Raw genomic sequence first — 115,343 nt, 5'->3', positions numbered from 1 at the left:
ATCGGGGTGGCATCCATCATGTGGGTGCGCCCGGTCTTCACCAGCTTCATATGTTTGGCGGCTTGCTCTGCCAGGCCGCCGGACAGGGTGGCAATCGCCGGCAGCAACCGTTGATGCACCGCCTGCACGGCGGCGATGCTCATGGCGGTAGGGAAGCAGTCATTGGAACTCTGGGAACGGTTGACGTGATCGTTGGGGTGCACCGGGCTCTTGCCGCCGCGCTTATTGCCCGCCAGTTCGTTGGCGCGACCGGCGATCACTTCGTTGGCGTTCATGTTGCTCTGGGTCCCGCTACCGGTCTGCCACACCACCAGGGGGAACTGGTCGTCATGTTGACCGGCCAGCACTTCGTCGGCGGCCTGTTCGATCAGGCGGGCGATGTCGGCGGGCAGGTCGCCGTTACGGTCGTTGACCCGTGCCGCCGCCTTCTTGACCAGGGCCAGGGCGTGCAACACCGCCAGGGGCATGCGCTGCTCGCCGATGGCGAAGTTCACCAGCGAACGTTGGGTCTGGGCGCCCCAGTAAGCGTCATCCGGGACATCGACTTCTCCCAGGCTGTCGGTTTCGATACGGCTCATCGGGCACACTCCTTCAGGTTCGTTTGCGCAGTTTAGGCTGTGAAGAGCCTCGGGGGTTCCCCTGAAAGACTTTTCATCGGGCAATCCCTGTCCGACAAGGCCCGGGGTTGAGCCCTAAGGTTTTTTAGGCGCAGAATGGGCGCCCTTGGGGTCTTACCTCGCCTGCTAGAAAAGGAAACTCGATGACTCGTCTTCGTGCCATCTGTACCGCGGTTGCTCTGGTTTGCGCCAGCGGCCAGGTTCTTGCCGATACCGCCAGCCACAACGCCAGTGCCGAAGCCTTCCTTACCCTGGCCCACGCCGACAAGCTGGGTACCCCGGTGTACATGCAAGTGCAACAAATGTTCGCCCAGCGTTTCGAACAGACCAAGGCGCCTGCCGCCAAGCAGTCCGTACTGGACAGCTACCAGGCCAAGGCCAACGCCGCCCTCGACCAGGCCATCGGCTGGCCGAAGCTGAAACCAGACATGGTCAAGCTCTACACCACCAACTTCAGCGAATCCGAGCTCAAGGACCTGGTTGCCTTCTACCAGTCGCCACTGGGCAAGAAAGTCCTGGAAAAAATGCCGCAACTGACCCAGCAATCGGCCCAGATGACCCAGGCGAAGCTGGAAAGCGCCGTGCCGGTGGTGAACAAGCTGTTGGAAGACATGACCAACGAGCTGACGCCTAAAGCCGCCGCCCCGGCCAAGAAGAAGTAAGCAGGAATGACCATGCAACAGCGTATCGAAACGGCGCTTGCCGCCCTGGGCACCGACCACCTGAGTGTGCTGGACGAAAGCCACATGCACAGCCGTGGGTTGCAGACCCACTTCAAGGCCGTGCTGGTCAGCCCGCAGTTCGAGGGGCTCAACCGCGTCAAGCGCCACCAGAAGGTCTACGCCACCCTGGGTGACCTGATGAGCGAGTTTCATGCGCTGGCGCTGCATACCTACACGCCTGAAGAGTGGGCGAAAATCGACGCAGCCCCGGCCTCGCCGACCTGCGCCGGCGGGCATGATTGATGATCGGGTGTCTCTGACACCGGGCATTTGTTAGAATCCGCGACGCGCCGCCTAGACGGCGCGTTTTTTTTGCATCCGGTTCACCCCTTACGAGGGTAGCCACCTGGAGAGAACACCCATGACTCAACCGATTGTCGTGGCGGCACTGTATAAGTTCGTCACCCTCGAAGATTACGTCGCCCTGCGCGAGCCACTGTTGCAGGCGATGCTCGACAACGGCATCAAAGGCACCTTGCTGATCGCCGAGGAAGGCATCAACGGCACCGTTTCCGGCAGCCGCGAAGGCATTGATGGCTTGATGGCCTGGCTGAAGAACGACCCGCGCATGGTCGACATCGACCACAAAGAATCCTACTGCGACGACCAGCCGTTCTACCGCACCAAGGTCAAGCTCAAGAAAGAGATCGTGACCCTGGGCGTCGAAGGCGTCGACCCGAACAAGAAGGTCGGCACCTACGTCGACCCGCAGGACTGGAACGCGCTGATCAGCGACCCGGAAGTGCTGTTGATCGACACCCGTAACGACTACGAAGTGTCCATCGGCACCTTTGAAGGCGCGATCGACCCGAAAACCACCAGCTTTCGCGAATTTCCCGACTATATCAAAGCCAACTTCGACCCGGCCAAGCACAAGAAAGTCGCCATGTTCTGCACCGGCGGCATTCGTTGCGAGAAGGCCTCGAGCTACATGCTCAGTGAGGGTTTCGATGAGGTCTACCACCTCAAGGGCGGCATTCTGAAGTACCTCGAAGAGGTGCCGCAGGCAGAAACCAAATGGCAGGGCGACTGCTTTGTTTTCGACAATCGCGTCACCGTGCGCTACGACTTGAGCGAAGGCGACTACGATCAATGTCATGCCTGCCGCACACCCGTGAGTGTTGAGGACCGCGCCTCCGAGCACTATGTGGCGGGCATCAGCTGCCCGCATTGCTGGGATAAGCTGCCGGAGAAAACCCGCCGCAGTGCGATCGACCGGCAGAAGCAGATCGAGCTGGCCAAGGCCCGTAACATGCCGCACCCGATTGGTTTCAACTACAAGCAAACTCCTTCCGAGGCCTGAGCCATGTCCGCGCGCCTGCTCTATGTGATGGACCCGATGTGTTCCTGGTGCTGGGGCTTTGCCCCGGTGGGCGAGGCGTTGGTGGAGCAGGCCCAGGCGGCTGGCGTGGAGCTGCACCTGGTGGTGGGCGGCTTGCGTACCGGCAGTGGCGCGGCGCTGGAGCCGACCACGCGGCGCTACATCCTGGAGCACTGGCAGGCGGTGACCGACGCCACCGGCCAGCCGTTCAAGCGTGACGGCGCATTGCCCGACGGTTTCGTGTATGACACGGAGCCGGCGTGCCGCGCCATCGTCACGGCGCGCAGCCTGGCGCCGGATTGTGCATGGAAGCTGCTGGGGCTGATCCAGCGCGCGTTTTATGTCGAGGGCCGCGACGTGACTCTCGCCAGTGTGCTGGTGGAACTGGCCGAACGGGCAGGCATCCCGCGCATCGAGTTTGCCGGCGAATTCGACCGCGCCGAACAGCACGCCGCCACCGCTGCCGATTTTACCTGGGTACAGGACCTGGGCATCGCCGGTTTCCCGACGCTGCTGGCCGAGCGCAATGGCCAGTTGGCGTTGCTGACCAACGGTTACCAGCCGCTGTCCGAGCTTTCGCCTTTGCTGGGCCGATGGCTGGAGCGAGCCACCTGTGCATGAGCAACCTCAACGCACCGACCGCCTGACCTGGGCGGAAATCCGCCGCCTGGCCCTGCGCCACAAGAAGTCCCTGTGGATCGCCAATGGCGTCGCCGTGCTGGCGACTCTGTGCAGCGTGCCCATCCCTCTGTTGTTGCCGTTGCTGGTGGATGAAGTGTTGCTGGGCCGTGGCGATGCCGCGCTCAAGGTGATGAACCACGCCTTGCCCCTGGGCTGGCAGAAAGCCGCCGGCTATATCGGCCTGATGTTGCTGGTGACGCTGTTCCTGCGCTGCGGCGCGCTGGTGTTCAATGTGGTACAGGCGCGGCTGTTTGCGCGGTTGGCCAAGGACATCGTGTACCGCATCCGCGTGCGCCTGATCGAGCGGCTCAAGCGTATTTCCCTCGGCGAATACGAAAGCCTGGGCAGTGGCACGGTCACCACCCACCTGGTCACCGACTTGGACACGCTGGACAAATTCGTCGGCGAAACCCTCAGCCGGTTCCTGGTGGCGATGCTTACGTTGGTGGGCACGTCGGCAATCCTGGTGTGGATGCATTGGCAACTGGCGCTGCTGATCCTGCTGTTCAACCCGTTGGTGATCTACGCCACGGTGCAGTTGGGCAAACGCGTCAAACACCTGAAGAAACTGGAGAACGACAGCACCTCGCGGTTTACCCAGGCCCTGACCGAAACCCTGGATGCCATCCAGGAAGTGCGCGCCGGCAACCGCCAGGGCTTCTTCCTCGGGCGCCTCGGCCAGCGGGCCCAGGAAGTGCGCGACTACGCGATCCATTCCCAGTGGAAAACCGACGCATCGAGCCGCGCCAGCGGGTTGTTGTTCCAGTTCGGTATCGACATCTTCCGTGCGGCGGCCATGCTCACGGTGCTGTTCTCCGACCTGTCCATCGGCCAGATGCTCGCGGTGTTCAGCTACCTGTGGTTCATGATCGGCCCGGTGGAGCAGTTGCTGAACCTGCAGTACGCCTATTACGCGGCGGGCGGGGCGCTGACGCGGATCAACGAACTGCTGGCGCGGGCCGATGAACCGCAATACACGGGCGGCGAAGACCCGTTTACCGGGCGCGAAACCGTCGGCATCGAAGTACGTGGCCTGAATTTCGGTTATGGCGAAGACCTGGTCCTCGACCAGTTGAACCTGGCCATCGCGCCCGGCGAGAAGGTCGCAATCGTCGGCGCCAGCGGCGGTGGCAAAAGCACCCTGGTGCAACTGCTGCTGGGCCTGTACACGCCCCAGGCCGGGACGATCCGCTTTGGCGGTGCCACCCAGCAGGAAATCGGCCTGGAGACCATCCGCGAGCACGTCGCCGTGGTGCTGCAACACCCGGCGCTGTTCAACGACACCGTGCGCGCCAACTTGACCATGGGCCGCGAGCGCAGTGACCAGGCCTGCTGGCAGGCACTGGAAATCGCGCAGTTGGAGGCGACCGTCAAGGCGTTGCCCATGGGCCTGGACAGTGTGGTGGGGCGTTCCGGGGTGCGGTTTTCCGGCGGCCAGCGTCAGCGCCTGGCGATTGCGCGCATGGTGTTGGCCGAACCGAAAGTGGTGATCCTCGACGAAGCGACTTCCGCCCTGGACGCCGCCACCGAGTACAACCTGCACCAGGCGCTGGCGCGCTTCCTCAGCGGCCGTACTACACTGATCATCGCCCACCGCCTGTCGGCGGTTAAGCAGGCAGATCGAGTCTTAGTGTTCGACGGCGGTCACATTGCAGAGGATGGCGACCATCAGCAATTGATTGCTGACGGTGGTTTGTACGCCAAACTCTATGGGCACTTGCAACAAGTACGTTGATTTAGCCTAGGCTGAGCTATCGGAAGCGGTGTTTCGCGTGCGTATCCAGCAGTGCATGTGCAAGGGGCTTCATGAAGCAAAAGCGGACTCTCGGAACGCCACGGTTGTTGGGCATTGTCTGGCCCTTTATCGCCGTGGTGCTGTTCCAGGCATTGTTGGGTTGTGTCAGCCTCTACGTGCTCTCGGCGGTGCGCGGTTATGTGGCTGGCGAAAGCCTGTGGTCCAAGGGCCAGAAAGACGCGATCTACTACCTGACGCTGTATGCCGACAACCGCGACGAAACCACTTACCTCAAATACCAGCAGGCGATCGCCGTGCCCCAGGGTGGGCATGAACTGCGTGTCGCCCTGGACCGCTCCACCCCTGATCTTGCTGCCGCTCGGTTGGGTATCCTCAAGGGCGGCAACCACCCGGATGACGTCGCCAGTCTGATCTGGCTGTACCTCAACTTCCGCCATTTCAGCTACCTGGAAAAAGCCATCGAGCTTTGGACCGTGGGCGATGGCTACCTGGTGCAATTGGATGACCTGGCGCGAGAGATGCACGGTGCAATCACCCGTGACCAGGTCAGCGCCAACGATGTGCGCCAATGGAAGGCGCATATCATCGCCATCAACGAAGGTGTGACGCCCGCTGCCAAGGCGTTCAGCGATGCCTTGGGCGAAGGTTCGCGGATGATCCTGCGGCTGCTGGTGATCACCAACCTGGCCACGGCACTGGGCCTGATTGTGCTGGCGCTGTTGCGCACGCATAAACTGCTGGCCCAGCGCCATGCCTTCGCCGACGCCCTGCAGCAAGAGAAGGAGCGGGCGCAGATCACCCTGGAGTCGATTGGCGACGGGGTGATTACCACTGATGTCGATGGCGCCATCACGTACATGAACCCGGCGGCCGAGGCGCTGACCCACTGGAATTCTGCCCAGGCCCAGGGGCTGCCCCTGGCGGCGCTGTTCAATCTGCTGGATGACAATGCCCAGCCCGATGGCTTTACCCTGATCGAACATATCGTCAAGGGCCAGCTCGGCGGCGGCAGGGAGCATTCGAAAACCATCCAGCGCCTGGATGGCAGCACGGTCTCGGTGACCCTGGTAGGCGCGCCGATCCGCAGCGCCGGCAAGGTGACCGGGGCGGTGCTGGTGCTGCACGACATGACCCAGGAGCGTCAATACATCGCCAACCTGTCCTGGCAGGCGACCCATGACGCCCTGACCGGCCTGGCCAACCGCCGTGAGTTCGAGTACCGCCTGGAGCAGGTGCTCCACCCCATGGGGACGCAGCAGGGCGGGCGGCATGCGCTGATGTTCCTCGACCTGGACCAGTTCAAGTTGGTCAACGACACCTGTGGCCATGCGGCAGGCGACGAGTTGTTGCGGCATATCTGCGCGCTGTTGCAATCGGACCTGCGTGAAGGTGACACCCTGGCGCGCCTGGGCGGCGATGAATTCGGCATTCTGCTGGAGAACTGCCCGGCGGCCGCGGCTGAAAAAATCGCCGAGAGTCTGCGTCATACGGTGCAAAGCCTGCACTTCGTATGGAAGGGCCGGCCGTTCATGACCACCGTCAGCATCGGTCTGGTGCACCTTGGGCACACCCCGACGACCCTGGAAACCTCACTGCGCGCCGCCGACATGGCGTGCTACATGGCCAAGGAAAAGGGCCGCAACCGCGTGCAGGTCTACCACGCCGACGACTCGGAATTGTCCGTGCGCTTCGGCGAAATGGCCTGGGTGCAGCGCCTGCATATGGCCCTGGAAGAAAACCGGTTCTGCCTCTATGCCCAGGAAATCTCACCCCTGGGGCACACTGACGGTGGCGATGGGCATATCGAGATCCTGCTGCGCCTGCATGACGAGTCTGGCCGCATCATCCTGCCGGACAGCTTTATTCCGGCCGCCGAACGCTATGGCTTGATGACGTCCCTGGACCGCTGGGTAGTAGAAAATGTGTTCAAGATCATCAGCCGATGTCTGCAGGAGCGCCCGGGGCGTCCCATGGCGATGTGTGCGATCAACCTGTCAGGCATCACCATTGGCGATGATGACTTCCTCGGGTTTTTGCGTGAGAAGTTTCATACATACAATATTCCGCCGGGCATGATCTGTTTTGAAATTACTGAAACCAGCGCAATTGCAAATTTGGGCAGTGCGATCCGATTTATCAATGAACTCAAAGCCTTGGGTTGTCATTTTTCGCTGGATGACTTTTGTGCCGGAATGTCCTCGTTCGCATATCTCAAACATTTACCTGTAGACTTCCTGAAGATCGATGGAAGTTTCGTAAAGGATATGCTGGACGACCCGATTAACCGCGCGATGGTCGAAGTGATCAACCACATCGGCCATGTCATGGGTAAGCGCACAATTGCAGAGTTTGTCGAGACACCGCACATCGAACAGGCGTTACTCGAAATTGGTGTGGATTACGCTCAGGGCTACCTGATTGAACGACCGCAATTGTTTACCTTTGATAGCTTGCAGTGTCGACCTGTGCGGCCGCAGCCTCTGTTATTCAAGGCGCCCGGCACATTCCGCTGAAAACTTTGCTGGTCTGTACAATCACACTTAAAAAGGAGCCTTACAGTGATCGACACATTCAACAGAACCGGCCCGCTTATGGAAGCCTCGAGTTACCCCGCCTGGGCTCAGAAACTGATCCTGGACTGTAGCGAGAGCAAGCGCCGAGTTGTCGAACACGAACTGTACCAGCGCATGCGCGACAACACGCTCAGCGCCAGGACCATGCGCCACTACCTGATCGGTGGCTGGCCGGTGGTGGAGCAGTTTGCCTTGTACATGGCACAGAACCTCACCAAGACCAAATTTGCCCGCCATCCTGGGGAGGACATGGCGCGCCGCTGGCTGATGCGCAATATACGCGTGGAGCTCAACCACGCCGATTACTGGGTCAATTGGGCCCGTGCCCACGGCGTGAGCCTGGACGAATTGCAAGCCCAGGACGTACCGCCGGAGTTGCATGCCCTCAGCCATTGGTGCTGGCACACCAGCTCGGCCGATTCGTTGATCGTGGCCATTGCCGCGACCAACTACGCGATTGAAGGCGCAACCGGCGAGTGGTCCGCCGTGGTGTGTTCCACCGGTGTCTACGCGGCGGCCTTCCCCGAGGAAGAACGCAAGCGTGCGATGAAGTGGCTGAAGATGCATGCCCAGTACGATGACGCCCACCCGTGGGAAGCGCTGGAAATCATCTGCACCCTGGCCGGGATGAACCCCACCAAGGCATTGCAGGCGGAACTGCGCCAAGCCGTGTGCAAGAGCTACGACTACATGTATTTGTTCCTGGAAAGCTGCATGCGTCTGGAGAAAGAAAAAGCCCCAGCGGTGATGCGTGAGCGTCAGGCGCGGGTTGCCAGCGAGGCTTGATGTAACCGTTGTGGCGAGCGGGCTTGCCCCGCGTTGGGCCGCGAAGCGGCCCGCTTTTTATTCAAAAAGCATGGGACTGCTGCGCAGTCCAATGCGGGGCAAGCCCGCTCGCCACAACATGCCCGATTACCCCAACAAGCCTTATTGCCACAGCAAGCCAGTTCGCTACAGCTGAAGGGGGTTACCCCGCCATCGCCAGGCGGTTGCGGCCTTCGCGCTTGGCCACGTACAACGCACTATCGGCCCGGCGCAGCAGGCTTTCGGCAGATTCGGCGGGCAGCAGGGTCGAGCAACCCAGGCTCACCGTCAATTCGATCCGCGTTCCGTCCGCCCAATAATCCTGGGCTTGTGTCGCCTGGCGCAGGCGTTCGCCAACCATCTTCGCCGCATCGCGGCCGGTGTTGGACAGCAGGATCAGAAACTCTTCCCCGCCATAACGAAACACCATGTCCACGTTACGCAGCTGGCTCTTGATCGATGCCGCCACAGTGCGCAGCACGTTGTCGCCGGCGGCATGGCCGTGGGTGTCGTTGATGGTCTTGAAGTGGTCGATGTCCAGCATCAGCAAGGACAGCGGGTTCAGGTGGCGGCGCGCCATGTCGATTTCCCGTTGCAGGGTCTGGTCCATGGCGATGCGGTTGCCGGTCTCGGTCAGTGGGTCACGCAGCGCGCTGCGGGTGGCGGCGCGGTAGAGCAGGGCGTTGCGCATCGGGTAGAGCAGGGTCGCCAGCAGCGATTCAAGTTGGCCGAGTTCTTCTTCCGCCAGGCGCTGGTTGCGCCGGAAGATCAGCTCGCCCAGGTGCTCGCCTTCATGGCTCAAGCTGTAGCTCATCGAGTGATGGCCGCGATGGCCGAACTCCAGGCGCAGGTCGCTGGCCTGGTGACGGTAGTGCAGGGCGTCCAGGGGCACCAGGCGTTGGATCTCACGGAAGAACAGCGCCAGAATGCGCTCCGGTTCCAGGCTGGTTTGCAGTTGCTGGCCCAGTTGCTGGCGAAGTTCGATAACGGTGGTGGGGCGGCGCGGCAGGAGGGCGGGTTGACCAAAGCCCAGGCGTTGCAATTTGGCACTGTCAAAGTCAATTGCATGGGTCTGGGTAGGTGTTTTCATAACCGTTCGGCCTCTAAGCGCTCAGCTGTCTTACAGGCTCGATGAGAGTGGCGAATGCCAGGCGTCTTACTGTTCCTTCAGTTCCGTAAAACATGAATTACAGTCTAGACCGCTTTACCGTGGGTTATAACCCCTGGGCACTGCCGCACGTCTTGTCATCGCTTAACCTGCTTGGAGAGGGTTAGAGCGAGTTTCATGCCACATTCGTTCAATTAAATAAAAAGCCTTACAAATCAAGCGACTGTTTTTATCGCTAAAAACAGTCGCCGAAGGATGACGCCAGTTATTTGGCAAGCGGGCGCCGCGCTTACTGTTTTTGCGGATCGAACTGTTTATCGCGAATAAACAACGCCGGGATGACGCCGCAGATGAAGTACGCGCCGCCCATTACCAGGAACCCCATGCCGATGGAGCCATGGGACGCCAGGAAACCAATGGCTGCCGGTGCCACTGCCGCACCAATGCGCCCGATGTTGTAGGCCCCGCCCACTGCCGAACCACGAAACTTCGCCTCGAAGCTTTCGGTCATGTAGGTGGCATTCACGCCATAGGGAATCCCGTACAGGAAACCGAACACCACCAGCATCCACAAGATGTTCTCCGGGCTCTGGAACAACACGATTACCGGCAGGAAGACCGCCGTGCCCAGGGCGCCAAACGCAAACACGGCGCGACGTCCCAGGCGATCCGCCGCCAACCCCGCAAGGATCTTGCCGAAGATCATCGCGGCGTAGGTGCCGACCATATAGCTGGTCATCGACTTGAAGTTCATCCCCAGTTCGCTTTCCAGGTAGGACGGCATCCAGTTGTTCACACCGTAGTAGCCGAACTGCAGGAAGCCTGCGGTCAAGGCCCAGAGCAGGAACATGCGGCTGGCTTTGGGGTCGCTGAAGATCAGCTTGAACATGCCGTCGGGCTTTTTCTGCTGGGCTTGCCGGGTGCCATTGGCTTTCTCCTGCGCGCGCTCGGCGCGTGCGGTCAGCCAGGCTTGAGGCTCTGGCACCAGGCGTTGCATCAACACGGCGAGGATCACCGGGATGATCGCCACGTAAAACAACCAGCGCCAGCCGTGTTCGGGCAGGATCCAGCCTGCCAGCAGCGTGGCGACGATGTACCCCACCGACCAGCCAGCCTGCAGGGTGCCGAGCACAGTGGTGCGGTAGCGGGTCGGCACGTATTCGGCCATCAGCGTATTGCACGCCACATACAGCGCACCCAGGCCGAGGGAGGCGAAAAACCGCGTGCTCGCGAACTGCCAATAGCCGTGGGTCATGCCCAGGATCGCCGTGCCCACGGAGAACAGCACGATGCTCCACACGACGGTTTTGACCCGGCCGAAGCGGTCACAGGCCCAGCCCCCGTAGATGCCACCAATGGCCATGCCGGCCAGGGTGAAACTGCCCAGGCTGCCGGCCTCGACGCTGGTCAGGCCGAACTCGGCCTTGAGGCTGCTGAGGCTGTAGGACAGCAACATCAGGTCTGCGCCATCGATCAACAGACCGAGGAAGCAGAAGATAAAGACAATGATCCACAGTTTGCTTTTTGCAGGCGACAACGCGCCCGCCGATGCGGCGACTTCCATAGCGATACCTTGTTGTAGTTGTTAGGGCATTGGGTATGGGTGGTGCTCAGCGTTGCGCCGCGCGAATCATGTTGCGGGCAATCACCAGTTGCTGGATCTGCGTGGTGCCTTCGTAGAGGCGGAACAGGCGAACATCCCGGTAGAAACGTTCAATGGCGTACTCGCTGATATAGCCGGCGCCGCCATGGATCTGCACACAGCGGTCAGCGACGCGACCGCACATCTCGGTGGCGAACATCTTCGAGCAAGAAGCTTCGGTGCCGATGTCCCGGCCTTCATCACGCTTGCGGGCGGCGTCGAGCACCATGCAGCGCGCCGCATAGATTTCGGCCTTGCTGTCGGCGAGCATGGCCTGGATCAGCTGGAACTCGGCAATCGGCTGGCCGAATTGCTTGCGTTCGATCGCGTAGTTCAGCGCGTCACCCAGCATGCGCTCGGCGGCGCCCACGCTGACGGCGGCGATGTGCAGGCGGCCTTTGTCGAGGACCTTCATGGCGGTCTTGAAACCCACGCCTTCCACGCCACCGATCAACTGGCTGGCTGGCACGCGGACGTTGTCGAAGATCACGTCGCTGGTGTGCGCGCCGTGCTGGCCCATCTTGTGATCGCGCTTGCCCAGGGACAGGCCTGGCGTGTCACGTTCGATGATGAACGCGCTGATACCGCCCGAGCCGCGGATCGCCGGGTCGGTGCGCGCCATCACCGTGAAAATCCCGGCGTGGGGTGCGTTGGTGATAAAGCGCTTGGTGCCGTTGATCACGTAGTGGTCGCCATCGCGTACGGCGGTGGTTTTCAGCGAGGCGGCGTCGGAGCCGGAGTCGGGTTCGGTGAGGCAGAACGAGCTGAGCAGCGCACCGCTGGCCAGCAACGGCAGGTAATGTTCCTTCTGCGCGTCGGTGCCGTCGAGCAGGATGCCGATGGAGCCGATGCCATTGTTGGTGCCGAAGTACGAGCGGAAGGCCGGGGAGGTGCGCCCCAGTTCAAAGGCGATGGTCACCTCTTCTTCCATGGTCAGGCCCAGGCCGCCGTAGGCTTCGGGAATGGTCAGGCCGAACAGGCCCATGTCCTGGAATTGGCTGATGATGTCCGCCGGGATTTCATCGGTTTCGGCGACTTCGTTTTCCCGTGGGATCAGCGCTTCATCGACGAACTGCGCAATGGCGTCCACCAGGATATGCAGGGTTTGTGCGTCTCGGATCATGTGCAGCCCTCAGCGGCCCGTTCGGCGGGCCTGTTATCGTCAATCTGCCGAGGCCATGCACCTGTCCAGCTAGCGGGTGGCGGCCTCGATATTGTTCACCATGTGCTTGAGGCGGGGGCCGATGTCGTCTTCGAGTTTCTCCCGGGAGAGGTGGAAACTCGGTCCGCCACAGTTGAACGCCAGCAAGCCGTGTTGTGCGTGTCGCAGCGGTACGGCGATGGCGTTGACATCGCGGTGCCACTCACCGATCGACATGCAATAGCCGAAATCGGTGTAGTCCCGGAAGGCGCGTTCCAGCCCCTTGCGGATGTTCGGCCAGTCCTCCAGATGGCGCTGGCGGATGTGGTCGAGAATGAACTCCCGCTCGTTTTCCGGCATCGCTGCCAGGCAGGCGCGGCCTGCTGAACTCAAGTGCAACGGCAACCGTGTACCGACCTGGCGGCGCATGGTCATGTTGGCTTCGCCCTGGACCACATCCAGGTACACCGCGTCGAGGCGGTCGCGGGTGGCCATCGCGACGGCCGCCTGGGCGTACTTGGCCATGGTCTCCATCAACGGGTGGGCCACGGCGCGGATCGACAGGTTCGACAACATGGCGTAACCGAAGGCCATCACGCCCACCTCCAACTGGTACCGGCCCGACTGCGGCAGGTGCCTGAGGTAACCCAAGCGGGTCAGGGTGTGGGTCATGCGGGTGATCGTCGGTTTCGGCAGCCCGGTCTTGCGCGCCAGTTCCTGGTTGCCCAGCACACTCTCGCTCGGCGTGAAACAGCGCAGCAGTTCCAGGCCACGGGCCAGGGCGGTGACGAACTGGCGGTCCTTGTCTTCCTCCTCATCGTTGTGCATCGGGTCAATCAACAAATGCTCGAAGGCGTTGTTGCCTGCTGGGACTTGGTTGTTGTCCGAGTCCGGGTTTCGACGGCGCATGTTAAGCCTCATTTTTTTATAAAATCAACAAAACAAAATAGTATTCCGCACAGCGAAACTAAGCAACTTTTTGCCTAGCGATTATTTGATACGATAAACCCCAATAAAACAGCAGGTTAAAGACTGTATGTGCATGAGTTCGGGTTTTTACGTTTACACCTGTGGGGACGATACTTATGATTATCGATAAATACGGAATGTTATTTCGCATAGCGAAACAAGTGCAATCCAACTAACAAGAACTGTGCAGCAGGAGTCAATGTGACCAACGCTAACCCACCCGTGGTGACCCTCGACGTCCAGGACAATGGCGTGGCCGTGGTCCGTATCCATCGCCCCGAAGTCAAGAACGCCCTGAATACCCAGGTGCGTGAAGCGCTCGCCGAGCACTTTCGCGCTTTGGCTCGCCGTCAGGATGTGCGTGCCATTGTGCTGACGGGGGGCGAACAGTTCTTCGTCGCAGGTGCGGATATCAAGGAGTTCGCCGCTGCCGGGGCGATCGATATGTACCGCCGCCACACCGAATATCTGTGGGAAGCCATCAGTCGCTGCCCCAAGCCGGTGATCGCGGCCGTCAATGGTTTTGCCCTGGGCGGTGGCTGTGAGCTGGCGATGCATTGCGACCTGATCGTGGCGGGCGAGTCGGCGCGGTTTGCCCAGCCGGAGGTCAAGCTGGGCTTGATGCCGGGGGCGGGCGGCACCCAGCGGCTGGTGCGGGCGGTGGGTAAATTCCAGGCGATGCGCATTGCGCTCACCGGCTGCATGGTCAGCGCGAAGGAAGCCCTGGCCATGGGCATGCTCAGCGAGATGGTCAGCGACGATCAGACACTGCCCCGCGCCCTGGAACTGGCCGCGCAGATCGCCGCGCTGCCGCCGTTGGCGGTGGAGCAGATCAAGGAGGTGATGCTGGCCGGTGCCGACCTGCCGCTGGAGAGCGCCCTGGTGCTGGAGCGCAAGGCGTTCCAATTGTTGTTCGACTCCAAGGACCAGAAGGAGGGCGCTGCGGCGTTCTTCGAAAAACGCACGCCGCAGTACCGGGGGGAATAAGCATGAGCGACGCTATCAACACGATGGGCCTGGTGGGCACCGGTGTCATGGGCGCGGGCATTGCGCAAATCGCTGCTCAGGCCGGTGTTCGGGTATGCCTGTTCGATGCTCGCGACGGCGCTGCGCAAGCGGCCCGTGACAGCCTCGGTGGTACATTTGCGAAGTTGGTGGGCAAGGGCAAGATCAGCCAGGCGGCGGTGGACGCAGCGTTGGCCAACTTGCAGGTGATCGACCGCCTTGAGGACCTGCGCGATTGCGACCTGGTGGTCGAAGCCATCGTGGAAAACCTCGACGCCAAACGCGGCCTCTTGCAACAGCTTGAAGGTATTGTCAGCCCCACGTGCATCCTGGCGACCAACACGTCTTCACTCTCCGTCACGGCCATCGCCACTGGTTGCCGGCACCCCGGGCGTGTGGCGGGCCTGCACTTCTTCAACCCGGTGCCGTTGATGCGCGTGGTGGAGGTGATCGATGGCCTGGCCACCGCGCCCAAGGTCGGTGAGGCATTGCTGGCCCTGGTTGCACGCACCGGCCATCGCGGCGTGCGCGCCAAGGACACGCCTGGTTTCATCGTCAACCACGCCGGCCGGGCCTACGGCACCGAAGCCCTGAAGATGCTGGAAGAAGGCATCGCCGAGCGCGGCGATATCGACCGTATCCTGCGCGACGGCGCCGGGTTCCGCATGGGGCCGCTGGAGCTGCTGGACCTCACCGGCCTGGACGTGTCGCACCCGGTGATGGAGTCGATCTACAACCAGTTCTACCAGGAGCCCCGCTACAAACCGTCGGCCCTGACCCGGCAGATGCTGGTGGGCGGCCGCCTGGGGCGCAAGACCGGGCACGGCTTCTATCAGTATGAACACGGCCAGCTCATCAACGGCCCGCAACCCCAGCCGGTGCCCACGGTGCAACCGCTGCCACCGGTGTGGATCGCCACGGAAAACAGTGAAGACTACGAGCGCTTGAGTGCCCTGGTGATCGACCTGGGCGCCCATCTGGAACACGCTGCGCAACCGTCGCCACAGGCGTTATGCCTATTGGCGCCTTACGGCCGCGATGCCACCAGCACGTGCGTGCACTTCGATACCGACCCGGCGCGCACGCTGTGCATCGATGTGCTGACGGACCTGTCGCGCCACCGCACGCTGATGCAAAACCCGCTGACGGCCCCGGCGATGCGCGATGCCGCTCACGCCTTGCTCGCAGCGGATGGCGTGGGCGTCACGGTGATCGGCGACAGCGTTGGTTTTGTGGCCCAACGCACCTTGGCGATGGTGGTCAACCTCGCCTGCGACATTGCCCAGCAGCGCATCGCCAGTGTCGAGGATATCGACCAGGCCGTGCAGCTCGGCCTGGGCTACCCCAACGGCCCGCTGGCCTGGGGCGATGCCCTCGGGCCACGACGCCTGCTCACGATTTTACAGCGCATGAGCGAGCTCACCCACGACCCGCGCTACCGCCCCAGCCCGTGGTTGCGGCGGCGGGCGCTGCTGGGTATTTCCCTGCGCCATGAAGCGCCGAAAGCCGGCTGATTTCCCAACCTCACAGGATAAGAACAATGGGTGCATTGACAGGTTTGCGGGTGCTGGATCTGAGCCGTGTGTTGGCCGGCCCCTGGTGTGGGCAAGTGTTGGCTGACCTTGGCGCGGAAGTGATCAAGATCGAACGCCCGAAAAGCGGCGACGACACCCGTGCTTGGGGCCCGCCGTGGATGAAGACCGACACCGGTGAGTCGTCCGGCGAGGCTTCGTATTACCAGTCGACCAACCGTGGCAAGTTATCCGTGGCCATCGACATCGCCAGCCCCGAAGGCCAGGAGTTGGTACGGGCGCTGGCGGCCAGTTCCGATGTGTTGATCGAGAACTATAAAGCCGGCTCCCTGGCCCGCTACGGCCTGGACTACGCGACCCTGGCCGAGCTCAACCCGCGCCTGGTGTATTGCTCTATTACCGGCTTTGGCCAGACCGGCCCGCGTGCCGAGGAGCCGGGCTACGACTTCATCATCCAGGGCATCGGCGGCCTGATGAGCATCACCGGCGAGCGCGATGACTTGCCCGGCGGCGGCCCGCAAAAGGTCGGCGTGGCGTTCTCCGACCTGATGACCGGCCTGTATTCCACCGTGGCGATCCAGGCCGCGCTGCTCAGCCGTGAGCGCACCGGCGTGGGCCAATACATTGATATGGCGTTGCTGGATGTGCAGGTCGCGACCTTGGCCAACCAAAGCATGAACTACCTGGCCTCGGGCAAGGTGCCGCAGCGTTATGGCAATGCCCACGCCAATATCGTGCCTTACCAGGTGTTCCGTGCCGCCGACCGCGACTTCATCATCGCCTGTGGCAACGACAGCCAGTTTGTCGCGCTGTGCCAGAGCATCGGCCTGGCGCATCTGCCGGACGACCCGCGCTTTCGCCGCAACGCCGACCGCGTGGCCCATCGCGAAGAGATTGTCGCGCTGCTCTCGGCGCACTTTCTGGGGCGCAGTGCCGATGAGTGGGTGGCGTGTATCCATGCCTCGAAGGTGCCGGTGGGGGCGATCAACTCCATCGCGCAATCCCTGGAAGAACCCCAGGTGATCGCGCGCAACCTGATGGTGAAGATCCCCCATCCGCAAAACCCGGAGTTCGCCATGGTCGGCAGCCCGATCAAAATGTCCGGCACCCCCGTGGAGTATCAGCGGCCGGCGCCGAGGCTGGGGCAGCACACCGACGACATCCTCGGCGAGCGGTTGGGCTTGTCACCGGAGCAACTGGCCCGACTCAAGGCCCGCGGGATCGTTGAACAGCAGGGTTAGACCAGGGTGGTGCGGTCGATCTGCGCGATGGACGTGACGCCAGTCAGGGTCATGGCCACGCGCATCTCCTTGGCAAAGATGTCCAGCAGGTTTTCCACGCCGTGCTGGCCATCGGCGGCCAGCGCGTAGGCGGTGGCGCGTCCCAGCAGGCACGCCTTGGCACCCAGGGCGAGCATGCGCACCACGTCCAGCCCGGAGCGGATGCCGGAATCCACCAATACGGTGAGGTCATCGCCCACTGCATCGGCAATCGGCGGCAAGGCTTTGGCGGTGGACAACACGCCGTCCAATTGGCGGCCGCCGTGATTGGAGACCACGATGCCATCGGCGCCGAAACTCACCGCGTCCTTGGCGTCCTGGGGGTCGAGGATGCCTTTGATGATCATCGGGCCTTTCCAGAACTCGCGGATCCACTCCAGGTCTTTCCAGCTGATCGACGCGTCGAAATTGTTCGCCAGCCAGCCGATGTAGTCTTCCAGGTGGGTGGGTTTGCCCAGGTATTTGGAGATATTACCCAGGTCATGGGGACGGCCCATCAACCCCACATCGAAGGCCCATTGCGGCTTGGCGACGGCTTGCAGCATGCGTCGCTGTGCGGCGAACGGGCCGGACATGCCCGAATGGGCATCGCGATACCGTGCGCCGGGCGTGGGCATGTCCACGGTAAATACCAGCGTCGTCACACCGGCCGCTTGCGCGCGCTCCAGCGCGTTGCGCATGAAGCCGCGGTCCTTGAGCACGTACAACTGGAACCAGATCGCTTGCGCGCTTTGCGACGCCACTTCTTCAATCGGGCACACCGACACCGTCGACATGCAGAACGGGATGCCCTTGTTCGCCGCCGCCTTGGCTGCCTGCACTTCACCGCGCCGCGCATACATGCCGGTCAGGCCGACCGGGCTGAGGATCACCGGCATGTCGAGTTCCTGGCCGAACACCGTGGTCTTCAGGCTCAGATTGTCTACATTGCGCAGGATGCGCTGGCGCAGGCTGATCTCGGCCAGGTCCGAACTGTTCGCACGCATCGTGTGCTCGGCGTAGGCGCCGCCGTCGATGTAGTCGAACAGGAAGCGCGGCAGCTTGCGCTTGGCGGCTGCGCGGTAGTCGGAGGCGGACGAGATGATCATTTTTAGAGGCTCCACGGGCAAGGTGGCTTCAGGATAGGCAATTCTCTGGCATGATAAAAACAACTTTTATCGCTGGCAGCCAGTCGCCAAAGGAATACTGATGAACCTGAGAACATTGCGCGCCTTTGTTGAAGTGGTGCGCCAGGGCGGATTTTCCCAGGCTGCCGAGGTGGTGTCCTTGACTCAATCCAGCGTGAGCAAGGCGGTCAAGACCCTGGAAGACGAACTGGGCACGCCGCTGCTCAATCGCCTGGGCCATCGCAACGAACTCACGGCGGCCGGCGAAATTGCCTACCGTCGCGCCCTGGTGCTGCTCGCCGAGCGCAATGACCTGGTGGCCGAGATAAACGACCTGTGTGGCCTCAAGCGCGGCGTACTGCGCATCGGCCTGCCGCCGGTGGGTTGCGGCGTGCTGTTCGCGACCATGTTCGCCACCTACCGCAGCCGTTACCCGGACATCGACATCGAACTGACCGAATATGGCAGCAAAAAACTGCGCGAATGCCTGGAAGCAGGGGAGGTCGACCTGGCTGCGCTGCTGCTGCCGGTGGACGAAGACTTCGACTTCCAGCCCGTGCGCAACGAACCGTTGATGGCGGTGCTGCCCATCAGCCACCCGCTGGCCCGCCTTGAACGTATCGACTTCACCGACCTGGCCGATTCGCCGTTCATCCTGTTTGAAGCCGGCTTCGCCCTCAACGCCAAGATTCTCGCCGCCTGCGAGCGCAAGGGCGTCACCCCCAAGGTGACCGCCCGCAGCGGGCAGATCGACTTCATCATCGACCTGGTCGCCGCCGGCCTGGGCGTAGCCTTCGTGCCACGCATGCTGGCGCACAAACACCAACACCCCGGCATCGCCCTGATCCCCCTGGACGAACCCCACACCGACTGGCACATCGCCCTGGCCTGGCGCGCCAGCGCCCACCTGCCACCCGCCGCCCTGGCCTGGCTGGAACTGGCTAGGGAGCACGCCGTTTCAACCGGCCATCCGGTTTAATCACGCCGAGTGCCAGAGAAAGCTTGACTTCTCCTTTTCAATCAGTAACATACGGCGCATTCCGCGATAGCTCAGTTGGTAGAGCAAATGACTGTTAATCATTGGGTCCCTGGTTCGAGTCCAGGTCGTGGAGCCAGATAGCGACATAAAGAGAAGCCTGCAGAGATGCAGGCTTTTTTTTGCCTTGGATTTCTCTGGGGGGGATCAAAGCGCACAGCGTGATAGGCATGAAGGCGTCTCTAATCCTACGATTCAGAGGGAAGCCCCATGAAAGTCGCTGCAGTGGTTTCAACCAAAGACGGCAGAGTCGGCGTAGCGAACGTCAGGATTCAGCCCCTGGCGGATGACCGAAATACGCCTTGTAGGCGTGGTTGAAGTTGGCAGGGTTGGCGTACCCCAGGCGGTGTGCAATCTGCGCCACGTGCCATTTGCGCTGGCGCAGCAGGGTGCGCGCCAACTCCAGGCGCTGCTGGCGCACATAATCGAGCATCGATTGGCCGTACACCCGGCTGAAGGCACGTCTGAGGGTGGTTTCACCCACGCCCAGTTCCCGTGCCAGCGCCAGCGTGCCGGGTGGTTTCATCAGGTTTGCGTCGAGCTTGAAGCGTGCTTCATGTGCCAGGTCCGAATGGCTGCGCAACGGGGCCGTGGGCTTGGCCGGTTGTGGCGCCAGGTGCGTGGCCAGCTCGACCAGCACGGCCAGGCTCAGGCTTTCCTGGTTCAGCCGTTCCAACGCCCCCTGGTAGGGCGAGTGATAAAGGCGCTCGAACAAACGCCCGACGGCGCGACAGCCGTGCAGTTCTGAAAAGTGCATGCCATCGTCGAGCAGCCTGGCCAGCGATTGCAGTGACGGGTCTTCTTCGGCCAATTGGCGTAGGTAGTCGCCGCCGATGCGCAGCCCGGCCATGCGCGCACGGCTGCCGGCAGGCATCTGGTCCATGGCTTCCATGCTTTCGCTCAAGCCCAGCACATGGGGCGCGCCGGGGGTGTATTCATTTAGCCGGCCGTCTACCTGATGCTGCCATTGCCCACCCAGTACCTGCACGATGCACACGCTGTCGGGCAGCACCTTGTGGATGCGTAACGGTTCGGGGAACTGCAAATCGCAGTCGAAATACTGCAGGTGCGGCCGCACCGTCTGCGCACGGTAATGGCCGATCGCGCTGCCCATGACCTGCTGCGCGCTGTCATCGAATACACCGGCCTGGTCCAGGGCCTCTGGGTGATCGAAGCAGAAGTGGGTGTCCAGATAGGGGTTGCGGCGGTCCATTGGCAAAAGCGTCCGTCAGAGCGGGTGGGCAGCGTTGCATGATATCGACATCGGGCAGGCCGATCAGTTGTTGTGAGCCACGGCCTTATTATTGTGCGCCACGGCCGCACCGCTTGGCAGGCGTCGGCGCGTTGATTTCAATGGTCGGCTTTGAACTGTCGAGGAAGCCGTAAATGTTGATATATCGCAAGTGGGCAGCGCTGCTGGGCCTGGTTCTGGCCGTGATCGCGGGGATCGCCCAGGCTGACAACCGCCCGGAAGTCGCGGAAAAAGTGTTGGCCTATGCCGGCGAAGGCGGCGTGAAAGTCTGGACCCTGCGCATCGGCGCGCGCAGTGACAATCAGGCGCTGGTGCAGGTAGAGGGCGTGGACCACGACTGGAACATGAAGATCCAGAAAATGGCCGTGGAAAAGACCGGCAAGGACACCCGCTATTCCACCACCGTGGACGGCCAGAAGTTCGTCGTGCTGGTGCTGCGTCAAGGCTGGGGCGAGCTGTACTTGCCCGGCGACGCTCAAGCGTTGAACGTTGGCTATGACGAGTTCCTGTCCAGCCAAGGCAATGCGCAGGCATTCCTGACCGATTATTTGCAGGCCAACTGAGCAGTGGGTCGATTCGCACGGTGGTCGTGGGCGCTAACGATACTGGTACTGCCGCTGGCCCTGATGGGGTGGGCCAGTCTGCAGAGCTGGCGCGCCGATGAAGTGCTGCGGGACGCGCAAAGTATCGACGGCGACTACGCCTGGCTGCGTGTGCGTCAGGCCCTGGCGGGGTTGGCGTACTGGCTGGCCATCGCCGCGTTGGTGGCCGGGCTCTCAACATGGCTCAAGATGCGGCTGGACGCATGGCGCGCGCGGCAATCCAAGGACTTTCTCTACGGCCGTCTGTTCCTCTGCTGGCGTGCTCTGGGCCACTGGTTGGTGGCCTACACCGGGCTGCTGGTCTGCGCGATGGCGCTGTGCCTGCTGTATGAACTGAGCTGGGGCTGGAGCCACTTCAAGGCCGGCGGCTGGTTCATGCTGTTGGTGGCGGTGCCAGTGATTACCGTGCTCTGGACAGGCTGTCTGTTGATTGAGCGGTTGCGCCGGCAATGGCACGCCTTGGACCGGCCTTCCTCGGCGTTTCTGGGCCAAACCCTGGGGCGCGCCAAGGCACCGGCCTTATGGGCGTGGGTTGAGCAACTGGCCAATACGGCCGGTGCGCCGGTGCCCGACCATATCGTGGTGGGCATCGACCAGGCATTTTTCGTCACCAGCGTCGATGTCGCGCTGCAACCCGCCGGTGACGTGCTCAGCGGGCGCACCCTTTACTTGCCGCTGACCTACCTCTCTAGCCTGAGCCAGGCCGAAGCGGCGTCGATCATCGGCCATGAGCTGGGCCATTTCAGCAGTCGCGACACCGAACGGGGCAGCGAGATCGGGGCGCATTTCAGCCTGATGTGCCTGCACTTTTCGTATATCAGCGCTGGGGATGCCGACCCGGCGTGGGTCGAGCGCCCGGCAATCTGGATGACGCAGCGTTTCCTGCACCACTTTCAACTGGCGGTGCACCACTGGGGCCGCGCCCAGGAATTGGTCGCAGATAGGGTGGGCGGCAACATCGGCGGTGAGCGCTTATTCTGCCAGGCACTGTTACGCGTTATCGCGCTCGACGGTGAGATCCACACGCTGCTCACCGAGCGCCACCCGAACCTGATCCAGGCCCTTGCCGACCACCTGCTTCATACACCGCTGCGCTTGGACAAGGCAGCGCTGGACCATGCCATCGCGCACCCGTTCGATACGCACCCGCCGACATCACTGCGCATGCAGCAACTGGGCGTGCGACTGGATGACGACCTGCTGGCCCAGGCCACTCGCGTGCCTACCGAGCACGACCGCCACTGGTTCAGCCAACTCACCCATGCATCGTCCTCCGATGTCGGGCTGCCTGTATCACCGCCTATATCAATCGCTCAAGGAGAATGACCCATGACCCAACCCTCCGATCCGCTGTCGGATCTCGCCAGCACACTCAGTCAGGAATATGCCGACTCCCGCGAAGCTCAGCGCGAGCGTGCGATCGCCGAACTCGAGCAGGTCATCCATCGCGTGCCCGAGCAGACCGAATTCACCAATTCGCGCCGTTACAAGGTGCGCGGTCCGCTGTTTTTGCTGATTGCCCTGGGCTTGCTGGGCTTCGGGCTGCACCGAGGTTACAACGGCTTGGCCGTGTGTGCCGCGGTGATGGCCGTGGTGTTCGTACTGCTCACTTGGCAGCACCGCAACGCCGGGCAACATGCCTTTATGCGCCTGACCCGCCGCCAGTTGTTTGTGGACACCTTGAGTGCGCCGGTCGATCTCGTCGAAATTGCCGACGTCAGCGTCAGTGAGGAAGGCTGGCTGACGGTGCAGAAACTGATTTTGCGACCCGGTGCGCCCCTGCCTGTGCATCGCGCCACGCGACAGCTGTTCGGCAACCAGGCGCTGGCCCTGAACAAACCCCAGCCGCAGATCCTGATTCAATCCGCCGGCGTGATGCATGAGGGCCATACCCTGGATGACGACCAGATCGCAGGCATCCTCAACGCCTATTGCCAAGCCGCCCAGGCCCAACAACATCTTGATGCGCTGCGCCAGGGCACTCAGCGCGATTCCTGAGCGGTTGTACGGTAGAGCCGGTTCAGGGTTGTTGAAATTGCCTCGCTGCATTGACATCCAGATCCGCAAATCAACCTGTTGAGCATTCAGTTTATGACCGTGATCGCGCCAGTTGCGATGGCCGCGATCAACATCACCAGCACGGTGCCGAAGGTCCACTTCAGCGAGACCCGCTGGTTATCGCCATAGTCAATGTCCAGCAGCCCGCACAGTAGGTAAGTGGAGGCCACCAGCGGGCTGAGCAGGTGCACTGGCTGGCCGATCAACGAGGCGATGGCCATTTCGTGGGGGCCGATGCCGTAGTGGGCAGCGGTTTCGGCGAGGATGGGCAGCACTCCAAAATAGAACGCGTCGTTGGTCAGGACGTAGGTGAACGGCATGCTGAGCAGCGCGGTGATGACTGACATGCCGTGGCCAGCCTGCTCTGGCAGGATGGCGATCAGGTTATCGGAGATAGCCTTGATCATCCCGGTGCCGCCCATGATGCCGACGAAGATGCCCGCCGCAAAAATCAGCAGGGTCACGGCCAACACATTGTCGGCGTGCCGACCGATGACTTCCTTCTGCTGTTTGAGCGTCGGGTAGTTGATCAGGCAACCCAGGCCGAAGGCGACCATGAACAGGATCGGCAGCGGCATCAGGCTGAGCATCATCGAGCTGATGAGGGCGACCGTCAGGACCACATTGAACAGAAATTTCGGGTCGCTCAGGCGAACGTGTGCGTAGCCTTCGAGCACCTTGTCTTCGCTGACGCTGACAATACCCAAACGGCGGTATTCCATTCGACCTAGCCACCAGGCGGCAAAAATCACCCATACACCGCCAGCAATCATGATGGGAACCATCTGTAAAAACAGCTCGGTGATGTCGACGTGCATGGCACTGGCCGCTCGCGAAAACGGCCCGGCCCACGGCAGGATGTTCATCACCCCGATGGCCAGCAGTAGCACGGTGGCCATGACCTGCAAACGAATGCCGGTCAGACGATACAGCGGCAAAAAAGCTGCTGTGGCGATGATGTACGTGGTTGCGCCGTCGCCGTCCAGGCCGACGCACAACCCCAGCACGGCGGTGCCGACAACGATCTTGCGCGGGTCGCCCTTGACCAGCCGCAACAGCACCTTGATCAGCGGGTTGAACAGACCGGCGTCGGTCATCATGCAGAAATACAGGATTGCGAAGGTCAACATGATGCCGGTGGGGGCGAGCATCTTCACGCCGTCGTACATCATGCCGCCCAGTTGCGTGGCGAAACCGCCGAGGCAACCGAAGAGGATCGGCACCAGCAGCAGCGCCACCAGCGGTGAAAGGCGCTTGCTCATGATCAGGTACATGAAGCAGACGATCATGGCGTAGCTCAGAAAGATCAACATGGGCATCCCTTTTATTGGTTTTGTAGGGGGCGAGCGCGGGACGGCTCGCGTTCTTCGGGCCGAACGAAGCCGGTGCAGCAGGCGCACAGGATTCAGCGTGTTGCGGGTTTAGTGGTGCGAGAACATCGGCTGGCCGCTGTGGGGCAGGTCGGCGACCAGGATGGAACCTGTAGAAGAGTCGGTGATGAACAATTGCCGATTGCCCTCGCCACCGAACGCCAGGTTGGTCAGGGTGCGGCCTTGGGTGCACGAGCGAATGCGGTACAGCGGCACGGCGTGAGGGTCGAACACCCAGACGCAGCCGTTACCGGCATCGCACACATACAGATTGCCTTCGCTGTCCAGCGCCATGCCGTCGGCGCCACTGACGCCCCCGGCCATGGCGGTGAAAATGCCCGCCTTGCTGGTGCCGCCGTCGCGTTGGATCGGCAGGCGCCAGACAGCGTTGCCCCGAGTCATCGCCACGAAGAGCGCGTTCTGCGCGAGGTCCATGACAAGGCCGTTGGGGCTCGGGCCGTTGTCGATCAGACGCGTGAGGGTCTGCTTTTCCAGATCATAGGCGTAGACGCGACCGGTCGGGTCCTGCTGCCCGGTCTGGCCCTGATCGGTGAAGTACAGCTTGCCGCCGGCATCGAAGAATAGGTCGTTGACACCCTTGAAGCCTTCGCTGCGACTGTGAGTGAGGAACGGTGTCACCGCGCCGGTGTGCGGAACGAGCGTCAGGAGCCCTTGCTTGTAATCGGCGATGAAAATCCGCCCGTCGCGGTGGATTTTCAAACCGTTGGGCCAGCCATCGTACTCGGCGATCAACGTCCAGTGGCCTTGAGGGTCGATGCGCAGGATGCGGCCGTAGGGAATGTCGGTGACGTACAGGTTGCCGTCCCGGTCGAAGGACGGCCCTTCGAGAAAGCTTTTGACCTTCTGCCCTGGTTTGTTGGCGCGTACCCAGTCGGAGTCGCCGTCTTTCCAGAATTCTTCGGGCAGCGTGGTGAACACGCGGGTCGACAAATCGCGAGGCGGGGCATACAGGCTCACAGGATCAGCTCCTACGGGGGCGAACGGAAAGCACCGATCTTGCTGGTGACGAGACCTTTTCGCCTTATTGTTTTTGTTCTATCTGACAGAACGTTGTGTTTGCAGATAGAACAAGGTTCGACTTTATTTTTTCAGCTGTCAACCCACCGGGATTGTCTGTTTTTCATTTCGCAATTCATCACCAGGCACTCCCAACGCTCTCGGGAGCGCCCTGACGCATCGCTCGGGATGAGAGGCGTTGACAGTAGGATTTTGTCGGCTCATGATTATTTCAGAACAGTGTTCTGTCAGATAGAACTATTGCATTCCACCACCCGGAGACCCGGCGATGAACTCTAATAACAACCTGGACATCCTGATCAGCGAGGTCGGCCCCCGTGATGGCCTGCAAAGCATTAGCGCGACCATGCCCACTGCGCTCAAGCTTAAATGGCTGACGGCCCTGGCCGACGCGGGCTTGAAGGAGATCGAGGTCGGCTCGTTCGTGTCCCCCCGACTGCTGCCGCAAATGGCCGATGCCGCCGAGTTGGTGGCGCACATGCGTCAGCGTTCGGACGTGTTCGTTACCGCGTTGGTGCCGAACCTCAAGGGCGCCGAGGCAGCGTTCAACGCGGGCGTACAAAAGATCACCCTGCCCATTTCCGTCAGCGAGCCCCATTCACTGGCCAACATCCGCAAGACCCATCAACAGGTCTACGACGAAGTGCGCACGGTGATGGCCCTGCGCAACGAGCGCTTCCCGCACGTCGAGGTCGAGGCCGGGCTGTCGACGGTGTTCGGTTGCACGATTCAGGGCGAGGTGCCCGAGGACGACGTGCTGCGCATGGCCCTTACGATGGTCGAGCTGGGCGTCGATGAAGTCGGGCTCGCCGACACTGTGGGGTACGCCAATCCGGCGCAGGTGCGTCGCGTGTTCACCCGTCTGCGCAACGAGATCGGCAGCAAGGCCGGCAGCGCGCATTTTCACAATACCCGTGGGCAGGGCCTGGCCAATGTGGTCGCGGCGCTGGACGTTGGCGTCACCACCATCGATGCCTCTCAGGGCGGTATCGGCGGTTGCCCGTATGCGCCGGGGGCGTCGGGCAATATCGTGACCGAGGATCTGGTCTACCTGCTCGAGTCCATGGGCCTGCGCACCGGCGTGGACATCGACAAGCTGGTGGCCGCTCGCGCCTGGCTGAAACAGGGCCTGCCGGGAGAGCCGCTGTATGGCTTCATCCCTGACGCAGGCGTCGGCAAGAATTTCCATTACGCCGGAGGTGCGCGATGAGCCTGCTCAATCGGAACCTTCAGGCGCTGCCGCTGGCAGGCGTGCGCGTGGTCGAGTTCGTGCACATGGTCATGGGCCCGACCTGTGGGCTGGTGCTGGCGGACCTCGGCGCTGAAGTGATCAAGGTCGAGCCGACGCCCGAGGGTGACAACACGCGTCGCCTGACCGGCTCCGGCGCTGGCTACTGGATGACCTACAACCGCAACAAGAAAAGCTTCGCGGTCGACATCAAGACCGAGGAAGGCATGGCCGCGGTGCGCAAGCTGATCGAAAGCGCCGATGTGGTCACCGAGAACTTTCGTCCCGGCGCCATGGACAAGCTCGGCCTGGGCTACGAGCAGGTCAAGGCGATCAAGCCGGACATCATCTACAGCTCGATGAAAGGCTTTCTGCCGGGGCCGTATGAACATCGCACTGCGCTGGACGAAGTGGTGCAGATGATGACGGGCCTGGCCTACATGACGGGTCCCGAAGGCCGCCCGTTACGCGCCGGTGCCTCGGTCAATGACGTAATGGGCGGTATGTTCAGCGCCATCTCGATTCTGGCGGCGCTGTGGCAACGCAAAAACACCGGGGAAGGGCAGTTCGTGCAGACCGGGCTGTTCGAGAACTCAGCGTTTCTGGTGGGGCAACACATGATGCAGATGGCAACCACTGGCAAGCCTGCCGCGCCGATGCCCAGTCGTTTGTCAGCCTGGGCGATCTACGACGTGTTCAATACCCTGGGCGATGAGCAGGTGTTCATGGGCGTGGTGAGCGACAGCCAGTGGGTCAATTTCTGCCAGGGTTTTGGCTTTACAGAGCTGGGGCGCGACCCTGGACTGGCGAAAAACACCCAGCGCGTGCAGGCCCGGGCGAGGATTCTGCCGCAGGTCCGCGAGCGTCTGGCGCAAATGAGCAAGCAGGAGGTCATGGACCTGTGCGAGCAGACGGGCCTGCCGTTTTCGCCGATCCAGCGGCCGCAGGACCTGTTCGAGGACCGGCACCTGAACGAGTCGGGTGGGCTGGCCCATCTGACGCTGGAGAATGGCGACGCGGTCAAGGTGCCAATGCTGCCGTTCGAGATGAATGGTCGTCGCTTCAATACCCGCCTCAATGTGCCGCAAATGGGCAGTCACTCTGCCGAGCTGCTCGAAGAAATGGGCTACGCGTCGGGTGACATCGAAGCGTTGCGCGGGCGTGGCATCGTTCGCTGATACCGCTGGAAGGGATTCCTGATTCCTGTAGCTGACGGACATTCCCGCCGTCAGCCTTATAAAAATAAATGCTGAGGAAACCCGTCATGGCCATCGTCACGACACCCCCGCACAGCAGCGATATCAGCAGCGTGCGCTCCCTGGATGCCGAGCAGACCCGCGTCCTGCACAAGGCCGCCTGGCGCTTGATCCCCTTGCTCGCGCTGGCGTATTTCTTCAATTACCTGGACCGCACCAGCGTCGGCTACGCCGCGTTGCAGATGACCGAGCAGTTGGGCCTGACCGCCACGCAGTTCGGTCTTGGCGCGGGCATCATGTTCTTCGGCTACTGCCTGTGCGAAGTGCCGAGCAATCTGGCGATGTACCGTTTCGGCGCCCGCCTTTGGATGGCGCGGATCATGATCACTTGGGGCCTGGCCGCTGCCGCCACCGCGATGATCGTCGGGCCGTACAGCTTCTATATTGTGCGCTTGATCCTCGGCATCGCTGAAGCCGGCTTCTTTCCCGGCGTGATTTTCTTCCTTACCCTGTGGTTCCCCGCGCAATACCGCACGCGGGTGTTGGCCTGGTTTACCGTGGCCACGCCGATCTCGTTTCTGGTGGGTGGGCCGCTGTCGATCTGGCTGTTGCAGATGCACGGTTTGCTCGGGCTTGCGGGTTGGCAGTGGATGTTTCTCATCGAAGGGGTGCCAGCGTGCATCCTCGGTTTGATTACCTTGAAGGTGCTGACCAACCACCCGGCCGAGGCCAAATGGCTGACCGCCGAAGAACGCCATGTGCTGACCGGCATGCTCGCCGAAGAGCAGAGCAAAGGTCAGCACAGCCATGGCTTCAAGGCCGCACTCAAAGACCCACGCGTGTGGATTCTCAGCTCGATCACCTTCAGCTTCACCCTGGGCTCCTACGGCATCGGTATCTGGTTGCCGCAGATGCTCAAGGCCCATGGTGTCGAAGTCAGCATGATCGGCTGGGTTGCGGCCATTCCGTACTTCTTTGCCACTGTAGCGCTACTGATCTGGGCCAAACATGTGGACCGTACCGGCAAAGGCATTTTCAACCTGACCGTGGCCATGCTGCTGGCAGGCTTTGCGTTAATCCTGGCGCTGCGAATGGACGCGCTGGTTCCGGCACTGGCAGGGATTACTTTAGCGCTGATCGGTACGATCGCTGGCAAGACGATTTTCTACACTTTGCCGGGCAAGTTCCTGCGCGGGCAAGCCGCAGCGGGTGGAATCGCACTGATCAATTCCATTGGCGCGTTTGGCGGGTTTGTCGGGCCTTACCTGATGGGCTTTTTGAAGGACTACACCGGGTCGTTCACCGCAGGTCTGATGGTCATGGGCTGCATCATGTTCGTTGCCGCAGCAATGGTCGTCTCGCTTCGCTTCTTCCTGCGCGAGTAGTGAGCAGCGGCTGCACTTTTTTCAGAAGGGATCGGGCGGCTCTGATATTGTCTTGCGGGTTGGCGGGGTGGTTTGCGAATCATCCGCCGCCTGCGAGCGACGAATCGACAATGAGTGTCTATGACTACCGAATCTGAAAAAAACCTTTCCGACCAGGCCGCCAATGCCGAAGGCGGCGTGGCTGCCGTCGACCGCGCATTTGCCATTTTGTCGGCCTTCAGCATCGAGCAGGACTGTCTGGCCCTGGCCGAAATCGCGCGGCGGACGGGGTTGTACAAAAGCACCATCCTGCGCCTGATCGCCTCGCTGGAAAAAGCCGGGTTCGTCCGTCGCCTCACCGATGGTCGTTACTCGGTCGGCCCTGAGCCTCTGCGTTTGTCGCAGCTGTACCAGACCTCGTTCCGACTGCGCGACGTGATTCACCCCTTGCTGGAGTCGATCACTGAGGAAAGCGGTGAAACCTCTTCGTTCTACGTGCTGGAAAACGGCAGCCGCGTCGTGTTGTTTCGGGTCGAGCCCAAGCGTGCGGTGCGGGTTTCGGTGCTGGAAGGCGCGCGCTTTCCGTTGCAGGCCGGAGCGTCAGGCAAGATCCTTCGGGCCTTTTCCCGCGATGCGGAGCCTGCATTGACCGAGGTCCGCGAACGCTTCTGGGCCTGCTCCTTCGGCGAGCGGGACCCGGAAACTACCGCCGTATCAGTGCCGGTGTTTGCCATGGGCCATGAGTTGAAAGGGGCGCTGACCTTGTCCGGTCCGTCCGACCGTCTGCTCAAGGAACACATCGAACATGCGGCGTCGATCCTGTTGAGAAACGCAGCCATCGCCAGCAATGCGCTCGGAGGTAATGACCGAGAGCTACGTGCAGCTCTGACACGTCTGGGCGAATCGATGGTCCGTCGTTAACCGGCGAGCGACCGCTTAGGGCCGATGTTGTGAGAGGCAGCAGTCGGCCCACCCAAGGCCGGCAATACCCATTCTCTTGGAGTCGGTAGTGGTACAAAGTTGTACATTTAATTGACGCCACTATATCGCCATCTTAAGATCGCCGCTCATTGATGGCACTACGCCATATAGAGGGATCTAGAAATGTGGCGTTCTGTACGTCGGACCAGGCTCAGCCTGCTGTCCGCATTTTTTTGCCTGGGGACCGCTGGGCTGGCCCACGCCGCACCGGTGCAAAATACGCCCGGGGTCACCGACCTGATCCGCGACCGCCAGGATCGCCTGCTCGAAGAGCAGCAACGCCGCCTTGAAGAACTCAAGGACCTGCCCGGCAAAGCCGCCGCTCCTGCCAAACCGACGGCGCCTGCTGACACCCGCTGCTTCGCCATCAAGGCCATCGAACTCACCGGTGCCGATGCGTTATCTGAAAGCGAGCGCCACGCGCTGGTCCAACCCTACATCGGGCAATGCCTGGGCGTACCGCAACTCAATGAGGTGCTTAAGCTCATCACCGACCACTACCTGGCCAAAGGACTGGTCACCAGCCGTGCCTACCTGCCGCAACAAGACCTCTCCAGCGGCGTGCTCAAGATCCAGGTAGTCGAAGGCAGGCTCGAAGGATTGAAGGGCGAGCAGGGCAGCGGCATCACCGACCGGCAACTCGCGATGAGTTTTCCAGGCAAAAAGGGTGAATTGCTCAACCTGCGTGAAATCGAGCAGATGGTGGATCAACTGAATCGTCTGCCCTCGAACCAGGCCCAGATGGAGTTGGCTCCCGGCAAAGAAGTAGGCGGCAGCGAAGTGCTGGTCAAAAACACCCCGCAGAAACCCTGGCGCGTCGGCCTGTCGCGTCACAACGGCGGCCAGCGCGCCACTGGCGAGCAGCAGTGGGGCGCCAGCCTGGATTGGGATAACCCTCTCGGTCTGGCTGACCAACTCTCCCTGCGCGGCGGCCACGATGCCGTCAGCGACCACCAGAAGACCTCGCGCAACTCGATGCTCAACTACAACCTGCCGTTTGGCTGGTGGAACCTCAATTACAGCTACAGCGAGACTGAATACCGCTCCCTCGCCCAGGCCAGCGGCTTCAACTTCAAGCAGTCCGGTGACAGCCAGAGCCACCAGTTGCGCTTGGAGCGGGTCGTCCACCGCGACGCCCTGAGCAAGACCTCCCTCAGTACCGGCGTGGCCTACCTGCGCACCAACAACTTCATCGAAGACAGCAAGCTCGCCCTGAGCAGCAACCGCCTCAGCGAAGCCCAGTTTGGCATCAACCACGGCCGGCGCATCGGCGGCTCGTTCCTCAACGTCGATCTGGGCATGCAGGACGGCATCGGCGCGCTCGATGCCCAGGCCAACCACAACCCACGGCCCGGCCAGGCCGATGCGCGCTACCGCAAATACACCGCGACAGTGAGCTACCTGTACCCGTTCAAGTTGTGGGGCGAGTCATTCAGCTTCAGTAGCCTGATGACCGGCCAACGCAGCGAAGACGTGCTGTTCAGCCCGCAACGCATGAGCCTGGGTGGGCAGTCCTCGATTCGCGGCTACAAGGATCAAAGCCTGTCCGGCGACAGCGGCGGCTACTGGCGCAACGACCTGCGCTGGAGCCGCCCGGTGACCTGGGCCTGGATGCAGCCGGTGTTCAGCGAATACGGCACCAGCCTCGGCTACGACCAGGGCGTGATCCGCCACGGTCGCTACAACGCCGAGCAGCATGGGCGCATGACCAGCAATTCCCTGGAGCTGTTTGCACGCGGCAAGAACGTCGCGGCCACAGTGACCTTTGCACACTCTTTGGAACGACCGGGGCCGATCACTGAACGTGAAGCGCCGATCTACTTCCGTATGGATTTCTTTCTTTAAATTTTTACCGCCCCTTGGGCATCGGGACATGACATGGACGTTCGCCAGCTCGCCTTCCTTGCGCGCCAACCTTCTGCTGCCTTGAAAAGCCGTTCTACCTTCCTGGGCTTGCCCAAGCGCGGGTTGGCGTTGGTGCTGGCGAACGCCATGTTCTGGCAGCCCCTGCTGGCTCAGGCGGACGGCATTGCCGTGAGCGGACCGGGTACGAGCCTTGGGCAGGCGGGTAACGGCGTTCCGATCGTCAACATCGCTGCGCCCAACGCTAACGGGCTATCGCACAACCAATTCCACGACTACAACGTCGGCGCCAACGGGGTCATTCTCAATAACGCGACCAGCCGGACCCAATCCACCCAATTGGGTGGCATCATCGTGGGTAACCCAAACTTCAATGGCAGCGCCGCCAGCGTCATCCTCAACGAGGTGAATGGCGGCAGCCCCAGCCAATTGCGTGGCTACACCGAAGTGGCGGGGCAGTCGGCCCATGTGATTGTCGCCAACCCGTATGGCATCAGTTGCAACGGTTGCGGCTTTATCAACACCCCTCAAGCCACACTCACCACGGGCAAGGCGGTCATCGAAAACGGCCAGATCAGCCGCTACCAAGTGGATCAGGGCAACGTCGCCATCGAAGGCACTGGCCTGAACGCCAGCAACGTCGATCAGTTCGAAATCATCACCCGCGCCACCACCCTCAACGCGCAGATCCAGGCGAAAAAGCTCACCATCGTAGCGGGTCGCAATGATGTGGATGCGCGCACGCTGAACGCCACGGCGCGTGCGGCGGACGGCAGCAAGGCACCGGACCTGGCGATTGACTCGTCGGCGCTGGGCGGCATGTATGTGGGTGCGGTCAGGTTGGTGGGGACCGAGGCCGGCGTAGGGGTGAAACTGTCCGGGGACATGGTCGCCGGTGGTGATATCCAGATTGATGCAGCGGGCAATGTGGTCATGGGCCAGACCTCGGCCGGTACGGCAGTGGCGGTCAAAGCAGCCAGCGTAGAGGCCAAGGGCGCCGTGTATGCCGGTACTGGCTTGTCGGTGACCACCCAAGGCGCACTGACCAATCAGCAAACCCTGGCGGCCAAGGACAGCATCACACTGGACGCTGCTGGGCGGTTGACCAACAACGGGATCATCGAAGCGGGCGTCAATGCGGATAACAGCCGCAATGCCCAAGGCGATGTGCGCTTAAAAGCAAATAGCATCGACAACAGCGGCAAGACGGTGATCGCCAGCCGTGACTTGACCATCAACACGGGCAACCTGGCCAACCAGGGTGGCACCTTGAGCGCTCAACGCGATGCGCAACTGAACGCGTCGACTCTGGACAACCAGAACCAGGGCCGCATCCTCAGCGCGGGCAACCTGGGAATCGACGCCAATCAACTGCTTAACAGCCAAGGCGGATTGGTCACCAGCACGGGCAACTTGACGGCGGGCATCGGGCAACTGATCAACCGCAGTGGCGAGCTGTCGAGCCAGGCTCAAGTCGTGCTGCAATTGGCAGCGCTGGACAATGTGGCGGGCCTGGTGTCGGCAGGTCAATCGTTGAGCCTCAACGCATCAGGTCTGGTCAATAACCAGAGCGGTCGAATTGCAGCGCGTCAGTCGGTACAGGTCAATACCGGCGCTCTAGACAACAGTCAAAAGGGCGCGCTCAACAGCCAAGACTCTCTGACGTTGAATCTCAACCACGGGCACTGGGATAACCGCAACGGTCTGATCAACGCCAGCGGTCAATTGACCCTTAACAACCTCAAGACCGTCGATAACCGTCAAGGCGAAATCTCCAGCACGCAGTCATTCCTCCTGGCCGCCAATAGCCTCGACAACGACGCGGGTAAAGTGCTCAGCGACCAAGACTTGACCCTGCGTATCGCCGGAGCGATGAACACTGCTTTGGGCCTGGTTTCGGCGTCTAACCTCGACATCAACGCCGCGAGCCTGAACAACCAGGGCGGCAAGCTCGGCGCACGTAATCATCTGACAACGAACATCACAGGTCTGCTGGATAACCGCACCGGCGAGCTTCTGGCAACCGACCTTGCGTCCACCACCGGTGAACTGAACAACGACCGCGGCCGCCTGCAAGGCGATCGCTCCCTGGTGCTCAACAGCGGCGTGGTGTCCAACCAGCGCGGGACATTGGCGGCAGGTGCAACCGCTACCCTCAATGCATCCCGCCTGGACAACAGCGCAGGCACGTTCACCAGCGACGGCGCGTTGGTCGCGGCGATCACCGGGCAATTGCTCAACCAGACCGGTCTGTTTGTCGCCAAAGGTGATGCACGCCTCAACCTGGGTCGCCTTGATAACCAACAAGGCACGCTTGTCGCCCATAACCTCACTGTGCAATCGAGCGGCCCGCTGAATAACCAGCGTGGCACCTTGCGCGGTGATGTCGCGTTCAACTTGAGCGCTGGCCAAGTGGATAACAGCGAGGGCGGCCGCATCAGCGCGGGCCAAATGCTGAATGCTGGCGTCAGTGGTCTGGATCAGCACAACGATGGCCGATTCTTCGGCCAGGGGGATGTGCGCCTCGATCTCAATAACGGTCATTTGAACAACCAGGGTGGCACGATCAACGCCCCAGGCCAATTACTGCTGAGCAACCTCGCCAGCGTCGATAACCAGAGCGGCGAAATTTCCAGCACCCAGGCGTTCACCCTGGCCGCGGACACCCTGAATAATCACCACGCTAAGCTCCTCAGCGAGCAGGGTTTGACCGTGCGCATCGCCCACGCACTCGATAACACGCAAGGCTTGATCTCGGCTAAAACCCTGGACGTGCGCGCCGCCAGCCTGACTAACCAAGGTGGCACGCTCAGCGCCGGCGATGGCTTGATCGCGCAGATCGACGGAGCACTGGATAACCGCAGTGGCAAGCTGTTGGCGCGCACGGCATCGGTCAACAGTACGTCGCTGGATAACCGCGAGGGCCTGCTGCAAGGCGACGCGATGCTCTCGCTCAACAGCGTGGGCCTGATCGACAATCGCCAGGGCACGCTGTTCGCCGGGCAGGCGATGGACATCACCGCGACGCGCTTGGACAACAGCGGCGGGAAGCTGACCAGCGACGGTCGCCTTACCGCGTTGCTCAGCGCGTATCTGCTGAACCAGGCCGGTCTGTTCAGCGCAACCGGCCCATTACGGGTGAGCACGGCAAGCCTGGACAATAGCGCCAAAGGCAATATCCACAGCCAGGCGGGTGTAGCCCTGGACCTGAACCACGGCCATCTGAACAACCAAGGCGGTTTGATTCATGCGCCGGGTGCGCTGCTACTGAGCAACTTAAGCAGTGTTGATAACCAGGGCGGGGAAATTTCCAGTGCCCAGGCCCTGGTGTTTACCGCAGGCAGCCTCGACAACCGGGGCGGCAAGTTGCTCAGCGAGCAAGGGCTTGTGGTGCGCGTTGCCAACGCGTTGGATAACACCAAAGGCTTGGTCGCCGCCACGGGGTTAGACCTGCACGCAAACAGCCTGGTTAACGCCGAAGGCCAGCTCAAAGTCCGCGATGATCTGACGCTGTCCGTCGACACGGCCCTTGACAATCGCCACGGTGAAATCGTCGGTGCTACCACCACCTTGAGCAGTATGAGCCTGGATAACAGCCAGGGGCTGTTGCAAGGGGATCGGTTACTTAACGTCACCACCCGTGGTATCGCGATCAACCGTGGCGGCCGTTTTGTCAGCGGTGAGCAGGCGGACCTGGCGATGGGTCAATTCGATAACCGTGGCGGCAGCGTAACGGCAGCCGGGCCGATGCAGGTAAGCGGCACGCAGCTGGATAACCGCGAGGGTGGCTTGCTCAATGCACGCCAGTCGCTGGTGATGAAGGTTGATAACCTGAACAACCAAAGCGGCGAAGTTTCCAGCCTCTCCGACCTGTCATTTAACGGCAGGCAGTTCGACAACAGCCACAAAGGTCGCCTTCTGGCGAACGGCGCACTGAGTCTGGAACTCGACCAACTGAACAACCAGCAAGGCACCGTGCGCAGTGACAAGCGCCTAACCCTGCAAACCGCCACACTGAACAACGACGGCGGTCGCCTCAGCAGCGGCGCGGCTTTGAGTCTGAGCACCAACGGCGTTCTGAGCAACCGCAGCGGCGAACTGCTTAGCGCAATGGCGTTGACCGTGAGCAGCGCCAGCATCGACAACAGCGGCGGCAAAATGATCGGTGACGGCGCGGTGCGCATCACGACCGGCGCGTTGAATAACCAGAGCGGCGGGCGCCTCACCAGTGCCGATCTCCTGGACCTGACGGCAGGGCAGGTGGATAACCGTTTTGACGGCCATATCGCCAGTAACAAGGCACTGACCGCCAGCCTCACCGGCCTGGATCAGCGCAACGGTGGCCAGCTCTACAGCACCCGCGATTTAAGCCTGGACATGAACCTCGGCGTTCTCAACAACGCCGGTGGCCTGATCCACGCGCCAGGGCAATTGCTGTTGAAAAACCTCGCCTCCGTCGCCAACCAGCACGGCGAAATTTCCAGCGAGCGTAGCTTTGTCCTGGCTGCGAAAAGTCTGGATAACAGCGACGGCCATGTGCTCAGTGACCAGGCGCTGACCCTCAAAGTCGACCAAGCGCTGATCAACCTCAAGGGCGTCATTGCTGCCGCAGGCCTGACTGTGCAAGCAGAGCGACTGGATAACACCAGCGGCGTATTCAGCAGTTCCAAAGACCTGGCGTTAACGTTGGGGGCCGACCTGCTTAACGATGACGGCGAAGTCTCCAGCAGCGGCGCCACAGTGGTCAACGCGATGACCCTGAACAACCGCAACGACGGTCATGTGATGGGCGACATCAGCCTCGACCTGACCACCACCGGCGCGCTGTCCAACCAAGGCGGCACCTTGGGTGCCGGCCAGCGTTTGAACGTGACCGCGACCAGCCTGGATAACAGCCAGTCCGGCAGTCTGGCGACCGATGGCAGCCTGACGATGAAGGTCGATGGCCTGCTTGATAACCAAGCCAAAGGTGCCGTGCTCGCCAAAGGCGTGATGGACATCCAGGCGGGGAGTGTGGACAACCGCACCGGTCGCCTGTCCGGACAGAACCTGCTGACCCTGCGCAGCAATAGCTTGGACAACCGTGGCGGCGCGGTGCGCGCCAATCAGGGCCTGGACCTGCATGTCGGCCAAGTCGACAACCGCGAAGGCGTGCTAAACAGCAAGCAGGCGCTGGTGCTTGCCGGCCAGTCCTTGAACAACCAGAACGGCCTGACCAGCGCGATTGGCCCGGTACGCCTGACCCTCGATACCGTCGAAAACGCCAAGGGACGCATTGCCAGCCAGGATGATCTGGACGCCACGGTTGGCGTGCTGAATCAGCAGGGCGGTCAGTGGGTCGCCCAGGGCAATCTGAGCCTCAACGCTGACACCTTGGATAACCAAGATGGCGGCCTGCTCGCCGCGACAAAAGTGCTGAAACTCAAGGTCAGCAATACCGACAACCGTACCGGGGAAATCTCCAGTCAGCAGAACATCGACTTCAACGGCCAGCGCCTGGATAACAGCGGCGGCAAGTTGTTGGCCGGTACTGGGCTGGAATTGGTCATGGCCGAGGTGATCAATCAGGCCAAAGGCTTGATCTTTGCCCAGGACGCTCGGCTTACCGGCACTGCTCTAGATAACACCGATGGCACTGTTGGCGCTCAGCGTGCTTTGGCACTTCAACTGAAGGCAGGCCTGGACAACACAGGCGGCAAGCTCACCAGCGAAGGCTCCATGGAGCTGGCAGGCCAGCGCATCGACAACACCCACGGCAAGATCTCCAGCGCAGGACCGCTGACCCTTGCGAGCGCAGCGGCGCTAATCAACCAAGGTGGCACCGTCGAAAGCGGCCAAAACCTCACACTGACCAGTGCCAGCCTGGAGAACACCAACGGCCTGCTCAAAAGCCAAGGCCTGGCGACGGTCAACACCGGACTGTTCACCAACGGCATCGACGGCCGCGTGATCAGCGCCGACAAGCTCGACCTCAGCGCCACCCAGCTCAACAACAGCGGGCATATCGGCAGCGTCGGCGCCATGAATGCCAGCCTTACCGGCCTGACGCAGCTGGGCGGCGCCGAACTGGTCAGCACCACGCAACTCAACCTTGACCTGCACAATGGCGAACTGGTGAACGCAGGGGTGATCAACGCACCCCTGCTGACACTCGACAACCTCGCCACTGTCAACAACCAGTACGGCGAAATCTCCAGCCAAAACGCCTTCACCCTGGTCGCAAAAAACCTCGATAACAGCAACGGCAAACTGATCAGCAACCAGGCACTGACCCTGCGTGTGGAGCAACTGCTGGCCAACCTCAAAGGCCATATCAACGCCGCCAGCCTCGATGCCCGCAGCACTCGCCTGGACAACACCGAAGGCCTGCTCAGTGGGCGTGGCGATGTCACCCTCAGTGCCAGCGAATGGTTCGATAACCAACGTGGCAGCGTGATCGCCGACGGTGCCTTGTTGCTGACCAGCGCAGCGCTGGACAACCGCAATGGCGAGATCGCGGGCAAGGCGCTTGCGATGATCAACGCCAGCAAACTCGACAACCAGAACGGCAAGCTGATCAGCACCGACGCCCTCAACCTGCGCGGCGTAAATCTCGATAACCGCAACGGTCTGGTAGGCGCCACAAAAGCGCTGAAACTCGACGTGGCGACTGTCGACAACCGCAGCGGCGAATTGACCGGCAACGCCGACGTCAGCGTCACCGGCCAACAACTCAACAACAGCGACAAGGGCGTGGTGTTCGCAGGCGGTACGTTGAACCTTGCCGTTGATCAGCTCATCAACCGCACCCTCGGTGAACTCAACGGCCAACGCTTGATCCTGACCGGCACATCGCTGGATAACAACGGCGGCAAACTGCTCAGCCAGGAATCGCTAAAGCTGGATCTCGCAGGTGATTTCGACAACAGCCAAGGTGTGCTTAGCAGTGAAGATGCGTTGGCCGTCAAGGCCCGTAGCCTGAACAACAGCAAAGGCAGCCTGTCCAGCGCCAAGGGCTTGAGCGTCTCCGTCACCGACAGCCTCAACAACAGCGAAGGCAAACTGGTTACCGACGGCGGCCTGACCCTGCAAAGCGCCAATCTGGGTAACCAGCAAGGCATCATCAGCGGCAAAGGCCCGGTCACGGTTAGCACCGGAGAGCTGAACAACCAAAACGGCCGCCTCAACAGCGGCGATACCCTGGACTTGACCACCGCACAGTTGAACAACGGCGGCAGCATCGGCAGCGCCAAGGCGCTGACCGCCAGCGTCACCGGTTTGGATCAGCAGGGCGGCAAGCTGTTCAGCAACGCGGGTTTGAGTCTCGACCTGAACAACGCTCAACTGAACAACCAAGGCGGATTGATCAACGCTATTGGCCCACTGATGCTCAACCACCTCAGTAGCGTCAATAATCAGGGCGGTGAAATCTCCAGCGCCCAAGCCTTCACCTTGGCCGCGCAAAGTCTGGATAACAGCAACGGCAAGCTGCTGAGTAACCAGGGCCTGACCCTGCGCGTCAATCAAACCCTGGCTAACCTGAAAGGCCTGATCGGCGGCGCCAGCCTCGACGCTCACGCAGGTTCCGTCGACAACCGTGGCGGCACGCTCAATAGCCGCAGCGACTTGCAACTGACCAGCGATGGCTTGTTGAGCAACCAGGACCAAGGCTTGATCAGTGCCAAGCAATCCTTGAACCTCAACGCTGCCAGCCTCAACACGGGCAATGGCGGTGAAGTCTCGGCCAAAGGCGCGTTGACCGCGAACCTCAACGCTCTGGCACTGGCGGGCGGCCGCGTGGTGGGCGAGCAGGGGATGACCCTGGACCTCAACAACAGTGACTTGGACAACCGCAACGGCCTGCTGCTGACTAACGGCCCGCTGACCCTGAAAAACCTGCGTGACCTGAATAACCAAGGCGGCGAAATCTCCAGCCAGCAAAGCTTCGCTCTGACGGCGCGCAGCCTGGACAACAGCGCCGGCAAGCTGATCAGCAGCCAAGTGCTGACTGTCAACGCGGCCACGATGAACAACACCGCAAGAGGCCTGCTGTCCGGCTGGCAAGGTCTGAACGTCAGGGGTGACAACCTCGACAACCGTGACAACGGCACGCTCTCCAGCCGCAGCGGTGCAATTGACGTGCGCCTGAGTGGCGCGCTGCAGAACAACAACGAAGGCGCGCTGGTTAGCCAAGGCCGTTTGGGCGTCAGTGCCGCCAGCCTGGATAACAGTGGCAAAGGCGTGCTGTCCAGTGGCGACGGGCAAACGCTCACCGTGGCCGGTGCGTTGACCAACGTCGATGGCGGTTTGATCGAAAGCGGCAACACGCTGGATCTGCAGGCGGCAACGCTGACCAACCAAGGCACGATCAACGCCCAACAAGCGATGACTGTCGTCGGCACCGACCTGAACAACAACGGCGGCACGTTGGCGACCAACGGCCGCCTGACCCTCAACCTGCTCGGCACCCTCAACAACAGCGGCGGCAGCATTGCCAGTTCCGGCCCCTTGTTGCTGCAACGGGCGATGCAGGTCAACAACGACGCCAAGGGTAAAATCATCAGCCAAAGTCTGTTGACGTTGTTCAGCGGTGGCCTGAACAACAGCGGCAGCGGCACCCTCGCTGGTAAAGACCGCGTAGCGATCACCAGCAGCGGTATCGTGCAGAACAACAGCGACGGTCTGATCTACAGCCAGGACGCCGATGTGCAGTTGACCGCGGTGGGATTGAACAACGCCAAAGGCAAGGTGCAGGGTCAAACCGGCCTGGGCCTGAACATCAGCGGCGACCTCAATAACCAAGGCGGCACGCTCCAGGCCCATAGCCTGAACCTGAATGCCAACCGCCTCGACAACCAGAGCGGCTTCATCGCTGCGCAGACCGGCGATGCAGTGGTCAACGCCAACTACTTCGCCAATGCCAATGGCGGGGCGTATGCCACCGGCTTGATGCGAGTCAGTGGTGTGCAACTGGACAACAGCGCCGGGCAGATTGCAGGTCGTGCGGTTGAGCTGAACGCCGGTGGCGCGCTGATCAACCGCAGCGGTGTGATTGAAAGCGACAATACCTTGAGCGTGACGGGCGGCAGCGTCGACAACCAAGGCGGGCAACTGCGCGCGCTGGGCCGCAGCGGCAAAACCAACTTCCAGCTCGGCGGTGCATTCGATAACCGTAATGGTCGACTGGAAACCTCCAACGCTGACCTGACCCTGAATGCCGGCGGCTTCCTGAACCAGGGCGGGAGCCTGTTGCACGGCGGCACCGGCACTTTTGATATCGCCACCGCCAACCTGATCAATGCCGGCGGCAACCTGGTGACCCGTGGCGGCCTGACCCTGGCCGCAGACAGCTGGACCAACAGCAGCGTGATCCAGGCCGGACGCTTGACGGTCAACGTCAATACCCTGAACCAGACCGCCAGCGGCCAGTTACTCGCCTCCGACAGCCTGACGGGCAACGGCGGCAACTGGAACAACGACGGCCTGATCGCCAGTGACGGTACGGCCAATCTGACGCTGGCCGGTAGCTACGGCGGTAACGGGCGCTATAGCAGCCTGGGCAACCTGGGCTTGAGCGCTGCGCAGATAACCGTGAATGAAACCGCCAGCGTGGCTGGCAGTGGCACTTCCCAACTGACCACCGGGGGCCAACTGCTCAACCGTGGGCGTTTGACCTCCAGCGGCGACTTGCGCATCAACGCTGGCAGCATTGTGAACACCGGCACGTTGGGGGCTTCGCAAAACCTGGTGCTGACGGCCCAAAGCCTGCTCAACGATCACGCTGCAAGCGGTGTCGGCGCACGCGGATTCCTGTTCAGCGGCCAGGACTCGACCTTCAACCTGGGCAGCCTGACCAACAACTATTCGGACATCTACAGCCTGGGCAACCTCACGGTAGCGGGTGTAGCCGGTGGAACCCAGGCGCAGAGCGTGCGTAACGTTTCCGCCAGCATCGAGAGCATGGGCGACCTCCGAATCGCGGCCAACGACGTGATCAACGAGCGCGAGAAATTCAAGCTCAACCAGCAGTTGACGTCCGTGGGCGTGGGCATTCGGTGCACCCAGCATTGCAGCGGCGGTTGGAGTGACCGACGCCCTGCGGTGACCTTGAGCCGTACCGTGTCGAGTGTGCTTGAGATCGACTCGCCTTCGGCCACCCTCAGCGCCGGGCGCAACATGGTGGTTACCGGGCAGAACTTCACCAACCGCTACAGCGTGGTGTCGGCCGCCAATGACCTATCGATTACTGGCGAAAACATCCTCAACCAGGCAGCTACCGGTGGTTCCGGTTCTCAGAGCCAGGAATACGGCGGTATTACCAAAATCTCCAAGGGGCAGTACAACCAGATGGTCGCCGCGGTGCAGGCCTATAACCGCGCGCACCCGCAGGGTTCTCCAGTGGATGAGGCGGCGTTTGCGGACTTGATGGCGCGGTTCAGTCCGTCGCTGTTTCCCGGTATCAACCAGCCCATCGCCGTACAAGGCGGCACCCAAGTGGTGGCCCCGGCGATTATTCAGGCCGGTGGCAACGCTGCGCTCACCGCCAGTAAAAGCATCAACAACATCAACGTGATCAAGACCGCGCAGGCGGTGGGTGGGCGTTCGCTGGACACCGGCGTAGGCGCCAATAAAACCCAGGTGGTGGTGCTCAATGCACAGTTGCCACCCGACCTTGCCCAACAGCAGGTCAACCCGCTGACCCTGCCGGGCTTCGGTTTGCCCAGCGGGCAGAACGGATTGTTTCGTTTAAGTGGCCAAAGCGGCACGACGGGGCAGGCGGGCACTGTTAATCAGAATTGGACGCTGGGCAGCGCCAGCCTCGATCCGAGCCAGCGCCAGCAAGCGCTGCCATCCACCCATGGCCGCGTGATTCAAGTCGGCGAAGCGGCGCAAGTCGCCACCAGCACGCGTCAGGTCGCCGTGGCGGCCCGTGAAGCGGGTTTGCTCAATGCGGTCGCCAGCGCCATCGATACCGGCGGTGTAGGCAGCGCCGATGTGCAAGTCCGGCTACCGGGACGCACCAACGGTGCCGACACCACCCGCGTCGACGGCATTGACGCGCGCAATCCCGCTGATGTTTCCCAGCCTGCGGTCGATGGTTCGCGGCCGGGCATCGGCCTGCCTGCCGTCACGCCAGGCGATAGGGTTGTGCATACGTCGTCAGACGGGGCTCTCCCTGATCTGAGTGTGCCGGGCTTGTCGACCAATGCGCGCAGTACCGACGTTGCGGCGATCGCTGCGTCGGAGACCCAACTGCCCGGCCTTACCCCGGCTGTCCAGGACGTACTCGCTGGCGGTCACATACAACCACCCGTCGTCAGCCAGCCCACGGCATTGGCCGGCCAAACCATCAGCCGCGTCCAGGGCCTGCCGGACAGCCGTGCCGTCTCGCAGCCGCACAAATACCTGATCGAAACCAACCCGGTACTCACCGACCTCAAGCAATTCATGAGCTCGGACTACCTGCTGCAAGGCCTGGGCTACAACCCAGACACAAGCTGGAAGCGCCTGGGCGATGGCCTGTACGAACAGCGTCTGGTTCAGCAGGCCGTGCAAGCGCGCACCGGGCAACGCTTTATCGACGGCCAGACCACCGACGAAAAACTGTTCAAGTACTTGATGGACAACGCCATCAGCAGCAAGCAGCAGCTGAACCTGTCGATGGGCGTCAGCCTCACCTCACAACAGGTCGCAGCCCTGACGCATGACATCGTGTGGCTGGAAGAGCACGAAGTGAACGGTGAAAAAGTCCTGGTGCCGGTGCTGTACCTGGCCCAGGCCAATAACCGTCTTGCCCCCACCGGCGCCTTGATCGCCGGTAACGACCTGAACCTGATTGCCGGTGAAAACCTGGTCAACGCCGGCACCCTGCGCGCCACCAACAACCTGTCGGCCAAGGCCGCCAATGATGTGACCAACAGCGGGCTGATCGAAGCAGGCAACCGCCTGGACCTGCTGGCGGGCAACAACATCGTCAACAAAGCCGGCGGCATCATCAAAGGGCGCGATGTGACGCTGACCGCCATCAATGGCGATGTGATCAACGAGCGCAGCGTGACCGGTTGGGATGACAAAGGGGCAGGGTATTCGCAGCATCGCGATTATGTGGACAGCGCTGCGCGGGTTGAGGCGGCGAATGATCTGGACATCGGCGCCGGGCGAGACTTTGCCAGTGTCGGTGGTGCTCTGCAAAGCGGTCGCGACACGACCATTGTCGCTGGGCGCGATGCCAGCTTAGTCGCCGCCGAAGAACGCAATGCGATGGATATGGGCAAGCGCCTGCAATCCAGCAGCGCCACACAACACGGCTCCGATGTGGATGCCGGGCGCGATGTGAATGTCAAGGCGGGACGAGACATCGCAGCGATCGCCAGTCAGATCGATGCCAAGCGCGACATCAACATGCGTGCTGGCGGTGATTTGATTCTGGCTTCGGCTGCAGATGAGGAACATTCCTCCCGCAAAAGCAAAAAGGAGAAACGTCAGGAAGATCATGTCAGTCAGGTTTCGACCGCGCTGAGTGCGGGTGAGGATGTATCGCTGGGTGCGGGTAAGGATCTGGCGATGATTGCCAGCCGGATCACTGCGGGGGACGAGGCATACCTGGTTGCTGGCGGTAAATTGGCGCTGCTGTCGGCAGAAGACAGCGATTATTCGCTGTATGACATGAAGAAGAAGGGGAGTTGGGGCACCAAGAAAACCCAGCGTGACGAGGTGACTAAAGTCACCAACATCGGTAGTGAAATTAAAACCGGTGGCGATCTTACGATTCAGAGCCAGGGTGATCAGAAGTACCAGGCTGCCAAGTTGCAAAGTGGCAATGACCTGACCATTGCCAGTGGCGGTAGTGTGACGTTTGAAGGTGTTAAGGACCTTCATCAGGAAAGCCACGAGAAGTCCAATAACAATGCTTTTTGGGTGTCATCCAAAGGCAAAGGCAATACCGACGAAACCGTGCGTCAAACGCAAATGGCTGCCGCAGGCGCTATTGTGATCAAAGCGGTGGATGGTTTGAAAATTGATGTAACGCAGGTCAATCAGCAAACGGTTAGTCAGTCCATTGATGCAATGGTCAAAGCTGACCCGCAATTGGCATGGATAAAGGATGCAGAAAGGCGTGGCGACGTAGATTGGCATCAAGTTAAGGAAATTCACGAGAGTTTCAAATACAGCAACTCCGGACTTGGTCCTGCGTCGCAGATCATTATCGCGATCGTGATGGCTACTGTCGTAGGGCCTATGGCTGCGACTGCGGCGGGTGGTGGTGGTGTCACGGCGGCGGCGGTGGGGGCTGTTGCTTCAGGTGCCGCGACTAATGCAACCGTCAGCGTTATCAATAATCGGGGCAATCTGGGGGCAGTGTTCAAGGACGTCACCTCATCGGATGCGATTAAGGGCTACGTGATATCGGGCGTGACGGCAGGCCTGACGAAAGGGCTTTTCGATGGTTGGACAGGCACGCAGACCAATCCAAACACAGGGGCCGTTATCACTTCGCCAGCCCTCAACACCTGGACCGGCGTTGGCCAGTTTGCGGCGAACCAAGCCTTGCAGAACGGTACGTCGACTTTGCTGAGCAAAGCGCTCGGACAAGGTGGTGACTTTGGTGATGCACTCAAAGGCGCATTGTTCAATACATTGGCAGCCGCAAGCTTCAATGCTGTGGGGGATTACACCAAGGGCAAACTGACTGATGGCTACCCGCCGAAGATATTGGTGCATGCGATGGTCGGTGGATTACTTGCCCAGGCGACCGGTGGGGACTTCAAGACCGGCGCGTTGGCGGCGGGTATTAACGAAGCGGCTGTAGTTCATTTGGATTCGTTGGTTAGCGGTGATAAGAATCTGCTAGCTATGAGTTCTCAAATAGTCGGTGTTCTGGCGGCAGCTTCGCAAAAAGATGCTGATGCGAAGTCCATCGAGAAAGGTGGATGGATTGCGAAAAATGCTACCCTCTACAATCGTTCTGCACATAAAGATGAAACTGACGCTATACAGCAAGAGACTGAAAAAGGAGATTTCAAAAAAGAAAATCTCGAAAAAGCGACCTGTTTTCTGACGAAGTGCTGGGCGGAGTTTGAACGAGGCGGCGAAGAGTACCGTAATAAATACCTTACGGAATCAGATATGGCTGGACTCAGTAATGAACTTACGTGGGCGCAAGTGCAGCAAGAAAAAGGGCTGTTTAACTATAGTTTTTTTGATCGTCTGGCTGACGGAACAACGTCCGATGTAATCCCAGTCGGAAAAAATGCAGTCACAGCGGGTTTAGGTGGCATGACCGTGAGTGCAGGCGTTACCCTGTGCGCAACTGCAGCGGGCTGCTTCGTGGGCGCTCCCATGAGTGCGTTTGGGGCAGGTAATGTCTTGGAAGGAACCACGGGGATGTACAACCATTTTTGGGGGGATGAGCCTAAGAGTTACAACCCTGTTAAGTCGGCTTTTGACTTGATTCCCGGTGGCTATGGTCCATTGGTCTACCAGGGGGCGGATACGTTACTTTCCGCCGGTGCTGGCTTTGGGAAGGTCCCTCTCGTGATGGGAGCTTCAGATGGATTGAGGAAGGGTTCGATCTTCGGGGTTTTGGTTCCGAAGATGGATAATAATTTTTTCATTCCGTTGTTAGGCACGAAAACCCCATTTGGTACGGCGCTAGGTGTGTATGTCGGCGGAGTGGGTTATAAGGGCTACGGCTTTTACGAGGAGGCTAAGGGTGACGGTAAGTAAGTTGATGTTCTCGGCAATAATGGCGGCGGGTGTTTTAGTCGTAATGCTTTCCATAGGATGCCTGCTGGCATTGTTGCCAGTCCTGTTTATTTCTGCAGGGTTTGAGGTGGAATTTGATGTGGTATTTGTATGGTTGGGAATGCCATTCTCGATTTTGTTTGCGTTAAGTTGGTTTTATAAGTATGCAGACTTCGCAAAATCAATCATCTTTAGGCATTAGTGAGTCCCGTTTCTGTTAGCAACGCATGGGTAAAGCGGGCTTGGCGAAAAGGCCGTTGACTATTGTTCTCAGCATCCAAAGCGACAGTTGAAAGATGAGGCGTTCCGGAAAGTCTATACCGTTGAATCGTCACGCCGCATGGTAAATAAATCAAAAAAGCAGACGGACCCTGAGGGATTCCCACACATTCACCCTAAACCCCGGAGAGCGATCTTGAATCTGCTCTGCTGGCGAAGTCTTAGGCTTGGCGAGGTCGGTGCGCGGAGTCTCTCGGTGACTCGAATGATGAGCGGGCGTTGTGCTAACGCTTTTAAAAGCTAGAGAGGAGTCGATTGTCATTCACAGGTTTCAAGCCTAGAACGATAACCAGCTATCAGCAGTATTATGATAAGCAGGGAAGTCGGTTAAAATATGAAGCTGGGGAATGGAAAAACTAGGAGTGATGGTGAATGACTTTATTATTTCCTGATCTTATGGCTGAGTTGAGTCCTGGCTTGAGTGCGGCTGGTTTTTATTTGGGCGAAGACTTTTCCTGTGTTCAGGAAAAAATTGGCGCTGTGGAGTGGTACGACTCAAACTCCGCTCTTAATAAAATTTTGCTCGAAAGTTCAGGTTGGATTGGCGTTCGAACGCCGGTGGGCTCCGCCATCGATGTAGGTGCAGTCGTGGAGTCTTTCAGCTATCGGAATGACTGGGTTTCATTGGATTTCGGAGAGGGCAATAAGCTATATAGGATTGTGGTTGGTAGAGGCTATCAAGGAAAGTTTAAAGTGGTTATGCCTGGCAGTGACCTACTGCTGCTTGAGGATTTTTACGAGTTGGATTTTAATGATGTGGATGATGAGTTTCTGATTATTGAAAATGGTGAATATATAGAGGGGGTCAGCTTTATTACCGACTATAGAGCACCGTTGGAGTATGAGTCTAATCAGAAGATCGAATTGATATCGGTGCATGACTGGTCGTTTCAATAGAAGTAAATTTTGAACCAAGTATGCTGGGCGATAAAATAAAGAGTTTAAAGGGGGGGCAGCCCGCGCGCAGTAAATGGCGGCTGACCCTGAGCAGTCCCGTTAGAGTAGTTGGAGAGTAGCTGTGAACGAGTCTGATTTTAATGATGTTAAGAGACAACTGATTCGGTACCTCTCAACCGGGCTTGTCGAAAATGCAATTGAATATTTCAAGGCCTGCTCGCATTCACTGTCTGATTATGCATGTGCTGAATGTTTAGGTGATATATGTTTCTATCAGCGTGACTTTGCCCAGGCTATTAAGCATTATGAAGTCGCTACCCAGTTGGCCGCTGATCAAGTCATAGCTCGATATCTTTTCCTTGCAGGCGTATCGAATGAGCGTGCGTCAAATGTTGTCTACGCATTCAAGTATTATCAGGCCGCCATTGAAGCCGAACCTTCATTTGTCGATACGTATCTTGAACTAGGTGCGATGTTGGTTAAGGTGGGAGATCTTGAAGGCGCCTTGCAGTGTTATGAGGATGCTATGGAAATAAAGCCTACAGACTTGGCTATTCATGAAAGTCTGGTGTCGATTTTGAGGGAACTTCACAAGCGCACTCCGGAGAAATATGCTGATAAGTATTTAGCGGTCAACGCGGAAATTGAAAAAATTAAGCATTCCGGAAAGTCGACACCCTCGAACCGTCAAGCTGCGTGGTGAGTAAAATTGATAAAGGGGATCCTTAAGGGGCGGATTTATTGAATTTGAGGTGGGTGACGAAACGAATTGAGTGATGATGCTGTATCTAATAGGGCCGGCAATCGCCTCGCGCTGAATGGCGGGCTGATGGGGTAAACTGTGTCTGACCCTGAGGGATCCACTGTTCGTTTTGTTGATGAGGTTCTGCTGTCGGCAGAAGACAGCGATTATTCGCTGTATGACATGAAGAAGAAGGGGAGTTGGGGCACCAAGAAAACCCAGCGTGACGAGGTGACTAAAGTCACCAACATCGGTAGTGAAATTAAAACCGGTGGCGATCTTACGATTCAGAGCCAGGGTGATCAGAAGTACCAGGCTGCCAAGTTGCAAAGTGGCAATGACCTGACCATTGCCAGTGGCGGTAGTGTGACGTTTGAAGGTGTTAAGGACCTTCATCAGGAAAGCCACGAGAAGTCCAATAACAATGCTTTTTGGGTGTCATCCAAAGGCAAAGGCAATACCGACGAAACCGTGCGTCAAACGCAAATGGCTGCCGCAGGCGCTATTGTGATCAAAGCGGTGGATGGTTTGAAAATTGATGTAACGCAGGTCAATCAGCAAACGGTTAGTCAGTCCATTGATGCAATGGTCAAAGCTGACCCGCAATTGGCATGGATAAAGGATGCAGAAAGGCGTGGCGATGTAGATTGGCATCAAGTTAAGGAAATTCACGAGAGTTTCAAATACAGCAACTCCGGACTTGGTCCTGCGTCGCAGATCATTATCGCGATCGTGATGGCTACTGTCGTAGGGCCTATGGCTGCGACTGCGGCGGGTGGTGGTGGTGTCACGGCGGCGGCGGTGGGGGCTGTTGCTTCAGGTGCCGCGACTAATGCAACCGTCAGCGTTATCAATAATCGGGGCAATCTGGGGGCAGTGTTCAAGGACGTCACCTCATCGGATGCGATTAAGGGCTACGTGATATCGGGCGTGACGGCAGGCCTGACGAAAGGGCTTTTCGATGGTTGGACAGGCACGCAGACCAATCCAAACACAGGGGCCGTTATCACTTCGCCAGCCCTCAACACCTGGACCGGCGTTGGCCAGTTTGCGGCGAACCAAGCCTTGCAGAACGGTACGTCGACTTTGCTGAGCAAAGCGCTCGGACAAGGTGGTGACTTTGGTGATGCACTCAAAGGCGCATTGTTCAATACATTGGCTGCAGCAAGTTTTAATGCCATTGGCGACTACACCCATGGGGTACTGACGGAAGGCTACCCTCCTAAAATTGTGGTTCATGCAATGGTGGGTGGCTTGCTCTCTAAGGCCACAGGCGGGGACTTCAGAACGGGGGCTTTGGCAGCCGGGATCAACGAAGCTCTAGTCGTTCATCTGGACTCTTTGGTTAAAGGCGATAAGACCTTGTTGTCCATGAGCTCACAGATTGTGGGAGTGCTGGCAGCGGCTTCGCAGAAGGATGCTGATGCTAAGTCGATCGAGAAGGGTGGCTGGGTTGCGAAGAATGCTACGCAATACAATTTCGGGGAGCATCTTCCGGCAGGATTGGCGCAGTACGGGCAGGCGTCAACTACCCTCGCCGAATACATGCAGAAACAGGGGTATTCTGCTGAAGAAGCTGCGCAAGCGCAGTTGGCCCTTGCACAAGGTCAAGGTTTTGATGGGCCACAGCCTGCGAATGAGTTTGTGAAGGCGTGGGCCATGTTCATGGCCGGAGAGCTGACAGGTGTAGGCATTGCGGCAGTTTTAGGTAAGATGGGATTGTGGGGTGCAAAAGCAACGGCGATTGAGTTTTTGCCGAAGGCTACCCGAAATAGTGCAGGACAGATTGAGGCCAATGTTAGCCAAGGCAGCGCCATAAAGACCCTTGAGTCTAATGGTTATATAAAATCTATTTCCCAGGATGGCTCAGTTACTGTGTTAACTAACGGTGAGAAAACATATCGTTTCTATCCAGCTTCGACGTCCACTGGGCAACCCTCCGCCTCGTTGACTGTAGAAGGGCTGAAAAAACCCACCGCGAAAATCAGATTCACAGAGGAGTAGTGATGGCTATTTCTAGAGTTGAAGATTTAGAATTGACTTTTTTCCTTGATAGGTTGACAGGTATTATTGACTTTAATAAAGATCTGCCGATGAAAGTGTTTACTAGTGGAGGGCTTTCGTTTTGGTTCTTTGAGAGACCATTGTTGTGTTATGTTGATGTGTGTGTCGGGTTGATCTTGAAGAGTGTTTCCAGTTTTAAGTCAGATGTATTTATAAAGTTTTCAGGAGGTGAAGCATTGGAAAAAACTTGTTTTTCTGTCGATGGAAGTGATTTGGAGAGAGACGTTTTTTGGTTGAATAAACGGTTTGAAAGTTTTTTTGATGGCGCGGTTGGTTATCCAATTATTCTATGCGATAGCGCATGCGATTGGATCGTCTTTGAAAGTGCATATGAGGAATTTGGTGTAATTGCTGTAAGGGATTCAGCGCTAAATGAAGAATTTAATGAGTATTTGGATTTAAATTTTATTTCGAAGGATACGTTAGCTGAGTTGGCAGCGGGTTCCTCAGTAGAAGGTAAAACAGCAAAAGCTCTGATGTCTTCGTATTGTAGCTAGTTTCCTTTAATCGCTGAATGGGAGCGAAAAGGGGACGGATTTATTTTTTATCCATTTGCTAGGCTGTAATTTTTTAAGAAAGGAGGTTACCTATGCCCAGAATGGGACGCATCGTTTCGGCAGACTATCCGCATCACGTTGTACAGCGTGGTGTTTGCTGCTGAAGAAAATTGCCAGCGTTATGTGAGCGACCTCCGAGAGCTCAAGAACGCATTTGGAATAAAACTATATGTCTATTGTTTGACGATAAATCATGTCCATTTGTTAGTGGCACTAGGCAAATCAGTGGCGGGACTAGGGCAGTTAATCAAGGTGCTTGCCGCTCGGGCTACTCGATATCGAAAAAAGTTAGAGGGTCGTACAGGTACGTTATGGGAGAGTCGATATAAATCAAGTTTGGTACAAACAGCGAATTATTTGCTTGCGTGCTGTCGGTATATTGAACTGAATCCAGTACGTGCCTGCATGGTAGCTGATGCAGTAGATTATCCATGGTCAAGTTATAACGCCCGTGTGGGGCATGCGGTTAATGGGGTCTGACCCTGGGGAGTCAAGAATCCCGGATATAAAGTTTTATATGAGTTTTCGAATCAAAAAGTTGAGGTATAGGCTAAAGCGTTCATTCGGTCCAATGGTTATGATAACATTGTTAGTACTAGGACAAGAATTCCATGAGTGCAGCAGATATAGAGTTATGGTTTTATGCGCGCCCTGATAAAGCTCAATCTATAAATCAGCGACATGCTGAAGTCATGGATAGAATGTCTCGGATTGGTGCTCCTTTAGGATTTGCAGGTCTTGAGCTTCCGGCTACCCCGAGTTGCGGCGACGGATTGGTTGCAACCTATACGATTAAACTTCCCATCAGAGGGCTCCGGTGTGTGGGGGACTATGCGTATCGTGGTGATCGATACATATATGAAGATAGAGCCTCCTTTGACGAGCACTTGCGGTTTGGATTTAAAATATCAAATAAGGCTATTGATTATACGCTTGTTGTGAATGAGTATTTGCCAAAAGTGATTGAGGCGTTCAAGGGGTATAGGGCTCATGTATCCTATGACCTGTATGGTCTGTATTATCAAGGAGGGCTGAGCGATGATAACGCGGTTTATAATCGGTTGCGTGAGGACAAAACTTTAGATGTTGATGGGCGCAATAATATCTATACGCTATATCCTGCCCAGTTCTGGGATGCAGAACTTTGTCAGAGTGCTCTAGGCTATAGTCCTGATGAAGTAATTGCACGATTGGTAGGAAAGTGTCGTAAGGCGGTACGGCTGATGGGGGGGGTCTATTTAATTCTCAACGATGACCCGAGCATGTCCTATGAGACTTTTGTACAAATGAATGAGCAGATCAAGCCGATATTGGGTCTGGTGTAGTGGGCATATCTTGAAGGAGAGGGAAGAGGGAAGGGGGACGGATTTAAATTTTCTTAATATATGAATTTGACCCTTTTTCTCGCTGTGAATGTTGTCGAGGATCAGGGCGTCATGTTGCGTTTGCCTAGGAATACTCCGCGATGGAAGAAAGAGTGACTTACGCTGAAATTAGGGCTTGGTTTTTGGGCAGTTATTACAGCTACTGCAGAGTAAAGCTTAGGCATCGAAGCGCTTGGGTCGAAGGTGAAAGCGAGGTAGGCTTTGCCTATAGCGAACTCGAAAACTCCTTCGATCTGCCAGTTGAGAAATTGATGCTTGAAATTTTAGCCCTTGTTCTTTCAGCGGGTCGATCTTCCGAGAGTGTCAAGAAATATCATATGGATGCTGCCTTAAAGCTGATCGAGCAGATTGGCCTTTCCTCTGTGTTGAAAGAGTTGCCGCCGGAAGAAGCCGCAGATTTTATAGATGATCTTCGAGTATTAGGGGTTTGTTAAGCTCTGTATAAAGGTGGTTTTTAGATCGTAGGAAACCGCAGGCTCGGCAAATGTGTATCGTATCAGTCATAATGGGATTGAGTAAAATATCGCTGTAGGAGTCAGCACTAATGGCCTTGTAGTGCGCGCGAATTAGGTAAGTACATGTAGGATTTTAGAATGATCAACTTAAGACTGGCGAATGAATATATGGCAGGGCCGATATTTTGCCCTGATTCAGATCAAATGGGGCACGTTGACATCGGAGACTTACCTGTTTCGCGAAGTCTGAGCGATAAAATCAAGCTGTGGGATGATGAGTATCAAAGCACTTTCAATGACGAATATCCTCCTGACTCTGGATTTTGCTCTCCGCAGGAGAAGGTACGCCATGTAAATGATGGGCGTGGATTGGCCCAAGAGAGATATGCAGGCTGAGTTAGGGAGTAGCTATAACGTTGAGTATTGTCCTTGAGATTTTTTATGGAGGCTTTTAGGTCGGAATTTAAATAGGTCCGTCCCCGTTGCTTCTCGGGTCTGACGAAGTTCTGATGGGGGATGTATGTTTAAAGAATATGATTTTCTGCTGAAGTCGATAAGGTCAGAAGATTACTGGTCGGATGTAGGAGTTGATGCTGCGGTCTCCAAGATCTCTCAGTTTGATAATTCAAGCTGGAACGAACTTGAATCTATTCTTCTGGCGAAGTCTGAAGTCTGGCGAGGCCGGTGCGCGGAGTCTCTCGGTGACTCGAATGATGAGCGGGCGTTGCGCGTTTTGCTAGCGCTTCTAAAAGCTGAAGAGGAGTCGGTTGTCATTCATGCAATTGAATCAATTGAATCAGTTTTTTTGGCTGGCTACATTCATGACAGGGCGCAGGTCACACGCGCTCTAGATGAGAGGTTTGAGGCAGAGAGCAGAACGTTGAAGCTAATGGCGGCTACGTTGGTCAGGAAGTTAAGTGAGGCATGACGATTGCTCGGTCGCTGACAGAGTGCGCCTCCTTTTCCTACTGGTCATTGCTTTGCCACGCTTTGACAAGCTAATCCAACAGAGAAAAGGGGACGGATTTATTTAATTTCCAAAAAATAAATCTGGATCTCTCAGGGTCTGACCCCTATTTACTTTCAGATAGAATCAAAGTAGAAGTTGATGTCGCATTCAAAAATAAATCAGTGGTGGGTAATATTTCGACTGGAACCACCCCTGGCGGAGTAAAAGTTAGAGGGTATTTAAATCCTAAAACCACCGTATATCCATTGATGTAAGGAATAAGATGAATATTCGTTTTTTTTTTGGAAGAATCAACTGGGGTAGCGATACCTTGGTGTAGCACGGATGCGTTGGGGCCTGATGATGTAGATATTCTTGCTTGCCTACTGATCGACGATGGGGGGGACCTTTTGTCGAAACTATTCCTTGGCTAGATGAGGGCCTGAATAGATTGAGAGCAGTGAGGCGAGAGGATGAGGTCTCCACTGAATGGGCCCGCGATGCCTGGGCAACCCATATTTCGAAAAGTGGAGTTAAAATTTACTCACTTTATGATGAGGACTTCTCAATAACTATAAGTTTGGATGACTTCGAACGGGCTTTACGCGGTTGAAAGGACTTTCTCCTGTCATTGTAGGTAGGTAAGGCTGCTGGATAGGGCGTCAGCAAACGAGGTCAGCTCACGATTCCATTCTTTGGTGGTTAAGTAATTTTAAATATAGTCTGTCCTTAAGTACTGTAGCTACGAATTGCCACAACTTCGAAGTAACGCCATCTGGAGGTCGAACCGCTCAGACACGCATTGTAGGTGATCCGGTAGCTGACTGCCGCCGCCTCCTTTTCCTACAGGTCATTGAAATGTCCTGCTTTGACAAGCCACCCCAACCCGACTAACTTTCCTGGCGTGACGCATTCATGCGACCCACGCTATGCAGCTAACCTATTTTCTGCGCCACATTTCGTCGTGGCCCCAGTGCGCCTAACAGCTAGCAAGTGACTGTTAATCATTGGGTCCCTGGTTCGAGTCCTGGTCGTGGAGCCAGATAGCGACATAAAAAGAAGCCAGCAGCGATGCAGGCTTTTTTTGTCTTGGATTTTTCTAGTCGCTCAAAACCGCCCCCTCAATGTGATAAACCTGCGGCTCCTCCGAAAAGTATTTTTCCAGTCCCAACCTAAACACCCGATGATCTTCACTCGCTTCAAACCCCGGCGTGTGATCCTCCAGCGATGCCCAGCGCATAATCAGGTTGAATCGCTCAGGCGTCTCGATCCCTTGCGCGAGCATGTGGCCCAGGTAGCCTTTGGCACGGCTCAGCAACGGCGCCACCTCGGCAAAGGCCCGCCTGAACGCGTCGATGTGTTCTTTATGAACCGGCAGCACGGCGATCTCGTAAATCATGGCGTTGCTTCCTGAGTGGGCACGACGGCGATCGCGATTTTCCTTGGATACCGTTGTGAGCACTCTCCAATCGGGCATGGGCAAGTCCAATGTCGGCCAGCGCATAGACCGCCCCTACATGCGCCCGCAGTTGGCCCTGCGCAACCAACGTACTCAACTCATCCAGCTTGCCGCGATTCTGCCGCGTGAACACAAAGTGGTAGCTCGCGTTCTTGCCCCAGGCCTGGACCAGGTTCTGCGGCTGCGCTATGTATCAGAGTTTTGATCCGCCTCCTATAGCGCGCTGTTCACGACCGTGAGTATCAAACGGCTCGGATGCCCGGCGCCGATATGCACGGTATTGCGCGCCACCTGCGGATGCTCGCCCATGCCTTCGGCCTCGCCACTGTTGGGGTTTACATCGAAGCGCGGAAAGTTGCTGCTGGCGATATCCAGGCGCAGGCGGTGGCCACGCTTGAACAGGTTGCAGGTGGCGAAGGGTTCGATCACCACCTTGAAGGGCTCTCCCGGCGTGAGCGGAGCAGGGTGTTCCCACGAGTCGCGGTAGCGACACCGGATAATCCCGTCGGTGATATTCATGGCGTACCCCTGCGGGTAATCGTCGCTCGGCGGATAGACGTCCACCAGCTTGGCGGTGAAATCGGTATCCGGCGCGCTGCTGTGCACCCACAGTTCGACTTTCACCGGGCCGGCGACCACCCAGTCGTGCTCAAGCGGTTGGGTTTCGAAGCTCACTACGTCATCTCGGTCGCACAGTGCCGAGTGGTCACCCCGGGTGCCGAAAAAGTCCGGGCTTTCGATCTGGTTGAAAGCGCCACCCACGAACACCGGAGCGCCCGATGTCAGCGAGCCGCCAATGGTCGGTACCGGGTGGGCGGGATCGCTGAAGTAGCTCAATGAACTGGGCGGCCCCACAGGAGCGAGCGGCGAAAGGGCTTTTTGTGGTGTCAGGTAGAGGTTCAGCTGTTGGCTGCCCGCGAGCGGCCAACACGGCGACTTGAGCCAACGCCCGCCATGCTCCAGCCGACCCTGCGCATTTTTTCGGCCGCTGCCGCCGCCCATCAGGAACACATCGACCTGATGAGTGGCGCTCCGTTCGGCGTCGGTCGGTTTGAGCCAGCGTTGCATCCATTCCACTCGGCAACTCAACCAGTCTTCGCCCAGGTTGCCGTCGAAAGGCGCGGCGTTGCCAAATTCGGCGTTGCCGCTGTAGCTGATGTTGCGGTCACCGTGTAGCCACGGGCCCATGATCAGGCGTTGAGGTGACTGCTTGCGTGCGGTGAACGCCGTGAAGTTGTCCAGCGTGCAACTGACATAGGCGTCGTACCAACTGGACATGAACAACACGGGGATGTCCGGGATCTGCTCGTAGAAACCTTCGGCATAGATACCCAGTTGCTTCCAGTACTGATCGAAGTCCCCGTGGGACCACTGCTCGAACAGGTAGTTTTCGTACTCCGGTACATGGCGCAATGGCGAATGCCCTGGGCGCCACGGCATGCGTGCAAACCAATCGAGAATATCTTCCTGGGCCAACGCCTCTCGCAACTGCGGGTCGGCCTGCACGGCGGCGCTTTGCTGGGCTTGCTTGTAGGCCCAGGTCGCTTGCTTGAGTTCGAACGCGCCGCCCTGGCGAATGCCGCACTGGTAGGCGTTCGCGAACCCCCCCGAGTCCAGCACCATGGTCTTGAGACCTGGCGCATTGCAGCAGGCCATCGCCATCTGCGTGTGCGCTGCATAGGACAGGCCCATGCTGCCGATGTGGCCATTGCACCAGGGCTGTTCGACGATCCAGCGCAAGGTGTCGTAGCCGTCTTCGCCTTCATTGATGTATTTGGTGAACACGCCTTCGGAACGGTAACGCCCGCGACAATCCTGGAAGATCGCCACAAAGCCCTGCTCGGTAAAAGCTGCGGCCATTTGCTCGCGGGTAAGGTGCAGCCCGTCCAGGCGTTTTTCCGAGCGTGAGGGGCCGGATTTGTCGTAGGGCGTACGCTCGATGACAACCGGCCAGGGCCCGCTGCCCAGCGGTAGATAAATGTCGGTGGCCAGGCGCACGCCATCGCGCAGGGTGATCATCTGGTTGCGTACGATGTGCATGTTTTCGAATGCAGGGAGGGTCATGACAAAGCCTTGGTCAGTCGAATTCAATAGCCGGTGAGGGCGGCGCAGGCGAGCAGGAGCAACGCCACCGCGGTGCAGATCAGGAACAGCGGCAGCACAAACCGAGCCCACTGCACCCAGCCCACATTGGCCGCAGCAAGCAGTACCAGCAGGCCGCTGGAAGTGGGCGTGATCATGTTGGTCAAGCCGTTGCCCAGCAGGAAGGCATACACCGTGGTCTGCGGGCTCACGCCGGCCAGTTGGCCCAGCGGACCGAAGATCGGCATCGTCACGGCGGCCTGCCCGCTGGTGGATGGAATCACCACATCCAGGCTCATCTGCGCGAAGAACATGCCGAACGCCGCAGGCAGTTGGCCGTGCTGGCCAATGATCTGCGACAGGCCGTGCACGATGGTGTCCAGCACCTGGCCGCTGGCGAGGATCGACTCCACGGCCGTGGCCAGTGCGATCAGCACGCCGGCCATGAGCATCTTGTTCATGCCTTCGACAAAGGTGCTTGCCGTGGTGCTCGGGCTCATGCCTGCGATGGCGGCGAAGACGATGGTCAGCGCCAGGTAATACGAGGACAGCTCGGGGTACTTCCAGTGCCAGGTGTTGGAGGCGTACACCAGGAAGCCGACCCCAACCCCCAGTGTGATCAGGCTGAGAGTGTGCCGCACGGAGAGTTTTTTGCCCGAGTGGGAAAATGTGGCCGAGGTATCGAAGCCGCTCCGGCGGATGTAGAACAGGATGTAGCCCACGGCCAGCGTGACAAAAATGAAGTACGCGACGATGCGCATGCTCAGCCCGCTGAACACTGGCAGGCCGACCAAGGGTTGCGCGACAGACAGCGCGATGGGGTTGGAAATCGAGCCCATGTACCCCGTCTTTACCGCCAGCGCGACGATTGCCAAGCCGACGATGTTGGGCAGGCCCAGGCGGTTTGCCATGGCCACCATCACGGGCACGAACATGATGTATTCCTTCGCCAGCCCCATGAAGGTGCTGCCTGCCGACAATGCGAGCATCAGGGTTGGCACCAGAATGTAGACGTTGCCTTTGGTGGCACCGAGCAGCCGGTCCAGGCCGGCATCGATGGTGCCGGTCTTGTTCAGCACGGCAAACATGCCACCGATGAACAGCACCATGAAAATCAGCCCGGCGCGTTTCTCGATGGCCAGGGGAATGGCCAGAAAGGTCTCGGCCAGCGATACCGGTTGTGCCACGGTTTTATTCGACGAGCGCGGCGGCAGGGCGAAGAGTTGGCTGAGCGAGGTGTCTTTTTCCAGTACCTGATAGGTCCCGGGAATCACGCGGACGTCTTGGCGTTCAAACTGGCCGGAGCGCACCACATAAGTCAGCACCATGGCCAGGAACACAATGCTCAGCAAGATGATTGCCGGGTTGAGTTGGCGGGTGTTTTTGGGTGGCGCGGTGTCGGTGACTGTTGGCGCAGTGGATGACATAGCGGTGCTCTCATCTTTTTTTATGGGGATAGCCAACGGCTACATCGGCACAGTAGGGCAATCATAAATACCTCACAACGTTATGAAGAACGCGTATTGGGCTATGCGTTTCAAGGTGTTGTCGGGTTATCTGTCATAGCCTGATGCGCTTTTGTCATAAGCTTGTCGCCCCTGTTTTAATTCGATAGCGTTGTTTGCTCATTCAGGTCATTAACACCGAAGAACATCGGCCAGGAAATACTTGGTCAAGTTACTTTTCTTACTCTCTGCCACAAAAAATAAAACACAGCTGAGGGCTTAACTATGCGTGCGTTTATAACGATCGGCGGGCTTTTGTGCGCCAGCTTAATGGTGCCTGGTATATCAAGCGTGCGCGCCGAAGGTTTCCTCGGGGATTCCACCGGCCACCTTGCGTTGCGTAATTACGCCTTCAATCATGACAACCGCAGCGGCGGCAACGACCGTGTCGAATGGGCACAGGGGTTGTTGCTGACGATGCGTTCCGGATTCACGCCCGGGGCCGTCGGGTTTGGCCTTGACACCCTTGGCCTGCTGGGGCTGAGGCTTGACTCCAGCCCTGCACACGCCGGTACAGGCCTGTTGCCAGTGCATGATGATGGCCGCGCCGCCCGTGATTTTTCCAGCCTAGGCGTGACCGGCAAGCTGCGTTTCGCCGATGTCGTGGTGAAGACGGGCACGTTGTTGCCCAAGAACCCGGTGGTCAGTTACAACGATGGGCGTTTACTGCCACAGACGTTCCAAGGTACGCAGTTTGAATACACCGGTATCGAACATCTATTTGTGCAAGGTGGGCGACTGGATCAATCAAAGTTGCGTAACTCCAGCGATAACGTCGATCTGATACCGAGCGGTTACAAAGGTCCGAAGCATGGTGATTTTTACTTTGTGGGTGGTACGTATGCACTCAATAAAACCATCAGCCTGTCTTATTACTACGGTGAACTTGAAAACTTCTATCGCCAGCACTTTTTCGGGGTTGTGCATAAAGTGGCTGTCGGGCCAGGTCACTTGACGACGGACGTGCGTTATTACAACAGTCTTGAAACGGGGGCGGCCTATAACGGTGCTGCGGACGCCGACATGTTCAGCGGCTCCTTGAGTTATCGGCTCGGCGGGCATACGTTCGGAGGCGGCTATCAGCAATTGTCCGGTAACGCCGCATTGCCGTATTTGAATGGTGCGGCCACCACGTCCTTTACCAGTCCGGGCGTGAGCAAATTCATCCTGGAGGATGAGAAAACCTGGATGCTGCGCTACGACTATGACTTTTCCGCCCTGGCGATCCCGGGCTTGAGTTTCATGATCCGCTACTACAAAGGATTCGACGCCAAGTATTCTGGCAAACCGGCCGATGAGCACGAGCTGGATACCAGCCTCAAGTACGTGATCCAGGACGGCACGTTCAAAGGCCTGGGGGCAGAATTTCGCAACACGGCGTACCGCTCCAATGTGCTCACCAGTTGGGACTACAATCGCCTGTACCTGACCTACGACATCAAGCTCTGGTAGGGCTGCAAGGCTGGACGCCGCCGGTGTTGCCAGCGGAAACTGCGCCCAGTCGTGTCTGCTTGGAGCCCGAGCGTGAATCTCAAACAACTGGAAGCGTTCCAGGCCATCATGTCGACCGGTTCGACCATCGATGCCGCCACTCGCATGGGCTTGTCCCAGTCGGCCATCAGCCGTTTGCTCAGCCAGCTCGAAGAGTCACTGGGCTTTGCCTTGTTCCTGCGCAGGAAGGGCAGGCTGACGCCGACCTCCGAGGCCGAGGCGTTTTTGCCGGAGGTGTCGGGGCTGGTCGACAACATGCAACGCGTCCAGCGCATGGCCGACGACCTGCGCCTGGGTCACGCTGGCCGGGCGCTGCTGCGCGTGGCGGTGCCCACCAGCATGACCCACCAATGGTTGCCCCGTGTGGTTGCCGAATTCATGCAGGGCCGCGACGACCTTGTTATCGAACTGGTCACCGGTTCCTACGATGCGCTTGAGCGCGCGGTGCTGGACCGCAGCGTCGATTTTGCCTTTGTGCGCCTGCCCACCGAATTGCCGGGCTTCGACGTGGTGCCGGTGTTGCAGGTGCAAGGCGTATGCGTGCTTCCCCAAGCGCACGCGCTGTGCGAAAAGCGCGTTATCCAGGTGAGTGATTTGCGCGGTGTGCCGCTGGTGCTGCTGGGCCGCCAGCGCAACCTGCGCACGGAGCTTGACCAGGTGTTTCGGCAGGCGTCCATTCTTCCCAACGTGCGCATGGAAGTGCATTCGGCAGGTGCCGCCTGCGCTTTCGTCGCCGAGGGCATCGGCGTGTCCATCATCAACGAATTGCTGGCCAATGATTTCTTGGACTTGCCGATCGTGACGCGGCCTTTTCTACCGGTTTTGCCGTATTCATTCGGCCTGGTTTTTCGCAGTGATGTTCCCCGTACGGCCCTGGCGCAAGCGTTCTCCGATTTACTTGCCCAGCGTTTGCGAATGGCGATGCCGCAGGTGCATTGACGTCAGCGCAGCCTTTCGAGCGTGCGCCACAACTTCCTCATCGTCGGGTTCTGGTTTTCAATCGCGCAGTACGAGCGAATCTCCAACCGCGTACTCCACTCCTCGCCACCCGCCCGCACCAGCAGCCCACGCTCCAACTCATCCACCACCGCGCTCTGTGGCAACCACGCCACACCGTAACCTTCGATAGCCATGCGCATCAGCAGCATGGCCATGTCGGCTTCGTAGCAGCGCTCCAGCACGGCGGGTGCAGGGCCGTTCTTGATCACGATTTCCGCGACCCTGCCCAGGAACGTGGTGGCCGTGTAAGCCAGATGCGGGACGGGTTTTCCCGTGCTCCCCGGCAGGCGATACAGCGGTCGGCCGCGTTTGTCCGGCGCGCACAACGGAATAAACGCATCATGCCCCAGGGCCAGGCTGCCGAAGCGTTGCGCATCCAGCAGGATCGGCGCCAGGGGATGGTGGTAGACGATCATCAAATCGCAACTGCCTTCTTCCAGCGCAATCACCGCGTCATGAATATTCGCCGCCACCACCCGTGCATTGAACTGCTCGGTCTGGCGCTGGAACTGCGCCAGCCACTTGGGCAGGAAGGTCATCGACAGGCTGTGGCCGGCGGTCACTTGGATCGAGCGGCCCGGCATGCGTTCCACCTCGCGCAGGCTGGCGCGCAGGCGCATCAGACCGGCCAGGGCTTCGCGGCTTTCGCTGCAGAAGGCTGCGCCTGCGGCGGTCAGTTGCACCGGGTAGGTGCCACGGTCGACCAGTTCGACGCCCACCCATTCTTCCAGTGAACGAATGCGCCGCGACAACGCCGATTGCGTCACGCAGCGCACTTCGGCGGCGCGGGAGAAATTTTTCCACTCGGCGATGGCCAAGAGGTCGTCCAACCATTTGATCTGCATGCCGGTTCTCCAGGCGATGAGCCCTGAGTGTATGCCGCCGCGCGCAGCCTGGGCTGGGCTTTCTGCAAACTATTCCAAAAGCGCATGGGGTTAGCTGGATTACTCATCATGGCGGCCGGGGTGGGTCCCTAGAATCCGCTCCATACAACAAAAGCCATCTGAGGGCCGCACCTGTGAAGAAGAACAAACTCCCCCGTCGAATCGCAGTTGGCATCGTCTTGGGCGTGCTGGTGGGTTGGGCATGTCACCACTATGCAGGAAGCGAGCAGGCCGCCAAGGCGCTGGCCGGGTACTTTTCGATGGTCACCGACATCTTCCTGCGCATGATCAAGATGATCATTGCGCCGTTGGTGTTCGCCACCCTGGTGGGCGGCATCGCGAGCATGGGCAGTTCGCGCTCGGTAGGGCGCATCGGCTTGCGTGCGATGCTGTGGTTCGTCACGGCGTCGCTGGTCTCGCTGATGCTTGGCATGGCCCTGGTCAATCTGTTCCAGCCGGGGGCCGGGCTGAACATGCAGGTGGTGCAACATGCGACGGCAGCGGTGCCGGTCAACACCGGGGACTTCAGCCTCAAGACCTTCACCAGCCACGTATTCCCGCGCAGCATTGCCGAGGCGATGGCCAACAACGAGATCCTGCAGATTGTGGTGTTTTCGCTGTTCTTCGGCTTCGCCCTGGCCGGGGTCAAGCGCGCCGGCTACACGCGCATCACCGACACCGTGGACGAGCTGGCCAAGGTAATGTTCAAGATTACCGACTACGTGATGGCTTTTGCGCCGATCGGCGTGTTCGCCGCGATTGCCTCGGCGATCACCACCAACGGCCTGGGCCTGCTGGCCGATTACGCCAAGCTGATTGCCGAGTTCTACCTGGGGATCGCCCTGCTCTGGGTGTTGTTGTTCGCCGCCGGTTACCTGTTTCTCGGACGCTCGGTGTTCACCCTCGGCAAGCTGATCCGCGGGCCGATCCTGCTGGCGTTTTCCACGGCCAGCAGCGAGTCGGCCTACCCCAAAACCATGGAGGCGCTGGAGAAGTTCGGCGCGCCCAAGCGGGTCTCCAGTTTTGTGTTGCCGCTGGGCTATTCTTTTAACCTTGACGGCTCGATGATGTACCAGGCGTTCGCGATCATGTTCATCGCCCAGGCCTACAACATCGACCTGAGCTTCACCCAGCAACTGCTGATTTTGCTGACGCTGATGATCACCAGCAAAGGCATGGCCGGCGTGGCGCGGGCGTCGGTCGTGGTGGTGGCGGCGACGCTGCCGATGTTCAACCTGCCCGAGGCGGGTTTGTTGCTGATCATCGGTATCGACCAGTTCCTCGACATGGCGCGCACCGCCACCAACGTGGTGGGCAACAGCATCGCCACGGCGGTGGTGGCCAAATCCGAGAGCGCGGAAGAACCCGCTGAACTGCCGCAGGGAGTGCACGCATGAAAACCACCTCCCGGCTGGGCATCGTCGGCGGGCTCGGTTCGCTGGCGGGCGGCGATCTGTTCTACAAACTGGTCAAGTCCCGTGCCGTGCTGGAGGACCAGCGGCGCTATCACTTCCTGTTCGAGCAGCACCCGTTCAAGGATGTACTGCTGCCCCTGGACCGTAACGCGAGCATGACCGCGCGCAAGTTCTATGTGTTCCAGGTATGCAAGACCTTTGAAAATACCGGGGTGGATGCGGTGCTGCTGCCGTGTTTCGCCAGCCAGACCTTTCGCGCTGAAATCCAGCAGGAACTGGGCATTCCCGTGCTGGACATGATGCACGCGCTGGTCCGGCACATCACCCGTCGAATAGCGCCGGGCACCACCCTCGGCGTGATCGCATCGGACTTCGTGCGTCACAGCGGCTTGTTTGAACAGCACCTCGGTCAGCACTTCAACCTGGTGTACCCGGAGGACCACGCCCAGGCCGCCTTGATGGAGGCGATGTACGGCGTCAACGGCATCAAGGACGGCCACCTTGACGGTGTGCCGCTGGAGTCGGTGTACCAGGCGTGCCTGTCGCTGCAAGGGCAGGGCGCCACGGTGATTGTGCCGGGCATGACCGAGCTGTCGCTGGTCTGCGGCGACCTGCAACGGCGTGGCATCAGCGCCCTCGACATCAACCAGATCTACGCCGAGTTCGCCACCCAGGCCGATGGCTCGGCGCGTCAGCCACCGTTCAAACTGGGCATCGTCGGCGGCGTCGGCCCGGCGGCTACCGTGGACTTCATGGGCAAGGTGGTCGCCCATACCCCGGCCGGCAAAGACCAGGACCACATCAAGATGGTGGTGGAACAGAACCCGCAGATCCCCGACCGCACCGCCAACCTGCTACGCGATGAAACCGACCCGACCCTGGCCCTGTACGCCACCTGCAAACGCCTGGAAAGCGCCGGCGCCCAGGCCATCGCGATTCCGTGCAACACCGCCCATGCGTTTGTCGAACGCATCCAGGCGCACCTGCGCGTGCCCATCGTCAACATGCTCAGCGAGACGGTGGAGTGGATCGTGCAGACCTACGGCAGCGGCCAGGCCGTGGGCTTGCTGGCGACGTCCGGCACCCTGCAAAGCCAGGTCTACCACCAGGCCGCGCGAGACTGCCGCTTGCAACTCATCACACCTGGCTTTGATTACCAGGCGCTGGTGATGGAGGCGATCTACGGCGAACGGGGGATCAAGGCGGGGTTTACCGCTGGCGTGTGCCGTGAGCAGTTGCTGCTGGCGGCGGAGCATTTGTGTGAACAAGGGGCGAAGGTGTTGATTCTCGGGTGTACCGAGTTGCCGTTGGTGCTGGCGCATTGCGAGGCGTTCGAGATCGGCGCCCACCGGGTCGCCCTGGTTGACCCCACGACGGTCCTGGCGCGCCGTTGTGTCAGCCTTTCGTCGGGAGCTCATCGTGTCGGATAAAAAAATTTTGTGAGCGCCGCTTGAAAATTTCCAGCCTGAACCTACTTAGGTTTCACGCGATGCCGAATGCGGGTCGCGTATCAAATCACTTGGAGAAACCTCAGGAGATTTTGCAATGGCTACTACTCTTTCGTTGGCCCCACTGTTCCGTCACTCTGTCGGCTTTGACCGTTTCAACGACCTTTTCGAATCGGCGCTTCGCAGCGAGGCCGGCACCACCTACCCACCTCACAATGTCGAAAAGCACGGTGACGATCATTATCGTATCGTGATTGCGGCCGCAGGCCTGGTGGAGGATGACCTGGAAATCCAGGTGGAAAAAGGCGTGTTGACCGTCGCCGGCGGCAAGCGCGAACACGATGAGGGCATCACCTACCTGCACCAGGGCATCGCCCAGCGCGCGTTCCGCTTGTCGTTCCGCCTGGTCGACCACATCGAAGTGCAGGGCGCGCAGCTTTCCAACGGCCTGCTGAGCATCGACCTGCTCAGGGTGGTACCGGAGGAAGCCAAGCCAAAACGCATTGCGATTGGTGGCGCTGCCAAGGCGGATGTGAAATCCATCAGCGAGCAGTGAGTTGAAATGAATAAAGGCGCTCTTTGGAGCGCCTTTATTTTGCCCAATGATTAACAGTCATTTTCTATCTTATTTGCGCTCGTCGTTTGAGCCCGAGTCCACCCCTGCGCGGCCGGGCACGATGCCAAGGGCTCGGGATCGTCCGCTGCATACGTGGTCAGGCCTTTATGAAGAATTATTTAAGAATGACCTGGCACATCCTGTCGGCGTGAGTGCTTTCTGGGCGTACCGCGTTTTTGACTCCCTTCATTAACCCCTAATAATCAATTGCTTGAAAAAGAATAGTCAGTGTCGGATCGGGAAACCGTTCATAAGCTGGCTATCTTTTTATGCGCGTTTTATTCCAAAAAGGTCTTTTGTCGAAAAAGCGGCGACATGATTTATTCAAGTTGAAGTGTAACAACTTGTTTCAGATTTTTTGCCGCTTTTCGGTACCGATCTGGGGGCTTTCTGTCGGCGAACAGGGGATATCCGTTCGTTGCGACGCAGTGGTTTCGGCCTGTGACATTGATGATTTTGCTTCCACCCACGCGGTGGAGTGCAAACAAGGGATCTGTATTAATTATCGAGGCTTGAACCGATGAACCACATGATCAACTCCATACTTGAAGATGCGTCAACCCGTTCCTCTATCAGCCATACACACCCCGCTCTTGTGCATGATGTGTTGTGGCGCGCGTTGGAACAGGCACTGAAGACCAGCACCGATGATGTTTCTCACAGTCCGCATACCCGAGCCTGCCTGAGGATCTACGCCGAAATCGATACCCTGTCTTATCTGGATAAAGCAGATTCGAAATTGGCCGCCGCCTTGGGCAAGGCCTTCTTTGAGTCGCGTTCCAGTAAAGACGTCGAGGCGTTCTGGAAATTGTTGTTGATCAAGCAACTGCTGTTTGAAGTATCTGTCAGGGGCGTCGCTTCCCATATTTCTTCGCAGGCCAATCATAACCCTGTGTCTCCGCCGACCTTTGCCGGGTCGTCCAGGGTGAACGTCAGCCTGGGCCTGCTGTGCAAGGAGACCGATCAACTCAAGCACTCCGTTGTCCAGGTGTTGCAAAAACTCGCCCAGCATCTGGAAGACCACGGGCTCAAGAAACCCCAGGCCACTCAAGAGATTTTGTTGGCGCTGTACAACGCCGTGTGGTCGGGCAACCAGGGTGTCGATATCGAGTCGCAGATCTTCTATGCCAACAGCGTGTACGACGCATTGCCCGATGTCTATCAGGCCCTGGGTCTGGCGGCCCGGACCCAGTGGCTCACGGTGTTCACCTGGTTGTATGGCGACAAGGATGGGCGGCCGTACGACACAAACCAGCACACCGAAACCTTGGTTATCGCCCTGGAATCAGCGCTGCGCAGCCGTTATATCGCAGACATCAATAGCCTGATCAAAGACGGTGGCGCACGGCATCGCCTGGAAGAGATTCGTGCCCGACTGGACAAGGATCACGCCGATGCCTTTGCCGCCCCGGCCGAATTGATCGAAGCGCTGAGCAGCATCCGCTTCACCCAGCCTGCGGGCATCGACCCGTTGTTGCTGCGGGTGCAGGCCTTTGGTTTTCATTATGTGGAGATCGAGTTCCGCGAAAACGCCGAGATGTTCAGCAGCGTGGTCGATGAGATTGTTTCCAGCCAATGGCAACAGGATCCTGACGCAGGCACATCCCGCCCCTATCGTGACATGGATGAGCGGGAGCGCCGGGCGGTGCTTGATGCCGCGCTGGCGGACGACAGCGTTCAGCCGCCCACGGATTTCTGGCAGGCCTACCTGCGGCGCACCGCTGCGATTTATGAAGAGAAAGCCCTGCGCTACAAGGGCCAGGACTACATCGCATTGATGGAACAGGACCCGGGCTACATTCGCATGTACGACGCCCGCAATGCGGTCGAACGTTTTGAGATGATCGACCGTTATCGCGACCGCATGAACATCCACGGGATCGCCGAGTACACATCGAGCCTCAGTGTGCTGGAAGTCCTGTTTTTGATGAGGGCGGCCCAGGTGCGGGAGGGCATCGACATCGCCCTGCAACCCGAAGACCTGGCGGGCGCCGAGCAAACCCTGGCCACGGTGCATGAGATTTATGAAAGCCCGGTTTACAGGCAGCACTTGGCATCACGGGGCAACCGCCAATACATCACCTTCGGCCCCAGCGACACTGGCAAGCAGGGTGGCAAGGGGATGCACAAGCTGAACATGGCTATCGCTCACCAGCACCAGCGGATCGCGGCTCGGTACGGTATCGAGGTGGTTACCCACGTGATCATGGGGGGCGAGCATGCGCGTTGTAATGGAGTGATCGCCGATACCCTGCAAGAGTTCGGCGCCCTGGACGGACCGGAAACCCGATTCATGCTGGCCGGGTGTGCGGAAATGCGCGGCCATTTGTTGACCCGCAATCAATCGGTGAATTTTCTCAGCCAACTCTACCGCATGCATGCTGAGCCCCGCACGCAGCCCTCGGAGGCGGTAATCGCCGACAGGATCCAGCGTTGGTCCGATGTCGTGCGCCGCTACCAGTCGCGTTTTTTCGAGCATCCGGCGCTGCCAGCCTTGCTGCGGGACATGGCGCGATTCGACGTGGTCAGGGCCACCGCCAAGGGCACTCGGCCGCCGTCACGCCTCTTCAATATCAAGGTCTTCGAGTCCAGGCCGGATGCCATTCGTGCGATTCCCTGGACTCGCGCCCTCTTGGCCAGTGGACTGCACAGCGAACTGATCGGGGTCGGGCAGTTCGCCGATGAGCCCGCGGCGAAATTGTTGGAAGCCTTTACGGAGGACGACAGCTTTCGCAGCTATGTCAAAGGCATGGCGTACGCCATCGCCCGAACCGACCTCACGTGCGCCTGGCTGACCTTGGCGGGCAGCGTTCCAGAGAAAACGCACATCCTGTCGCTGGCGCAGGCGTTGCACACCGAAGCTGTCGGTACCGGCGAGCAACTGTTGGCCAGCCTGCATCTGGAAGTGGTGGCGGGTAAGCGTTTTGTGCACAAGGCCACCACCGGCGTAGAGCCGCAGGACCCGTGGAAAATCAAGGAAAACTCCCTGCTCAATCTGTGGCCTAGCCTCAAGGCCGAGGTCTACCGCAAAGAGAAAAACCTGCGCATTTATCGGTTGTTCCTCATCTATGCCAAAAGCAACCCAGACTTTATCAAGGCCTCTTCACTGAACGATTTTTACAGTGGGTTCCTGGCGGCAGCCAGTACCGATACAGGCTTGGTCGATCCTGACAGCGCCTGCCACTTCACTTGGTAAAGCACCCGCCGACAGCCGGGGCGACCTGGCTGTCGGCGCGGTTGTGCGCCGTTCAAGAGGATCACAAGCATGGCATTTACCACCCTGATACTCGATGCACCCGGCCCGCCGTTGTTATTCGAGGAAGTCGACCGATTCCTCGCGCTGGGCCTGGTCGTCACCCTGAATCTCTACTATTTCACTGATAAGGATGGTATCCGCGAGCACTATGGCGAGCGCATTCACTACACCGAGATCAACGGTCACGACCGGCAGGCTTTGATGGGGGCCGTGATGTTGGCCGGAGGGTACAGCGTGTTCAAGACGCGCCTGAATATTCCCATTGAGGGCGAACTGATTCGCAACGCTGCGTCACCGGCTCTGCCAACGCCGCTGCGCGCTATCGCTCAAGCCGGTACGGGCGTCAACCATATCGACCGGCAAGCGGCCCAGCAGTGTGGCGTGACCCTGCTGAACACTCCAGGCGCCAACGCGGCTGCGGTTGCTGAATATGTCCTGGCCCAGGCGTTGTATTTATCCCGGGACCTGGACCACTACAACGCTGAAACGCACAAGGGATGCTGGTCCAAGGGCACCTTGGCGCCAGGCCTGGAGTTCGGTGAACTCACGCTAGGGGTGGTCGGCACGGGCAGCATCGCTCAAGAGGTCGCACGCAAGGCGGGAGCGCTTGGTCTCAAGGTCATCGCCACCGGTTCGGAACGCTTTACCGACCAGGTCGCGCGCAGCCTTGGCCTTGAGCGCCGGCAAACCCTCGAAGCATTGCTGAGGGAGGCCGACGTGGTCTCGATCCACGTACCGTTGACCCCGCTGACCCGTGGCCTGTTTGGGCTGACCCAGTTCAGGCAGATGCGCCAAGGTTCGATACTGATCAATACCGCGCGCGGCGGCATCGTCGATGAAGCGCAGTTGGCGAGTTTCATGACGGCGTTTCCCAGGCATATAAAAGCAGCCGCCATCGATACCTTCGCCCTGGAAAAAGACTGCTTCCACTCGCCACTGGCAGGCGTCGGCAATGCCCAGCTCACACCGCATATTGCAGGCACCACAACGACGGCGATCCGCAAGGCTTCGCGGCAGATTGTCGACAAGATCCACGCGCTCAGCTTGGCGGCGAACGCAGGTTAACCCCTCAACACAAGGAAGCCTTCCTCATGCAACGCTCTATTCATCAACGCCTGGACGCCCTCAGTTGTACCGACCTCAGCGATGCCATGGATCGCCTGAAAATCCTTTGTCAATGTACCGACATCAAGCCGCTGGACCGGTCCTTCAGCCTTACGGGCAAAGCCTGGACCCTGCGCTACGGACCTGTTGGCCTGGAGGGGGGCTCGGTGGGCGACTACATCGACGACCTTGCCCCAGGGCAAGTGGTGGTGATCGACAATCAGGCACGCCTCGACACCACCGTATGGGGCGACCTGCTGACCTCTACGGCTGCCCGCAAACAATTGGCCGGCACGGTGATCGACGGTATCTGCCGCGATGTCGATCGTGCGTTGGAACTCCATTACCCGATCTTTTCCCGGGGCAACTGGATGCGCACCGGCAAGGATCGCGTGCGTGTCGAGGCGATACAGGAGGCGGTGACGCTGGGGGGCGTGCGGGTTAGACCGGATGACTGGCTACGGGGCGATGGTGACGGGCTAGTGGTCATTCCTGCGGTTTCAGTGAGCGAGGTGCTGACGGTCGCCGAAGAAATCCACCAGGCCGAGGAACAGATTCGTGCGGCCATCGACGCCGGTGTCCCATTGCGGCAAGCGCGCGCAGACTACGGGTACCACGCCTTGCAAACCCCGCGCGGCTGACAACCCTGATCGAGCCAACGGCGTAAGCAAGCAGTGGCACACTGGGCGCGGACGTGTTGCAATCCCCCGCAGCCGTAACCGGGTGGACCCAGTGTGAAACGCCATTTCGAAGACCTGCAGCTCGGCAGCATCGAGCTGTTTTGCCTCGCCGCCGAAGCCAACAGCTTCACCGCCGCCGCGCAGGTTGCCGGTGTCACGCCGGCGGCCGTGAGCCGCAGCATTTCACGCCTGGAAGAGCGCCTGGGCTCGCGGCTGTTTGTGCGCACCACGCGCAGCATCCGCCTCACTGACAGTGGCCGCACCTTCTTCGAACAATGCCGCCAGGCCCTGACCCAACTGGTGGAAGCGCAACAGGAGGTGATGGGCGCGCAAGCAGTGCCGTCCGGCCTGTTGCGCATCAGTATTCCCACCACCTACGCCCATCACCGTCTGCTGCCGCTACTGCCGAAGTTTCGTGCGCTGTACCCGCAGGTGACGGTGGATATCCACATCAGCAACCGCAATATCGACTTCGTCGCCGAAGGCTACGACCTGGCGGTCCGTGTGCGCGCCCAGCCCGACTCATCGCTGATTGCGCGCCTGCTGGAAGACGCCGAGTTGGTGGTGGTCGCGGCACCGTCCTATCTTGAACGCGCTGGCATCCCACAGACGCTGGAAGATCTGCCCGCCCATGAATGCATCCAGTACGAATTGCCCAGCAATGGCCGGCGTATCTCCTGGCTGTTTCAGGTGGATGGCAAGGCGCAAGAGTATGCGGGGCAGGCGGGGTACAGCTGCTCCGACGATGTGCTGGGCGGGGTGACCCTGGCCAGGCACGGCGCGGGGTTGTTTCAGACCTACAAGTTTATTGTCGAGCAGGAACTGGCTGACGGCAGCCTGGTAGAAGTCCTGCAGCCGTTCGGTGGGCGTTCACGGCCGTTTACCTTGTTGTATCCCCATGGTCGCTATGTGCCGCATCGGGTGCGGGCGTTTGTGGATTTCCTGATGCAATGCCGGGACGAATCGGCGGCGCCGTAGACGCGGCAATATCCCAGGTCAGCAGCAGTTGGCTGATCGCCGCGTCGATGCTGGCGTGGGGAACGTTGTCGCGCGCAAGGATCGAAATGCCCTGCAGGAAACTGTCAAACACCGTCGCCATCACCGCCGGGTCAATCGTGCCTGGCAATTGCCCTGCACGTATCGCACGCTGCACACAGGCCACAATCCCCGCCCGTGTGCGCAGCCGCGATTGCGTCAATCCATTCGCCACCCGCGCATTCTCGGGGCTCGGCGCACTCATCACGCCCAGCGCCACCATGCAGCCCTTGGGATGCCCGTCTTCACACTGCATGCGTGCCGACTGGCGCAGCGCCGTTTCAACCGCCTGACGCGGCGACAGGCTTTCGTCCCACAGGCATTCGGTGACCTGTGCGTAGGTCGTCAGGTAGCGCTGTACACATTCGTCGAACAGCGCCTCTTTGGAACCGAACGCCGCATAAAAACTCGGCGCGGAGATACCGCCACCCAGGCCAGCCTTGAGTTGGGCGAGTGAGGTGGCGTCGTAGCCGTGCTGCCAGAACAGGTGCAAGGCTTGGTCTACGGCGTGATCGCGGTCGAAGGTGCGGGGGCGGCCCATTTGTGCCATGGCGGATCTCCGGTGGAGGAAGCGAGATAAATACTAGTCGATACATAAGTCGTTGACAACGCGCTATGTCCAGACGCAACATTTGTATCGATCAGTATTTAAATCCCGCTCAAGGAGTTACCCGTGACACCTTCACTCACTTTATCGGCGTCATCCGACCGCCTGCCCATCGGCGCCTTGCTAGCCCTGGCCATGACCGGCTTTATCTGCATCGTCACCGAAACCCTGCCCGCCGGCCTGTTGCCGTTGATCAGCGACGGCCTGGCGATTTCCCCGTCGATGGCCGGGCAGATGGTCACCGCGTATGCCTTGGGCTCGGTGCTGGCGGTGATCCCCATGACCATCGCGACCCGTGGCTGGCGCCGGCGTAATGTGCTGTTGCTGACCATCGTCGGGTTCCTGCTGTTCAACTCCATCACCGCGCTGTCGTCCCACTATGGTGTGACCCTGGTGGCGCGTTTTTTCGCCGGTGTGGCAGCGGGGTTGGCCTGGAGCCTGCTGGCCGGTTACGCCCGGCGCATGGTCGCGCCGCACCAGCAGGGCAGGGCGCTGGCGTTGGCGATGGTCGGCACGCCGATTGCGCTGTCGTTGGGTGTACCGCTCGGCACTTGGCTGGGTGGGTTGGTGGGGTGGCGCACCACGTTTGGCCTGATGTCGGCGGTGAGTCTGGTGTTGATTGCGTGGGTGTTGGTCAAAGTCCCGGACTACGCTCCCCAGCCCGCCCATCAACGTATGTCGCTGGGCCAGGTGCTGAGCACGCCGGGCGTACGGCCGGTGCTGGCGGTGGTGATCAGTTGGATGCTGGCGCACAACATTCTGTACACCTACATTGCACCCTTCGTGGCGCCGGCGGGGTTGGCCGAGCGGGTCGACCTGGTGCTGTTGGTGTTCGGGGTTGCCGCGCTGGCAGGGATCTGGCTCACGGCCAGGCTCGTTGAGTCGTTGTTGCGCAAGACCGTGCTCGTCAGCCTGGCGGTGTTCGCGGTCGTCTCGCTTGGGCTGGGTCTTTTTGGCAACCTGCCGGAAGTGGTCTACCTCGGCGTGGCCGTGTGGGGCCTGAGTTTCGGCGGCGCCGCGACCCTGCTGCAGACCGCCCTGGCCGATGCGGCGGGCGATGGCGCCGACGTGGCGCTGTCGCTGAATGTGGTGGCCTGGAACAGCGCTATCGCCGGCAGCGGTGTCGTCGGTGGGGTGTTGCTCGAGACCTGGGGCGTGGCCTCGTTTCCGTGGGCGATGTTGCTGTTGATCGGTGTGTCGCTGGCGATTGCCTGGAGCGCCCGTGCCCATGGTTTCAAACCTGGGCGGCGCATGGGGGCGCAGATAATGGCTCATTAAACCCTCGGACGAATGCCAGAGGGTGTACGGTGGGTATCAATTCATCGGATATCAGCCCTTCATGTCCACGCTAAGCGAAGAGAGCCGCCAGATCGTAGCTTCTCTGGCGCACCGTGTTGGTCCCTCCGCGGATATCGCAGGCATCGCCGAGGCGATCACGTCGATATTGCAGGACATGGACGCAGCACTCACGCCCATCATCGGGCAGCAAGGCTGTGTCGCCTTGCTGCGCCGCAGCCTGCACCTCAGCGCCTCGGCCCATGCGCGATTGGCCGGCATGCACGATCGTGTGCAAGCCACGCCTGACAGATCCGGGCTCAAAGCCGTACTGCTTGAGCAGACTGAGGCCGATGCGCTGTTTTTCGGTGAGGTGCTGCTGACCACTTTTTACACTTTGCTCACCACGCTGATCGGGCCTTCGCTGACCGCGCGTTTACTACGCGACGTGTGGGAACCTTCTTTGAGCGACACCCCTTCGCAGGAAAATTCGCCATGAGCACCAAAGTAACGATCAACCGCCTGGCTACCGGTGTGCCAGGGCTGGACGAGGTGCTGGGCGGAGGTTTGCCGGAGTTTTCGTTCAACCTTATCGCCGGTCCGCCTGGCTGTGGCAAGACCACCCTGGCGCATCAGATGATGTTTGCCCTGGCGACACCCGAGCGTCCGGCGCTGTTTTTCACCGTGCTGGGCGAGCCGCCGCTGAAGATGCTCCGTTATTAGCAGCAGTTCGACTTCTTCGACAGCGACGCGATCAACCAGTCGATCCGCTATATCAACCTGGCCGACGACACCCTGGCCGGCGACCTGGACGAAGTGCTGCGCCGGATTGTCAGCGAAGTGGAGGCGCATGCGCCGTCGTTGGTGTTTGTCGACTCCTTCCGTTCGGTGGTGCTCGCCAGCCAGACCCAGCACAACCCCAATAACAACCTGCCGCAGTTCGTACAACAATTGGGTATGTTGATGACCACGTGGCAAGCGACCACCTTCCTGATCGGCGAGTACTTCACCGAGACCGACACCAACCCGATCTTCACCGTGGCCGATGGATTGATCTGGTTGCGCCAGAGCGTCGAGCGCAATTCGATGGTGCGCAAGATGGAAATCATGAAGATGCGCGGCCAACCGACCTTGCCGGGGCTGCACACCTTTCGTATCGCCAGTTCAGGCATCAGGGTGTTCGCACCGGCCCCGCTCAACCCGGACGAGACGCCGAGATCGCTGCCCATGCAGCGCCTGAAAATGGGCGTGCCACGCCTTGATGAGATGCTCGGTGGCGGCCTGCCCCGTGGCTATTCGTTGCTGGTGGCGGGGCCTTCGGGGTCGGGTAAGAGCATCCTGGCAGCGACCTTCCTGGCCGAGGGCGCGCGCAATGGCGAAGCCGGTGTGATCGCGGTGTTCGAGCAACGGCCCAACCACTCGCAAAACGCAACGCTGGCCGACTTGATCCGCAGCGGCCAGGTCAGCCTGGTAGACAGCCGGGCGCCGGACCTGTCGATCGACGAAATTGTCCAACTGCTGCTCAGCGAAATCAGCCGCTTGAACGCCACGCGGGTGGTCATCGATTCGCTGTCGGGCTTTGAGCTGGCCCTGGCGCCGACCTTCCGCGCAGACTTCCGTGAGTCGTTGTCACGTATGGTCACCGCGTTGACCCGCGCCGGGGTCAGCGTGTTGATGACCTCAGAGCTGGAAGACCGCTACACCGACCTGCGCTTCAGCCCCTACGGCACCGCGTTCCTGACGGACGCGATCATCGTGCAGCGCTACATCGAAGTCCGCAGCCGCCTGCTGCGCATCATGGCCGTGGTCAAAGTGCGCGCCAGTGCCCACTGCGACGAGCTGCGCCAATACCACATCAATGACGATGGCCTGCAGATCGGCGAGATGCTCGCTGACCAGGAGGGGCTGCTGGGTGGGCGTCCGACGACCCAGCGCACAGGAGACCACAATGATTGAACTGACCCATGAGTAATTCGGCGGGAGAGGACGCGCGTAAAGTGGCCAATGCGGCCCATGAGCTGTTCCTGCTCGGCCAGAAAATCGTAGAAGCCCGTGCCGTACTGGCTGCGCTGCAGCAACAACTGGAAGGCGCCAACTCTCGCCTAGAGGATACCCAGCATGTCGAGCAACTGATCGAGGCCAACCAGCAGTTGGTGCTGGCACTGCTCCTGGCCCAATCCGACACTGTCGCGGCGCCGAAGGTAGAGGACCAACTGCTGTTCCAGAAGCTGCGCGAAGCCAATGCGCAACTGGTGTTCGCCGCACTCAGCGCCCAGGACCTGCAGGTCACCGCCGAACGTGCGCTAGGTCAGCAGAAACGCATCCTGGCGATGGTCGCCCATGAACTGCGCAACCCGCTGACGCCTATCAGTCTGATTGCCGAGCGCATGGTCCGGCTACCCAGCGACGAACTGCCGCGTATGCTTGAATTGATAGAGGGCCAGGTCCAGCATATTTCCCAACTGGTCGATGACTTGCTGGATGTCTCGCGTGCCAGCACCGGCAAGCTGCGCATCCACCGTCGCGAGGTGGACATGCTGCGTATCCTGAATGCCGCTGTCGAGGCCTATAGCCCAGTGATGATCGGTCGAAAGCAGCAATTCGATGTGGTGTTGCCGGATGTTATCCCGAGCCTGTACGGCGACCCCGTACGGCTTGCGCAGATCCTGCACAACCTGCTGGGCAACGCAGCCAAGTACACGCAAGCGGCTGGCCGTATCGCGATGGTGGTGAGCGTAGAGACCGGGCAACTGAAGATCAGCATTGCCGACAACGGCATTGGCGTGACCGCCAAGGCCTTGCCGTTCATTTTTGATCCTTATGTGCAAGATGCCCACGCCATCGGTTTCAACAGCGCCGGCCTGGGTATTGGCTTGACCGTGGTGCGCGAACTGGTCGAAGCCCACGGCGGTACAGTGACGGGCATCAGTGAAGGACACGGCAGGGGCAGCGAGTTTGTGGTCGTGCTGCCGCTATCCAGTCAAGGGATCAGCCGTGCATCGCGCAACTGATCGAACACGTCAAAAAAGGCCTGGTTGCTGGCCTGGTAAGCGGTGAAACCCAGTTGGCGGCTCTTGGACATATCGGTGACCACCTCGATCGGCCGTCCCAGGTCGGCGTCGGTGTGCCATGGCGAAATGAGTCGGCTGATGTCGGCTTCTTTCAGCCCGTACTGCGCCGCGATCTGGTTCCAAGTGGCCTGGTCGTCGGCCATCTGGCGCTCGAGTGGGGCAGGCGCGGCTGGGAACGGTGCTGGTGCAAGGCCGAAGTAATCGGCAATCTGCCCCCACATCCATTGCCAGCGGAAAACATCGCCATTGGTGATGTTGAACGCCTGGTTGGCAGCCGCTGACGTGGTGGCTGCCCATAGCTGTTGCTGGGCCAATTGCCGCGCATCTGTCATGTCGGTGAGGCTGTCCCATTGCACGCGGGAGCCTGGGAACACGAATGGGCGCCCGGTGTATTTGCACACGCTGGCGTAGACGGCGAGGGTGGTCGCCATATTCATCGCATTGCCCACAGCGACACCCGTGACGGTGTGCGGGCGGTGCACGCTCCAGGTGAAACCATCTTTCTCGGCCGCAGCGAACACTTCGTCTTCCTGGGCGTAGTAGAAATTCTCCACGTCCAGGCGGCCTTGGTCTTCGCGGAACGGAGTTTGCGGCAGGCTGCCCTTGCCATAGCTTTCAAAGGGGCCGAGGTAGTGCTTCAGCCCGGTGACCAGCGCTACGTGTTGCACACTGCCGGTGGGGCGTACGGCGTCCAGCACGTTGCGCACCATGGCGGCGTTGACGCGGATGTTCTCGACTTCCGTGGCCTGGCGCGACCAAGTGGTGATGAATACGTGGGTGGGTTTTAACGCGGTCAGTGCCTGCTGTACGGTGGCCGGGGATTGTAAGTCGGCGCTTATCGGGATCACGCCGGGCACCTGGGAGGGGCTGCGTGAGAGCGCGGCAACCTGCCATTGGTTGTCCAGCAGTAATTGGGTGATGGCGCTACCAACGATGCCGCTGGCGCCGACGACTAAGGCTGTCTGGGTCATAAAATTCCTCCGAGGATGTAGGGTTCTGAACCCTTGCATGTAGGAGAGGTTCAACCTTTACCGAAAGCCTGGCGGCACCAAACAGGTATCTGAGGGTCCATAGGCCCCGCACGAATATTCGCGCGTGTCCGTTTACCCTTACCATAAGATCTAACGCATGTACCTACGCAACGTTGCAGTCGGGCTGTCGGCCCTCGTTTTGCTCTCCACCGCTGTAGACGCACGCAGCCTCGCCAATCCCTATACCCCCACCCAGCAGCGCAGTTCGTTTGACGGTTGCGCCCAACTCTTTCCTGCCACCAGACCGATCAACACCGCCACCGTCCCGGCGTCTATGAAGCCTCTGGCCCTGTGTTCGGACACCTTTGCGGTGCTGTACTCGCAAACCAGCAAGACCCCGCTGGTGGTCGTCGAGCGCTTGAATGCCGCGCAGTTGAAAGACGCCAAAGGCGAGGAGCGCACCAACCAGTTCTATGCGGACCCGCGCATTCCCCAGGGTGGCCGCGCGGAGCTGAGCGACTACCGCAGCCAGCACCCGGCCGTGGACCGTGGCCACCAGGCCCCGGCCGCCGATGCGCCTGACGCGCACGCCATGGCGCAGTCTTTTGCCCTGTCGAACATGGTGCCCCAGGACCCCACCAACAACCGCAAGGTCTGGAGCAAGGTCGAGGCCGACGTGCGCAAGTTTGCCGTGCGTGCCGGTGGCGACGTGTATGTGTTCACCGGCCCGTTGTTCGACCCGGGCTACGGCACCATCGGCCACAACAAGGTCTGGGTGCCGACGCGGTTGTTCAAGCTGGTGTATGACGCCTCCAGCAAGCGCGCCTGGGCCTATGTGCTGCCCAACGCCGAGACGCGCATCCAGAAACCGATGGACTACGCGACGTTTGTGAAGAGCACCGGGCTCAAGCTGCTGGGTGATCTTCCGGTGTCGGGGTCGGTGGGGCGGGGTTGACCCCCATCTTGCGGGCCAATTGTGGTGAGCAGGCATCTGTGGCAAGCCCGCTCGCCACAGATGCATGAACAGCCTACCTGGCTTTTTTCAACGCCTTGAGGCGCTGTGTCGCACGCTGTACGGCCGCCATCTTCTCCGGGCGTTTCATGCGTTTCCATTTGCGGATGTCATCCTTGGTGCGTCCGCAACTGACGCAGAGGTCGCCGCTGAGCTGGCAGAGGGAAACGCAGGGGGTCTCGATGTCTTTGGCCACGGGTTCACCGGCTGATGGAGGAAAGGGGCGCCGTCAGGCCACACGCATCCCGGGATTATCTACACACAAGGGTATACTCGCCATCCTCGCAGCCTACTCCTTTCAAACAGACCGAGATTCCCCATGAGTACCTCTCTGCCTCTCACCCCCGCGCGCGAACCCGTCGCGCCGCTGGTGGCCTTTATCATCCTGGTGCTGGGCGCCCTGTTCCTGCAAAACAGCGTCGGTTCGCACCAGGTGCTGTTGCTGGTGGTCGGCGCAGCACTGGGCTTGACCCTCTACCACGCCGCCTTCGGTTTCACTTCGGCCTGGCGCGTGTTCATCAATGATCGCCGTGGCGCTGGCTTGCGCGCGCAGATGGTGATGCTGGCGCTGGCGGTGCTGCTGTTCTTCCCGGCGCTGGGGGCGGGCACGCTGTTCGGGCAGCCGGTGACCGGGCTGGTGGCGCCGGCCGGGGTGTCGGTGGTGTTCGGGGCATTTATTTTCGGCATCGGCATGCAGCTGGGCGGCGGTTGTGCGTCGGGCACGCTGTTCACCGTCGGCGGTGGCAATGCGCGCATGCTGGTCACGTTGCTGTTCTTTATCTGCGGTTCGTTGATCGCCACGCACCATGTTGACTGGTGGTTCGGGCTGCCGGCGCTCCCGGCGGTGTCCATCGTCAAGAGCTTCGGCGTGGTGCCGGCATTGGGCTTGAGCCTGGTGGTGTTCGCGATCATTGCGTTGGTGACCGTACGGCTGGAGAAGGGTCGCCATGGTCAGTTGGAAGAGGGCGTGAAAAGCGAACACCGAGGCCTGCGCCGCTTTCTGCGCGGGCCGTGGCCACTGGTGTGGGGCGCCATCGGCCTGGCCCTGCTCAACTACGCCACCCTGGCGCTGGCGGGACGGCCCTGGGGCATCACCTCGGCGTTCGCGCTGTGGGGAGCCAAAGTCGCCAGCGGCCTGGGTGTGGACGTGGCCAGCTGGGCGTTCTGGCAGATGCCGGGCAATGCCAAGGCCCTGGCCGCGCCGGTGTGGGAAGACATCACCAGCGTGATGGACATCGGCATCGTCCTCGGTGCGCTGCTGGCCGCCGGCCTTGCCGGGCGCTTTGCCCCCAGCCTCAAGATTCCGGCGCGCTCGCTGGTGGCGGCTGTGATCGGCGGCCTGCTGCTCGGCTACGGCTCGCGCCTGGCGTACGGTTGCAACATCGGCGCGTACTTCAGCGGCATCGCCTCGGGCAGCCTGCATGGCTGGGTATGGCTGGTGGCGGCGTTTATCGGCAACAGCGTGGGCGTGCGGTTGCGGCCGTTTTTCTTTGCGGGGGAGCGGCGGCAGGTGGCGTTGAGCGGTTGCTGAGTCAGCTTTCCGGGGAAAGGCTTGGGTCCTGGGCAGCTTCGGCCGCGAGCTTTTCCCGGTCTGCCTTGCTGATGTACTTGTCCTTCTTCTTCGGCGCCAATTTGGCGTTGGCCTTCCTGGCTTTTTCCTTGAAGAGCTGCTGGAGTTTTTTCTGGCGGTTCATGTGGTTCTCCCCGGGTTGTACAGGCCCGGGATGATACCAGCTAAAAATCGGCCGCCGCGCGCCGTGCCGCTGTCCGCCCCAAAAAACCGGTGATCAGATCCAGCACCTGTTGCTGAATCACCGCCCTTGGCCGAGCCCCCTCGCCATCGCGGCAAATCATGCCATCGCCCGGCGAGTCTTCTTCGATCAACGCCATGCCACCCGGCTTGCAGATCGACATAAAGCTGAAGTGCGTAGCGTCGCTGATCTCCACATACTCGGTCGAGGCCTTTGGCATACGCCTGACCATGTCGGCGGACTCCAGGTTGGGGTCCATATCTTCCGTTGGCACGCCCCCCGCAATCACCAGCGCCGGCACCGGCAGGGCGGCCAGGCTGGCGTCGGTGAAGCCGCGTGACAGGCCCAGGTCCAGGGTCACCACGGCGCCGACGCGTGGGTCGCGCAGGTCAGCGGCCAGTTGGGCCTTCGCCGCCGGTGTCGCGGCGGGTTTGATCTGCTGGTAGCCAATGCAGCCGCCCAATTTAGGGTGAGTGTTGCAGTCGCGGGCGAAGAGGTCCGGGTCGAAACGCGCGCCGGCGATTTCCATGGCAGCCCAGCCACCGATGGAGTGGCCGACCACGGCGATACGGTTGTTTGCCACGGTGCCGAACTGCGTCCGCTGGGCGATCACCGCATCGATGGCCCGGCTCAAGTCTCTGGGCCGTTGCCACAACTGCGCAGCGGCCTGGGGGCTGCGATCCTTGCTGGTGGTGCCGGGATGGTTGACCGCCGCCACGATGTAACCCTGATGGGCCAGGGCGCTGGCCAGCCACACCTGGTTGCCCCAGTTGCCGCCGTAGCCGTGGGAGAGCACCACCAGCGGATGTTCGCCGCTCGCTGCCGGCGCATCGGGCACCGCCAGGGCGCCGAAAAACACGGCGTCATCGCGGATCCACTCAGGCGTAGCTGCGGTGGCGGCGGGGTACCAGACCACCATTTGCAGCGGGCGTTGTGCATCAGGGACGTTGATGCTCTTGAAGCCGATGGGCGTGGTGTCGGCGAATGCAGGCATCGCCAAGCCAATCAACAGCAGCGCGGTGAGGGTGGTTTTCACGGTTTTATCGTCCTTGATGTGAGGGCGGCATCATGCCTTGGAACAGGGGTTTTTAATAGAGGGGAGGCGGGACTAGGAAGTTACTGACAAAGTCCTACTTGTAAGTATTACAGATAAGGGCTTCATGTTTTTAGGAAGCGGGTGCCTTACTTGAATTGAAAAATCGTGCAAGGGTAGTGGTGTGATTCCTACTGCTGGAATGATTGGAACCTCAGGTATTAATTTGTGAACTAGGGTGAAGATTATGAAGAGCTCGAAAAGTATCAATAAGGTTTGGCTTGCTGTGGGTGTAGTTTTAACTATTTTTACAAAAAATTCCGTGTTGGCGGCGGAGGGCGTCTTTACTAAAACGGTGGCACCAACTCCCGTATTGGTACTGTCCAATTCTAATACTGTGCCGAGTCGTGAATTCGCAAACTTTAGTGTGCTGGCTGCGGATATTCCCTCAGGAACACTCCAAGACCCCAAGCAGATATCAGAAATTCGGTGGAGTACAACGTACTATCCTGGGACACTGAGTGAGAAGGTTGAGCTGTGTTACTTTCGCTCCTTCAGTGCTGAAAAAGATTGTCGTGATATCTTTCCGAGTTCTTCGGGTGTGCTGATGGATTTTAACAATCAGTCATTCGGTCATGGTTCAAAAGTTACGATTTTTCATACGGTATTGGGCGGCACTCCACCTTACGCTCGTCCTGCCGGCGTTGATTCTGTGACAATTAAATATAGCTATTAGTGTGGTGTGATGCCCGCAGCCAATTTGGCTACGGGTATTTGGATAGGTAAGAAACTTTTACATGACCATTCACATGCCTAACGCAAGGTGAATACTAATGATCACTATCAGCCCTAATACCTCCTCGTCTAACAGTCGCGTGACGAATGAATCCGGCGGCATTGTTATTCCGTCAACAGTCTCGCCTGACAACGCCCAGGCTGATGCCCCCCTCTCTACACGTAATGCCGGCACCACCACCGTCTCAATCCTGGCGCGTCAACTGAGTGATGCGGCACAGCGGGCGGAGACACCCGTTGGCCAAAAGAACGCCGACTCCCTAGAACCCATCACCGACGAACAGTATTTCGCCAACAAGGCACAACACGACGCAGAGACTCCAACGGCCAATGACCCAGAACTCCTGGCCCGTGCGCGACAAGCGACCGGTTTCCTCAACGGTCATGACAGCAACCCCTTCAAGGGACTAGGGCGAGATCAACTCAACCTGATCGCCCGCGACAACGGCGGCGCCTTCACGGTTAACGAGCGCAGGGTGGCGTGGGAAACCGTCCAGTCGATGGCGCCTTCAGGTGTTTCTTATCCTGAGCCAGTCCCCATTAACGGTCGTGAGACCTTCATTTCGCGCATGTTTCACAATGGCGAACCACCCGTTGCCCTTCCACCCGCGACCTTTGAAAACGGCACTCAAAATCGCAACGACTTTCTCACCCTCGATGACCGTGCCTTGATCTCGGATATGTACGCTTATGCACATTCAGAAGGTGCGGATCTACGTCACGTCGACCGATTGGTTTATGCACTCGCTGACTATCGTTATTTCAGCGACGGTCGCCAACTCATTAGCAATAATGGCTATTACGTCGATGAGTATTGGACGACGTTCGATTTCAAGCCGGAGGACGCCACCATCGCTTCACGGATACTGTCCAGTTCAGCGCTCGGCAGCAGCCGTATTGACCCGGATTTTGTGAAGCACATCCTGGATCCGGGCATTGGGGTGTACTCCCACTTTGGCGGCATACCGTTCCTGGAGCGTATGGTGAAAAAATTCTCCAGTGAAGGTGCGGATCAACCCCCCCTCGGCAGTGAGTACGTCACCTTCAACTACGCCAAGGCGGCGGACCATATCGTCACCACCACGCACAAGGACATAAAACTCCCCCCCTCCGAGGCCCTCTTCGAAGTCGTCAACGGGGTGTGGAACCTCACCGAATACGGCAAGGCCGCCGGCTATGTACTGGATGTGGCTAACCGCCGTGTCTATAAGCCAGAGGAACCAGCAAGCGTTCCAACTCACCCGGTTTCAAACCTGAACGGGCCTGACGGTGATGCTTCCAACAACACCTTTCTGGATGCCCTCGCCGACACCCGCAACCCGCCCCAGTCGCGCTGGGTCCGGCCCGGCCACCTGTTCAAACTGATGAAAAACTTCAAACCCTGAGGTGCCGGCGCACTGCATGACAAACCCGTGAATCTTGCTATTGGCCAACACGGCCCCATAACTAGGCGGGTATCCACTGAACGCAAGGGCAGACCATGACCAAACCAACCGAAACCGCCATCCTCGCCGGCGGTTGCTTCTGGGGCATGCAGGACCTGTTGCGCCGCTACCCCGGCGTGCTGCACACCCGCGTGGGCTACACCGGCGGCGATGTGCCGAATGCCACCTACCGCAACCATGGCAACCATGCCGAAGCGATTGAAATCGTGTTTGACCCGGCAGTGATCAGCTACCGGCAGATTCTGGAGTTCTTTTTCCAGATCCATGACCCGAGCACGCCGAATCGGCAGGGCAATGATTTGGGGCCCAGTTATCGTTCGGCGATTTATTACCTGAGTGAGCAGCAGCGGGAGGTGGCCGAAGATACGGCGGCGGACGTGGATGCATCGAAGCTGTGGCCGGGGAAGGTGGTGACGGAGATCGAGCCGGCGGGGCCGTTTTGGGAGGCGGAGCCGGAGCATCAGGATTATCTGGAGCGGATTCCCAATGGCTATACCTGCCACTTTATTCGGCCGAATTGGAAGTTGCCCAAGCGTGGCTGAAAGCACTGCCTGGAAGCGCGAGTCGTTGTAAGGGGCAGCACTTCAAGGTCTTTAGGTAGAACTGACGATAAGTACCCTGTGGCGAGCGGGCTTGCCCCGCGTTGGGCTGCGAAGCAGCCCCAAAACCCGCGGCCGAAGAGGGCCTGACTCCGCGCATTCCTCCTTCCAGGGTTGCTTCGCAACCCAACGCGGGACATGCCCGCTCGCCACAGTTGCAGTGTTCGCCCTTATGGGACGGCATCAGCCGGATATGGCCGGTTTCTCAAAGACCTGGATCGGCTAGCGTAGCTTCGCGCTCCATCAGCTTATCCACCAACAAAACCCCCAACTCACTCAACTGGTGAATGGCCAGCACCACATCCCGCTGTTTACCCGTCAACGCCTCCGACAGGTCGAGCAGCAAGGCGCTGACCGAGGAAAAGGTTTCGTAGCTGTTGACGATCAATGTTTCGTTGCTGGCATCGCTGGCGATGCTGAAGAGTGGCGCAGGTGGTGCTTCGGCACCGGGGTTGAGGTAATGGTCAATCGCACGATTCGCCGCATGATTGAGCTTCAGGTCCGGACCGTTTGGAGGATTGGGCGTGACTTTGAACATGTGTGTTGTACCTGTTTTAGGGCCAACACCTTTTCGCTACTAAACGAGAGGGTGGCGGCTGTACGCAGGTTAGTAGACCGGGGAAACACACAAAGCCGGCGCGCCCGAGGGCGCCCTGCGCACAGCCACCATCAAGCACAGACAAGAACATCTGATCGATGAGGCTCATGCACTTTATGTTGTCACTCGGGCTACTAAACCCGATCACTGAGTGTTCAGCGACCGAGCCACCTTAGAGACGCTCACCCAAGCGCACAAGCCGGCGGATTCTGACGCAAGCGTAGGCAACCGAGCAAGGCTCGCGCCTTTCGTCCCGGCAGGATTAGGACTTGTCGTACGCCATGTACGCGTTCTGCAGCACGATATGGTCCGCCACGTACTTCGCATCGTGCCAAACCCCATAGATAAATGAAGATGCGCGGTTGACCAGGTTCGGCAAACCCAGGAAGTAAATTCCGCTCTGTGCCGAGATCCCGCGTTTGTGGAACGGCTCGCCTTTCTCGTCGAACGCGTCCACCTTCAACCAGCTGAAATCGAACTTGAAGCCGGTGGCCCAAAGGATTGTGGTCACGCCCGCTTCAGCCAGGTCCAGGCTCAACATCGGGTTCACCAGGCACTCTGGATCGGGCAACAGTTCCCAGGCCTGTGGCTCCGGCGGAAACGGCAAGCCATTGGCCTCGATATACGCATCCGCATCGCGCAGTACGTCAAAGTAAGCGCGGTCGCCTTCAGCCACGTTCTCGGCCAACCCCGGTTGAAACCTCATCACGCCTTCCGCCCAGTCCTGGGTAACGCCCACCAATTGAATGCCTTGATGTGCCAGTCGGCGAAAGTCCACCGTCTTGCCGCCTTCGTAACCACTCACCGCAAACGCCACGTGCTTTTTCTTCGGCTGGATCTTGACTTCATCCCACAAGCCCAACGCGCCCAGCCACCAGCAATAGTCGCGGCCACGATAGGCGCGGGGCGGGCGGTAGTGTTCGCCCACCGAGAGGTACACGGTCTTGCCGGCCTTTTGCAGTTCTTCGGCGATCTGCGAGCCGGAGGCACCGGCGCCGACCACCAATACGGCGCCTTCGGGGAGTTGGCCGGGGTTCTTGTAGGCGCAGGAATGCAGTTGGTGCAACGGTGCGCTGGCGGGGACGATGTTCGGGATTGACGGGCGCTGGAACGGGCCGGTGGCAGCAACGACGTTGGCGGCTTCGATCACGCCCGCGGAGGTGGTGACCTTGAAGCCGGGGCGGCCTGCGTGGCGTTCCACCGACTGGACTTCCACGCCCGTGCGGACAGGGGCCTGCAACTTATCCGCGTAGGCCTCGAAGTAGTCGGCCATGCGCTCTTTCGGCGGGAAGGCTTCCGGCGAAAGGCCTTCGAAGGTGAGACCGGGAAAGCGGTCATGCCACGCCGGCCCGTTGGCGACCAGAGAGTCCCAGCGTTCCGAGCGCCAGCGTTCGGCAATGCGGTGGCGTTCCAGCACGAGGTGGGGCACACCCATCAAGGACAGGTGCTCGCTCATGGCGACGCCGGCCTGGCCTGCGCCGACGACCAGGGTGTTGATTTTTTCGACGGACATAGGCGGTTCCTGAACAGTCATTAGGCGGTTTGGCCTAGCAATTCGGCCACAGCCGTGATTGCCAGTTGGTAACCCAGCGCCCCCAACCCGGCGATCACACCGGTGGCGGCCCTGGACACGTAGGAGTGGTGCCGGAAGCTTTCGCGCTGCCAGATATTGCTCATGTGCGCTTCGATGATCGGGCCGTCGAACGCCAGCAACGCATCGAGGATCGGCACCGAGCTGTAGCTGAGCCCGGCGGCGTTGATCACGAGGGCGTCGGCGTGCAGGCGTGCTTCCTGAATCCAGTCCACCAGCACGCCTTCATGGTTGCTCTGGCGAAAGTCCAGCGTCAGGCCCAGGGCGGCGGCGTGGCGTTGGCAGCGGGCGTCGATGCTGGCGAAGCTTTCGCTGCCATAGGTGCCGTTTTCATCCAGCCCATACAGGTTGGCGTTAGGCCCGTTGAGGAAAAACACACGATGAGTCATGGGGCACTCCAGGCAATCAGCGCTTTCATACGGCCCAATCGTCCGGCACCACGGCGATCACATCGATCTCCATCAACCACTCCGGCTGGCCCAGCCCGGAGATCACCAACCCAGTGGAAATCGGGAACACACCTTTGAGCCACTTGCCCACCTCCTGGTACACCGGCTCGCGGTAGCGCGGGTCGATCAGATAGGTGGTGGTCTTCACGATGTGCGACAGGTCCGAACCTGCTTCTTCCAGCAGTAGCTTGACGTTCTTCATCGCCTGCTCGGCCTGGGCGCGCGGGTCGCCGAGGCCGACCAGGTTGCCGTCGAAATCGGTGCCGATCTGGCCGCGCACGTAAATGGTGTTGCCGGCGCGCACGGCCTGGCACAGGTCGTTGTCCAGCGCCTGGTTGGGGTAGGTCTGTTGGGTATTGAACATGCGGATGCGGGTGTGGGTCGGCATAACGGCAACTCGTGGGAAGCGGGATAGATCCAGCTTCACACCGCGCCGGCTGCGGCGAAACCAGCATTTGCGCGGGGTAGTGCTTAGGAAAAACCGAAGCCCGTGCAGGTCATCGGTTTGCGCCTGACCCGGCACGAACCCTGCAACACCACCGGTACAGTCATTGTTGAGGGGCAGGCGTCATGCTCAGTCGTATTACTCAGCGTCAACTGGAGTATTTCGTCGCGTCGGGAGAGGCGGGCAGCATCAGTGCGGCCGCCGAGCGCATTCATGTGTCGTCGCCGTCGATCTCGGCGGCGATCACCCATATGGAGGCGGAGCTGGGCATTCAGTTGTTCATCCGCCATCACGCCCAGGGCATTTCCCTCACGGCGGTGGGGCGCCTGGTGATGCAAGAAGCCAAGCTGATCCTGGAGCAGATGACCAACCTCTACACCATCGCCTCGGAGTCCTTGAACACGGTGCGCGGGCCGTTGCGCGTGGGTTGCCTGGAGTCGCTGGCGCCGATGATCACGCCAGAGCTGGTGTTCGGTTTCGGCCGTGCGTTTCCCGGCGTACGGCTGACGCAAGCCGAGGGCAACCATGAAGAGCTGCTGGAAAAACTGCGCAGCGGCGAGCTGGATATCGCCCTGACCTACGACCTGGTGACAAGCCCGGACATCGACTTCCAACCCCTGGCGCAACTGCCGCCCTACGTGATGGTGGGCGAGTACCACCCACTGGCGAACTCACCGGCCGTGAGCATGCAGGACCTGGAGGCCTTCCCGGTGGTGCTGCTCGACACGCCGTGGAGCCGTGACTATTTCCTCAGCCTGTTCATCCAGGCCGGCACCACACCGAACATCATCATGCGCTCCACCAACCTTGAAACGGTGCGCGCCATGGTGGGCAACGGTATCGGCTATTCCTTCGCGAATGCGCGGCCCAAATCGAACATGTCCCAGGACGGCAAGCGCGTGATCCGCCTGCGCCTGGCGGGTGCACACCGGCCGATGCGCCTGGGCTACGCCACGGCCAGCAACACCCAGCTGTCGCGGGTGGTGTCGGCGTTTGCCGAGCGGTGCCGCATGTTTGTGTCCGACCAGTACATCCCCGGCATGGCGCCGCCGAGCTTTTTTGACCCGCATGCGGTGCGGGTGTTGAGCGGTGTGGGCTGAGCTTGCACCAGTAAGTGGCATGCGCAATACGGCCGATTCAAGCCTGCACCAAAGGTGGGAGGGGGCCCCCTCCCACATTGGATTTTGGTTGCTCTCAGGCTGCATAGGTTCTGCCTACCCAGTGCCCCGGCTTTTACGAATTGACCCCAACCGCCTCCCGCCACGACTCTGAACCCATCGATGTAGATCAACTTCTCAGGGCACAGCGACGATGACATTCGACTGGAACTACATGTTGGGTTTGCTGGGCGATGCCGAGTTCTGGCGCGCGACGTGGACGGTGATCAAGCTCAGCACCCTGACCTGGGTGTTGAGCATTGGCCTGGGCTTTCTGCTGGCCCTGGCCAAGCAATCCAGACATGGCCTGCTGAGCGTGCCGGCCCGCGGCTACATCTGGCTATTTCGCAGCCTGCCGTTGCTGGTGCTGCTGATCTTTATCTACAACCTGCCGCAAGCGTTGCCCGGTACCTCGGCGGTGCTGGCCGACCCGTTCTGGTCCGGCCTGTTGGCCCTGGTGATCTGCGAGACCGCCTACGTGGCTGAGATCCATCGCGGTGGCCTGCTGTCGATTCCCAAAGGGCAGGGCGAGGCGGCTCGTGCGCTGGGCCTGAAGTTCTTCGGCACCCAGTGGCGCGTGGTAATTCCCCAGGCGCTGCGGGTGGCGTTGCCGTCGCTGGCCAACGAATACATCTCCATCGTCAAGCTCACCTCCCTGGTGTCGGTGATCTCCCTGACCGAGATCCTGATGGTCGGCCAGCGCCTGTATTCGCAGAACTTCCTGGTGATCGAAACCATGGCGGCGGTGGCGTTCTTCTATGTGTTTATCGTCACGGTGTTCGACTTCCTGCTCAAGCGCCTGGAGCGCTTTCTCGACGTCAACCAGCGCAACGTGTCCCGTGTTCCCGATGCGGCGGTGCTGGCCCTGGCGACCCAGCAGCGCACTGCCTTGGCGCGCCCGGCCAATAATGGCGAGTCGGCGTTGCAGGCCACGCGGTTGCACAAGGCCTACAACGATATCGAGGTATTGGGCTCGGTGAATCTGCAGATCCAGCCCGGTGAAGTGGTGTCTGTGATCGGTCCGTCGGGCTCCGGCAAGACCACGCTGATCCGCCTGCTTAATGGTCTGGAGCAACTGGACAACGGCGAGATCAGGATCAATGGCCAACCCTTCATCCACTTGAACAAAGTCGGCGCGCAGAAACCCCAGTACATCGAGCACGCCGAGCATCGCCTGCACATCGGCATGGTGTTCCAGAGCTTCAACCTGTTCCCGCACTTGAGCGTGCTCGACAACCTGCTGATGGCGCCCAAGTACCACCGCCTGGGCGCGACCGCCGAACTCAAGCAACAGGCCTACGCGCTGCTGCACAAGGTCGGCATGCTCGACCACGCCTGGAAGTACCCGCACCAGTTGTCTGGCGGCCAACAGCAACGCGTAGCCATCGCCCGCGCCTTGATGATGCGCCCGCAGATCATGCTGTTCGATGAGCCTACCTCGGCGCTGGACCCGGAGAAGGTCAACGAGGTGCTGCAGGTGATCGAAGCCCTGGCCGAGGAGGGCATCACCATGGTCATCGTCACCCACGAGATGAACTTTGCCTTCAAGGTCTCCGACCGCATCGTGTTCATGGAGAAGGGCCGCGTGGTCTGCGACGACACGCCGGGCGTCTTGCGCAGCGGCCACAACCCACGCGTGGAGGCGTTCCTCAAGGACGTCTCGCTGGCGTGATCTCTTTAACGTTCAGGAAACACTAAAATGATCGAGCAATCGCAAATCGAACAATTCCAGCGCGACGGCTTCCTGGTGGTCGAAGGCGTGCTGTCGCAGGATGAAGTGGCCGCGTTGCAGCACGACTTCGACCAATGGGTGGAAGAAAGCCGCAGCCATGACCGGGGCTGGGGCGCCACTGTCGATGGCCGTGAGCGCTTTGACCTGGAGGGCGACCACCGCGCCGACCACCCGTCCCTGCGCCGGGTCAGCTCGCCCACGGAGATTTCGCCGGCCTATGAGCGCGTGGCGTTGCACTCGCGCATGGCGGCGATTTCCGCGCAACTGATCGGCGCCCAGGGTACGCGTTTTCACCACAGCAAGATCAACTCCAAACTGCCCCACACCGCGACCCAGGTGAAGTGGCACCAGGACTTCCTGTTCACGCCCCACAGCAACGACGACATCGTCACCGCCTTGCTGATGGTCAGCGAAGTGACCCCGCAGAACGGCCCGCTGAATGTGATCCCCGGCAGCCACAAAGGCCCGCTGTGGTCGCACTGGCAGCACCAGCGTTTCACCGGTTCGGTGGACGACAGCGTGGTCGCGCAACACTGCCAGCAACCGGTGGCCTGCTACGGGCCGGCCGGCTCGGTGTGCTTCATGCACACCCGGCTTTTGCATGCTTCCAGCCCAAACGAGACCGAACTGCCGCGCACGCTGTTCATCAGTGTCTATGCCGCTGAAGACGCGCTGCCCTTCGGCGAAAACCCGTTGCCCAGCGCACATGCCGGCCTGTTGGTGGCCGGTGAAGAAAGTGGCTTGGTGCGTTCCACCGACAACCACATGCGCCTGCCGCAGAAGCCCCGTGGTGCCTCGTTCTTCGTGCAACAGGCGGGACAAGATTCAGCCACTGCCTAACCCCCCTAAACCCTTGCAGGTAATCACCATGACAGCGTTTCGTAAAAGTGTTCGTCCCCTTGCCGTGTGCCTGCTGGGCGCAGCCGTTGCACTGACCTCGTTGGCCGCTTCGGCGTTCCAGCAGGACGGCAAGATCATCGCCGGTTCCGACGTGACGTTCTTCCCCTATGAGTACATGGATAACAACAAGCCGGCGGGTTTTGATATCGAGTTCATGGACGGCCTGGGCAAGGTCATGGGCCGCCAGGTCGAGACCCTCGACACACGCTTCCCCAACCTGATCACTGGCCTGCAGGCCGGGCGTTTCGATGTGACCAACTCGTCGATGTACATCACCGCCGAGCGGGTCAAAGTGATCGACATGATCCCTTATCTGAAAAGCGGCGAGTCGATCCTCACCCTCAAGGACAGCGCCTTCCAGCCCAAGACCCCGGAAGAGTTCTGCGGCCACAAGATCGGCTCCATGGGGGCCACCTCGTGGCTGGCGCAGATGAACAAGCTGTCCACCGAATACTGCGTCGCCAAGGGCCTGAAGCCGATCCAGATCAGCGAATACAGCACTGACCCGCAAACCACCCAGGCGCTGCTGGCCCACGCCGTCGAAGCGCAGATCACCGATGCCGCCGTGGCCCGAGGCGTGATCGACAAGCTCGGCAGCCGCGTGGTGATCTCGTCCGACACCCTGATCTACCCGGTGCTCAACGGCTTCGGCGTGAAGAAAGGCAATGACACGGTGAAAAAAGCCCTGCTCGACGGCCTGGAAAAATACCGCGCCACGCCGGAGTACGCCGCCCTGCTCAAGAAGTACAACTTCCAAGCGCCGACCGATGCCGACATCGCCGCACTGATGCCGAAGTAAACCTACACGCGCGTGCCGCATTCGCCTGCGGCCGCGCCCTGCGGAGAGCGATCCATGGCGTTATCCCACGAAGAACAGACGCGCATCGACCTGGCGGCGACCTTTCGCATCATCGCCCATCTGGGCATGCATGAAGCGGTGGCCAACCACTTCAGTGCCGCCGTTTCGGCCGATGGCAAACAGTTTCTGCTCAACCCGAAGTGGAAGCACTTTTCGCGTATCCGCGCGAGCGATCTGTTGCTGTTGAATGCGCACGACACGGCCTGTGCCGATCACCCCAACGTGGACGCCACGGCCTGGTCGATCCACGGGCAGATCCACCGGCTGTTGCCACAGACCCGTGCGGTGCTGCACCTGCACCCGGTGTACACCACCGCGGTGGCGTGCCTGGCCAGGCCGCACATCCCGCCGATCGACCAGAACACCGCGCGTTACTTCAACCGCGTAGCCGTGGACGAGCTGTACGGCGGCATGGCCGACACCGAGGCCGAAGGCGCACGGCTGGCCGGGTTGCTCGACGGCAAGACGCGCTTGTTGATGGGTAACCACGGCGTAATGGTCACGGCCGGTTCCATCGGTGAAGCGTTCGACGACATCTGGACCCTGGAACGTTCCTGCCAGATCCTCGTCACGGCCTGGTCCACCGGACAGCCGTTGCGGGTGCTGTCCGATGAAGTGGCGGAAAAAACCGCGCGGGGCTGGGAAGGCATCGCGGACTTTTCGCGCCAGCATTTCGAAGAAATGAAGCAGCTGATGATCGACGCTGACCCTTCCGTGCTCGATTGAGGACACCTCCATGACGTTTTCCGTTGTCGCCCGCTGCGCCGAGACGGGCCAGTTGGGCATTGCGATCAGCTCATCGAGCATTGCCGTGGGCGCGCGTTGCCCATGGCTGCGTCCCGGCGTGGGCGCGGTGGCATCGCAGAACATTACCTTGCCGAGCCTGGGGCCTCAGGTGCTGGATTTACTGGAGCAGGGCCTGACACCGAGTGAAGCGCTGGCGACGTTGGCCGGTCAGGATCACAGCGAGTATCGCCAGGTCAGCGTGATTGATCACTTGGGCCGCACCGCGCATTTCAGCGGTGCGCAGACCCTGGGTATTCACCACGCAGTGAGTGGCGAGCAATGCGTGGCGGCAGGGAACATGTTGGCCAACCCCGGCGTAATCGAGGCCATGGTGGCGGCGTTCGAAGCGGCCCCGGGGCACCTGGCCGACCGCCTGCTGGCCGCGATGCACGCCGGTGTGGCAGGTGGTGGTGAAGCGGGGCCGGTGCATTCGGCGGCGCTGGTGATTGTCGATGACCTGCTGTGGCCAGTGGTCAATCTGCGTGTGGATTGGGCCGATGCGGACCCGATCAGCGCCCTCGACCAACTCTGGCAAGCCTATCGCGGGCAACTGCAGGATTACATCGACCGCGCCCTCAACCCGCAGATCGCACCGGGTTATGCGGTGCCGGGAGATGACCGATGAACAGCCGCGACCTGCTGGCGCAACTGGTGCGTTTCGACACCACCAGCCGCGAATCCAACCTGGCCTTGATCGACTTCGTGCGCACCTATTTGCAAGACCACGGCGTGGCCTGTGAGCTGGTGTACAACGCGCACAAGAGCAAGGCCAACCTGCTTGCGACGATTGGTCCGGCGCAGGTGCCCGGCATCGTGTTGTCCGGGCATACCGATGTGGTGCCGGTGGACGGGCAGCGCTGGCGCGTGGCGCCGTTCGAGCTGACCGAACAGGACGGCAAGTTGTACGGTCGTGGCACGGCGGACATGAAGGGCTACATCGCTTGTGTGCTGGCGTGCGTGCCGGCGTTGGTGCAGGCGCCGTTACGCATGCCGGTGCATATCGCGCTGTCCTACGATGAGGAAGTCGGTTGCCTGGGCGTGCGCTCGCTGATCGAGCGGTTCCACGGGCAGCCGGTCAAGCCGCTGCTGTGTGTGATTGGCGAACCCACCGAACTCAAGCCGGTGCTGGGCCACAAAGGCAAGCTGGCGATGCGCTGCCAGGTGCATGGCGCGGCGTGCCATTCGGCGTACGCGCCGGCGGGCGTGAACGCCATTGAATACGCGGCGCGCCTGGTCAGCGAATGGGTGCGGCTCGGCGAAACGCTCAAGGCGCCAGAGCATCTGGATGCGCGTTTCGACCCGGCGTTTTCTACGGTGCAGACTGGTTTGATCAGTGGCGGCAAGGCGCTCAATATCGTGCCGCAGGACTGCAGTTTCGACTTTGAAGTGCGCTCGCTGCCGGCCCAGGATCCCTGGCAGGTGGTGCAGCAACTGCGCGACTACGCCGAGTACTCCCTGTTGCCGGCGATGCGCGCGGTGAGTGCGCAATCGGCGATCAGCATCAGTGAGTTGTCGAGCTATCCCGGGCTGGCTACATCGCCTGAAAGCCAGGCCGCCGAATGGGTGGCGCAGTTCTGTGGCTCGCAGGATTTTGGCACGGTGGCCTTTGGGACAGAGGGTGGTCTGTTCGACCAGGCCGGTATTCCTACGGTGGTGTGTGGGCCTGGCAGCATGGAGCAGGGCCACAAACCGGACGAGTTCATCAGCCTGGCGCAGTTGCAGGCCTGCGACCGGATGTTGGCGCGGGTGCTGAAGTTTGTGAGCGTGTAGGTTACCTGTGGGAGGGGGCTTGCCCCCGATGGCGATGGGTCAACTAACAATGCAGTGACTGGATGTCCGCAATCGGGGGCAAGCCCCCTCCCACATTTGATCTTTGTTGTGCCCTCTAACTGTCAGTGCTTTTTGCCACACCCACCCGCCACTGCGCAGGCGGCAGGACTCCATTGACCAGGTAATTGCCTACGATCCGCGACTTGTACACCCGCGGGTTATGGTTCGCCAGGGTGCGCGCATTGCGCCACAGCCGGTCCAGCGCCTTGCTGCTGGCGGTGGCACTGGCGCCCAGGGCGTCGAACAAGGCGGTGGTCGCGGCCAGCGTCGCATCCACCACCGGGTTCACCGCCAGGCACACTTCCAGCTCGGCCAATGCAACCTGCGGATCATCGTCATGCAGTGACTGGTCATGGGCAATCACAGACTGCGCGGTGTATTCCAGGCGTTGCGCCGCTTGCTGGGCAATCGCTTGAGCAGCGTAGGCTTGGCTCGCGACTTCGCCAATCACCTGTAGCAGTTGCACGTCCTGGCCTGCGCTGTCGGCATTGCCGGTGGTGAAGGTGCGGGCGCGCTGGCTGAGTTCTTCGGCACCGCTGAGGGCGGCGCGTCGGGCGATTCCGGCGAGGGTGCTGAGGTGGTAGAGCTGGAAGAACGACTGTCCATGGCCGAAGCGCTGTTGGGTGGGGCGCGCGTCGTTGTCCATCACCGGTGCGTGATCGAAGATGCAGGTGCCGCTGGCGGTGAGGCGTTGGCCGAAGCCGTTCCAGTCGTCGACGATCTTCACGCCGGGGGCTTTCAGGTCGACGACAACCGTATACACGGTGCCGTTTTCACCGGTCGCGATGGTATTGATCAGGTCGCTGTAGAGCGCGCCGGTGGTGTAGAACTTCTTGCCGCTGATGCGCAATGCGCCGGCGGCATCGCGGTGCAGGCGGGTGTCGAAATCGCCACGGGCTCCGTTGCCGACTTCGGTGCTGCCGGGGGAGAGCAGGGCGCCTTGGCCGAGGCGGTCCAGCCACTTGGCGCGCCAGTCGAGGTCCTTGGCGCTGAGTACGTCTTCGCAAAAACCAAAGTGGCCGCGCAGGGCCTGGGTGATGTTGGAGTCGGCGGCAGACAGTTCCGCAAGCAGCGTGAGCAGCTCGACCAGGGTCGCATCCTGGCCGCCATAACTGGCCGGCAGGCGCCAGCGCGGCAAACCCAGGGCGTTCAGTTGCTGGATCACCGTGGCGAGGCTGGCGCGTGTCTGATCCGCCTCGGCGGCCTGCGCGAGAATGTGCGCAAACAGTGGGCGAAACGGCGCGGCCAGTTGTTCGTAGCGGGCAGTGGGCGGAGCGCCCCAGATATTCAAAGCGGGAATCGACATGCAATGGACCTTGCTGAAAGTGGTTCAGGTGCTGGGGTCCAGTGGTCTGGTGACGTCACCCTAACCCAGCGGCAGCGAAGGTTTTAATACGAAAAGCAACTAGCGACCTGTGGGACGGTTCTATCGATAGTGCCCAACAGTATTAAACCCCCGCGCTTTTATTGCGTTAGCTTCTACCTGAAGCGACCAGACTGCATGCCCACAGATGGTTAAACCAACCCTCTAACCCTGTGGGATTTTTCATGATCAACCGTCGAACACTGCTGTCCTTGCTGGGCGTGGCCTCCCTTGCGCTCTATGGTCCGTCGGCCAGCGCCGCCGAGCCGTTGACCCTCGTCGTGGGTGACCAGTTCTTTTCCAACCGCATCGTGCTGGAGCTGTCGGGCGAGCTGGAGGACCTGCCGTACAAAGTCGACTTCAAGCGCTTCAACACCGGTTCCCCGGTAGCCTCGGCCGTGGCCAGCGGCGCGCTGGATGTGGGCATCGTCGGCGACACCCCGGTGATCAGCCTGGCCGCCAACGGCGCACCGGTAAAAGTCGTCGCCAGCACCCAGACCAGCCTTGATGGCGTGGGCATTGTGGCGCGCAAGGGCATTCACTCGGTGGCCGACCTCAAAGGCAAGACCGTCGCCATCTGGAACGGCTCATGGAGCCAGCAACTGGCGTACAAGGCGCTGGATGAAGCGGGGGTGCCACGCAGCAGCGTCAACTTCAAATACCTGCTGCCGGCCGAGGCCAGCCTGGCGTTGACCCAGGGCGACATCGACGCCTTCGGCACCTGGGAACCCTACGTGTCGTTGCAGGAAAAAGAAGGCAGCACCCTGATCCGCAACGCCAAGGGCCTGATGAGTGCGCCGACCTACATCGTGGCGTACGAGCCGGCCCTGGCGCAGAAAAGCGCGATCATCAAAGACTTCATTGCCCGCCTGACTCGCGCCCGAGCCTGGAGCAACACCCACGTCGATGAATACGCCGAAGCCTGGGCGAAGGCCAACCAGTCGGCGCCGGAAATCGCCAAGGTGTGGTTCAAGCGCGATGCAATCAAGGTGCTGCCGATCTCGCCGACGATTATCAGCGAGGCCCAGGCCACGGCGGACTTTTTGGTGGATGCACAGATGTTGAAGCAGCGGTATGACGTGGCGCCGTTGTTTGATCGGGTGCTTTAAACATTGGGGAAACAAGCGCTCATAGTATCCATCCGATGGTTGTGCAGGTGCTGAACCAGGGTTTTTTGTTCCGGCGCTCGCCGGAAACAAAAATCCATTGGCATCGACAGGGAGTAGCCGAGGATATGCCGATCCTCGATCTGGATACGTCCGGAACCAGCGTCTATGAGGCTTCGCGCTTTCTTGACAGCCCGGAGACCATCAGTGCGTATCTGGCGCAAAGTATGAAGGCTCAAGACATGCAGGTGCTGATGAAGGCGCTTGCCGAGATTGCCAAGGCCCAAGGTGTGAACAAAGTGGCCGAGGCGGCTGGGGTGAACCGGGAGAGTCTTTATAAAACGTTGAAAGGCGGCTCGAAGACCCGCTACGAGACGATCCAGAAACTGATGCTGGCCTTGGGCGTCGAGCTGACGGTACAGCCAATTGCAGGAGCGAGCGTGCTCGCGAAGAAAACCTAGGCATTGCGTTTATCCGGAGAGGACGCGTTATCGTTGGCGATCTTCGCGAGCAAGCTCGCTCCTGCAGGAAGGGGTTATCGCACCAGGCAGGGTTGCTTGTTGTTGAAGCGCCACCCCGGAATCAAGAATTGCATCGCCACGCTGTCATCCCGCGCGCCGAGGCCCATGCCTTTGTAGACTTCGTGGGCCTGGGCCACGGCGTCCAGGTCGATCTCCACGCCCAGGCCTGGCTTGCTCGGCACTTTCACGTAACCACCTTCGATTTTCAGCGGCGCTTTGGTCAGGCGCTGGCCGTCCTGCCAGATCCAGTGGGTGTCGATGGCGGTGATGTCGCCCGGTGCTGCGGCGGCCACCTGGGTGAACATCGCCAGGGAAATATCGAAGTGGTTATTGGAGTGCGAGCCCCAGGTGAGGCCCCACTCATGGCACATCTGTGCAACACGCACCGAGCCCTGCAGGGTCCAGAAGTGCGGGTCGGCGAGGGGGATGTCGACCGATTGCAGCTGGATCGCGTGGCCCATCTCGCGCCAGTCGGTGGCGATCATATTGGTGGCGGTCTTAAGGCCGGTGGCACGGCGGAATTCGGCCATGACCTCACGACCTGAGTAACCGTTTTCTGCACCGCAGGGGTCTTCGGCATAGGCGAGTACGTGGTGCTGGTCGCGGCACAGGCGGATAGCCTCTTTCAGTGACCAGGCGCCGTTCGGGTCGAGGGTGATGCGTGCATCCGGGAAGCGTTCGGCCAAGGCGGTGACCGCTTCGATTTCGGCGTCGCCGCTCAATACGCCGCCTTTGAGCTTGAAGTCGTTGAAGCCGTATTTGGCCTGGGCGGCTTCGGCCAGGCGCACCACGGCGTCGCTGGTCAGGGCCGTTTCATGGCGCAGGCGGAACCAGTCGTCGTAGCTGTCGGCTTCGTTGCGGTAGGCGAGCGTGGTGGCGTTGCGGTCGCCGACATAGAACAGATAGCCGAGCATTTTTACCGCATCACGCTGCTGTCCTTCGCCGAGCAAGGCCGCCACCGGCACTTCGAGAAACTGGCCCAGCAAATCGAGCAGCGCCGCTTCCATGGCGGTGACGGCATGGATGGTGATGCGCAGGTCAAAGGTCTGCAGGCCGCGACCGGCGGCATCGCGTGAAGCAAAGGCGCTGCGCATCTGGTTGAGGATGCGCTGGTACTGGCCGATGGGCTGGCCGATCACCAGGCTGCGGGCGTCTTCCAGGGTTTCGCGGATGCGCTCGCCGCCGGGCACTTCGCCGACGCCGGTGTTGCCCGAACTGTCCTTGAGGATGACGATATTGCGCGTGAAGTATGGCCCATGGGCGCCGCTGAGGTTGAGCAACATGCTGTCGTGGCCGGCGACGGGGATGACCTGGAAGTGCGTAACGACGGGAGTATTCATGGCAGGTTCCTGACGGGTCTCAAAGTGGTTTGCCGAGGGCGGCGGTGGGCACGCCGCTCGGTGGCTTCAATGCGGCAGAGGGGGCCGTCCTGGCAAAAAACACCAGGACCGCGGCGAGCACCGAGGTGCCGGCCAGGCCATAGAGGCCACCCTGGATCGAACCGGTGGTCTGCTCCAGAAAGCCGAAGGTGGTCGGCGCGACGAAGCCGCCCAGGTTACCGATGGAGTTGATCAGCGCGATCACCGCAGCGGCAATGCGCACATCCAGGTAGCCCTGGGGGATCGGCCAGAACAGTGACGACGCCGACTTGAAGCCGATGGCCGCAAAGCAGATCGCCACAAACGCGAAGATAGGCCCGCCGGTGGTCGACATGAACATCCCCGCCGCCGCAATCAGCAGTGCTGCCGCGACCCAGGCCTGCTGGAACTTGAACTTGCCGGACAACGACGCGAAGGCATACATGGCGATGATCGAGATCAGCCACGGGATCGAATTGAAGAAACCGACCTGAACATCACTCAAGTCGCCCATCTTCTTGATGATGCTTGGCAGCCAGAACGTGGCGGCATAGATCGTCAGCTGGATGCAGAAATACAACGCGCAGAACAGCAGGATCTGGCGGTCCTTGAGCAGCTTGCCGAGGGTCGGCTTGACGCGGGTGAGGGCTTCGCGGTCGCGTTGTTCCTGGTCGATGGCATTGACCAGTGCGTCCTGTTCCTCGCGGGTCATCCATTTGGCGTCGTGGGGTTTGGAGTCGAGCCAGAACCACACAAAGAACCCCAGCGCCACTGAGGCCAGGCCTTCAATGGCAAACATCCATTGCCAGCCGTGAAAGCCAAACCCTTCGATCTGCAACAGCGCGCCGGAAAGCGGACCGGAAATCAGTGACGCGACCGCCGAGCCACTGAGGAAAATCGCAATGGCTTTACCACGCTCCACACCGGGCAACCAGCGCGTGAAGTAGTAGATCACCCCCGGGAAAAAGCCGGCTTCAGCCACGCCCAGCAAGAAGCGCAGGATGTAGAAGTGGGTTTCGTTCTGAATGAACGCCATCAGCGTGGCGACGATGCCCCAGGTGAACATGATGCGGGTCAGCCAGATACGCGCGCCGACCTTTTGCAGCAGCATATTGGAGGGCACTTCGAAGAGGGCATAGCCGATGAAGAACAACCCGGCACCGAAGCCATACGCCGCTGCGCCGATGCCCAGGTCGTGTTCCATGTGCGTGCGCACAAAACCGATATTGACCCGGTCGATGTAGTTGAGGATGAACATGATCACGAACAGTGGGAGCACATGGCCCTTCACCTTGCTCACGGCGCGCGTGAGGACGGCATCATTTTCGGGTGTGGCAGATGCATGGCTTGAAGTGGTCACCATTCCAGACTCCCCCTGATTGTTTTTATGTGGGTTTGCGTGTTGAGTTGCCAGACATCATACAAGCTGTTTTATTTTTTCTGCAACATCCTTGGTTTTTCTTGGTTTTAGAGAGCTTTACAAATTGGTTGTCATACAAGTTGGCGGTTTTTTGCGCATCAACCACCCAGTAGGCGCGAGGGCCAGGTGGGGATGTTAAGCTTGCGGCTGCTCAACCCTGTGGACGCGTAATATGCCCATCGATAATGGAAGCTCTGTCCGCAGACGCTCCACCAACCTGGCCCAAGGCGTGGTCGACGCGCTGACCCAGCGCATCCTGCTCGGCCAACTCAAACCCGGTGAAAAACTGCCCTCGGAATCCACCATCGTGCACGAGCACGGCGTGAGCCGAACGGTGGTGCGCGAGGCTATCTCCAAGTTGCAGGCGTCCGGCCTGGTCGAGACCCGCCACGGCATCGGCACCTTTGTGTTGGAGCAGCAGGCCCAGCAAGGTTTGCGCCTGCATGTGGACACGGTGGCCAGCGTGCGCAACATGCTGGAGTTGCGCCTGGGCCTTGAAGTACAAGCCGTCGCGCTGGCGGCCGTGCGCCGCACCGACGCCCAATTGGCCCACATGCGCCAGGCGCTGGACGACTACCAGGCTTCCCTGGCCAGTAACGACAGCTGCGTGGAGGAAGACAAACGCTTTCACCAACTGATCGCCGAGGCCACCGGCAACACCTTCTTCACCGAAATCATGCTGCACCTGGGCAATGCGATGATCCCGCGCACCCAGGTCAAGGGCGATGAGCGCGGCGGTGCCGACTTCGCCAGGCTGGGCCAGTTGGCGAACCTGGAACACGAGGCGATCTTCAACGCGATCAAACGCCAGGACCCGGACGCCGCCCGCGCCGCCATGGTGCTGCACCTGACCAACAGCCGCGATCGTTTTTCCGGGGAGCAGGGCCGTTGAACGAACACAGCTTATCCCTGCGCCTGGAGCGCGTGGCCGCTAACGTACCGGCGAGTGCGCGGCTGGCCGATATCGGCTCCGATCACGGTTATTTGCCGGTGGCGTTGCTGCGTCGCGGCCTGATCACGGCGGCAGTGGCGGGGGAGGTGGCGACCACGCCATTCCATGCGGCGCAACGTACCGTGCGCGACAACGGCCTGGAACAGCAGGTCACCGTGCGCCTGGCCGATGGGCTGGCGGCCATCGAACCCCATGACGGCATCACCGCTATCAGCGTCTGCGGCATGGGCGGCGAGACGATCCGCGACATTCTTGAAAGCGGCAAACGGCACCTGAGCGGCCAGGAGCGCCTGATCCTGCAACCCAACGGTGGCGAACAACCGCTGCGCCAGTGGCTGATGGACAACGGCTACGCGATCCTCCATGAAGAGCTGCTGCGCGAGAACCGTTTCTACTACGAGATCATCGTGGCCGAGCGCACCGGACCGGTGGCCTACACCGCCGAACAGCTGTACTTCGGCCCCCTGCAAATGCAGGCGCGCAGCCCGGCGTTCCTGGCCAAGTGGCAGCGCCTGTTGCAGCAAAAGCACAAGACCCTGGCCAGCTTCGAGCAGGCGCGGCAGGCGGTGCCGCAGGAAAAGTGGCAGGAGATTTCCCAACAGGCCAGGTGGATCACCGCGCTGCTGGCTTGATCGACCCTCATTCAAACCTGATGACCAAGGAAAACCACCATGGCAGACGCCATCGACCCCACCTTCTACGACCGCGCCGACGCGCATATCGAGCTGTCGAACGCGCAGCTCCAGGCCCACGAAAACCTCGGCCAGGTCAGCGCCTCGATGATGTTTGGCACCACGCGCTTCAACGCCTGGGCGAGTGCGCGCAACTTCAAGTCCGGCGCGGAAATGGCCGATGCACGGGAGGCGATGTTGAAGTACTTCTGCGACCAGTACCGGATGATGCTTGAGGATAATCTGGATGATCACATCAATAACTTCAGCCGGTACATGGCCGGACAGACGCAAGGGTAAGCGAGGCTGTCGGGGAGTGAAAATGTAGGAGGGGGGCTTGGATTTGTGGCGTGGTTACAAATCTGCGCTCAGTGATGGGTGGTTTTGCCCCATTTCAGGGCGCTTTGCGTGCACCGTCAGGTGCCAACCCGTCTGTATCCGGCCTCTCTACCAACGGCCCACATCTTGCTAGTGCCTTCCCAATCAATGACATGGCATTTTGCTGTTAGTCATTTCAAGGCTTCACCCGGCGGTGCACCGCCTGGGTCGTTTTTGGGGAGTGGTCGCACATGCACAGCCTTTTATCACCGGGTATCCGCCTGCTGGGGCGGTTCGGCTTTGCGCGCAAGTTCCAGATTCTATTCTTCCTGTTCATGCTGCCCCTGGCGGGCAGCCTGTGGATGATCGGCTCGGACTACCGCGACAAACTGACCGTGATTTCCAGCGAGCAATCCGGCGTTCGCCAACTGCTGGCCCTGGATGGGCTGGACGGCCAGTTGACGGCGCAGCGCAACCTGGCCGCACGCTGGAAAGCCGCCGATATCCTGCACGCCCCGACCCCGGCGGCGAAGGCGGCGATGGACAAGGTCGATGCGAATTTCCCACTGATCCTGCAGAGCCTGCAAGCCCTGGGGGATTCACTCAAGGCCCGGAATGCCGGCGCCGACGTGCTGGCCCGCTTCGATGCGTTGCAGGCCACGGTCAAGGGCATGGACTCCCAGTCTCTGCGCACCGTGGGCTGGTGGCCGGACGGTTACGACCGTTTCACCTCGGCCCTGACCGCCATGCAAACCCTGCGCGAACAGATCACCCTGGACGCCGGCCTGATTCTCGACCCGTGGCTGGAAACCTACCTGTTGATGCAGATTTCCACCCAGTACACACCGGACCTGATCGAGCGCATCGGGCGCATGGCCAGTGTCGGCCAGTCGTCCATCGCCTCGGGGCAATTCACCTTGCAAAGCCGTTTGCAGATGCGTGACCTGCGCGGCCGTATCGGCGATGCGCGGGACCAATTGGTCAAGGCGGCGGCCTCGCTCAAGGCCAAGCAATATGCCGGCCTGGAACCCTGGACCACCCAGTACGACACCAGCCTGCAACGCCTGGACAACGAACTCAAAGTGCTCGACGACGGCGTGTTCGGCGGCACCATCAAGCTTGATACCGCGGCCTTTGAAACCAGTGTCGACGGCATGCTCGACAGCCTGGGCGCGCTGCGTAACCAATCCCTCGACTCGCTGGATGCGCGCCTGGGTCACTACCGTGACCGTTCGTTGCAGAAATTTGTCCCCGTCGCGGCCCTATTCAGTCTGCTGGCCCTGGCCGCGTTGTACCTGTTCATGTGCCTGCAAGCCTCGATCCGCCGCAGCGCTAGCGGCATCACCACCCTGGCCGAGTCCCTGCGCGATGGCAACCTGTGCGTGGAGGTGGCGGTGGAAGGGCGCGACGAACTCGCGGCCATCAGCACCGCGCTGAACGTGGCGGTGGTGCAACTGCGCACCAGCCTGCTGGGGGTCAATCACGAGACGCAGCAACTCGGCTCGGCGGTGCTCACCCTCAATTCGCAATCGGGCAGCACCCTTACCGAAGTCGAAGACCAGCAACACCAAATCAGCCAGATTGCCGCCGCTGCGACCCAGCTGGCCGCCACTTCCCTGGGCGTCGCCAAAAGCTGCGAGCACGCCTCGGGCAGTGCCCAGCAGACCCGGCGTATTGCCGAAGACAGCAGCCGTGACAGCCAGCGCACCACGGCCAGCATCCAGCAACTCAACCAACGCCTGACTGATACCGCGGATGCGCTGGAGCAAGTCAGCCAGCAGGGCCAGCAGATTCAGTCGGTGGTCGACACCATTCGCGGCATCGCCGAACAGACCAACCTGCTGGCCCTCAACGCCGCCATCGAAGCCGCGCGCGCCGGCGAGCAGGGCCGTGGTTTTGCGGTGGTGGCCGATGAAGTGCGCAGTTTGTCGCAGCGCACCCAGGCCTCCACCGCACAGATCGCCGGCACCGTGGACAGCCTGCGCGCCACGGTCAGCCAGGCGGTCACCCTGATGGGCGCCGCGTGTGAACAAGCGCTGGCGGATGCGGAGTCCGTCACCGGGCTGGGCACCCGTCTGGGCGAGATCGCCGGGGCGGTGCAGCAGGTGACCGACACCCTGGCGCAGATCGCCACCGCCGTCGAGGAACAAGCGGCGACGGCGGATGAAGTGAGCGGCAACATCCAGCAAGTGGACCAGGCCGCCGGGCGCTTGCTCGACGGTGCGCGGGCAGTGAATCGCGCAGCCGACACCCTGAGCAAAGGCAGCCAGGCGTTGAGCGATAACACGGCGCGGTTCCGCCTGGGCTGAGCAATGGGATGAACCTTCGGCGGATATGGGGCTCACTTGTCAGGTAGCCCTGTGTTCTTGCCGAAAGGAATCCGCATGCCCGCCACGACCCTCCCGCACGGCCCCGTGATTCGCGAACTGAGCCTGCGCGCCGTCATCACCGGCACCGTGCTCGGCATTCTGCTCACGCCCTCCAATGTGTACGCCGGGTTGAAGATCGGCTGGTCGTTCAACATGTCGATCATTGCCTTGCTGATCGGCTATGCCATCTTCCAGGGATTGGCCAAGCGTGCCGCCGAACCACTGCCGTGGACCTTGCACGAAAGCAATATCAACCAGACCGTCGCATCGGCCGCCGCGTCGATCATTTCCGGCGGGTTAGTGGCGCCGATCCCGGCCTATACCTTGCTCACGGGCAACCAGTTGGACGCTGTGCCGATGATCGCGTGGGTGTTCTCGGTCAGTTTCCTGGGCATTTGGATCGCCTGGTATCTACGGCCCTCCCTGCTGAATGACCACGCGTTGAAATTCCCCGAAGGCATGGCCACCCTGGAAACCCTGTTGCACATTTACAACCACGGTCGCGAAGCCGCGACGCGTTTGAAGGTGCTGCTCAGCGCCGCGCTGCTCTCCGGTTTGGTCAAGTGGGTCGATACCTTTATGTGGGCGTTCCCGCGCTGGTCGCCCAGCGCGCACTTGGAGCGCCTGACGTTCACTGCCGACCCTTCGCTGTTGCTGGTGGGCTTTGGCGGCATCATCGGCATTCGCGTGGGCCTGACCCTGCTGCTCGGCGCCCTGCTCGCCTGGGGCGGGCTGGGCCCCTGGTTGTTGGCACAACACCTGGTGACATTGCCTGCGGACAGCAGCGGCCCACAGTTCGCCGCGTTGGTGGAGTGGTTGCTGTGGCCGGGTGTGAGCCTGATGGTGTGTTCCACCCTGGCCTCGTTGACGATACGTTTGTGGGGTTTGTACCGATCGACCCAGTCCAGCGGCGGCTCGACGTGGACCCTGCCCAAGCCCGGGCCCGCCGCTGGGTTCGCGCTGTCGATCGGGCTGGTGGTGAGCCTGCAGGCGCTGCTGTTCGGCATCGACCTGGGGATGGCGTTGCTCACCATTCCGCTGGCGATCTGCCTGGCTGCCGTCGCCGCGCGCGTGGTGGGAGCCACCGGCATCCCGCCCATCGGTGCCATCGGCCAACTGTCCCAATTGAGCTTTGGCATCGTTGCGCCGGGGCAGGTACCGATCAACCTGATGAGCGCCAATACCGCTGGCGGTTCAGCCGGGCAATGCACGGACCTGATGAACGATTTCAAGGTGGGCAAGGCCATTGGCGCCACACCGCACAAACAAGTGATCGCGCAGATCCTGGGGATTTTCATCGGCAGTATCGTCGGTGTATTCGCCTACCTGGCACTGATCCCCGACCCGCAATCCATGTTGCTCACCGAAGAGTGGCCGGCACCGGCGGTCGTCACCTGGAAAGCCGTGGCGCAAACCCTCACCCATGGGCTCGACTCGCTGTCGACCAGCATCCGCTGGGCGATTGCCATCGGCGGCTTGGTTGGCGTGCTGCTCGGCGTGCTGGACAGCACCTTGCCTGCCCATCGCTCCCGCTTCCTCCCGAGTGCCGCGGCACTGGGCCTGGCCTTCGTGCTGCCGGCTTCGGTTTCGCTGATGATGGCCCTGGGCGCCATACTGACCTGGCTGGTGAGCTGCCGCTGGCCGAGCCTCACCGAGCGTTTTGCGATTACCGCCGCTGCCGGCTTGATCGCGGGGGAGAGCATCACCGGCGTCGGTGCTTCATTGTGGTCGATGGTGAGGTGACGCATGGCTCGGCAAACGCCGAGCCTACCGTCCCGGCCTCAGGCGATCTTCACATTCATGGTGATCTTCGCCGTAAACACCTTCACCCCGCCCTCATCGAAAATATCCACCGGCACGATCTTGTCGCCAGCCGTTGACCAGTCAATGCCACTGCCATCCGCCACCGCACGGATGTTCGACTTGGCCTTCGCCAGGTACTCCACGGTCATGCCCTTGGGAATCCATCTGGCGCCTTGGGCAATCGACACATCCGTCATCGTCCCACCGGCCAATTCCGCCGCGTTGCACAACGCAATCGCATGCACCGAGGCCAGGTGGTTGGTGATTTCCTTGCGAAACGGCACGTTGACCACCGCGTGGCCTGGGCGCAGTTCGGCGATTTCAGGGTTGATGGTGCTGAAGTAGGGCGCCACCTGGCAGGCCATCTGGCTGAACGCGGCTGGGCCTACGCTGTTGAACATGCTGAGAAACTGACTCATGGATTTCCTCCTGATAGGGTTACAGAATAATATTCTGTGACGGAACAATATTCTGTTAATTCCAAGGGTGTCAAGCCATGCCTTCTCTAGCGGCTGCTGTACCTTTAGACTCCGCACATTTGGCGAGCGACTCCATGCACGCACCTGATCTGATCGAGCGCACCTTCCCGGGCCGACGCAGCGACCTCAAGCGCAGCATCCTGCGCGAGGCGCTGGCCTGCTTTAACGAAGTGGGTATTGAAGCCACGAACATCGAAACCATCCGCGCGCGGTGCGACACCAGCGTGGGTGCCATCTACCACCATTTCGGCAGCAAGGAAGGCATCGTCGCCGCGCTGTTTTTTGCCGCGCTGGAGGACCAGGCCGCCCTGCGTGAGCACTACCTGACGCAGGCGCAAACCGCCCAGGCAGGTGTGCAAGCGTTGGTGTGCAGCTATGTGGAGTGGGTGGACGCACAACCCGACTGGGCGCGCTTTGTGTTCCAGAGCCGTTTCGCCGTGGCCAACGGCCCGTTCAAGGATGAATTGCTCACCCGCAACAAACAGCGCAATCGGCAATTGACCGAGTGGATGAGCGAGGAGGGCCGCGCTGAAGCGTTCAGCCACATTCCCGCCGAGCTTTTGCTCTCGCTGATCCTTGGCGCAGCGGAAAACTACGCCCGGGCGTGGTTGTCCGGGCGGGTCAAGAAAAGCCCGAATGCCTATGCGTCGTTGTTGGCCCAGGCGGCGTGGGCGTCGATCAGCCAAACGCCTCCTCAATAAACGCCTCGAGTGTCTTCTCTTCCAGGATCTCCATGGAGAAGTGCCCGAAGCGCTTGGGCAGCCAGATAATGCGCCCGCCAGAAGGTGACTGCAGGTTCTCGCGGGCCAGGGGCACGCCGTTTTCATTCTCGGGTTGCACACCGGCGGCGATCAGCTCGTCATAGGCGACCTCGATGTCCGGCGTGGTGTAGCAGTGGCGGTAAATCATGCCTTCGCCGTGGGCGTCCAACAGCTCGCGCAGATTCCCGACAATCGGCTGGACCAGCATGAACCGCTCTTGCCCCATCAGCACCACGGCATAGCGCACATGCAGACCGCCGCGTTCCCACACGAAAGTCTTTGAGATGCGTGCGTTGAGGATGTGCGCGTAATAGGCGCAAGCCTCCTCGAGGTTTTCAACCAGTATGTCGACGTGACTGAATTTCAGGTCCATGGAGGAACTCCTGTGAAATCGATCCCCATGGTAACCACGCGTGTTTGTCGCGTTGAAATTTAATTGTCGGCACTCCCGGACGCTGGCGTAGTCTGTTTCCAAGACATCCTTTCGCTCCGCGGAGTACTCAATGATCATCGTCCACCACCTCAACAACTCACGTTCGCAACGCATCCTGTGGCTGCTCGAAGAACTCGGCCTGCCTTACGAGATCAAGCGCTACCAGCGTGACCCAAAGACCAACCTGGCGCCGCCGGAACTCAAGGCCATCCACCCGCTGGGCAAATCCCCGGTGATCGAAGACGGTGGCCAGGTGTTGATCGAGTCCGCCGCGATCATCGACTACCTTATCCGCCATCACGGCCAGGGCCGCCTGCAACCGGACCCGACCAGCGCCGCCTATGACACCTACGTGCAATGGCTGCACTTCGCCGAGGGCTCGGCCATGTTGCCGTTGATGCTCAACCTCTACGTTGGCCGCCTGGGTGAAGCCGGCGCGCCGTTGCATCCGCGTATTGAATCGGAAGTGGCCAACTACCTGGGTTATCTGAACGACGCGCTGGCGGATAAAGCGTACTTGCTGGGCGACGAGCTGAGCGGTGCGGATATCCAGATGAGCTTTATCGGCGAAGTCGCCGGGGCCCAGGGCAAATTGCAGGCCTACCCGCACCTGGCGGCTTGGGTAAAAAAATTCCAGGCCCGACCTGCGTATCGCAAGGCAGTGGAGCAGGGTGGGGAGTATGCGTTTGCCAAGTGACTAGCGCTGCGTCAGCCCTTTCTGTGTGCCGGTTTTGAGCGGATGCCCAGGTAGATCAGGTAAACCGCGCCCGCCCACTTCACCGCGTTGAATGCGTTAACCAAGGTCATCAAAAACGGGGCTCGACCTCCAGTTATCCCCAACTGAGCGTTGTTTACAACTGTTAACGGATTCAACGGCGCAATCGCTATAGGCTTTGCGTGGTCCTTCAGGAGCCCTCGACCATGAACCTGCGAGCTGTCGTCGCCACGTTGTTTGCCTTTGCCCTTTTGCTGCCGTCACCGGCCGAAGCCTCGGCGCCTATCACCCGTGTCGCCATCTATCGTGGCCCGGCAGGCTGCGATGACTGTTCGGAAAACGTGGCAAAGGCCCTGCAGCGCATCAACCCCAACTACCGTATCGACTTCGTGGGCGCCGACGAGCCCATCGACATCACCCCGCAAACCCTGGCGCGCTACGACCTCTACGTGCAACCCGGCGGCGGCCAGGACATCCCCGGCGCCCTGCGCAGCATCGGCGATGCGCGCAGCGAAGCGATCCGCGATTACGTGGCCAACGGCGGGCGCTACCTGGGCTTGTGCATGGGCGCCTACCTGGCGGATGACAACAACCTCGGCCTGATCCCGGTGGACCTCGACGGCGAAGCCGGCCGCCCCGGTTTCGAAGTGCCCGACAGCGCCGACGCCGCCGTGCAGGTCACATGGGACGGCAAGCCCGACCAGGTGTTCTTCCAGGACGGCCCGTACTTCCCCAAGGTCGCGCCCTACACGGCCATCGCCACCTACCGCAATGGCGACATCGCGGCGGCGCGGTATACCTTCGAGAAGGGCGTGGTGATCCTGAGCGGCCCCCATCCCGAAGCCAGTGCGCAGTGGTTCGAGAACGCTGAAATCCCGTTGAGCCAAATGCCCCGGGGCGACCTGTTTGGTTCGCTCATACGGCACTTCTAACCGCCTCTTCATTCCTTGTGGTGAGCGGGCTCATTGTGGTGGACAGGCCCGTTCATCACACGTTGAGTACGACTGCGGCTAAAACACAATGGGCGATCAGCCGGCGCGTCGGTGTGTTCTTGCGTGGGGTGGAGCGCCTAATCAGCGCACCACATCCAGCGTCTGGATTTCATTCACATAGTGGGTCTGGCTCGACGTCGACTCCAGCGTCAGGGCCACCCCCAGGTCCTCGATAAACGCGCGCGACGATGTGTAGCCGTCCTGTTCGCAGGCCAGCCGGATGGCATCGCCTGTCAACGATGCAAACACCTGGCGCGCCGGGAAGCGCTCGCCGACCTTGCAGGTCAAGGTGGTCTCGGTCGGTTTGTCAGTGGGCTTGACCGGCACATTGGCCATCTTCAGGTGCGCACTCAGGGTCTGGCCCGCTGCCCAACTGGTCGGCAGTTTTACCTCGGCCTCGCGGGTCTGCAGCACCTGGCCTTCGCCTACACCGTTCATTTTCGATTTCAGCTGGATCAGGTCCGCCAACATCAGTCGGTCCACATTGAAGGCGCTGCCGTAGGCCTCATTCTTGACCAGTAAACCGCCCTCGGCCTTGAACCGGATGGTGATCGGCGCGTCCTTGCCCGCGGCATTCCTCGACAGGTAGGTGTAGCTCAACGTCTTGAACCTGGGCTGCAACAACGGTGCATCGAGGCTCTGGAGCACAGTGGGCGGTACCGGCACATCGGCGAGATTGGTGTCGGCCACTGTGCGCGGGTAATCGACCGGCGCGATGTCCGGCCGCAGCAGCGCGACCAGGCCGGGAGTCACACCGCCCTGCACCGAACAACTCACACGGGAATGCTGGCCCTCCGGTTCCACGATCAGCACCCGCTCCACATGGCGCAGCCCCGGTGCCTTGCCCGGCATCGGCTTGATCGCCTGCCAGCTGTTGCCCACCTTCAGCTCGCTGCGCGTGTATTGCCCTTCGCCTTTTTGCAGCGCTGCGGGTTGGTCCAGCAGTGCGGCAAAGCGCTGCGCGACCTCATCAATGTTGCCGTCCACCGTGAAACCCCAGAAGTAATACAGGCCCAACGGGCCGAGATCGCTGACCTCATCGTTGTAGGACAGCAACTTCAAACCGGCGATGGCCGGCGCGCTCACCGGCACGGCGGTGGCCTTGGGGTCGGTGCGATCGCGTACCGCGATCCAGCTGAAGTCCTTCTCTTGCTTGAGCGGCGCGTAGGCCTGCCAGGCGTCGCGGTGAGTGTTCAGGCTGCTGAAAAAACTCGCGTCGCAGCGGGTGAAGGCCTTGAGGGTGTCGACCAGGGCGGCGTCGTCGGCGTGGGCCATCGAAGGCGACAGCAGGGCAGACGCGAGCAGGGCAGCGGAAAGCGGCAACTTCATGGGGCGGGATTTCCTTTTCAGCGGGCGGAGAGCAGGGCGAGGCATTATCCAGCAGTTGGGCGCCAGGCTCTAGTTGGCTGAGCGGGTCAGGCGCAAACGCCAATTGCCGCCGTGCTGGGTTTGGCAGGCTTCTTCGGAGTCAAGTTGAACGCAGCGCGGCAACGGCACGGGTGGGATGTCGGCATCGTGCAGGGCCGCGGCTGTGAGTTCGCGGATGCGTGCGTCCAACCCGGTCGCCACCGCGTGGTCTTTATTGGCGCGGGTGTCGAAGACCCAGGTGATGCGCAGGCTTTGAGGGAAGTCGGCGTAGTTGACCGTGTGCGTCAGCCATTCAAACCCCGGGATTTCAGCCTTCGCTGTTTCGCAGGCGTCAGTCAGTGCTGCGACCAGTTGGCGTTCGATACCAACGGTTTCACGTTTGGACAGGGCCATGTATAGCTCCGAATGCAGATCAATTATAGGCGCTGTCGAGCTTCAGCGAGGCTGCTATGGGATCACCTCGGTGTCCAGATAGCGCGACGCGCCAGGGCTACGCCTGAGCTCTAAGCGCACTGATGATAAACCCATGCAGGCTGTTGACCGCCTTGGATCCGCGCGAAGCCCGACTACGTAGAATCGACACCTCCATCGGTTCGATAGCGCCCAAGCCGTGTTCGCTGCTCAAGACCTGCAAGGACGGCTGCACGGTGCACTCCGTAATCGCAGCAATCGCCAGCCCACCTTCCACGGCGGCGAGCTGGCCGGCCAGGCTGGAGCTGTTGTACACCACTTTGAACTGGCGGCCCTGTTGCGCCAGTGAATTCACCGCATACCGGCGCGCCAGGCTTTCGCTTTCGTAGACGGCGATAGGCACCGGGTCGCGGCGCCACAGCTCGAATTGCGCGGAGCCGACCCACACCATCGGCTCCTTGAACAGAAACGTCCCTGTGTGCGGCGAGTCCCTGGACACCAGCGCAAGATCAAGGTCGCCGCTGCGCAAACGCGGGATCAGGGCGGTCGACTGTTCACAGGTCAGCTCGATGTCGACCCCCGCATAACGCGGCGCAAAACGTTTGAGCAGCGGCGTGAGGTACTTGGCTGCGTAGTCCTCGGCCACCCCCAGGCGGATACGCCCGGTCAACGCCTCGCCGTGAAACGCTGCCTGGGTCTCGGCGTGCAGGGCGAGCATGCGACGGGCATAGCCCAGCAGTGTCTGGCCGTCATCGGTCAGTTGCAGGTGCCGCGGGCCACGGTTGAGCAAGGGCCGGCCCAGGGCAGCCTCGAGTTTTTTCATCTGCATGCTGACGGCGGACTGCGAGCGGTTCACCTCATGGGCCGCCCCCGACAGCGAACCGGCATCCACCACGGCGACGAAGCACTTGAGCCAATCGATCTGCAAATCGCTGGAAGACATGGCGATAACCTTTATTCGTTAATCGAATGGCTGCGACGTGAATTATGCGCTTTTCACGGTCGTTGTTCATTTGCAAGATAGCAGTCAAAACCACCCATTGCGGACTTGATCATGCCCTTCGAGACCTGGTTGCTCTACCTGATCACCTGCTGCGGGATATCCGTGGTGCCAGGTCCGAATGCGTTGCTGGCGCTGACCCATGGCGCGCTGCACGGCAGTCGCAGAACCCTGTTCACCATCAGCGGCGGCGTGCTCGGTTTTGCCTTGGTGCTTGCGCTGTGCGCGCTGGGCCTGGGCGCACTGATCCAGGCCTCGGCCACCGCGTTCACGGCTTTGAAGATTGCCGGCGGGCTCTACCTGATCTGGCTGGGCTACGGACTGTGGCGCGCCGCCCCCGTCAGCCTGGAAACAGCGGCCACTTCCAGCCTGCGACGCTGGTCGCTGTTCCGCCAAGGGTTGGTCTCGGCCCTCTCCAACCCCAAGGCGTTGCTGCTGTTTACCGCGTTTATCCCACCCTTCCTCGACCCCCACAGAAACATCATCACGCAGACCGCCATCATCGCGCTGACCTACGCCGTGGTGGAGTTCGTCGTCGAATACCTGGTGGCCAGCGCCGCGCACCGGGTGCGGCCATGGTTGGCCCGCACCGGGCGGCGGTTCAATAAAGTCTGTGGTGGGTTCTTTGTGTTGTTCGGGGTGGCGTTGCCGTTGCATAGCTGAGGGCGAGACGTGGCTCAGAAGTTATCGCCCCAATTGCACAACTTGCTCTCACCCAACGGCACCCGAGTGCCCTCAATCTTGCCGACCAACATGCGCTTGAGCGTCACCCCGCACTTATAGCGACCCGCTGCATCCAGCTCATAGTCCATCCCCGCCTCAGGCACGAAAGTGAACATGTTGTAGCAACGATTGCCGATGTAGTGAAACGCGATGGGCTGCCCGGCCGGCACCCGCAGTTCACTCATCACCGTGGCCTCCGAAGACCGCTCCACGGGCGCCATCCCCAGGCTTTCGCCGTTGCGGTCTGCATAGCCCTCTCGATTGGCCACCATCACCCCCGCGCCGGGCAGGCGGAAGTTGATGCAGTTGGAATTGGGCACGGCGCGCACCATGCCATCGCTCATCACACGCAGGCGCACGGTTTCAGCGCTGGTGGGCGTGGCGTAGGGCGTGGAGAACGAGCGCACATCCGTCAATGCGCCGCAGCCGGTGAGGGCGGCGAGGAGGGGGAGGCAGATGAGTGGCTTGAACGGGCGCGGGGAGTTGAGCATGGTGTCGATTCCATTCGTAAGGGGGTCGATAAGCGGGGTCAGGCAACCGAAGCACGTAGCCGTTGCCACTCACTCCAGCAGTCTTCGGCGACGATATCTGGATAACCTCGCTCGGTTTCCATCGCCAGCGCGGTGCTGAACGGCAGCGCGATACAGGTGGCTGCATCGCGGATTTCACACACTTCGGCTTCGGTCAGCGGCGTGCCTTTTTTCGCCTCGGCGGCGGTGAGTACAGCCACAAGGGCGGGGACAAAAACCAGGCATAGCGGATCGGTGGACATCGAGTGCTTCCCTGCGTGAGCGGCGCAAAAGGCGCCAGTGTAAACGTGGGGCGGGTGCTTGGGGGAGGGCGTATTCAATATCTCGCCCGCGCTGTCGATAACCTCTGCTGATGTGATCAACAGGAACGCCGTGCGCAGGAAGCCAGATGATGATTTTCGATGTCAATCGCTACGCCCAGATCTACTACCAGAATATCCAGCCCTCACCGGGTAACGACTACCCCCGACTCAAGGCGTGGGAGTTTCTCTATGAATACATCTGGGACGAATCCCGTCCTCGCTGGGCTGACCTCATCAGCGAAGAACAGATCGACACCACCGCCCTGCATATCGGCTTCTACCTGGCGAACTGGGGGATGTTCCGTGGCTCCTCGGGCCTGCTGCAGAACAGCAACCTGGACCTGATGAAAGCCTTGGCCAAGCGCCTTTTTACCGGCCAGGGCCCGGAGTTGTTTGAACTGTCCCTGGATAATTTCGCACCCGGCGCACCGGACCTGGCGTACAACCAAGCCTTGTTGGACAGCGTATTGGCCTCCATGGAGACCTTGGCCACCAACGTCTCCTGGACCGACACCCTCAAGACCAAAATCCTGATGGGGGTCTGGGGAGAGTGCCCGGCGCTGGACCGTTT

96 protein-coding genes, 2 tRNA genes and 4 pseudogenes (2 of these 102 running past the window's edge) are annotated in these 115,343 nt (G+C 60.3%); 69 read left to right on the top strand and 33 right to left on the bottom strand.

Going from position 1 to position 115,343, the window contains the following annotated elements; genetic code table 11:
- Positions 1–578, bottom strand: partial view of a class II fumarate hydratase gene (locus tag K5K89_RS20290; protein ID WP_071490748.1) — the beginning only. The gene continues 805 nt to the left of window position 1, outside the view; only the first 578 of its 1,383 coding nucleotides appear in the window; it begins with the start codon at positions 576–578; its stop codon lies beyond the left edge, outside the window.
- A gap of 182 nt (positions 579–760) precedes the next feature.
- Here K5K89_RS20290 and K5K89_RS20285 point away from each other — a divergent pair, with 182 nt between their 5' ends.
- The 7 genes from K5K89_RS20285 to K5K89_RS20255 all read left to right on the top strand — a co-directional run bounded on the left by K5K89_RS20285 (position 761) and on the right by K5K89_RS20255 (position 8,456).
- Positions 761–1,279, top strand: a complete 519-nt coding sequence (locus K5K89_RS20285) for a DUF2059 domain-containing protein (protein WP_058424992.1) — start codon at positions 761–763, stop codon at positions 1,277–1,279.
- Positions 1,280–1,285: 6 nt separating this feature from the next.
- Positions 1,286–1,582 carry a BolA family protein gene (locus K5K89_RS20280; protein WP_038847405.1) on the top strand — a complete coding sequence of 99 codons (297 nt, stop codon included), beginning with the start codon at positions 1,286–1,288 and terminating at the stop codon, positions 1,580–1,582.
- A 118-nt stretch (positions 1,583–1,700) separates the two neighbouring features.
- The gene (locus tag K5K89_RS20275) at positions 1,701–2,642 is read left to right on the top strand and encodes a rhodanese-related sulfurtransferase (protein ID WP_222540145.1); all 942 of its coding nucleotides are present in this window, start codon (positions 1,701–1,703) and stop codon (positions 2,640–2,642) included.
- A gap of 36 nt (positions 2,643–2,678) precedes the next feature.
- A complete protein-coding gene (locus tag K5K89_RS20270; RefSeq protein ID WP_222541739.1) occupies positions 2,679–3,281 on the top strand; it encodes a DsbA family protein in 603 nt (200 codons plus the stop codon).
- Positions 3,274–5,076, top strand: a complete 1,803-nt coding sequence (locus tag K5K89_RS20265) for an ABC transporter ATP-binding protein (protein ID WP_222540144.1) — start codon at positions 3,274–3,276, stop codon at positions 5,074–5,076. The genes K5K89_RS20270 and K5K89_RS20265 overlap by 8 nt, the downstream gene beginning before the upstream one ends.
- Before the next feature lie 71 nt (positions 5,077–5,147).
- Positions 5,148–7,610, top strand: a complete 2,463-nt coding sequence (locus tag K5K89_RS20260) for an EAL domain-containing protein (protein ID WP_071490745.1) — start codon at positions 5,148–5,150, stop codon at positions 7,608–7,610.
- A gap of 78 nt (positions 7,611–7,688) precedes the next feature.
- Positions 7,689–8,456, top strand: coding sequence for a TenA family transcriptional regulator (locus K5K89_RS20255; RefSeq protein ID WP_219733315.1), 768 nt, complete (start codon positions 7,689–7,691; stop codon positions 8,454–8,456).
- A 181-nt stretch (positions 8,457–8,637) separates the two neighbouring features.
- Here the strand turns inward: K5K89_RS20255 and K5K89_RS20250 are convergent, their stop codons facing one another.
- The 4 genes from K5K89_RS20250 to K5K89_RS20235 all read right to left on the bottom strand — a co-directional run bounded on the left by K5K89_RS20250 (position 8,638) and on the right by K5K89_RS20235 (position 13,286).
- The gene (locus tag K5K89_RS20250; protein ID WP_071490743.1) at positions 8,638–9,564 is read right to left on the bottom strand and encodes a GGDEF domain-containing protein; all 927 of its coding nucleotides are present in this window, start codon (positions 9,562–9,564) and stop codon (positions 8,638–8,640) included.
- Positions 9,565–9,871: 307 nt separating this feature from the next.
- On the bottom strand, positions 9,872–11,146 hold the full coding sequence (locus K5K89_RS20245) for an MFS transporter (protein WP_222540143.1): 1,275 nt from the start codon (positions 11,144–11,146) through the stop codon (positions 9,872–9,874).
- A 46-nt stretch (positions 11,147–11,192) separates the two neighbouring features.
- Positions 11,193–12,347, bottom strand: a complete 1,155-nt coding sequence (locus tag K5K89_RS20240; protein ID WP_071490741.1) for an acyl-CoA dehydrogenase family protein — start codon at positions 12,345–12,347, stop codon at positions 11,193–11,195.
- Between the two features lie 69 nt (positions 12,348–12,416).
- Positions 12,417–13,286 (bottom strand): IclR family transcriptional regulator, encoded by an 870-nt coding sequence (locus K5K89_RS20235; protein WP_092243260.1) that lies wholly within the window; start codon positions 13,284–13,286, stop codon positions 12,417–12,419.
- A gap of 249 nt (positions 13,287–13,535) precedes the next feature.
- On the opposite strand from K5K89_RS20235, the gene K5K89_RS20230 reads away from it, so the two are divergent.
- Genes K5K89_RS20230 through K5K89_RS20220 form a run of 3 tightly spaced genes read left to right on the top strand, consistent with a single transcriptional unit; the run spans position 13,536 to position 17,112 of the window.
- The gene (locus K5K89_RS20230) at positions 13,536–14,321 is read left to right on the top strand and encodes an enoyl-CoA hydratase (protein ID WP_071490739.1); all 786 of its coding nucleotides are present in this window, start codon (positions 13,536–13,538) and stop codon (positions 14,319–14,321) included.
- 2 nt (positions 14,322–14,323) lie between these two features.
- Entirely contained in the window at positions 14,324–15,853 is a 1,530-nt protein-coding gene (locus K5K89_RS20225; protein WP_222540142.1) for a 3-hydroxyacyl-CoA dehydrogenase, read from the top strand.
- A 26-nt stretch (positions 15,854–15,879) separates the two neighbouring features.
- Positions 15,880–17,112, top strand: coding sequence for a CaiB/BaiF CoA transferase family protein (locus K5K89_RS20220; protein ID WP_071490737.1), 1,233 nt, complete (start codon positions 15,880–15,882; stop codon positions 17,110–17,112).
- Here K5K89_RS20220 and lldD read toward each other — a convergent pair.
- Positions 17,109–18,239 carry an FMN-dependent L-lactate dehydrogenase LldD gene (gene lldD / locus K5K89_RS20215; RefSeq protein WP_222540141.1) on the bottom strand — a complete coding sequence of 377 codons (1,131 nt, stop codon included), beginning with the start codon at positions 18,237–18,239 and terminating at the stop codon, positions 17,109–17,111. The two genes, K5K89_RS20220 and lldD, sit on opposite strands and share 4 nt — an antisense overlap.
- A gap of 100 nt (positions 18,240–18,339) precedes the next feature.
- Here lldD and K5K89_RS20210 point away from each other — a divergent pair, with 100 nt between their 5' ends.
- Positions 18,340–19,236, top strand: coding sequence for a LysR family transcriptional regulator (locus tag K5K89_RS20210; protein ID WP_071490736.1), 897 nt, complete (start codon positions 18,340–18,342; stop codon positions 19,234–19,236).
- A 60-nt stretch (positions 19,237–19,296) separates the two neighbouring features.
- Positions 19,297–19,372 (top strand) — tRNA-Asn (locus tag K5K89_RS20205).
- A gap of 186 nt (positions 19,373–19,558) precedes the next feature.
- Here K5K89_RS20205 and K5K89_RS20200 read toward each other — a convergent pair.
- Positions 19,559–20,506: a helix-turn-helix transcriptional regulator gene (locus K5K89_RS20200; protein WP_058424977.1), complete on the bottom strand. Its 948-nt coding sequence runs from the start codon at positions 20,504–20,506 to the stop codon at positions 19,559–19,561.
- A 173-nt stretch (positions 20,507–20,679) separates the two neighbouring features.
- On the opposite strand from K5K89_RS20200, the gene K5K89_RS20195 reads away from it, so the two are divergent.
- The 3 genes from K5K89_RS20195 to K5K89_RS20185 all read left to right on the top strand — a co-directional run bounded on the left by K5K89_RS20195 (position 20,680) and on the right by K5K89_RS20185 (position 23,145).
- Entirely contained in the window at positions 20,680–21,108 is a 429-nt protein-coding gene (locus K5K89_RS20195) for a hypothetical protein (protein ID WP_071492789.1), read from the top strand.
- Between the two features lie 63 nt (positions 21,109–21,171).
- On the top strand, positions 21,172–22,473 hold the full coding sequence (locus K5K89_RS20190; protein ID WP_261400732.1) for a M48 family metallopeptidase: 1,302 nt from the start codon (positions 21,172–21,174) through the stop codon (positions 22,471–22,473).
- A gap of 3 nt (positions 22,474–22,476) precedes the next feature.
- Positions 22,477–23,145, top strand: a complete 669-nt coding sequence (locus K5K89_RS20185; protein WP_261400731.1) for a hypothetical protein — start codon at positions 22,477–22,479, stop codon at positions 23,143–23,145.
- Between the two features lie 86 nt (positions 23,146–23,231).
- On the opposite strand, the gene K5K89_RS20180 is transcribed toward K5K89_RS20185, so the two are convergent.
- Complete coding sequence (locus K5K89_RS20180; protein ID WP_058424974.1) at positions 23,232–24,518, bottom strand: CitMHS family transporter; 1,287 nt, start codon at positions 24,516–24,518, stop codon at positions 23,232–23,234.
- Positions 24,519–24,626: 108 nt separating this feature from the next.
- Positions 24,627–25,553 carry an SMP-30/gluconolactonase/LRE family protein gene (locus K5K89_RS20175; RefSeq protein WP_222540140.1) on the bottom strand — a complete coding sequence of 309 codons (927 nt, stop codon included), beginning with the start codon at positions 25,551–25,553 and terminating at the stop codon, positions 24,627–24,629.
- A gap of 328 nt (positions 25,554–25,881) precedes the next feature.
- On the opposite strand from K5K89_RS20175, the gene K5K89_RS20170 reads away from it, so the two are divergent.
- The 17 genes and pseudogenes from K5K89_RS20170 (at position 25,882) to K5K89_RS20090 (ending at position 55,339) form a co-directional block, all read left to right on the top strand.
- Positions 25,882–26,823 carry a hydroxymethylglutaryl-CoA lyase gene (locus K5K89_RS20170; protein ID WP_222540139.1) on the top strand — a complete coding sequence of 314 codons (942 nt, stop codon included), beginning with the start codon at positions 25,882–25,884 and terminating at the stop codon, positions 26,821–26,823.
- Positions 26,820–28,019 (top strand): CaiB/BaiF CoA transferase family protein, encoded by a 1,200-nt coding sequence (locus tag K5K89_RS20165; RefSeq protein ID WP_071490726.1) that lies wholly within the window; start codon positions 26,820–26,822, stop codon positions 28,017–28,019. Before K5K89_RS20170 ends, K5K89_RS20165 begins: the two co-directional genes overlap by 4 nt.
- Positions 28,020–28,105: 86 nt before the next feature.
- A complete protein-coding gene (locus tag K5K89_RS20160) occupies positions 28,106–29,422 on the top strand; it encodes an MFS transporter (protein WP_058424970.1) in 1,317 nt (438 codons plus the stop codon).
- 120 nt (positions 29,423–29,542) lie between these two features.
- Positions 29,543–30,322: an IclR family transcriptional regulator gene (locus tag K5K89_RS20155; protein ID WP_102592320.1), complete on the top strand. Its 780-nt coding sequence runs from the start codon at positions 29,543–29,545 to the stop codon at positions 30,320–30,322.
- Between the two features lie 183 nt (positions 30,323–30,505).
- Positions 30,506–32,227, top strand: a complete 1,722-nt coding sequence (locus K5K89_RS20150) for a ShlB/FhaC/HecB family hemolysin secretion/activation protein (protein WP_261400730.1) — start codon at positions 30,506–30,508, stop codon at positions 32,225–32,227.
- Between the two features lie 33 nt (positions 32,228–32,260).
- On the top strand, positions 32,261–46,951 hold the full coding sequence (locus K5K89_RS20145; protein ID WP_222540138.1) for a filamentous hemagglutinin N-terminal domain-containing protein: 14,691 nt from the start codon (positions 32,261–32,263) through the stop codon (positions 46,949–46,951).
- Positions 46,938–47,171: a hypothetical protein gene (locus K5K89_RS20140; protein WP_093514681.1), complete on the top strand. Its 234-nt coding sequence runs from the start codon at positions 46,938–46,940 to the stop codon at positions 47,169–47,171. Before K5K89_RS20145 ends, K5K89_RS20140 begins: the two co-directional genes overlap by 14 nt.
- 449 nt (positions 47,172–47,620) lie before the next feature.
- The gene (locus K5K89_RS20135) at positions 47,621–48,145 is read left to right on the top strand and encodes a hypothetical protein (protein ID WP_093128590.1); all 525 of its coding nucleotides are present in this window, start codon (positions 47,621–47,623) and stop codon (positions 48,143–48,145) included.
- Between the two features lie 121 nt (positions 48,146–48,266).
- Positions 48,267–48,848 (top strand): tetratricopeptide repeat protein, encoded by a 582-nt coding sequence (locus tag K5K89_RS20130; protein WP_222540137.1) that lies wholly within the window; start codon positions 48,267–48,269, stop codon positions 48,846–48,848.
- Between the two features lie 183 nt (positions 48,849–49,031).
- Positions 49,032–50,891, top strand: a pseudogene (locus K5K89_RS20125) (DUF637 domain-containing protein); the annotation flags it as partial.
- A 2-nt stretch (positions 50,892–50,893) separates the two neighbouring features.
- Positions 50,894–51,448, top strand: a complete 555-nt coding sequence (locus tag K5K89_RS20120) for a hypothetical protein (protein WP_083351490.1) — start codon at positions 50,894–50,896, stop codon at positions 51,446–51,448.
- 92 nt (positions 51,449–51,540) lie between these two features.
- A pseudogene (locus K5K89_RS20115) lies at positions 51,541–51,961 on the top strand (transposase); the annotation flags it as partial.
- 158 nt (positions 51,962–52,119) lie between these two features.
- Complete coding sequence (locus K5K89_RS20110; protein ID WP_222540136.1) at positions 52,120–52,833, top strand: hypothetical protein; 714 nt, start codon at positions 52,120–52,122, stop codon at positions 52,831–52,833.
- A gap of 152 nt (positions 52,834–52,985) precedes the next feature.
- On the top strand, positions 52,986–53,327 hold the full coding sequence (gene imm2 / locus K5K89_RS20105) for an Imm2 family immunity protein (protein WP_222540135.1): 342 nt from the start codon (positions 52,986–52,988) through the stop codon (positions 53,325–53,327).
- Positions 53,328–53,486: 159 nt separating this feature from the next.
- Positions 53,487–53,744 (top strand): hypothetical protein, encoded by a 258-nt coding sequence (locus K5K89_RS20100; protein ID WP_222540134.1) that lies wholly within the window; start codon positions 53,487–53,489, stop codon positions 53,742–53,744.
- Positions 53,745–53,868: 124 nt separating this feature from the next.
- Entirely contained in the window at positions 53,869–54,276 is a 408-nt protein-coding gene (locus K5K89_RS20095) for a HEAT repeat domain-containing protein (protein WP_222540133.1), read from the top strand.
- 990 nt (positions 54,277–55,266) lie between these two features.
- Positions 55,267–55,339, top strand: a tRNA-Asn gene (locus tag K5K89_RS20090).
- Between the two features lie 57 nt (positions 55,340–55,396).
- On the opposite strand, the gene K5K89_RS20085 is transcribed toward K5K89_RS20090, so the two are convergent.
- The 4 genes and pseudogenes from K5K89_RS20085 to K5K89_RS20070 all read right to left on the bottom strand — a co-directional run bounded on the left by K5K89_RS20085 (position 55,397) and on the right by K5K89_RS20070 (position 59,265).
- Positions 55,397–55,696, bottom strand: coding sequence for an antibiotic biosynthesis monooxygenase family protein (locus tag K5K89_RS20085; RefSeq protein WP_222540132.1), 300 nt, complete (start codon positions 55,694–55,696; stop codon positions 55,397–55,399).
- Positions 55,693–55,946: pseudogene (locus K5K89_RS20080) on the bottom strand (zinc-binding dehydrogenase); the annotation flags it as partial. The gene K5K89_RS20085 and the pseudogene K5K89_RS20080, both read right to left, overlap by 4 nt.
- A 23-nt stretch (positions 55,947–55,969) precedes the next feature.
- Positions 55,970–57,796 carry a CocE/NonD family hydrolase gene (locus tag K5K89_RS20075; RefSeq protein ID WP_222541734.1) on the bottom strand — a complete coding sequence of 609 codons (1,827 nt, stop codon included), beginning with the start codon at positions 57,794–57,796 and terminating at the stop codon, positions 55,970–55,972.
- Between the two features lie 47 nt (positions 57,797–57,843).
- A complete protein-coding gene (locus K5K89_RS20070; RefSeq protein ID WP_078049506.1) occupies positions 57,844–59,265 on the bottom strand; it encodes a YfcC family protein in 1,422 nt (473 codons plus the stop codon).
- A gap of 303 nt (positions 59,266–59,568) precedes the next feature.
- On the opposite strand from K5K89_RS20070, the gene K5K89_RS20065 reads away from it, so the two are divergent.
- Positions 59,569–60,795, top strand: a complete 1,227-nt coding sequence (locus tag K5K89_RS20065; RefSeq protein ID WP_409996279.1) for an OprD family outer membrane porin — start codon at positions 59,569–59,571, stop codon at positions 60,793–60,795.
- Between the two features lie 72 nt (positions 60,796–60,867).
- Positions 60,868–61,773 carry a LysR family transcriptional regulator gene (locus tag K5K89_RS20060; protein ID WP_092250611.1) on the top strand — a complete coding sequence of 302 codons (906 nt, stop codon included), beginning with the start codon at positions 60,868–60,870 and terminating at the stop codon, positions 61,771–61,773.
- A 2-nt stretch (positions 61,774–61,775) separates the two neighbouring features.
- On the opposite strand, the gene K5K89_RS20055 is transcribed toward K5K89_RS20060, so the two are convergent.
- Positions 61,776–62,678 carry a LysR substrate-binding domain-containing protein gene (locus K5K89_RS20055; RefSeq protein WP_222540130.1) on the bottom strand — a complete coding sequence of 301 codons (903 nt, stop codon included), beginning with the start codon at positions 62,676–62,678 and terminating at the stop codon, positions 61,776–61,778.
- A gap of 173 nt (positions 62,679–62,851) precedes the next feature.
- Here K5K89_RS20055 and K5K89_RS20050 point away from each other — a divergent pair, with 173 nt between their 5' ends.
- The 7 genes from K5K89_RS20050 (at position 62,852) to K5K89_RS20020 (ending at position 72,214) form a co-directional block, all read left to right on the top strand.
- Positions 62,852–64,114 (top strand): dicarboxylate/amino acid:cation symporter, encoded by a 1,263-nt coding sequence (locus K5K89_RS20050; RefSeq protein WP_222540129.1) that lies wholly within the window; start codon positions 62,852–62,854, stop codon positions 64,112–64,114.
- Positions 64,111–65,562: an amino acid racemase gene (locus K5K89_RS20045; protein ID WP_222540128.1), complete on the top strand. Its 1,452-nt coding sequence runs from the start codon at positions 64,111–64,113 to the stop codon at positions 65,560–65,562. Before K5K89_RS20050 ends, K5K89_RS20045 begins: the two co-directional genes overlap by 4 nt.
- A gap of 115 nt (positions 65,563–65,677) precedes the next feature.
- Positions 65,678–66,136 carry an Hsp20 family protein gene (locus K5K89_RS20040; protein WP_071490189.1) on the top strand — a complete coding sequence of 153 codons (459 nt, stop codon included), beginning with the start codon at positions 65,678–65,680 and terminating at the stop codon, positions 66,134–66,136.
- A 589-nt stretch (positions 66,137–66,725) separates the two neighbouring features.
- Positions 66,726–69,392 (top strand): phosphoenolpyruvate carboxylase, encoded by a 2,667-nt coding sequence (locus K5K89_RS20035; RefSeq protein WP_261400726.1) that lies wholly within the window; start codon positions 66,726–66,728, stop codon positions 69,390–69,392.
- A 69-nt stretch (positions 69,393–69,461) separates the two neighbouring features.
- Positions 69,462–70,517, top strand: coding sequence for an NAD(P)-dependent oxidoreductase (locus K5K89_RS20030; protein ID WP_222540126.1), 1,056 nt, complete (start codon positions 69,462–69,464; stop codon positions 70,515–70,517).
- A gap of 26 nt (positions 70,518–70,543) precedes the next feature.
- Complete coding sequence (locus tag K5K89_RS20025) at positions 70,544–71,197, top strand: RraA family protein (RefSeq protein WP_092250629.1); 654 nt, start codon at positions 70,544–70,546, stop codon at positions 71,195–71,197.
- A 93-nt stretch (positions 71,198–71,290) separates the two neighbouring features.
- Positions 71,291–72,214, top strand: coding sequence for a LysR family transcriptional regulator (locus K5K89_RS20020; RefSeq protein WP_093124884.1), 924 nt, complete (start codon positions 71,291–71,293; stop codon positions 72,212–72,214).
- Here the strand turns inward: K5K89_RS20020 and K5K89_RS20015 are convergent.
- On the bottom strand, positions 72,117–72,821 hold the full coding sequence (locus K5K89_RS20015; protein WP_092250632.1) for a TetR/AcrR family transcriptional regulator: 705 nt from the start codon (positions 72,819–72,821) through the stop codon (positions 72,117–72,119). The genes K5K89_RS20020 and K5K89_RS20015 overlap by 98 nt on opposite strands.
- 123 nt (positions 72,822–72,944) lie before the next feature.
- On the opposite strand from K5K89_RS20015, the gene K5K89_RS20010 reads away from it, so the two are divergent.
- The 4 genes and pseudogenes from K5K89_RS20010 (at position 72,945) to K5K89_RS19995 (ending at position 77,164) form a co-directional block, all read left to right on the top strand.
- The gene (locus K5K89_RS20010; RefSeq protein ID WP_222540125.1) at positions 72,945–74,156 is read left to right on the top strand and encodes an MFS transporter; all 1,212 of its coding nucleotides are present in this window, start codon (positions 72,945–72,947) and stop codon (positions 74,154–74,156) included.
- A gap of 61 nt (positions 74,157–74,217) precedes the next feature.
- The gene (locus K5K89_RS20005; protein ID WP_100490119.1) at positions 74,218–74,652 is read left to right on the top strand and encodes a hypothetical protein; all 435 of its coding nucleotides are present in this window, start codon (positions 74,218–74,220) and stop codon (positions 74,650–74,652) included.
- Positions 74,649–76,109, top strand: a pseudogene (locus K5K89_RS20000) (RAD55 family ATPase). Before K5K89_RS20005 ends, K5K89_RS20000 begins: the two are co-directional and overlap by 4 nt.
- Before the next feature lie 8 nt (positions 76,110–76,117).
- Positions 76,118–77,164 carry a sensor histidine kinase gene (locus tag K5K89_RS19995; protein WP_222540124.1) on the top strand — a complete coding sequence of 349 codons (1,047 nt, stop codon included), beginning with the start codon at positions 76,118–76,120 and terminating at the stop codon, positions 77,162–77,164.
- On the opposite strand, the gene K5K89_RS19990 is transcribed toward K5K89_RS19995, so the two are convergent.
- Positions 77,134–78,195 carry an SDR family oxidoreductase gene (locus K5K89_RS19990; protein ID WP_222540123.1) on the bottom strand — a complete coding sequence of 354 codons (1,062 nt, stop codon included), beginning with the start codon at positions 78,193–78,195 and terminating at the stop codon, positions 77,134–77,136. The two genes, K5K89_RS19995 and K5K89_RS19990, sit on opposite strands and share 31 nt — an antisense overlap.
- Before the next feature lie 157 nt (positions 78,196–78,352).
- Between K5K89_RS19990 and K5K89_RS19985 the strand changes: the two genes are divergently transcribed.
- On the top strand, positions 78,353–79,150 hold the full coding sequence (locus tag K5K89_RS19985; RefSeq protein WP_071490180.1) for a DNA/RNA non-specific endonuclease: 798 nt from the start codon (positions 78,353–78,355) through the stop codon (positions 79,148–79,150).
- Positions 79,151–79,223: 73 nt separating this feature from the next.
- Here K5K89_RS19985 and K5K89_RS19980 read toward each other — a convergent pair whose 3' ends face one another.
- Positions 79,224–79,403, bottom strand: a complete 180-nt coding sequence (locus K5K89_RS19980) for a DUF1289 domain-containing protein (protein ID WP_222540122.1) — start codon at positions 79,401–79,403, stop codon at positions 79,224–79,226.
- Between the two features lie 123 nt (positions 79,404–79,526).
- Between K5K89_RS19980 and K5K89_RS19975 the strand changes: the two genes are divergently transcribed.
- On the top strand, positions 79,527–80,738 hold the full coding sequence (locus K5K89_RS19975; protein WP_222540121.1) for a YeeE/YedE family protein: 1,212 nt from the start codon (positions 79,527–79,529) through the stop codon (positions 80,736–80,738).
- A gap of 1 nt (position 80,739) precedes the next feature.
- Here K5K89_RS19975 and K5K89_RS19970 read toward each other — a convergent pair whose 3' ends face one another.
- Both K5K89_RS19970 and K5K89_RS19965 read right to left on the bottom strand, forming a co-directional pair.
- Complete coding sequence (locus tag K5K89_RS19970; protein WP_071490178.1) at positions 80,740–80,901, bottom strand: DUF2986 domain-containing protein; 162 nt, start codon at positions 80,899–80,901, stop codon at positions 80,740–80,742.
- Between the two features lie 40 nt (positions 80,902–80,941).
- Positions 80,942–81,994 (bottom strand): alpha/beta hydrolase family protein, encoded by a 1,053-nt coding sequence (locus K5K89_RS19965; RefSeq protein WP_222540120.1) that lies wholly within the window; start codon positions 81,992–81,994, stop codon positions 80,942–80,944.
- A 244-nt stretch (positions 81,995–82,238) separates the two neighbouring features.
- Between K5K89_RS19965 and K5K89_RS19960 the strand changes: the two genes are divergently transcribed.
- From K5K89_RS19960 to msrA, 3 genes are all read left to right on the top strand, one after another.
- Positions 82,239–82,727 (top strand): hypothetical protein, encoded by a 489-nt coding sequence (locus tag K5K89_RS19960; RefSeq protein ID WP_130898114.1) that lies wholly within the window; start codon positions 82,239–82,241, stop codon positions 82,725–82,727.
- A gap of 97 nt (positions 82,728–82,824) precedes the next feature.
- Complete coding sequence (locus K5K89_RS19955) at positions 82,825–84,171, top strand: hypothetical protein (RefSeq protein ID WP_222540119.1); 1,347 nt, start codon at positions 82,825–82,827, stop codon at positions 84,169–84,171.
- 95 nt (positions 84,172–84,266) lie between these two features.
- Positions 84,267–84,773 carry a peptide-methionine (S)-S-oxide reductase MsrA gene (gene msrA / locus K5K89_RS19950; protein WP_093530695.1) on the top strand — a complete coding sequence of 169 codons (507 nt, stop codon included), beginning with the start codon at positions 84,267–84,269 and terminating at the stop codon, positions 84,771–84,773.
- 262 nt (positions 84,774–85,035) lie between these two features.
- Here the strand turns inward: msrA and K5K89_RS19945 are convergent, their stop codons facing one another.
- From K5K89_RS19945 to K5K89_RS19930, 4 genes are all read right to left on the bottom strand, one after another.
- The gene (locus K5K89_RS19945; protein ID WP_078049491.1) at positions 85,036–85,368 is read right to left on the bottom strand and encodes a DUF6124 family protein; all 333 of its coding nucleotides are present in this window, start codon (positions 85,366–85,368) and stop codon (positions 85,036–85,038) included.
- Between the two features lie 322 nt (positions 85,369–85,690).
- The gene (locus K5K89_RS19940; RefSeq protein WP_222540118.1) at positions 85,691–86,941 is read right to left on the bottom strand and encodes a flavin-containing monooxygenase; all 1,251 of its coding nucleotides are present in this window, start codon (positions 86,939–86,941) and stop codon (positions 85,691–85,693) included.
- A gap of 20 nt (positions 86,942–86,961) precedes the next feature.
- The gene (locus tag K5K89_RS19935) at positions 86,962–87,408 is read right to left on the bottom strand and encodes a type II 3-dehydroquinate dehydratase (RefSeq protein WP_071490172.1); all 447 of its coding nucleotides are present in this window, start codon (positions 87,406–87,408) and stop codon (positions 86,962–86,964) included.
- A 25-nt stretch (positions 87,409–87,433) separates the two neighbouring features.
- Positions 87,434–87,856, bottom strand: coding sequence for a RidA family protein (locus K5K89_RS19930; RefSeq protein WP_222540117.1), 423 nt, complete (start codon positions 87,854–87,856; stop codon positions 87,434–87,436).
- Positions 87,857–88,038: 182 nt separating this feature from the next.
- On the opposite strand from K5K89_RS19930, the gene K5K89_RS19925 reads away from it, so the two are divergent.
- From K5K89_RS19925 to argE, 7 genes are all read left to right on the top strand, one after another.
- Positions 88,039–89,013 carry a LysR family transcriptional regulator gene (locus K5K89_RS19925; RefSeq protein WP_071490171.1) on the top strand — a complete coding sequence of 325 codons (975 nt, stop codon included), beginning with the start codon at positions 88,039–88,041 and terminating at the stop codon, positions 89,011–89,013.
- A 211-nt stretch (positions 89,014–89,224) separates the two neighbouring features.
- The gene (locus tag K5K89_RS19920; protein WP_071490170.1) at positions 89,225–90,742 is read left to right on the top strand and encodes an amino acid ABC transporter permease/ATP-binding protein; all 1,518 of its coding nucleotides are present in this window, start codon (positions 89,225–89,227) and stop codon (positions 90,740–90,742) included.
- Between the two features lie 27 nt (positions 90,743–90,769).
- Entirely contained in the window at positions 90,770–91,642 is an 873-nt protein-coding gene (locus tag K5K89_RS19915; protein WP_071490169.1) for a phytanoyl-CoA dioxygenase family protein, read from the top strand.
- Between the two features lie 28 nt (positions 91,643–91,670).
- Entirely contained in the window at positions 91,671–92,501 is an 831-nt protein-coding gene (locus tag K5K89_RS19910) for an ABC transporter substrate-binding protein (RefSeq protein ID WP_071490168.1), read from the top strand.
- 54 nt (positions 92,502–92,555) lie between these two features.
- Positions 92,556–93,287 carry a class II aldolase and adducin N-terminal domain-containing protein gene (locus K5K89_RS19905; RefSeq protein ID WP_071490167.1) on the top strand — a complete coding sequence of 244 codons (732 nt, stop codon included), beginning with the start codon at positions 92,556–92,558 and terminating at the stop codon, positions 93,285–93,287.
- A 10-nt stretch (positions 93,288–93,297) separates the two neighbouring features.
- Entirely contained in the window at positions 93,298–93,972 is a 675-nt protein-coding gene (locus K5K89_RS19900) for a DUF1028 domain-containing protein (protein ID WP_071490166.1), read from the top strand.
- A complete protein-coding gene (argE, locus tag K5K89_RS19895; protein ID WP_222540116.1) occupies positions 93,969–95,117 on the top strand; it encodes an acetylornithine deacetylase in 1,149 nt (382 codons plus the stop codon). The genes K5K89_RS19900 and argE overlap by 4 nt, the downstream gene beginning before the upstream one ends.
- A gap of 115 nt (positions 95,118–95,232) precedes the next feature.
- Here argE and K5K89_RS19890 read toward each other — a convergent pair whose 3' ends face one another.
- Positions 95,233–96,483, bottom strand: a complete 1,251-nt coding sequence (locus K5K89_RS19890; RefSeq protein ID WP_222540115.1) for an acyl-CoA dehydrogenase family protein — start codon at positions 96,481–96,483, stop codon at positions 95,233–95,235.
- 242 nt (positions 96,484–96,725) lie between these two features.
- Between K5K89_RS19890 and K5K89_RS19885 the strand changes: the two genes are divergently transcribed.
- Together K5K89_RS19885 and K5K89_RS19880 are read left to right on the top strand one after the other, a co-directional pair.
- Positions 96,726–97,649 carry an ABC transporter substrate-binding protein gene (locus tag K5K89_RS19885; protein WP_093124818.1) on the top strand — a complete coding sequence of 308 codons (924 nt, stop codon included), beginning with the start codon at positions 96,726–96,728 and terminating at the stop codon, positions 97,647–97,649.
- Between the two features lie 125 nt (positions 97,650–97,774).
- Positions 97,775–98,107, top strand: a complete 333-nt coding sequence (locus K5K89_RS19880) for an addiction module antidote protein (protein ID WP_222541733.1) — start codon at positions 97,775–97,777, stop codon at positions 98,105–98,107.
- Positions 98,108–98,181: 74 nt separating this feature from the next.
- Here K5K89_RS19880 and gudD read toward each other — a convergent pair whose 3' ends face one another.
- Both gudD and K5K89_RS19870 read right to left on the bottom strand, forming a co-directional pair.
- The gene (gene gudD / locus K5K89_RS19875; RefSeq protein ID WP_222540114.1) at positions 98,182–99,507 is read right to left on the bottom strand and encodes a glucarate dehydratase; all 1,326 of its coding nucleotides are present in this window, start codon (positions 99,505–99,507) and stop codon (positions 98,182–98,184) included.
- Between the two features lie 19 nt (positions 99,508–99,526).
- Complete coding sequence (locus tag K5K89_RS19870) at positions 99,527–100,885, bottom strand: MFS transporter (protein WP_092250746.1); 1,359 nt, start codon at positions 100,883–100,885, stop codon at positions 99,527–99,529.
- Between the two features lie 232 nt (positions 100,886–101,117).
- On the opposite strand from K5K89_RS19870, the gene K5K89_RS19865 reads away from it, so the two are divergent.
- The 5 genes from K5K89_RS19865 to K5K89_RS19845 all read left to right on the top strand — a co-directional run bounded on the left by K5K89_RS19865 (position 101,118) and on the right by K5K89_RS19845 (position 106,998).
- On the top strand, positions 101,118–101,837 hold the full coding sequence (locus K5K89_RS19865) for a FadR/GntR family transcriptional regulator (RefSeq protein ID WP_071490160.1): 720 nt from the start codon (positions 101,118–101,120) through the stop codon (positions 101,835–101,837).
- Positions 101,834–102,529: a tRNA (adenine(22)-N(1))-methyltransferase gene (locus K5K89_RS19860; protein ID WP_222540113.1), complete on the top strand. Its 696-nt coding sequence runs from the start codon at positions 101,834–101,836 to the stop codon at positions 102,527–102,529. Before K5K89_RS19865 ends, K5K89_RS19860 begins: the two co-directional genes overlap by 4 nt.
- Positions 102,530–102,568: 39 nt before the next feature.
- The gene (locus K5K89_RS19855; RefSeq protein WP_222540112.1) at positions 102,569–102,868 is read left to right on the top strand and encodes a DUF3144 domain-containing protein; all 300 of its coding nucleotides are present in this window, start codon (positions 102,569–102,571) and stop codon (positions 102,866–102,868) included.
- 269 nt (positions 102,869–103,137) lie between these two features.
- Positions 103,138–105,195 (top strand): methyl-accepting chemotaxis protein, encoded by a 2,058-nt coding sequence (locus tag K5K89_RS19850; RefSeq protein ID WP_071490157.1) that lies wholly within the window; start codon positions 103,138–103,140, stop codon positions 105,193–105,195.
- Positions 105,196–105,270: 75 nt separating this feature from the next.
- Positions 105,271–106,998, top strand: coding sequence for an OPT family oligopeptide transporter (locus K5K89_RS19845; RefSeq protein ID WP_222540111.1), 1,728 nt, complete (start codon positions 105,271–105,273; stop codon positions 106,996–106,998).
- Positions 106,999–107,036: 38 nt separating this feature from the next.
- On the opposite strand, the gene K5K89_RS19840 is transcribed toward K5K89_RS19845, so the two are convergent.
- Positions 107,037–107,477, bottom strand: a complete 441-nt coding sequence (locus tag K5K89_RS19840; protein ID WP_071490155.1) for a hotdog fold domain-containing protein — start codon at positions 107,475–107,477, stop codon at positions 107,037–107,039.
- A 134-nt stretch (positions 107,478–107,611) separates the two neighbouring features.
- Between K5K89_RS19840 and K5K89_RS19835 the strand changes: the two genes are divergently transcribed.
- A complete protein-coding gene (locus K5K89_RS19835) occupies positions 107,612–108,238 on the top strand; it encodes a TetR/AcrR family transcriptional regulator (protein ID WP_222540110.1) in 627 nt (208 codons plus the stop codon).
- Here the strand turns inward: K5K89_RS19835 and K5K89_RS19830 are convergent.
- Entirely contained in the window at positions 108,216–108,671 is a 456-nt protein-coding gene (locus K5K89_RS19830; RefSeq protein WP_222540109.1) for a VOC family protein, read from the bottom strand. The genes K5K89_RS19835 and K5K89_RS19830 overlap by 23 nt on opposite strands.
- 130 nt (positions 108,672–108,801) lie before the next feature.
- Here K5K89_RS19830 and K5K89_RS19825 point away from each other — a divergent pair, with 130 nt between their 5' ends.
- Together K5K89_RS19825 and K5K89_RS19820 are read left to right on the top strand one after the other, a co-directional pair.
- A complete protein-coding gene (locus K5K89_RS19825) occupies positions 108,802–109,428 on the top strand; it encodes a glutathione S-transferase family protein (protein ID WP_222540108.1) in 627 nt (208 codons plus the stop codon).
- Between the two features lie 224 nt (positions 109,429–109,652).
- Positions 109,653–110,378: a BPL-N domain-containing protein gene (locus tag K5K89_RS19820; protein WP_222540107.1), complete on the top strand. Its 726-nt coding sequence runs from the start codon at positions 109,653–109,655 to the stop codon at positions 110,376–110,378.
- Positions 110,379–110,519: 141 nt separating this feature from the next.
- On the opposite strand, the gene K5K89_RS19815 is transcribed toward K5K89_RS19820, so the two are convergent.
- From K5K89_RS19815 to K5K89_RS19805, 3 genes are all read right to left on the bottom strand, one after another.
- Complete coding sequence (locus K5K89_RS19815; RefSeq protein ID WP_222540106.1) at positions 110,520–111,767, bottom strand: hypothetical protein; 1,248 nt, start codon at positions 111,765–111,767, stop codon at positions 110,520–110,522.
- Positions 111,768–111,836: 69 nt separating this feature from the next.
- Positions 111,837–112,199, bottom strand: coding sequence for a hypothetical protein (locus K5K89_RS19810; RefSeq protein ID WP_071490144.1), 363 nt, complete (start codon positions 112,197–112,199; stop codon positions 111,837–111,839).
- A gap of 97 nt (positions 112,200–112,296) precedes the next feature.
- Complete coding sequence (locus tag K5K89_RS19805) at positions 112,297–113,160, bottom strand: LysR family transcriptional regulator (protein ID WP_071490143.1); 864 nt, start codon at positions 113,158–113,160, stop codon at positions 112,297–112,299.
- A 111-nt stretch (positions 113,161–113,271) separates the two neighbouring features.
- Here K5K89_RS19805 and K5K89_RS19800 point away from each other — a divergent pair, with 111 nt between their 5' ends.
- Complete coding sequence (locus K5K89_RS19800) at positions 113,272–113,880, top strand: LysE family translocator (protein ID WP_071490142.1); 609 nt, start codon at positions 113,272–113,274, stop codon at positions 113,878–113,880.
- A gap of 14 nt (positions 113,881–113,894) precedes the next feature.
- On the opposite strand, the gene K5K89_RS19795 is transcribed toward K5K89_RS19800, so the two are convergent.
- Positions 113,895–114,431: a hypothetical protein gene (locus K5K89_RS19795; RefSeq protein WP_261400717.1), complete on the bottom strand. Its 537-nt coding sequence runs from the start codon at positions 114,429–114,431 to the stop codon at positions 113,895–113,897.
- A gap of 38 nt (positions 114,432–114,469) precedes the next feature.
- Positions 114,470–114,712 (bottom strand): hypothetical protein, encoded by a 243-nt coding sequence (locus K5K89_RS19790; protein WP_071490140.1) that lies wholly within the window; start codon positions 114,710–114,712, stop codon positions 114,470–114,472.
- 149 nt (positions 114,713–114,861) lie between these two features.
- On the opposite strand from K5K89_RS19790, the gene K5K89_RS19785 reads away from it, so the two are divergent.
- Positions 114,862–115,343: the 5' portion of a hypothetical protein gene (locus K5K89_RS19785; RefSeq protein ID WP_071490203.1), read on the top strand. It continues 202 nt past the right edge of the window; only the first 482 of its 684 coding nucleotides appear in the window; it begins with the start codon at positions 114,862–114,864; the stop codon falls past the right edge of the window.

It is taken from the genome of Pseudomonas sp. DR208 (assembly GCF_019823005.1).
GTDB lineage: Bacteria > Pseudomonadota > Gammaproteobacteria > Pseudomonadales > Pseudomonadaceae > Aquipseudomonas > Aquipseudomonas extremorientalis.
Note: the sequence above shows the minus strand (reverse complement) of the source record. Positions and strands in the feature narration are given on the sequence as shown.

Excerpts from the sequence above, each read along its gene's own strand:
- K5K89_RS20270 (WP_222541739.1), top strand. The coding sequence starts at position 2,679 with ATGTGTTCCTGGTGCTGGGGCTTTGCCCCGGTGGGCGAGGCGTTGGTG.
- K5K89_RS20065 (WP_409996279.1), top strand. The coding sequence starts at position 59,569 with ATGCGTGCGTTTATAACGATCGGCGGGCTTTTGTGCGCCAGCTTAATG.
- K5K89_RS20185 (WP_261400731.1), top strand. The coding sequence starts at position 22,477 with ATGACCCAACCCTCCGATCCGCTGTCGGATCTCGCCAGCACACTCAGT.
- K5K89_RS19940 (WP_222540118.1), bottom strand. The coding sequence starts at position 86,941 with ATGTCCGTCGAAAAAATCAACACCCTGGTCGTCGGCGCAGGCCAGGCC.
- K5K89_RS20005 (WP_100490119.1), top strand. The coding sequence starts at position 74,218 with ATGTCCACGCTAAGCGAAGAGAGCCGCCAGATCGTAGCTTCTCTGGCG.
- argE (WP_222540116.1), top strand. The coding sequence starts at position 93,969 with ATGAACAGCCGCGACCTGCTGGCGCAACTGGTGCGTTTCGACACCACC.
- K5K89_RS19810 (WP_071490144.1), bottom strand. The coding sequence starts at position 112,199 with ATGGCCCTGTCCAAACGTGAAACCGTTGGTATCGAACGCCAACTGGTC.
- K5K89_RS19885 (WP_093124818.1), top strand. The coding sequence starts at position 96,726 with ATGATCAACCGTCGAACACTGCTGTCCTTGCTGGGCGTGGCCTCCCTT.
- K5K89_RS20190 (WP_261400732.1), top strand. The coding sequence starts at position 21,172 with ATGGGGTGGGCCAGTCTGCAGAGCTGGCGCGCCGATGAAGTGCTGCGG.
- K5K89_RS20245 (WP_222540143.1), bottom strand. The coding sequence starts at position 11,146 with ATGGAAGTCGCCGCATCGGCGGGCGCGTTGTCGCCTGCAAAAAGCAAA.
- K5K89_RS20070 (WP_078049506.1), bottom strand. The coding sequence starts at position 59,265 with ATGTCATCCACTGCGCCAACAGTCACCGACACCGCGCCACCCAAAAAC.
- K5K89_RS20285 (WP_058424992.1), top strand. The coding sequence starts at position 761 with ATGACTCGTCTTCGTGCCATCTGTACCGCGGTTGCTCTGGTTTGCGCC.
- K5K89_RS20240 (WP_071490741.1), bottom strand. The coding sequence starts at position 12,347 with ATGATCCGAGACGCACAAACCCTGCATATCCTGGTGGACGCCATTGCG.
- K5K89_RS19935 (WP_071490172.1), bottom strand. The coding sequence starts at position 87,408 with ATGACTCATCGTGTGTTTTTCCTCAACGGGCCTAACGCCAACCTGTAT.
- K5K89_RS20155 (WP_102592320.1), top strand. The coding sequence starts at position 29,543 with ATGACTACCGAATCTGAAAAAAACCTTTCCGACCAGGCCGCCAATGCC.
- K5K89_RS20095 (WP_222540133.1), top strand. The coding sequence starts at position 53,869 with ATGTTTAAAGAATATGATTTTCTGCTGAAGTCGATAAGGTCAGAAGAT.
- K5K89_RS20100 (WP_222540134.1), top strand. The coding sequence starts at position 53,487 with ATGATCAACTTAAGACTGGCGAATGAATATATGGCAGGGCCGATATTT.
- K5K89_RS19805 (WP_071490143.1), bottom strand. The coding sequence starts at position 113,160 with ATGTCTTCCAGCGATTTGCAGATCGATTGGCTCAAGTGCTTCGTCGCC.
- K5K89_RS19835 (WP_222540110.1), top strand. The coding sequence starts at position 107,612 with ATGCACGCACCTGATCTGATCGAGCGCACCTTCCCGGGCCGACGCAGC.
- K5K89_RS19840 (WP_071490155.1), bottom strand. The coding sequence starts at position 107,477 with ATGAGTCAGTTTCTCAGCATGTTCAACAGCGTAGGCCCAGCCGCGTTC.
- K5K89_RS20075 (WP_222541734.1), bottom strand. The coding sequence starts at position 57,796 with ATGCACATCGTACGCAACCAGATGATCACCCTGCGCGATGGCGTGCGC.
- K5K89_RS20145 (WP_222540138.1), top strand. The coding sequence starts at position 32,261 with ATGGACGTTCGCCAGCTCGCCTTCCTTGCGCGCCAACCTTCTGCTGCC.
- K5K89_RS20040 (WP_071490189.1), top strand. The coding sequence starts at position 65,678 with ATGGCTACTACTCTTTCGTTGGCCCCACTGTTCCGTCACTCTGTCGGC.
- K5K89_RS20160 (WP_058424970.1), top strand. The coding sequence starts at position 28,106 with ATGGCCATCGTCACGACACCCCCGCACAGCAGCGATATCAGCAGCGTG.
- msrA (WP_093530695.1), top strand. The coding sequence starts at position 84,267 with ATGACCAAACCAACCGAAACCGCCATCCTCGCCGGCGGTTGCTTCTGG.
- K5K89_RS20025 (WP_092250629.1), top strand. The coding sequence starts at position 70,544 with ATGCAACGCTCTATTCATCAACGCCTGGACGCCCTCAGTTGTACCGAC.
- K5K89_RS19790 (WP_071490140.1), bottom strand. The coding sequence starts at position 114,712 with ATGTCCACCGATCCGCTATGCCTGGTTTTTGTCCCCGCCCTTGTGGCT.
- K5K89_RS20180 (WP_058424974.1), bottom strand. The coding sequence starts at position 24,518 with ATGTTGATCTTTCTGAGCTACGCCATGATCGTCTGCTTCATGTACCTG.
- K5K89_RS19825 (WP_222540108.1), top strand. The coding sequence starts at position 108,802 with ATGATCATCGTCCACCACCTCAACAACTCACGTTCGCAACGCATCCTG.
- K5K89_RS19910 (WP_071490168.1), top strand. The coding sequence starts at position 91,671 with ATGACAGCGTTTCGTAAAAGTGTTCGTCCCCTTGCCGTGTGCCTGCTG.
- K5K89_RS20110 (WP_222540136.1), top strand. The coding sequence starts at position 52,120 with ATGAGTGCAGCAGATATAGAGTTATGGTTTTATGCGCGCCCTGATAAA.
- K5K89_RS19945 (WP_078049491.1), bottom strand. The coding sequence starts at position 85,368 with ATGTTCAAAGTCACGCCCAATCCTCCAAACGGTCCGGACCTGAAGCTC.
- K5K89_RS20220 (WP_071490737.1), top strand. The coding sequence starts at position 15,880 with ATGGGTGCATTGACAGGTTTGCGGGTGCTGGATCTGAGCCGTGTGTTG.
- K5K89_RS19795 (WP_261400717.1), bottom strand. The coding sequence starts at position 114,431 with ATGCTCAACTCCCCGCGCCCGTTCAAGCCACTCATCTGCCTCCCCCTC.
- lldD (WP_222540141.1), bottom strand. The coding sequence starts at position 18,239 with ATGATCATCTCGTCCGCCTCCGACTACCGCGCAGCCGCCAAGCGCAAG.
- K5K89_RS20280 (WP_038847405.1), top strand. The coding sequence starts at position 1,286 with ATGACCATGCAACAGCGTATCGAAACGGCGCTTGCCGCCCTGGGCACC.
- K5K89_RS19975 (WP_222540121.1), top strand. The coding sequence starts at position 79,527 with ATGAGTACCTCTCTGCCTCTCACCCCCGCGCGCGAACCCGTCGCGCCG.
- K5K89_RS19880 (WP_222541733.1), top strand. The coding sequence starts at position 97,775 with ATGCCGATCCTCGATCTGGATACGTCCGGAACCAGCGTCTATGAGGCT.
- K5K89_RS20250 (WP_071490743.1), bottom strand. The coding sequence starts at position 9,564 with ATGAAAACACCTACCCAGACCCATGCAATTGACTTTGACAGTGCCAAA.
- K5K89_RS20170 (WP_222540139.1), top strand. The coding sequence starts at position 25,882 with ATGAACTCTAATAACAACCTGGACATCCTGATCAGCGAGGTCGGCCCC.
- K5K89_RS20235 (WP_092243260.1), bottom strand. The coding sequence starts at position 13,286 with ATGAGGCTTAACATGCGCCGTCGAAACCCGGACTCGGACAACAACCAA.
- K5K89_RS19845 (WP_222540111.1), top strand. The coding sequence starts at position 105,271 with ATGCCCGCCACGACCCTCCCGCACGGCCCCGTGATTCGCGAACTGAGC.
- K5K89_RS19920 (WP_071490170.1), top strand. The coding sequence starts at position 89,225 with ATGACATTCGACTGGAACTACATGTTGGGTTTGCTGGGCGATGCCGAG.
- K5K89_RS19915 (WP_071490169.1), top strand. The coding sequence starts at position 90,770 with ATGATCGAGCAATCGCAAATCGAACAATTCCAGCGCGACGGCTTCCTG.
- K5K89_RS19925 (WP_071490171.1), top strand. The coding sequence starts at position 88,039 with ATGCTCAGTCGTATTACTCAGCGTCAACTGGAGTATTTCGTCGCGTCG.
- K5K89_RS19955 (WP_222540119.1), top strand. The coding sequence starts at position 82,825 with ATGATCACTATCAGCCCTAATACCTCCTCGTCTAACAGTCGCGTGACG.
- K5K89_RS20255 (WP_219733315.1), top strand. The coding sequence starts at position 7,689 with ATGGAAGCCTCGAGTTACCCCGCCTGGGCTCAGAAACTGATCCTGGAC.
- K5K89_RS20015 (WP_092250632.1), bottom strand. The coding sequence starts at position 72,821 with ATGGCACAAATGGGCCGCCCCCGCACCTTCGACCGCGATCACGCCGTA.
- K5K89_RS19855 (WP_222540112.1), top strand. The coding sequence starts at position 102,569 with ATGGCAGACGCCATCGACCCCACCTTCTACGACCGCGCCGACGCGCAT.
- K5K89_RS19960 (WP_130898114.1), top strand. The coding sequence starts at position 82,239 with ATGAAGAGCTCGAAAAGTATCAATAAGGTTTGGCTTGCTGTGGGTGTA.
- K5K89_RS20200 (WP_058424977.1), bottom strand. The coding sequence starts at position 20,506 with ATGGACCGCCGCAACCCCTATCTGGACACCCACTTCTGCTTCGATCAC.
- K5K89_RS20225 (WP_222540142.1), top strand. The coding sequence starts at position 14,324 with ATGAGCGACGCTATCAACACGATGGGCCTGGTGGGCACCGGTGTCATG.
- K5K89_RS19890 (WP_222540115.1), bottom strand. The coding sequence starts at position 96,483 with ATGTCGATTCCCGCTTTGAATATCTGGGGCGCTCCGCCCACTGCCCGC.
- K5K89_RS20030 (WP_222540126.1), top strand. The coding sequence starts at position 69,462 with ATGGCATTTACCACCCTGATACTCGATGCACCCGGCCCGCCGTTGTTA.
- K5K89_RS20260 (WP_071490745.1), top strand. The coding sequence starts at position 5,148 with ATGAAGCAAAAGCGGACTCTCGGAACGCCACGGTTGTTGGGCATTGTC.
- K5K89_RS20085 (WP_222540132.1), bottom strand. The coding sequence starts at position 55,696 with ATGATTTACGAGATCGCCGTGCTGCCGGTTCATAAAGAACACATCGAC.
- K5K89_RS20120 (WP_083351490.1), top strand. The coding sequence starts at position 50,894 with ATGGCTATTTCTAGAGTTGAAGATTTAGAATTGACTTTTTTCCTTGAT.
- K5K89_RS19850 (WP_071490157.1), top strand. The coding sequence starts at position 103,138 with ATGCACAGCCTTTTATCACCGGGTATCCGCCTGCTGGGGCGGTTCGGC.
- K5K89_RS19830 (WP_222540109.1), bottom strand. The coding sequence starts at position 108,671 with ATGGACCTGAAATTCAGTCACGTCGACATACTGGTTGAAAACCTCGAG.
- K5K89_RS19815 (WP_222540106.1), bottom strand. The coding sequence starts at position 111,767 with ATGAAGTTGCCGCTTTCCGCTGCCCTGCTCGCGTCTGCCCTGCTGTCG.
- K5K89_RS19800 (WP_071490142.1), top strand. The coding sequence starts at position 113,272 with ATGCCCTTCGAGACCTGGTTGCTCTACCTGATCACCTGCTGCGGGATA.
- K5K89_RS19820 (WP_222540107.1), top strand. The coding sequence starts at position 109,653 with ATGAACCTGCGAGCTGTCGTCGCCACGTTGTTTGCCTTTGCCCTTTTG.
- K5K89_RS19865 (WP_071490160.1), top strand. The coding sequence starts at position 101,118 with ATGCCCATCGATAATGGAAGCTCTGTCCGCAGACGCTCCACCAACCTG.
- K5K89_RS19930 (WP_222540117.1), bottom strand. The coding sequence starts at position 87,856 with ATGCCGACCCACACCCGCATCCGCATGTTCAATACCCAACAGACCTAC.
- K5K89_RS20035 (WP_261400726.1), top strand. The coding sequence starts at position 66,726 with ATGATCAACTCCATACTTGAAGATGCGTCAACCCGTTCCTCTATCAGC.
- K5K89_RS20150 (WP_261400730.1), top strand. The coding sequence starts at position 30,506 with ATGTGGCGTTCTGTACGTCGGACCAGGCTCAGCCTGCTGTCCGCATTT.
- K5K89_RS19905 (WP_071490167.1), top strand. The coding sequence starts at position 92,556 with ATGGCGTTATCCCACGAAGAACAGACGCGCATCGACCTGGCGGCGACC.
- K5K89_RS20165 (WP_071490726.1), top strand. The coding sequence starts at position 26,820 with ATGAGCCTGCTCAATCGGAACCTTCAGGCGCTGCCGCTGGCAGGCGTG.
- K5K89_RS20275 (WP_222540145.1), top strand. The coding sequence starts at position 1,701 with ATGACTCAACCGATTGTCGTGGCGGCACTGTATAAGTTCGTCACCCTC.
- K5K89_RS19995 (WP_222540124.1), top strand. The coding sequence starts at position 76,118 with ATGAGTAATTCGGCGGGAGAGGACGCGCGTAAAGTGGCCAATGCGGCC.
- gudD (WP_222540114.1), bottom strand. The coding sequence starts at position 99,507 with ATGAATACTCCCGTCGTTACGCACTTCCAGGTCATCCCCGTCGCCGGC.
- K5K89_RS19900 (WP_071490166.1), top strand. The coding sequence starts at position 93,298 with ATGACGTTTTCCGTTGTCGCCCGCTGCGCCGAGACGGGCCAGTTGGGC.
- K5K89_RS20195 (WP_071492789.1), top strand. The coding sequence starts at position 20,680 with ATGTTGATATATCGCAAGTGGGCAGCGCTGCTGGGCCTGGTTCTGGCC.
- K5K89_RS19985 (WP_071490180.1), top strand. The coding sequence starts at position 78,353 with ATGTACCTACGCAACGTTGCAGTCGGGCTGTCGGCCCTCGTTTTGCTC.
- K5K89_RS19970 (WP_071490178.1), bottom strand. The coding sequence starts at position 80,901 with ATGAACCGCCAGAAAAAACTCCAGCAGCTCTTCAAGGAAAAAGCCAGG.
- K5K89_RS20210 (WP_071490736.1), top strand. The coding sequence starts at position 18,340 with ATGAACCTGAGAACATTGCGCGCCTTTGTTGAAGTGGTGCGCCAGGGC.
- K5K89_RS20055 (WP_222540130.1), bottom strand. The coding sequence starts at position 62,678 with ATGCAGATCAAATGGTTGGACGACCTCTTGGCCATCGCCGAGTGGAAA.
- K5K89_RS20045 (WP_222540128.1), top strand. The coding sequence starts at position 64,111 with ATGAAAACCACCTCCCGGCTGGGCATCGTCGGCGGGCTCGGTTCGCTG.
- K5K89_RS20135 (WP_093128590.1), top strand. The coding sequence starts at position 47,621 with ATGACTTTATTATTTCCTGATCTTATGGCTGAGTTGAGTCCTGGCTTG.
- K5K89_RS19990 (WP_222540123.1), bottom strand. The coding sequence starts at position 78,195 with ATGACCCAGACAGCCTTAGTCGTCGGCGCCAGCGGCATCGTTGGTAGC.